Source organism: Roseococcus sp. SYP-B2431, from assembly GCF_004336745.1.
Taxonomy (GTDB): domain Bacteria; phylum Pseudomonadota; class Alphaproteobacteria; order Acetobacterales; family Acetobacteraceae; genus Roseococcus.
The window spans coordinates 1-111,826 of record NZ_SJXD01000031.1; the positions used below are offsets into that span (position 1 = coordinate 1).

Consider the following 111,826-nt stretch of genomic DNA (forward strand, 5'->3'; position numbering starts at 1 on the left):
GCTCCTGGCCCGGCTGGGCGCGCTGGCGGACGGCCGCCCCGCGCCCGGCGCCGAGCCGCCGCCCGCCGCCGGCCCCGCCGCCGGCGACCCGCTGCGGATCACCCTCACCTCCCTCCTCGCCACCGAACTGCCCCTCATCGCGCTGGAGCCCGCCGAGTCCGCGCCGCTGGCGGAGGCGGCGCGCGAGGCGAAGCTCCCCCGCATCGCCGCGCTGCTGGAGGCGCTGCCCGCCGCGCCCGACCGCCTGGCCGCGCTCGGCCGCCTGCGCCGCGCCCTGCTGCTGCTCCAGGCCGCCACGGGCGGCGATCCCATCCCGCCTTTGACCGGCGACCTCCGCCCCGCCGCCGAGGCCCTGGCCCTGGCCCTCGACGATCCCGGCCCCGGCCTGCTCGTCGCCGCCGAGCGCCTCGCCGCCAGCGCCGATGCGGTCGGCGACGAGCCCGCCGAGACCCTGGCCCGCCAGGTCCAGGACCTCGCCTGCCGCTCCGGCGAGGCCGCGCGGCAGCGCCTCGCCGAGCTGCGCGAGGAGTTCCGGCAGGCCCTGACCGCCCCCACCCTCGCGCCCCTGGCCGACCGCGTGCGCCCGCCGCCGCCGCCGCTCACGCCGGGCCTCGCCGCCGCCCTGCCCGCCTCCTCCCATGCCCGCGCCGCCGCGGCGCTCGCCGCCGGCCAGCGCATCTGGCGCCTGCGCCTGGGCCCGCTGCCGACCGCCGAGGCCGTCGCCGAGCCCTTCCTTGCCCGCATCGGCGAGGTGCTGGGCAGCGCCGGCCCGCCCGAGGCGCTGGACATCTTCGTCGCCAGCGACCTGCCCCCGGAGGAGCTTGCCGCCCTCCGCGCCGAGGCCGATCCCGAGGGCGGCGCCCTCACCGATCTCGCCGCCGCCGACGCCCCGCCGCCCGCCCCCACCATGCGCGTCCGGCAGGACCGCATCGACGCCGTGATCGCGCTGGAGGCCGAGCTGCGCGCCGCCGCGCTGTCCCTGGGCGAGGCGCTGAGCGCGCCCCATGCCCGCACCGCGCTGGAGGACCTCGCCTCGCTGCAATCCCGCCTGCCCGCCCGCGCCGCGCTGGTGCTGGGCAATGCGCTGGAGCGGCTGCGCGCCACCGCCGGCCTCGCCGAGCGCGCCAGCGGCCGCCTCTCCCTCGCGCTCGGCCAGCTCGACGAGGCGGTTCTGGAACTGCGCGTCGTGCCCTTCGCCAGCCTCGCCATGCGCCTGCCGCGCGTGCTGCGCGCCACGGCCGAATCCCAGGGCCGCGAGGTCGCACTCGAGGTCCAGGGCGAGGATGTCCAGATCGACCGCAGCCTGGCCGACCTGCTGGCCGACCCGCTGCTGCACCTCGTCCGCAACGCCGTGGACCACGGCATCGAGCCGCCGACCGAGCGCCTCGCGGCGGGGAAGCCCGCCACCGGCCGCCTGCATCTCGTCGCCGACCGCCAGCCGGGGCGCCTGCTGGTCAGCATCGCCGATGATGGGCGCGGCATCGACGACGCGGCCGTGCTCGCCCGCGCCGTCTCGCGCGGGCTGGTCTCGCCCGAGGCCGGCGCTCGCCTCGGCCGCGCCGAGATCCACGCGCTGCTCTTCCTGCCTGGCTTCTCCACCCGCGACGCCGTCAGCGAGACCTCCGGGCGCGGCGTGGGCCTCGACGTGGTGCAGGACGCCGCGCGCCGCGCCGGCGGCTCCGTCCGCGTGGAGAGCGAGCCGGGCGCCGGCACGCGCTTCGTCCTCGACCTGCCGCTGACCGCCGCCATCCAGCCGGTGCTGCTGGTGGAGGCGGCCGGCCACCCCTACGCGCTCCCCGCCGGCCGCGTGGAATCGGTGATCCGCCCGGAGCAGCTGGCCGACGGGCAGGCCGTCACCACGCTGGAATCCGTGCTGCACCTGCCGCAATCCCGCAGCAGCGCCATCGTGATGATCCGAAGGCCCGCAGGCGCCCTCGCGCTGGCAGTGGACCGGGTGGGACGCAGGACCGACCTCCTGCTGAAGCCGCTGCATCCGGCACTGGCGGGGACGCCGGGCGTGGGCGGCGTGGGCGTGCTCGGCAATGGCGAGCCGGTGCTGCTGCTGGAGCCGGACGGCATCTGAGCCGGTCAGGCCGGAACGTAGGTCAGCCTCATCACGCCCTCACCGATGAGATCGCTGGCCGCGAGGCGGAGCGGCGGCCGGGGACCGGCGAAGAACGGCGTGCCGCGACCGAGCACGACGGGGTGGAGGTAGAGCCGGTATTCGTCGATCAGGCCGAGCTCCGTCAGGCTTCGCGCCAGCTCCGGGCCGGACACGGCGATCTCCCCGGCATGCCCGGCCTTCAGCACCCGCATCGTCGCCTCGAGGTCATCCCCGATCAGCGTCGCATTGGGGCCGGCGGAGGTCAGCGAGCGCGACACGACCCACTTCGGTTGGCTCCGCCAAGCGGCCGCGAACGCGCGTCGCTCCGCGTCCCACTCGGGCCGATCCTCGTCCCAGTAGCGCATGATCTCGTACATGCGGCGCCCGTACACGCTGCCCGCCAGGCCGCGGACGTGCTCGATCCAGTGACGGAACAGCGCGGGGCCCGGCGCGAAGGCCATGTGGTCGACATAGCCATCCAGCGACTGGTTCATCCCGAAGATCAGCTTCGCCATGCCGCAGGATCTCCGCCGGAGTTCTTCACAGGGGCCTGAGCCCGCGTCAGGCGAAGCGGACCGCCAGCACCGTCACGTCGTCGGCCGGCGGCGCCGTCTTCACGAAATCGGCCACGCCTTTCAGCAGGGCCCCAATCGCCGGCGCCGGTTCCACCAGCGACCCCAGCGCCGCCAGCACCGCCTCCTTGCCGAACAACTCGCCCGCCAGATCCTGCGCCTCGGTCACGCCATCGGTCAGCAGCAGCATCGCCTCGCCCGGCGCCAGCGCGAAGGGCGCGCTGGAATAGGGAAACTCCTCCGTGACGCCGAGCGCGGGCTGGATGGAATAGCCGCCCATCACCTGCACGCCCGAACCCGTCAGCCGCAAGGGCGGCTCATGCCCCGCCACGCAGATCCGCCCCTCGCCCGTCTCGGCGTCCAGGACCGCCAGGGCGGCCGTCACGAAGGTCATGTCCGGATTGTCGAGGGCCAGGTCGTCATTCGCGAGCGCCAGCAGCGCGCCCGGATCGGGCACCTCGCCCCGCGCATCGGCGAGCCGCACGCCCGCGCGGATCAGCCCCATGCTGCGCGCCATGGTGAGTCCCGCCGAGGCGCCCTTCCCCGCCACGTCCGCCACCACGAACATCAGGTGCCGGCTGCCGATCCAGCGCATGTCGTAGAGATCGCCGCCCACCTCGCGCGCCGGCTCCATATGCGCGGCCACCGTGAGCCGCCCGCGCGACAGCCCCGCGAAATCGCGCGGCACCAGCGAGAGCTGCGCCTGCCGGGCGCTCTCCAGCTCCGCCTCCAGCGCGTGCAGCCGCTCGGCCGCCAGATCGCGCAGCCGCTTCTTCTCCAGCACCGCCTGGAGCCGCGCCTTCAGCAGCGGCGGGTCGAAGGACTTCGGAAGATAGTCCTCCGCCCCCAGCTCGATGCAGCGAATGACGCCCGACATCTCCGTCTGCGCCGAGATCACGATGACCGGCGGGGCCTTCGGCATGCCGTGCAGCCGCTCCAGCACGCCGATGCCGTCGAGCTCCGGCATCTCCAGGTCGAGCAGCACCACGTCGAAGGGCTTCTGCGCGATCGCGGCCAGCGCCTCGACGCCGTTCACCGCCATGGCCGGCTCGCCATAGCCGAGCTCGGCCAGCCTCCGCTTCAGCAGCAGCCGGTTGAAGCTGCTGTCGTCGACGATGAGTATTTCGGCAGGAGTCATATATTCGCCCTCAGACGCCGGGCGCCGCCTCCGGCGGCTTGGCTTCGCCGCGCCACTGGTCCGCCCGGCCGGGCGGTCCGTTGGGCGGCGCCGGCCGCCGTCGCGGCCGGATTCTCGGCATACGTCGCCAAGCCTGAGCGGGCGGCCCCTGTTGTCGGCATCATTCCGGGCGGGCCGCCATGCTCTCCACCGCGCTGCGCGATTCGCTCGCCAGCCGGGACAGGTCGATCATCGTCACCGTGATTTCCTCCGCGGCCGTCGCGTTGGACTGGCCGATGCGCGTCAGCACCGCCACCCGCTCGTCCAGCGAGGCGACGGTGGTCTGCTGCTCCTCCATGGCCACGGCGATGGCCGCGGCCAGCCGCGCGCTCTCCCGCGTCAGCCGCTCGAAATCGTCCATCGCCTCGCCCACGGCGGCGGCCGTGCCCGCGCCCTCGCGCGTGCGGCGGCCGGCGGCGAGCACCACATCCGCGATCTCCTGCGCCAGCGCCTCGGTGTTGGCGGCCAACGCCCGCACCTCCTCCGCCACCACCGCCAGCCCGCGCCCGTGCTCGCCCGCCCGCGCCGCCTCGATCGCGGCGTTGATCGCGAGGATGTTCGTCTGCGTCGCGATCTTGGCGATGGTGCCGGCGATGCGCGTCACGCGCTCCGTGTCCTCGCCCACCGCGTCCACCGTCTCGATGAGCTGGCGCACCTTCTCCAGGCTCTCGCCCAGCAGCGACTGCGCCTCGGTCGCCGTGTCGCGCGCGCGCTGGGTGCTGCGGCCCACATCGGCCACCGCCTCGGTCGTATGGCCCAGCGCGTCCGACACCTGCCGGAGCTCGGCCAGCTGGGTCATCGCGCCCTCGCTCACCTGGCCGATCGCCTGGCTCGCCTGGGTTGTCACGACGGCGGTACGGCGGGCGCCTTCCAGGGCCTGCTCCATCAGCCGGTTGGTGTTGCCGAGGTTGATCTTGAACACCTCCACGGCGCGCGCCATCTCGCCCACCTGGTCGGCCCGGTCGGCGCCGGGCACATCCACCTCGGCTTCGCCATGCGCGAGCTTCTGCATGGTGCCCGCGAGGCGCGAGAGCGGCCGCGCGGTCAGCCATACCAGCACGAACCACACCAGCAGCAGCCCGAGCAGCCCCACGCCCGCCGCCACATAGGTCAGCAGGCGCCCCTCTTCCTGGATCTGGTGCGCGCGGTTGAGGTTCGCATCCGCATCCGCCTTCGCGATGGCCCGCGCATCGCTGGAGAGGCGGTTGAAGGCCACGACCATGTCGAGCCATTCCTCCTGCAGCGGCGCGTATTGGTCGCGGCGGCGGTTGGCGAAGGCGTCGCGCGTGCGCTCGCCGAGATCGGGCAGGCGGGCGCGCATGTCGCGCGCCCCGGCGGCGGCGATGGAATCGATCCGGCTGCCCACGATGGACATCAGGAGGTCGAAGCTCTCCATGATGCCCTCCGCGTTGCGCTGCATGCGCACGGCCGTGACCGTGGGCGGCAGGACGCCGGCCAGCACCGCGGCGAAGCCCTGGGCGAAGTCCGACACGTCGTTGGAGAAGTCGTCCACGGCCTCGATGGCGGCGCGGTCGCGCACGCCCATCTCCTCGATGATCGCGCCCTGGCGGGACAGCAGCATGAGCGAGTTGCCGGCGAGGAAGGCCAGCACGGAGAACATCAGGATCAGGATGACGGCGGCGCGCGTGCCGATCCGGCCCAGGAAGCGGCCCCGCTTGGGCGCCGCCGCGCCGCGGATCGCGCCGGTGTAGCTGGAGCCGGTCTCGGCCAGGGCCTGGGTGTCTGGAGCCATCAAGGGTTAGGATACAGCACTTTCCGCCGCTCGTCTGCCGGAGTCGCCATGGCCTGCCGCATCCTCGTCGTGAACAGCAACACCACGGATTCCGTGACGGCGCGGATCGCCCTGGCCGCCGAGGCCGCGGCGCCGGAGGGCTGCACGGTGGAGACGGTCACGGCGCCCTTCGGCCTGCCGCTGATCGTGACGCGGGCGGATTGGATGGTGGCCGGGCCGCCGACGATGGCGGCGCTGGCGGCCCGGCGCGGCACCTTCGACGCGGCGGTCGTGGCCTGCTTCGGCGACCCCGGCGTGGAGGCGGCCAAGGAGCTGTTCGACGTGCCGGTGATCGGCATCAGCGAGGCCGCCTTCCACGCCGCCTGCCTGCTGGGACGGCGCTTCGGGGTGGTGAGCTTCACGGCGGCGCTGAAGCCGATGTTCGTGGATTGCCTGGAACGGGCGGGCCTCACGGGCCGCTGCGCGGGGTTCCGGATGGGACCGGCCTTCGCGGGCGATCCGGGGCGGGTGGCAGAGGAACGGCGGGAGATGATCCTGGACCTCTGCCGGGCGAGCATCGAGCAGGACGGGGCGGAGGTGGTGATCCTGGCCGGCGGGCCGCTGGCCGGGCTGGCGCCGGTGCTGGCGCAGGACGTGCCGGTGCCGCTGGTGGACGGGACGGCGGCCGGGGTGCGGCTGGCCGCGGCGCTGGCGGGGCTGGCGCCGGCGGTGAAAGCGGGGCGGTCGCGTCCGCTGGCGGGGTACGAGGCCGGCCTCACGCAACTCTACGGCGGCGATTGAGCGTCGGCCTCCCGGCAAAACTCCCCGGCGCCCCTGGTGGCGCTCATAGTGGCATGCGTAGGTTCGACAAAGGTCAGGGAAGCGCGGTCAAGAAGATGCTCGACATATGGGTGATCGACATCAGCAGACAGCGGGCGCCCGGCGTGCTGCAGCACTGGCGCCAATGAAAGATCACGGCCACGACCAGCGTCGGGCAAATTTCCACCCGTCACACCAAAGCTACCACTGACGCTTGATTTCATGGGAGCCACACACTCGAATAGTGTGCGCAATGAAGCAACCCGGACGGCGACACGCGATGAGGTCGAAAATCGTCAGATTGTATGAGCCCTCGGACATCCGAACGGTTCTTCGTCAGAGCCTGACCAACAACGGCCACGCCAACAGCCGTCACGAGCTCATCGGCGATGGCTACGCGACCGCTCCTCACATCCGACTCGCGGACATGCGCAAGCGAATCCTGGGCGGGGGGCCCAATGTCTCGAGCTTTCGAAACTGCTTACCCGACGCGATCGCCTTCGCTCTCCGCAAAGGCTCCGGGCAGAGGGCGCTGACCGTGCTGGCCAAGCCTGAAACCATCTATGTCTTCGCCTGCGTTTCCATCAAGGATGGCGGCTTCAGGATGGTCAGGTACAGCAAGCACGATCTTGTCCTGAATGCCGATGGCAAGGACTTCATGCCGGAGTCCGGCAGCCGATTGAGCTTCGCGCGGCCGGAGATCGAAATCGCGGACGTCCTTGCCATCAAATTGATGGTGACCCCCGATGATGACCTTCACATCCGAACAGCTTTTCCGATCCGATCCGGTGAAAAGATCCTCGGCATCGAAGCCAGGGACAAGGACGGTACGGAGCACTTTTACCCCGAGTGACACCCGTTTTCCCTGGTGTTACTGCCCTTCCGGCTGCAGCCGGCTTCGGCGCGGCCTCACCCCCGCGCCAGCTCCTGCTCCACGATCGCCGCGAAGAAGCTCGCCCCCACCGGCAGCGCATCATCGTTGAAGTCGTACTTCGTATTGTGCACCGGCACCTCGCCCTTATCGGCGGCAGCCTGCCCCAGCTTCAAAAAGCACCCGGGCCGTTCGAGCAGCATGTAGGAAAAATCCTCCGCCCCCATGGCCGGTGCCCGACTCCGGATCACCTTCTCCACCCCCATCACCTTCGCCGCCGCCAGCGCAGCGCGCTCGGTCTCGGCCTCGTGGTTCACCGTGGGCGGGTAGCCGCGCCGGTACTCCACCACGGCTTCCGCGTCGTACATCGCCGCCGTGCTGGTCGCGATCTGCGTGATCAGACGCTGCATCTCGTCCCGCGTCTCCGGCCGCAGCGTCCGCACGGTGCCGCTGATGGTCGCCGTGTTCGGGATCACGTTGTTCGCCGTCCCCGCATGGAACTGGCACAGGCTGATCACCGCCGAATCCAGCGGATCCACCCGCCGCGCCACGATGCCCTGGATCGCCACCACGATCTGCGCCCCCGCCAGGATCGGATCGAGCGACATATGCGGCCGCGCCGCGTGCCCGCCGCGTCCCTGCACCGTGATGGTCACGCCGTCCGACGCCGCCAGGATCGGCCCCGCCACCACCGAGGTCTCGCCCAGCTTCAGGCCGGGATCGTTGTGGATGCCGTAGACGCTGTCGCAGGGGAAGCGCTCGAACAGCCCCTCCTCGATCATGATCCGCGCGCCGGCGCCGCCCTCCTCGCCGGGCTGGAAGAGGAAGTGGACCGTGCCGTCGAAGTTCTTCGTCTCGGCCAGGTACTTCGCCGCGCCGAGCAGCATCGTGGTGTGGCCGTCATGCCCGCAGGCATGCATCTTGCCTGGGATGGTCGAGGCATGCGGCAGGCCCGTCTCCTCGGGCATGGGCAGGGCGTCCATGTCGGCGCGCAGCCCGATGGAGCGCCCCGAATCGCCGTTGCGCAGCACGCCCACCACGCCCGTGCCGGCGATGCCGCGATGCACCTCGATGCCCCATTCCGCCAGCTTCGCCGCCACCGTCTCGGAGGTGCGGAACTCCTCGAACTTCAGCTCCGGATGGGCATGAAGGTCCCGGCGCCAGGCGGTCATCTCCTCGGCGAAGGCGGCGATGCTGTTGTTCACGGGCATGGGGCAAGATCCTGGGGCGCGCAAAGGAAAAGGCCGGCGGAGTGTTCCGCCGGCCCCTGATTTCAGCCCCGCGGACGGGGCGCCGTCAATTCACCGCCGAAACATCAGCGCCGCGCCATCAGCGCCGCTGGGGCGGGATCTCCGAGATCGACAGCTTCGCCGGAATCCCCGTGCCGCCGCCGAACACGCCGATCCAGATGTCGTACTGGCCCGAGGCCGGCCGATCCAGCACGATGCCCGGGTTCAGGTCGGTCAGGTCGTCGTTGCAGACCCAGGTTCCGTCCGGAAGATTCACGACCAGCGTCGTATCCGCCTGCGACGTCACCGAGATGTAGAGCGGGAAGCGCCCTGCCTGGAACTGCAGCCGCACGTCCGGCGCATTCGCGATGGATCCCGTGCAGCCATTGCCCAGCCGATCGGAATTGATGTTGCCGCCCGCCGTCACGTCGATCGAGCGCGGGTCCGGCTGGAAGTTCGTGCTGAGCTCCATGGTCCCGAAAGTGGGCCGCTGGTTGAAGTCCTGCGCCAGCGCCGGAAGCGCGAAAAGGCTGCCCGCCAGGGCGAGGGCGGCAAGCTTGTTGACCATGTGGGGGGTTCCGTCTTCTGCTCGTTCACGCGAAGCCTAGGTGGCAGCCCGTTGTTGCGTCAACGGAATCGGGAGGAAAATCTCTTGCCCAGGCATACTCCGTGACCTTTCTCCTCGCGCTCGACCAGGGCACCACCTCCACCCGCGCCATCGCCTTCGACGCCGCGCTCGCGCCCCGCGCCACGGCGCAGATCGAGCTGCCGCAGCACTTCCCCGCCCCGGGCTGGGTGGAGCACGAGCCGGAGGACATCGCCGCCCATTCGCTCCGCGTGCTGCGCGAGGCCCTGGACGGGGCCGGCGGCCGCCCGGCCGACGTGGCCGGCATCGGCATCACCAACCAGCGCGAGACCACCGTGCTCTGGGAGCGGGCCACGGGGCGGGCGGTCGGGCGCGCGCCGGTCTGGCAGGACCGGCGCACCGCGGCGCGCTGCGAGGAGCTGCGCGCCGCGGGGCACGAGCCGCTGGTGACCGCGCGCACGGGCCTGCTGCTCGATCCCTACTTCTCCGCCACCAAGCTCGCCTGGCTGCTCGACAACACCCCCGGCGCCCGCGCCGCGGCCGAGCGCGGCGAGCTCTGCTTCGGCACGGTGGACAGCTTCCTGCTGTTCCGCCTGACCGAGGGCCGCGTCCACGCCACGGACGCCACCAATGCCGCGCGCACCCTGCTCTTCGACATCCGCCGCGGCGCCTGGGACGAGGAGATGCTGGCCCTCTTCCGCATCCCCCGCGCCGTCCTGCCCGAGGTGCGCGACTGCGCGGCGCGCTTCGGCGAGACCCGGCTTCTGGGCGGCTCCATCCCCATTCTCGGCATAGCCGGCGACCAGCAGGCGGCGACGCTCGGCCAGGCCTGCTTCGAGCCGGGGATGATCAAGTCCACCTACGGCACCGGCTGCTTCGCCCTGCTGGTGACGGGCGAGGAGGCGGTGGCCTCCACCAACCGGCTGCTCACCACCATCGCCTGGCAGCTCGATGGCCGCCGGGCCTATGCGCTGGAGGGCTCCATCTTCATGGCGGGCGCCACGGTGCAGTGGCTGCGCGACGGGCTCGGCATCATCGCCAGGGCCGGCGAGGCGGGCGAGCTGGCGGCGAAGGCCGATCCGGCGCAGCGCGTGCATCTGGTGCCCGCCTTCACCGGCCTCGGCGCGCCCTGGTGGGACGCGGAGGCGCGCGGCGCCCTCCTCGGCCTCACTCGCGCCTCGGGCCGCGCCGAGATCTGCCGGGCCGCGCTGGAGAGCGTGGCGCTGCAGACCGCCGACCTGCTGGACGCCATGCGCCGCGACTGGCCCCAAATGGGAAACACGGTGCTGAGGGTGGACGGCGGCATGGTGGCCAGCGACTGGACCATGCAGTTCCTCGCCGACATCCTCGGCGCGCCCGTGGACCGGCCCGTGGTGCCGGAGACGACGGCGCTGGGCGCGGCCTATCTCGCCGGGCTCCAGGCGGGGCTGCTGCCGCCGCCGGGCGACACGGCCACGCATTGGCGGCGGGAGCGGCGTTTCCAGCCGCATATGGCGCGTCCGGAGGCGGAGCGCCGCAAGGCCGATTGGCGCCAGGCCGTGGCGCGCGTGCTCAGCGCGGCTCCTGCCTGAGGTTGAGGTAGGTCGCGTCGAAATCGGCGAAGGCGGCGAGCCGCTGGAAATCCGGGATCGTCACCTCGCCCTTGACCCAGGTGATGAGCCCCGTGCGCCGCAGCTCCTGCGCCACCCGGTTCACGTGCACCGCCGAAAGGCCGAGGATGTCGGACATCTCGGACTGCGTGACGGGGAAGCTCATCCGGTTGTCGCCGGCCAGATCCACCGCGTTCAGCCGCAGGTACATCTCGCAGATGAGATGGGCGAGATGCATCACGGCCGAGCGGCGCCCCAGGCAGCCGATCCAGGCGCGCTGGATCGCTCCGTCGATGGCCGTCGACATCCAGAGCAGCCGCCCGATATGCGGCGCCTTTTCAGCCAGTTCCACCAGCGCCGCATGCGGCACGAAGATCGCCCGGCAGTCCGAGACGGCGGCGACGCTGTGGTCCATGACCTTGAGCAGCAGCCCGTGCAGATCCACGAAATCACCGGGGATGTGCATCGCGGCGACCTGCCGCCGGCCATCGGCCAGCTGCAGCAGGCGCGCGGCGAACCCCCCGGCGAGGAGGCAGCTCTCCTGAGGTCGCGAATGCTGCGCGATGATCTCCTCGCCACGCCGGTAGCGCTGCATGCGCCGGGGCAGCGCCTCGATCAGAGTCTGCTCCTCCGCGCTCAGCCTGTCCCTTCGCTGCAGGAAGTGCAGCAGGGGGCTGACCTCCTTCGGGGAACCCTTCAGTGCGGAATCCAATGCGGTGGCCCCGTGGTGATGGCGCTAGGTCAACGCTCCCGCGTCCGGAAAGGTTTCTCGACGGCCGGAGCGCGGATTGACCGCGCCGCCGCACGCGACCAAGACTGGCGGCCGGAGGGGTTCATGGCGGATAGCAGGTTTCTCGTCGGCAACGGCGCTGGTTTCTCGGGAGACCGGGTCGATGCGCCCCTCCCCGTGCTCAAGACCCTCATCGCCAGCGGGCTGCCCTCCGCGATGTTCTTCGAGACGCTGGGCGAGCGCACCGTGGCGCTCGCGCATCTGGAGAAGCGGCGCGACCCGAATGCCGGCTACGAGCCGATGCTGGAACGGCTGCTCGAACCCATCCTGGCGCTGGCCCAGCAGAACGGCATCCCGCTGCTCGGCAATTGGGGCGCGGCCAATCCGCCGGCCGCCGCGCGCGCCGTGGCCCGGCTCGCCATGGCCCAGGGCCTGCCCGACCTGCGCATCGCGCTGGTCGAGGGCGACGATGTCACCGGCCTCGTCGCCGGCGGGCAGCTTCCCGTGCACGAGGCCGATGCGGGCCTCGACATGGGCGCGTGGAAGCTCATCGCCGCCAATGCCTATATCGGCGCGGAGCCGCTGGTGGAGGCGCTGGCGCAGGACGCGGATGTCGTGGTCGCCGGCCGCACCAGCGATCCCGCGCTGGCCATCGCGCCGCTGGCGCATCACTTCGGCTGGCGGCTGGACGACTGGGATGCGCTGGCGCTGGGCGCCGCCACCGGTCACCTGCTGGAATGCGGCAGCCAGGTCACCGGCGGCGTCTTCTGGGATCCCGGCTTCAAGGACATCCCCGACCCCGCCAATATCGGCTTCCCCATCGCGGAGGTGACGCGCGACGGCGGCCTCGTCATCACCAAGGCGGCCAATACCGGCGGCCTCGTGGACCTGCGCACCATCAAGGAACAGCTGCTCTACGAGCTGCACGATCCCTCGCACTACATCACGCCCGATGTCGTGCTCGACATCAGCCAGTGCCGCGCCGAGCAGGCCGGCCAGGACCGCGTGGCGCTGCACAACCTGCGCGGCCATGCGCGCCCCGACACCCTCAAGGTCACGGCGAGCTTCGAGGGCAGCTGGCTCGGCGAGGGCGAGGTCTCGGTCGCCGGCCCCAATGCCCTGGCCCGCGCCCGCGCCACGGCCGAGGTGCTGCTCCAGCGCATGAAGATCCGCGGCCTCGACGTCCGCGCGCGGGTGGACCTGATCGGCGTGGCCAGCGTGCATGACAGCGACCATGGCGCGCTCTGGCGCAGCTATGCCGGGCCGGAGCCGGAGGACATCCGCATCCGCCTCGCCGTCGAGGCGCAAAGCCGAGACGACGCCGACCAGGCCTCGCGCGAGGTGCTCGCCCTGCTCTGCTGCGGCACGGCCGGCACGGGCGGCGCGCGGTGGCGGGTGACGCCGCGCATCCTCACCCGCAGCCACCTCGTGCTGCGTGAGCGCGTGCCGACGCGCGTCTCCGTCCGCACCGCGAAGGAGATCGCCGGATGAAGACCGTTTCCCTGCACGCGATCGCCCACAGCCGTGCCGGCGACAAGGGCAACCGCCTCAACATGTCCCTGATGCCCTACGACCCCGCGCACTACCGCCTCATCGCCGAGCAGGTCACCGCCGACCGCGTGCTGGCCCTCTTCACGCATCGCGGCGCCACCGGCTGCGTCCGCTACGACCTGCCGAACCTCCAGGCCTTCAACTTCGTGGTGGACGAGGTGCTGGAGGGCGGCGTGAACGGCAGCCTCAACCTGGACGGTCACGGCAAGAGCAACTCCTTCCGCCTCCTGTCGTTGACGGTGGAGCTGCCGGAGGGCTGAGCCGACCGCCGCGAGCGGCGGCCTAGTTTTCCGCGCCTCATCCGGCCCAGGCGGGCCGACGGGTCCGGACCAGCGGAGTGCGAGCATGCGGCGTGACGATCAGGCCTGGATGTGGTCCGAGGCCCTGGCGATGATGACCCGGGCCGAGCAGATGCACCGGCAGTTCTTCCAGCCGCGCGCCACGCGCGAGGCCAGCTGGGAGCCGCCCGTGGACATGCTCGAGCTGGAGCACGAGGTGCTCATCCTGGTCGCGCTGCCCGGCGTGGACCCGGACCAGGTCGAGATCGCCATCGAGGGCGCGACGCTCGTCTTCTCCGGCCGGCGCACCCTGCCCGCCGCGCTCCGCACGGCCGTCATCCACCGGCTCGAGCTGCCGCAGGGCCGCTTCGAGCGGCGCGTGCCGCTGCCGGCCGGGAGCTACGTGGCGGTGGAGCGCAGCGCGGCGAATGGCTGCCTGCTGCTCAGCCTCCGCAAGGCCGGCTGAGCATGTCGCAGGACACCACCGCGGCCGGCGAGGCGGCGCCCGCCTCCGCCGACACGCTGCTCATCCTCCCCGTCCGCAACATGGTGCTGTTCCCCGGCACCGTCTTCCCGGTCACGCTGGGGCGCGAGCGCTCGATCAAGGCCGCCCAGCAGGCGCTCCGCGAGGAGCGGCCCGTGGGCATCCTGATGCAGCGCGACGGCGAGCAGGCCGAGCCCTCGGCGCTCGACATGCACCGCATCGGCACCGTCGCGAACATCCTGCGCTACGTGAACGCGCCGGACGGCACGCACCACCTCGTGCTGCAGGGCGAGCAGCGCTTCCGCGTGCTGGATTTCACGCAGGAGCAGCCCTGGTTCACCGCCCGCATCGCCCGCATCGAGCAGGCGGAGACCCCCTCGCCCGAGATGGAGGCGCGCACGCTCCATCTGCGCCAGCAGGCGCTGGAGGCGCTGCAGCTGCTGCCGCAGGTCCCGCAGGAGCTGATCGGCGCCGTGCAGGCGGCGCCCGGCCTGGGCGCCCTCACCGACCTCGTCGCCGCCTATCTCGACATGCCCCCGAACGAGCGGCAGGAGCTGCTGGAGACCAGCGACGTGTCCGTCCGCATGGACCGCGTCGCGCGCATCCTCGCCCAGCGCATCGAGGTGCTGCGCCTCACGCAGGAGATCGGCCGCCAGACCAAGGCCACCTTCGACGATCGCCAGCGCGAGGCCGTGCTGCGCGAGCAGATGGCCGCCATCCAGCGCCAGCTCGGCGAGGGCGAGGGCCGCGGCCCGGAGGTCGCGGAGCTCGCCGAGGCCATCACCGCCGCGAAGATGCCGCAGGAGGTCGAGGAGGCCGCCCGCAAGGAGCTGCGCCGCTACGAGCGCATGCCCGAGGCGGCCGGCGAATCCGGCATGATCCGCACCTGGCTCGACTGGCTGATCGACCTGCCCTGGTCGCTGCCCGAGGAGAAGCCGATCGACATCGCGGAGGCGCGGCGCATCCTCGACGCCGACCATTTCGGGCTGGAGAAGATCAAGCAGCGCATCATCGAATACCTCGCCGTCCGCAAGCTGGCGCCAGGGGGCAAGGCGCCGATCCTCTGCTTCGTCGGCCCGCCCGGCGTGGGCAAGACCTCGCTCGGGCAATCCGTCGCCCGCGCCATGGAGCGGCCCTTCGTGCGGGTGAGCCTGGGCGGCGTGCATGACGAGGCCGAGATCCGCGGCCACCGGCGCACCTATATCGGCGCGCTGCCGGGCAACATCATCCAGGCGATCCGCAAGGCCAAGGCGCGCAACTGCGTCATGATGCTCGACGAGATCGACAAGATGGGGCGCGGCGTCCAGGGCGATCCCTCCGCCGCCATGCTGGAGGTGCTGGACCCCGAGCAGAACGGCACCTTCCGCGACAACTATCTCGGCGTGCCCTTCGACCTCTCGCGCGTGGTCTTCCTCACCACGGCCAATATGCTGGACACCATCCCCGGCCCGCTGCGCGACCGCATGGAGATCATCAGCCTCGCCGGCTACACGGAGAGCGAGAAGCTCCAGATCGCCCGGCGCTACCTGCTGCGCCGCCAGCTGGAGGCGAACGGCCTGACCGCCGGGCAGGTCGAGATCGACGACGAGGCGCTGCGCCACATTATCCACGACCACACGCGCGAGGCCGGCGTGCGCGGGCTGGAGCGCGAGATCGGCCGCGTGCTGCGCAACGCCGCCGTCCGCGTCGCCGAGGGCCGCGACACCGACATCCGCATCGCCGCCGCCGACCTGCCGGCGATCCTCGGGCAGCCGCGCTTCGAGAACGAGGTGGCGATGCGCACCAGCGTGCCCGGCGTCGCGACGGGGCTGGCCTGGACGCCGGTGGGCGGCGACATCCTCTTCATCGAGGCCACGCGCATCCCCGGCAGGGGCGCGCTGATCCTGACCGGCCAGCTCGGCGAGGTCATGCGCGAGAGCGCGCAGGCCGCGCTCAGCCTCGTGAAGAACCGCGCCGCCTCGCTCGGCATCGACAGCGCACTCCTCGCCGACAGCGACATCCACGTCCACGTGCCCGCCGGCGCCACGCCGAAGGATGGGCCGAGCGCGGGTGTCGCGATGTTCACCGCGCTGGTCTCGCTGCTGACCGGCCGCACCGTGCGGAGCGACACGGCGATGACGGGCGAGATCAGCCTGCGCGGCCTGGTGCTGCCGGTGGGCGGCATCAAGGAGAAGGTCGTCGCCGCGGCGGCGGCCGGCATCACCCGCGTGATGCTGCCGGCGCGGAACCGGCGGGACTACGACGACATCCCGCAGGATGCGCGCGACCGGCTGGAATTCATCTGGCTGGAGAAGGTGGACGACGCGATGGCGGCGGGGCTCGAAACGGCGGGCCTGTAGGGGGCGGGGCCTCGCCCCCCCCGCTCCCCTTCCTTCAATCCCCCGGCTGCCGCTCGCGCAGCTTGAGCCGCTCCATCTCCGGCACGTCCTGGCCGGCATCCACGAAGGCCTGCTTCAGCGCCTGGAGGTTGGGCGCGAAGATGCCCTCGCGATTCGCCACGCACCATTCGCGGCTCTCGGTCTGCATGCGCAGGCTGCCCTGGAAGCGCGGCATGACCCAGCGCGCGAAGAGCTCGAAGCTGCGCAGCGTCTGCTCGCGATCGGCCCAGTCATGGGCGCGGAAAAGGATGCCGCCGGCTCCGCCATCCGTGAAGGCGAGCAGGCGCTCGATGCCCCTGGCCACCGTCTCCGGGCTGCCGACCAGCGTGGTGCCGGCCTTGAGCCCGTCGCGCAACGGCTCCTCCGAGCGCGTCGGCGGGCGGCCCAGCACCTCGCCGAAATAATCCTCGGTCTCCATCCGCTCGCCCGCCTTCACCTGGCGGATCGCCAGCTCGTCCTCCTCGGCGACGTGCAGGTTCACCACGAGGCGCCAGTCGGCGCGGTTCATGGCCTTGCCGTGCTTGGCGGCCTCGGCCTCGCCCATGCGCCACTGCTCCGCGAGCTTCTGCGGGCCGCCCGGCAGGCCGGCACCCAGCGAGATGAGGCCCAGACCATGCTTCGCCGCCGCCAGCACGCCGGAGGGCGTGGTCGAGGAGGCGACCTTGATGTCCATGTGCGGATAGGAATAGGGCGCGAGATGCAGCCGCGCCTGGCGCAGCTCGAACCAGTCTGTCTTCATGGTGACCGGCTCCTCGCAGGCGAGCAGCTTCATGATGGCCGCCAGCGATTCCTCCATGCGCGGGCGCTGGTTCTTCGCCTCCAGCCCGAGCATATAGGCGTCGGAGATGAGCGCGCCCGGCCCGCAGCCCAGCATCGCCCGGCCGCGCGTCATGTGGTCGAGCTGCACGAAGCGCTGCGCGACCAGGAAGGGATGGTGATAGGGCAGGCTCGTCACGCCCGAGCCGAGCTTGATGTGCTTCGTCCGCTCCGCCGCCGCCGCGATGATGAGCTCGGGGCTCGCGATGGTTTCCCAGCCGGCGGAATGGTGCTCGCCGATCCAGGCCTCGTCGTAGCCGAGGGAATCCAGCGCCACCAGCAGGTCGATGTCGCGGTGGATGGCCAGCGTCGGATTGTCGCCCAGCCTGTGGAAGGGGGCGAGGAAGATACCGAACTTCAGACCGGCATGGGCCATGGACAGCTCCCGTGAATGCCCGCGCAAGCTGACCGCTCGGTCGGTTCAGGTCAACGCTTCCAGACCACCAATGCCACGCCGAAGGCGGCCACCGCCGTGCCGGCCATCGCCAGCGGCGCCATGACATCGCCGAGCACGCCCCAGGCGATGAGCCCCGCCAGGGGCGGCACCAGGAAGAACACCGAGGAGGCCCGCGCCGCCTCCCCGTGCCGCAGCATGGCGAAGAGCAGCGAGAGCGAGATCAGCGAGTTCACGAAGACCAGATAGGCCAGCCCCACGAAGAAGCCCGGCGCGAGCTCCACCCGCATGGTCTCCAGCGCCGCGGCCAGCGGCAGCGTCGCGGCCAGCGCCACGGCGCACATCACGAGATTGGCGGTGACGAGGTCCGTGCCGCCGTCCGTGCCCTTGGCCGCCTTGCGCTCCAGCAGCGCGCCGCCCGTCATCACGGCCAGCGCCGTCATGGCGAAGAACAGACCGGCCCAGCCGCTCGCCGCCAGCCCCGAGCCCGAGACGATCACGAGCCCCGCCCCGGTCATGCCCAGCAGCAGCCCGATCCAGCCGCGCCTGCCCACCGGCGGGTCGCCGATCACCCGGGGCGCGAGCAGCGCCACCACCACCGGCTGCAGCCCGATCAGGAGCGCGATCGTCCCCGCCCCCATGCCGTTCGCCATGGCGAGGTTCATCGACGCGAAATAGGCGAACTGCACCAGCAGCCCCATGCGGACCAGGTGAAGCAGCACGGCGCGGCTGGGGCGCGCCGGGCGCCGGATCAGCCAGAGCGGCCCCAGCAGCCCGACCACCACCGCGTAGCGCAGCACCTGCAAGGTCAGCGGCTCGACATGGGGCAGGCAGAGCTTGATGGCCGTGAAGCCGCCCGACCAGAGCGAGACGAAAAGGAGGGGCGCGGCCACCAGCCAGGCCGGCCGCGCGGTGCCGCTCAATGCAGAGGGATCCTCGCCGCGCGGAGGCCGGGCGCCTGGATCTCGCGCGCCACCCTCAGAAGCCTGCCCTTCATCCGACCTCCCCTCGTCCCCGATGCTTGCCGGGGACGGGATCAGCTTCCGCCCGGAGCCGGGGCCGGCGCAAGCGTGCTTGAAGCGGGCCGGTTTCCCAGGCAAGAGGACGAGGGCAACCGGCCCCGCAGAGGCCATCCGGAGGAGTCGCATGAACCACCGCCGCACGCTGCTGCTGGGCGCGCTCGCCGCCCCCGCGATCCTCGCCATTCCCCGCGCCCGAGCCCAGGAGGTGACGCTGCGGCTGCACCATTTCCTGCCGGCCGTCTCCAACGTCCATCGCCACTTCCTGCAGCCCTGGGCGCAGAAGGTCGGCACCGAGAGCCAGGGCCGCATCCGCGTCCAGATCTTCCCGGCCATGCAGCTCGGCGGCGCCCCGCCGCAGCTCTACGACCAGGCGCGCGACGGCGTGGTGGACCTCATCTGGACGCTGCCCGGCTACACGCCCGGCCGCTTCCCGTCCATCGAGGTCATCGAGCTGCCCTTCGTCGGCCACCGCCGCGCCGCCGTGAACGCGCGCGTGGTGCAGCAGCTCTACGAGACCCGCTTCCGGCAGGAATTCGCCGACACGCACCTCATCTGCGCCTGGGCGCATGACGCCGGCGTGATCCATGCCCGCCGGGAAGTGCGCCGGCAGGAGGATCTCAACGGCCTCAAGCTGCGCTTCCCCTCGCGCCAGGCCGGCGAGGCTCTGCGCGCGCTGGGCGCCGCCCCCATCGGCCTGCCCATCCCGCAGGTGCCCGAGGCCCTGGCCCAGGGCGCGATCGACGGCGCCGTGGTGCCCTGGGAGGTGGTGCCCTCCATCCGCCTGCACGAGACGCTGCGCCACCACACCGAGATCGCCGGCAGCCCCACCTTCTACACCGCGAGCTTCGTGCTCGCGATGAACAAGGCGCGGTACGAGGGCCTGCCGGCCGGGCTCCGCGCCGTGCTCGACGCCAATAGCGGCCAGGTCGCCGCCGCCATGGCGGCGCCCGCCTGGGACGTGCAGGGGCCGATCGTCGAGGCCATGGTCCGCCGCCGCGGCAATGCCATCTTCGAGCTGCCGGAGGAGGAGCGCGCACGCTGGGCGCGCACGACCCAGCCCGTCATCGACAACTGGGTCCGCGCCATGGGCGAGCGCAATATCCAGGCCGGCGCGCTGCTCGAGGAGGCGCGGGCCCTCATCGCGCAATACGGCCAGGGGGTCAGCTGAGTGAGCCTGGGCTGAGAGTGCGGGAGCGCGGACCCGTCGCCCGGATCGCGGCGGCATCGGCCCTGGCCGGCGGCGCCGTGCTGCTCGCCACGGCGGCGCTGACCACGGTCTCCGTCCTGCTGCGCTGGTGGACGAGCCAGCCGGTCAAGGGTGATTTCGAGCTGGTCTCGCTCGGCTCCGGCCTCGCCGTGCTGGGCTTCCTCGCCTGGGGCAGCGTGACGCGCTCCAATATCCTGGTGGACAGCTTCACCACCTGGCTGCCCGCCCGCGTCAACGCCGCGCTGGACGCCTTCTGGAGCCTGGCCTGGGCCGCGGCCACGCTGCTGATCGCCGAGCGCATGGCCCGCGGCGCGATCGACACCTGGGCCAGCAACATGCGGACCATGGGGCTGCTCGCCCTGCCCTATTGGTGGGCCATCGCCGTGGGCGCGCTGTGCTTCGCGCTGGCGGGGATCTCGGCCCTGCTGACGATTCCACGGCTGCTGCGCTGATGGCCCCCGAGTTCCAGCTCGCGGCCATGGGCTTCGCCGGCCTGCTGCTGCTGATCGTGCTGCGCGCGCCCATCGCGCTCGCCATGCTGCTCGCCGGGGCCGCGGGCTATGTCCACATCCTCGATGCGGCGGCGCTGCTCAACTATCTCAAGACCACGCCCTACCACCTCTTCGCCAGCTACACGCTGAGCGTCATCCCGCTCTTCATCCTGATGGGCGCGCTGGCCGAGCGCGGCGGCCTGGCGCGCGACCTCTTCGCCGCGGCCAATGCCCTGCTGGGGCGCCGGCCGGGCGGGCTCGCCATGTCGGTGATCGGCGCGAGCGCGGCCTTCGGCGCGGTCTGCGGCAGCTCGGTCGCGACCACCGCCACCTTCGGCCGCGCCGCGCTGCCGGAGCTGCTGCGCTACGGCTATGCGCCCGGCTTCGCAACCGGCACCATCGCCGTGGGCGGCACGCTCGGCATCCTCATCCCGCCCTCGGTGATCCTGGTGGTCTATGGCATCAGCACCGAGCAGAACGTGGCCAAGCTCTTCATGGCCGCGCTGGTCCCGGGCCTGCTGGCGACCGCCTTCTATCTCGTCGCCATCGCCCTCTGGATGCGCCGCCGGCCGGAGCTCGGCCCGCCGGCGCCGCCGCCGGCGCCCGGCGAGCGCCGCCGGGCCTTCCGCAACGTGATCCCGGTGCTCGGCATCGCCGTGCTGGTGATCGGCGGCATCTATGGCGGCGTCTTCACGCCCACCGAATCCGCCGGCGTCGGCTGCATCGGCGTGCTCGCCATCGGCCTCGCCCGCCGCAGCCTCGACCTGCGCGAGATCCGCACGGCGCTGCTGGCCACCGCCGAGACGACGGCGATGATCTACGCCATCCTCCTCGGCGCCGAGGTCTTCAACGCCTTCCTCGCCTTGTCCCAGGCGCCGGACCTGCTGGCGCAATGGGTTACCGAGCAGGACTTCTCTCCCTTGGGCGTGCTGGCGGCGCTGCTGCTCACCTATCTCGTCCTGGGCGCCGTCATGGACGAGCTGGCGATGATCCTGCTGACGCTGCCCGTCTTCTTCCCCGTCGTCACCGCGCTGGATTTCGGCCTGACCGGGGAGGAGACCGCCATCTGGTTCGGCATCCTGGTGCTGATCACCGTCGGCATCGGGCTCACGGCGCCGCCCATCGGGCTGAACGTCTTCGTCATCTCCGCCATCGCGCGGCAGGTGCCCATCGCGCAGACCTATCGCGGCGTCCTGCCCTTCCTGGCGACGGACCTCCTCCGCCTGGGGCTCTGCGTGGCCTTCCCCGGCCTGAGCCTTTGGCTCGTGCGGCTGTTGACGTAGGATCGCGCCATGTCCGACCCGATCCCCTATGCGCGCGCGATCCCCGGCACCCAGCCGCCGCTCGACAGCGCCTCCTATGGCAGCACCCACCGGCGGGCACCGCGGCAGGAGCCCATTCGCGCGCCCGTCACCCTGACCGAGGCCACCTCCCCCCGCTTCGCCCTGCCCTCCCATGCCGACATGTCCAGGCTCGACGGCCATGCCGCCATGGGCGAGCGCATCATCGTCGCCGGCCGGGTGCTGGACGAGCGCGGCACGCCGCTGCGCGGCTCCATGGTCGAGGTCTGGCAGGCCAATGCCGCCGGCCGCTACCACCATGCGCGCGACCAGCACGACGCGCCCCTCGACCCGCATTTCTCCGGCCAGGGCCGCGTCTTCACCGACGAGGAGGGCTGGTACCGCTTCACCACCATCCGGCCCGGCGCCTATCCCTGGCGCAACCACCACAATGCCTGGCGGCCGGTGCACATCCATTTCAGCCTCTTCGGCCAGGGCTTCGCCCAACGCCTCGTCACCCAGATGTACTTTCCCGGCGACCCGCTGCTGGCGCTGGACCCGATCTTCCTCGCGACCGCCGACGAGAAGGCGCGCGAAAGGCTGATCGCCAGCTTCGACCTGGACATCACCCAGCCCGAATTCGCCCTCGGCTACCGCTTCGACATCACGCTGCGCGGCCCCTCGGCCACCCCCTTCGAAGAGGGCGAGGCGTGAGCACCGCCCACCAGACCTCCGGTCCCTTCTGGCACCTCATCGACTTCCCCGAATGGGCCGACCTTCTGCGCGCGGACGGCCCCAATGCCGGTGCCCCCCAGACATACGCAGGCGGCGAGCGCATCACGCTCCAGGGCACAGTCACCGACGGCGACGGCGCGCTCGTCACCGACGCCATGATCGAGATCTGGCACGCCGACCCGGACGGCCGCTACGACGGCGCCTTCCAGGGCTTCGGCCGCTGCGCCACCGATGCCGAGGGCCGCTTCCGCTTCACCACCCTCAAGCCCGGCCCGGTGCCCGGCCGCGGCAACACGCTGCAGGCGCCGCATGTGCAGATCGCGATCTTCGCGCGCGGGCTGCTGCGGCACCTCACCACGCGCCTCTACTTCGCGGAGGAGCCGCTGAACGAGAGCGATCCGCTCCTCTCGCTCGTGCCCCCCGAGCGGCGCTGCACCCTGATCGCAACCCCGACCGTCCCCGGAACCTGGCAGCTCGACATCCGGCTGCAGGGCGGGGCGGAAACCGTCTTCCTGGAACTCTGAGCCCATGCCCGTGAATCCCGCCGACTCGCCCGTCATGGGCGCGCTCTACGGCACCGACGCCATGCGCGCCGCCATGGGCGAGCGCGCCTTCCTCCAGCGCATGCTCGACTTCGAGGCCGCGCTGGCCCGCGCGCAGTCGCGCCTCGGCATCGTGCCGGTCGCGGCCGCCACCGCCATCACCGAGGCCGCCTCGGTCGACAAGCTGGACTTCGCGGCCCTGGCCGATGCCACGCGCAACACCGGCTACCCGGTCGTCGGCCTGGTGAAGCAGCTCACCGCCGCCGCCGGCCCCGAGGCCGGCCGCTGGACCCATTGGGGCGCCACCACGCAGGACGTGATGGACACCGCGGTGGTGCTGCAGATGCGCCAGGGCTTCGCGCTCATCCGCGGCGAGCTGATGGAGCTGAACGGCGCGCTCGCCGCGCTCGCGAAGCGCCATCGCGGCACCATCATGGCCGGGCGCACGCATCTCCAGCACGCCCTGCCGGTCACCTTCGGCTACAAGGTCGCGGTCTGGCTCTCGCCGCTCATCACCATGGTCGAGCGGCTCGACCAGCTCCGCCCGCGCGTGGAGCGGCTGGAGCTCGGCGGAGCGGCTGGCACGCTGGCCTCGCTCGGCAGCCAGGGAATCGCCGTCCAGCGCGAGCTGGCGCGCGAGCTCGGCCTCGCCTGCCCCGATATCCCCTGGCATGTTGCCCGCGACGGCATCGCGGAGGCGATCAACTTCCTCGGCCTCGTCTGCGGCGCGCTCTCCAAGATCGCGACGGATGTGATGCTGCTCATGCAGACCGAGGTCGCGGAGGTGAACGAGCCGCATGTCTTCGGCCGGGGCGGCAGCTCCACCATGCCGCAGAAGCGCAACCCGATCTCCTGCGAGTACATCATCGCCCAGTCGCGCGGCGTGCACGCGCTGGTGCCGCAGGTGCTGGCCGCCATGGCGCAGGACCTGGAGCGCGGCACCGGCCCCTGGCAGGCCGAGCTGCTGGCCATCGGCCAGGCCTTCAACCTCACCCATGGCGCGCTGGCCCAGGCGCGCTTCCTGGCCGAGGGGCTGGTGGTGGACCCGGCCCGCATGCTGAAGAACCTGGCCGCCACGGGCGGGCTCATCGCCTCGGAGCAGGTGATGATGGAGCTGGCCCCGATCCTCGGCCGCGGCGAGGCGCACCACGTCGTGAACAATGCCTGCGACGTGGCGATCGCCCAGGGCATCCCCCTGGCCCAGGCGCTGCAGCAGGTGCCCGAGATCACCACCCGCGTGGAACCCGCGATGATCACGGCCATGTGCAACCCCGAGAACTACCTGGGCAGCGCCATGACCTTCGTTGACCAGGTGATCGAACGGATGCGCTGACCCGTTCTCACGGGATCACGAAGCGCCCCTGCAGCCGGTGGCCGTCCGCCAGCTGCCCCGTGAAGACGATGCGCGCCCCCGCCTCCAGCGGGGCCGGGGCGCTGCCGGCGAGGCGGTTCGGCGAGGCGGGGGTCAGCGGCACGTTCACCGTCCGCCCGCCCGACTGCACCACGAGCCGGCCGCTGGCACCCTGCGTGGCCATCGGCCGGCTGCCCTCCGTCAGGATCACCTGCGCCGCCGCGCCCGAGATCACGAGCTCGTAGGTATGGCCGTGCTCGGTGGCGATCGGGCCGCCATTGGGGCCCCGCGGCGCCTGGGCCAGCGCCAGCCCGGGAAGGGCCAGCGCCGGAGCCCCGAGCAGGACGCGCCGTGTGACGTTCATGATCTTCTCCATCAATAGGCGGCCGAGGCCGCGTCGCGCAGCGGCCGGTCCGCGTGATCGGCGGCCAGCCGCGCCAAAGCCCGGCGCCCGAAGCGCCGGATGAGCAGCGGCGTCAGCGCCGCATCCAGGATCGTCGCGCTGATGAGCCCGCCGAAGATCGTCACCGCCACCGGATGCAGGATCTCCCGTCCCGGCTCGCCGGCGCCGAAGAGCAGCGGCGTGAGCGCGAGGCCCGCCGAGAGCGCGGTCATCAGCACCGGCGCCACGCGCTCCTCGCTGCCGCGCAGGATCAGGCGGCGCCCCCAGCGCTCGCCCTCGAAGAGCGCGAGGTTGAGCGTGTGGCTCACCTTCAGGATGCCGTTGCGCGCGCTGATGCCGGCCAGCGTGATGAAGCCCACCATCGAGGCCACCGAGAGCGGCAGGCCGAAGAGCCACAGCGCCGCCACGCTGCCCGTCAGCGCGAGCGGGATGTTCCCCATCACGATCAGCGCCAGCGCCGCCGAGCGGTAGCGGGAGAAGAGGACGACGAAGACCAGCGCGAGCGAGACCAGCGAAAGCAGGCCGATGGTCCGTGCCGCCTCCCGCTGCGCCTGGACCGTACCCTCGATGACCACCGAATAGCCCTGCGGCAGCGGTGCCTGGTCCAGCGCCGCCCGCATGTCGCGCACGAGGGAGGCGGCATCCCGCGCCCCATCCGTGTTGCCGGAGACGACGATACGCCGCTGCCCGCCCTCGCGCAGGATCTGGTTGGGCCCGTCCACCTCCTCCACGGAGGCGATGAGCCGCAGCGGGATATGCCCGCCGGGCGTCGCCACCAGCAGCTCGCCCAGTCCCTCGGTCGTGCGGTCGCGGTCGGCGAGGCGCACCACCACGTCGAAGCGGCGCACGCCGTCCACGATCTGCGAGACGATGCGCCCATTGGAGAGCCCTTCCAGCGCCGTGTTGAGCGCCGCCGGCGTGATGCCGTAGAGCGAGGCTTGGGCATAGTCCGGCAGCACGCGCAGCTGCGGGATGCGCACCTGCCGCTCCACCTGGAGATCCACCAGGCCGGGGATGGCGGCGAAGCGCGCGCGCAGCCCCTCGGCCAGCGTGCCGAGCGTGTCGAAATCCGGCCCGAAGAGCTTCACGGCGATTTCGGCCCGCACGCCGGAGAGCATGTGGTCCAGCCGGTGCCGGATGGGCTGGCCCAGGTTGAGCTGCGCCGGCAGCGGCGCCAGTCGCGCGCGGATCTCCGCCAGCACCGCCTCACGGCCTCTCCCGGAGGGCCGCAGCGCCACGTCCAGCTCGCTGACATGCACGCCCTCCGCATGCTCGTCCAGCTCGGCCCGCCCCGTGCGGCGGCCCACGGTGACGACCTCGGGCACCTCCGCCACCAGCCCTTCCGCGAGGGCGCCGAGCCGGCTCGATTCCGGCAGCGATATGCCGGGACGGAAGGAGAGCGTGACGAGCACCGTCCCCTCGTTGAAGGAAGGCAGGAAGGCGCGCGGCAGGTTCCACGCGCCCCAGGCGGCGGCACCGAACATCAGCAGCACCGTGGCATAGACCACGCGCGGCGCCGCCAGGCCCCGCAGCACCATGGCGCGGTTCAGCCGCTTCATCGCCCGCAGCACGAAGCTGTCCTGCCCTTGCGACGAACGCCGGTGTCCCAGCAGCCAGTAGGACAGCACCGGCGTCAGCGTCACGGAGACCACGAGGCTCGCCAGGATCGCCACGATATAGGCCACGCCCAGCGGGGCGAAGAGCCGCCCCTCGATCCCCGGCAGCGCGAAGAGCGGCACGAAGACCAGCACCACGATCATCGTCGCGTAGACGATTCCCGAGCGCACCTCCTGGCTCGCGGCCGCGACGACGGAAAGGATGGGATGCGGCTCCGCCCGCGCCGCGTTCTCGCGCAGGCGGCGCAGGATGTTCTCCACATCCACCACCGCATCGTCCACCAGCTCGCCGATGGCGATGGCGATGCCGCCCAGCGTCATGGTGTTGATGGTCAGCCCCGCGAGATGGAAGACCACCACCGTCGCCAGCACCGAGACCGGGATGGCCACCAGCGAGATCGCCGTCGCGCGCACGTCCAGCAGGAAGAGGATCAGCACCACCGTCACCACCAGCGCCGCCTCCAGCAGCACGCGCTCGACGTTGCGGATGGAGGTCGCGATGAAGTCCGCCTGGCGGAACTGCACGCGCGTGGCCTCCATGCCGGCGGGAAGGCCGCGCTGAATCTCGGCCAGCGCCGCCTCGACGGCGCGCGTCACGGCGATCGTGTCCGCGCCCGGCTGCTTCTGCACGCCGACGATGACCGCCGGCCCGCCCATGAAGCCCGCATCGCCGCGGCGCGGGCGCGCGGCGAATTCCACCGCCGCCACCTGATGCAGCAGGATGGGCGCGGCCTGCCCCACGCGCAGCGCCACCGGCGTGTCGCGCAGATCCTCCAGCCGCCGCGTGAGGCCGAGGTTGCGGATGAGGTATTCCCGCCCCTGCTGGTCCACGAAGCCGCCGCCCGTATTGGCGCCGAAGCGCGCCACCGCCGCCTCGATCTGCGCGGCACTCACGTCCAGCGCCTGCATGGCCGCCGGATCGGGCGTCACGCGATACTGCCGCACCTCGCCGCCGATCGGGATGACCTGCGCCACCCCCGGGATGGCCAGCAGCCGCGGGCGGATGGCGAAGTCCGCGGCCTCGCGCGTCTCCATGGGCGACAGCCCGCGCGCCGTCACCGCGACCAGCATGATCTCGCCCATGATGGAGCTGACCGGCCCCATCACCGGGTTCAGCCCCGCCGGCAGCCCGGCGCGCACCAGCCCCAGCCGCTCGGCCACGAGCTGGCGGCTGCGGTAGAGCTCGGCCGACCAGTCGAACTCCACATAGACGATGGAGAGCGCCACGGAGGAGACCGAGCGCACGCGGGTCACGCCCGGCATGCCGTTCATCGCCGCCTCGATGGGGAAGGAGACCAGCCGCTCCACCTCCTCGGGGGCGAGGCCCTCGGCTTCCGTCAGCAGCGTGACGGTCGGGCGGTTGAGGTCGGGGAAGACGTCCACCGGCACCTTGGGCAGCACGAAGGCGCCATAGGCCATCAGGACCGCCGCCGCGGCGAGGACGAGCAGGCGGTTGCGCAGGCTCGCGGAGACGAGGGCGGCGAACATCAGCGGATCTGGTTCACGAGGCCGGCGCCCTGCACCACCACACGCTCGCCCGGCCGCAGCCCGGCGGCCACCAGCACGCGCGCGGCGTCGATCGGCTCGACGCGCACGGCGGCGGCCGAGAAGGTCTCGGGCTCGCCATGCCGCCAGACGACGCTCTCGCCATTCGCCGCGCGCACCACGGCGGCGCGCGGCAGGATCAGCCCGCGCAGGTTCTCCGCGAGCCGCGCCACCACCCGCACCGGCTGGCCGAGCGGAAGGCCCGCCGGCGCGTCCTCGATGCGGAACTGCACCAGCGTCGCCTGCTGCTGCAGTGCCTGGCCGAAGCCCTGCAGGGTGAGCCGCATGGGCGCGCCGTCGCCGATCGCGGCGGTGGCGTCCTGCACCTCCAGCCGCGCAGCATCGGGGCCATAGACCAGCGCCTCCACCCAGAGCCCGCCTGGGTCGAGGATCTGGAACAGGATGTCCTGCGCCTGCACCACCTGCCCCGCCACCACGCGCGCGACGGCGACGATGCCGTCCGCCGGGGCGCGGATCGCCTCGGGCTCGACGCGGTTCGCGCCGATGAGCGCGCGGCGGCGGCGCAGCCCGTCCAGCTCGATCTCGGTGTCGATGACCTGCACCCGCGTGCCGGCGCCGCTCGCCACCAGCGAGCGCGCGCGGTTCAGCCGCGCCTCGGCGCCGGCGATGAGCTGGTCGATCTCGCCCGAGCGCTCGGCGATCGTGGTGCGGTCCGCGATGGGCAGCGGCACCTCCACCAGCGCGAGCACCTCGCCGCGGCGCACCTGCTGGCCGAGGCGCGGCAGCCCGCCCTCCGGCGGCGTCACGCGGCCGCCGGCGATGCTCTGGGCGAGGCCGCCCCGGTTGGGGTCGGCCACGACGCGGCCGACCAGCGTGACGGCGCGGCGCGCCTCCCCCTCACGCAGGGTGACGGTGCGCAGCTCCAGCAGGCGCTGGCTGATCTTGGGAAGGAAGACGGCACCGTCCGGCAGGCGCTGCGGCGCGTCGATCGCGCCGGAGGGGGCGGGCCCGGCCGCATGGTCGTGGCCCTCATGCGCCCGGGCGGGCATCGCCAGCACGAGCAGCAGCGCCGCCGCGACCCGCCGGCGCCGGGGGCGCAGCAGCATGGCCAGCAGGAAGCCGCCCGCCACGCCGCCGCCGATGGGGAACCAGGGCCGGTGCGCGGCCCATTCGAGGGCGGCCTGCCAGGGATCCTCATGCGGGCCGGCATGCGGGTCGGGCGGCGGCAGGGCGGGCAGCGTGCCGAGGAGCAGGTCGTCCCCGATCGCGCCGGTGATGGAGAAGACCAGCTCCAAGGGCGTGCCCCTGGCCGCCAGCGCCTCGGAATGCAGGAGGTAGGTGCCGTTCGGTTGCGGCTCGGCGGCGATGGCGGCTTCGCCCAGGGTGGCCTCGCTCAGGGTGGCCTCGATGCGCGCATCGGCGACCGGCGCATTGCCGTCGAAGCGGTCGAGCCAGATCCGGAGACGGTCGGCCGCCTCGCGCACGGCGACGAGCTCGTAGAGCTCCGAGTGCACGGCGATGCGCGGCCGGGCGGGCGCCGCGGCCGCGGGCGCCTCGTCATGCCCCTCATGGGCCAGGGCGGGCGCAGAGAAGGTGAGGGCGCAGGCCAGGACGGCACGGCGCAGGACGCGATGGAACATGGGAACGGGCCTTCCGGCGGGACGCGATGCGAGACGCAGCGCGGCTGCCGGAGGGCCGCCGCGCTCAGGCGATCGCGATCAGCCTGGGGGGCCTTTGCGGCCGGTCGCCGGCATGGCCGAGGCGGAATGTGTCGAAGCCGCCCCAGGCCGTGCGGAAGGTCGAGGCCGGCGCGGCGGGGCGAAAATCCAGTGGCGGCAGCGAGGCCGCGTGGCACATCGCGCAATGCACCTCGCAGGGCGCCGCCTTGCCGTCCGGCTCGTGGCCGTCCTGGATCGATGGCAGAGAAACCTCGACGCCCAGGCTATCGAAAACATGGCTCTCGAAGGCATGCGCATGGGGCGCGGCCCCGAGGAGCAGGAGCGCCATCAGGACGGGCAGCATCCGCCGGGCGATTCCATGAAGGCGCATCAGGACCATGCCCGTCACGGGTATCCCGCGGGAGTGGCGGCGGTCAATAGCTGGGGATGGTTAGGGTCGCGGTGAAATCCAGTCCGCGTCCAGCTCATCTTCGGCTGCCGGTTCCTCAGACGCGTGAGGATCGCCGAAAAGCTCCCACCCTTCACCGTCAGCGCTACGGTCCTCGCGATGGAATGACCACCATGTCGACCCCGTGCTGCGCTCCTTGGTCCTCACCTTTGCTGCCACATGGACGCTTCCGGCGACGAGATACTCTGGCCGCATAGAATCTCGCAGGTTCACGAAGACGTAGGCATGAGAGTCGGATTTCACCTTCAGCCCGTGGCGGCCAACGAGCCAGAAGCGAGCCGGCCTGGCGTTAGTCTTCACCTGCACAGACCACGCCTTCTGACAGAGCTGGTCCGTCACAGCAGATCAGCACCGGCCGCGCTCCTGGACGTCAGAGAGACGATAAAGCCGAGCTTCGATAGCTCAGCGGCAACAAGGAATACGCCCTGCATTCCGGTCATTTGGCCCTTGGACGCCATCGTTCCTACCTACGTCGCCGCTGCTGGTTGCGTCAGCAGCCAATTTCAAACTGAGACACGACCCGAAAACCTCATCTCGGGCAGCGGCCTCAGCTCCGCCCCGCCTGCCAGCAGCCCGGCCCGCACCTGCCGCGCCGCCTCGACCGCGCTCGGCTCGTCGCCATGCAGGCAGAGTGTCTGCACCTCCAGCTTCAGCCGCACGCCGCCCCGCGCGATGACCTCGCGCTCCAGCACCATGCGCAGCGCCTGCTCGCGGATCACGGCGATGTCGTGGTGCACGGCATCCGGCAGGGCGCGGCTGGCCAGCCGTCCATCGGGCTCGTAGAGCCGGTCGGCATAGCCCTCCAGCGCGCAGGGCAGCCCCTCGGCGCGCCCGGCTTTCTCCAGCTCGGTGCCGGGCAGCACCACCAGGATCATCCCGCGATCAACGGCCCGCGCCGCGCGCGCGATCGCCCGCGCGAGATCCGCATCGGCGCTGGCGAGGGTGTTCAGCATGCCGTGCGGCTTCACATGCGTGACCTTGCCGCCATGCAGCGCCGCCGTGCCGGCCAGCGCGCCCACCTGATAGGCGGTGATGGCCTCCACCTCGCGCGCCGACATCTTCAGCGCCCGCCGGCCGAAGCCCTGCAGGTCGGGAAAGCCCGGATGCGCGCCGATGCTGCAGCCCGCTTCCAGCGCCAGCCGCACCGTCTCGGCCATGATTCCGGGATCGCCCGCGTGATAGCCGCAGGCCAGGCTCGCCGCGTTGATGAGCGGCAGCAGCGCCGCGTCGTCGCCCATCTTCCAGGGCCCGAAGCTTTCGCCGAGATCGGCGTTGAGGGAGATCTCCACCATGCGATCATGATGGCGCGGGGGCATTTGCGCGTCCATGTCCCCGGTGCAATCTGCGCCGCATGCCGCTGCCAGAACCACGCCTGCTCCCTCTGGGCGACGCCGCCCTCACCGTCGAATTCGGTCCCGCCTACACGCCCGAAGCCGCCGCCCGCGCGCGGAGCCTGGACCGGCAGCTCCAAGGCACCGAGGGCATCGTCGAGCGTGTGGCCACGCTGCGCTCGCTGACCATTCACTACGACCCGCGACGCCTCAGCCTGCGACGGCTGACGGCCCTGCTGCGCGGACTCGCTCCCGCGGCGGAGACCGAGGCGGAGGGCGCGCGCTGGATGCTGCCCATCTGCTACGAGGGCGAATATGCGCCGGACCTCACGGACCTTGCCGCGCGCCTCGGAATGCCGCCCGGAGAGGTCGTCGCGATCCACGCGGCCGGCCGCTACCTCGCCGCCATGGTGGGGGGCTATCCCGGCTACCCCTATCTCGCCGGCCTCGACCCGCGCCTCGCCGCGCCGCGGCGGACGACGCCGCGAATCGCCGTGCCGGCCGGCTCGCTCGGCGTCGCCAACGAGTTCACGGCCATCTATCCGCAGACGGTGCCCGGCGGCTGGAACCTCATCGGCCGGACCCCCGTGCCCCTCTTCGATCCGCTGCGCGAGCCGCCCTCGCTGGTCGCCACGGGCGACGAGGTGCGCTTCCGCCCCATCCCGCCCGCCGAGTTCGCCGCCCTGGCCGAGGGCTTCCGCGCCGGCGCCGATCCCGTGGCGCTCTGCCGCGCATGAGCCCCGCCATCCGCGTCGTCGAGGGCGGGCTCTTCGCCACCGTCCAGGATCTCGGCCGTGTCGGCCATCAGGGGCTGGGCGTGCCGCCCTCCGGCGCGCTGGACCCCGTCTCGCTGCGCACGGCGAACCTCGTCGTCGGCAATCCGCCCGGCACGGCCGCGCTGGAGATGTGCCGCCTCGGCTGCACCCTCGAGGTGGAGGCGGATTCCGTGCGCGTCGCATTGGCCGGCGCCCGGGTCTCGCCCCCGATGCTGGAAAGCATGGTCCTGCGTCGCGGCGACACGCTCGCGATCGGCCGCATCGCGGGCGGCGCCTGCTACCTCGCCGTCGAGGGCGGCTTCGACATCGCGCCCGTGCTCGGCAGCCTTTCCACCTACACGCGCGCCGGCTTCGGCGGGCTGCATGGCGGCCGCCTCCTGGCCGGGGACCGGCTGCCGCTCGTGCGGCCCGCCGCCACGCCCCGCCGCGAGCGCCGCCTGCCCCACCCCGTCCCCGCCGGGCGCGACCGGCCGCTCCGAGTCCTCCTCGGCCCGCAGGACGACCACTTCACCGAGGAGGCCATCGACGCCCTGCTCTCCGCCGACTTCACGGTGACGCCCCATGCCGACCGCATGGGCCTGCGCCTCTCCGGCCCCAGGCTGACCCATGTCGGCCGCCCCGAGATCGCCACGGACGGGCTGGCCACCGGCGCCCTCCAGGTGCCGGGCAGCGGCCATCCCATCGCCCTCCTGCCCGACCGCCACACCTCCGGCGGCTATCCCAAGATCTGCGCCGTCATCGCCGCCGACCTGCACCGGCTGGGCCAGTCCGTTCCGGGCACCGTGCTGCGCTTCGAGGCCGTCGCGCCCGAGCAGGCGCGCGTGGCCCTGGCCCGACTCGAATCCGCCATGGCCGGCATGGCCGACCTGCTGTCCGAGGCATAGCGGCTAGGCCCAGTCCGACGGACACTGGGCCGGGACACCCTGCTATGCTGCGCCGCGAAACCGGCCTGGAGATTGGATGCGATGGAACTGGCGCTCTTCAACCTGATGTCGCTGAACCATGACCAGGAGACGCCCGGCCAGGTCTTCGAGATGACGGCCGCTGCCGTCCAGCTGGCCGAGAAGACCGGCTTCGACGCCACCTGGTTCGCCGAGCACCACTTCACCAGCGCCTCGATCTGCCCCAATCCGCTGATGATGGTCGCCCATTGCGCGGCGCTGACGAAGCGCATCCGCCTGGGCACGGGGGTGGTCGTGCTGCCGCTGCACAACCCGCTGCGCGCCGTGCAGGAGATCGGCTTCGCCCAGCTGGCCAGCGGCGGCCGTCTCAACCTGGGCATCGCCACCGGCCACCAGTTCCACGAGTTCAACAGCTACGGCATCGACCATGCCGCCCGTTCCGAGATGATGCACGAGGAGTGGGACATCCTGGAGCAGGGCCTCGCCACCGGCCGGGTGAACCACCAGGGCCGCCACTACAGCTATCCCGACTCGCCCATCTGCATCGCGCCGGGCCTGCCGCCGATCTACCTCGCCGGGGCCAGCGGCAGCCTGCTCGAGCGCGCCGGCCGCGTGGGCGCCACGCTGCTGGTCAGCCAGGGCGTCCGCACCGCCGAGATGGCGCTGCCGCTGAAGGCCAAGGCGGAGGAGGGCTACCGCGCCGGCGGCTTCACCGGCCGCGACATCCCGCTCGGCCTGCAGCGCTACATCTTCGTCACCGACGACCCGGCCGAGCAGCGCCGCGCCGCCGAGGGGCTGCTGAAGCTCGCGCGCACCACCCTCTCGCTGCGCGTGCCCGTGCCGCCGCGCGACGGGGTGCGCATGCATTCCGTGCCCTTCGAGGGCGAGCCGACCGTCGAATGGCTGCTGGAGAACACGCCCATCGGCGGCGTGGAGAAGGTCACGCGGATCCTCGCGCACGACGTGAAGGTGCTCCGCCCCTCGCATATCAGCATGTATTGCGGCTTCTCCGGCCTGCCGGCCGCATCCACGCTGGCCGCGATCGAGCGCCTCGGCCGCGACCTGCTGCCCGCCCTGCGCCGGAGCGCGGAGGCGGAGGCGCTGGCCGCCTGATCCCCGGCCCGGCGGAGCGCTCAGGGGCGCTCCGTCATGAAGTGGCGGAACAGCTCCTCGTCCGGCCCGGCCGGCCCCGCCACCCGGCTCACCTTCTCCTCAACGAGGTGACGCTCGAACAGCTCGTCCAGCTTCCGGGCGGCCACCATGCGGCGGATCCGGTCCTGGGTGCGGCGCTCGTCCTCGCTGAGATGCCAGGCCCGCGCCATCAGCCGCGCGACCGCGTCGGGCGTGCCGACATGGCCGGCCATCATCAGGTGGTAGCGCGCCAGCTCGCGCCGCTTGCGGATCGCGCGGGACCACCATTCCGGGGTGAGCTCGCCGGAGAGGGCCAGCGGCGCCAGCTCGGCGAGCAGGCCGATCCGCCGCAGGAAGCCCGGCAGCGGATTCCCCAGCAGGGGCGCCTTGAGCCGCACGAGATTGGCGGGGTCCAGCCGCGCCACATGGCGCGCGTCGAGGCCGTCGAAGGGGTCGTAGGTGACGAAGACCCGCGCCGCCTGCCGCGCGCCCTCCTCCGCCCGCGCGAAACGGCCGCTCCAATCCAGCGACCGCGCCTCGGGGAACCGCGCATCCCAGGGCGTCAGCGCCGGATCCAGGTTCGTCGGCGGGTTGTGGGCCAGGACGATCGAGCCGGGCGTGCTGAAGGTCAGGGCGGCGAAGCCGCCCATCGACCCCCCGGTGAAGAGGACCCGGTCATAGGCGCCGACCAGGTCATGGAAGTCCGGCGACTGGAAGAAATCGTGAAGCGCCTCGCCCCGGTACCAGTCCGCCCGCCTCATCTTGACGCCGAGCACGGCCAGGCCCTGGTCGCGGAAGGCGCGGTGGAGCCAGGGCAGGCGATGCGGGGCCTGGGCGCTGTCATCCGTGTCGAAGGAGAGGACCAGGTCCGGGCCCTCCGGCGTGAAGTCGAGGCCATAATCCCCGACCTCCTTCAGCGCCCGGAAGTTGCTGGGGCGGCGGGCGCGGTCGCGCGCCAGGGGCGCGAGTTCCGCCTCCGCGCCCAGATGGTGAAGCTCGGCTGGTTCCATCGGTCCCGTCATGCATCCGGCAGCTTGCGTGGGGCGGCATCCTAGCCGGCTGCCGCCTTCCGCGCCATGTCGCGACGGGTTCCGGGCGTCAGGGCGTCTTCAGCGTCAGCCCCCCATCCACCACGATTTCGATGCCGGTGACGTATTTCGCCTCGTCCGAGGCCAGGTAGAGCGCGGCATAGGCGACGTCCCAGGCGTCGCCCATGCGGCCCATGGGCGGCTGGGCGTTGCGCTTCGCCACGATCGCCGCGACGTCGCCGCCGCTGCGCTGGCCGGCGAGCCGCGCCTCGACCAGCGGCGTGTGCATCAGGCCCGGCACCACCACGTTGCAGCGGATGCCGTGCGGCGCATAGCGGACGGCGATCATCTTGCTGAGCGCGGTCACGCCCGCCTTGGAGGCGGCATAGGCCATCAGGTCGTTGCCGATGTTGCGCAGCGCCGCGATGGAGGAGAGGTTCACAATCGCCCCGCCGCCCTGCTTCGTCATCAGCGGCAGGACGGCGCGCGTGCTGAGATGCACGTAGTGCAGGTTGTGGTGGAACTGCTTGTGCCAGGCCTCCGGCGTCAGCTCCTCCGGCCCGCCGGGCACGCTGCCGCCGACATTGTTCACCAGGATGTCGATGCGCCCGAAGGCCGCGATCGTGGCCGCGACGACGCGTGCGATCTCGCTCTCCTGCGTCACGTCGGCGGCGAGCGCGAAGGCCTGCCCGCCCTCCTTCGCGATCAGCGCCGTGGTCTCCTCGGCCGCGGCGAGGTGCAGGTCCACGCAGGCGACCTGCGCGCCCTCCCGCGCGAAGAGGAGGGCCATGGCGCGGCCATTGCCGATCCCCTCGCCGACGGAGCCCGCGCCGAGCAGCAGGACGCGCTTTCCCTGGAGGCGACCCGCCATCAGCGCTGCGCCCAGGGGGTGGTGGCCCAGAGCTGCCGGTAGCGCTGCTCGTCCTGCCGGAGCCGCGCGAACCAGGCCTCGCCCGGCTCGTGCTGCACCAGCAGCGAGCGCGCCTCGATCGCCTTGATGAATTCCGGATCCTTCGCGATGTCCTCCGTCGCCTCGCGGAAGCGCGAGACGACATGCGCGGGCGTCCCGGCCGGCATCACCAGGCCGCGCTCGGAGGCCATGTTCACGTCAACGCCCTTTTCCTTCAGCGTCGGCAGGTCCGGCGCGAAGCGGCTGCGCTGGGAGGCGGCGAGGGCCAGCAGGCGCATGCCGTCATTGTTGGTCAGCACATAGCCGAGGTTCAGCCCCGTCGCGACGATCTGGTTGCCGAGGATCGCGGTGCGGATCGGCGGATCGCCCTGGAAGGACACGTGGTTGAAGCGCAGCCCCGTCGCCACCTGGATGAGCACCATCAGCAGGTGATCGTCCGTGCCGATGCCGGGCGAGCCGAAGGTGATGGTCTCCGGCGCCCGCCGCGCGGACTCGAAGAGATCCTCGATGGTCCGGTAGGGCGAGGAGGCGGCGACCGAGATGGCGGAGGGATCGCCGATCAGATTGCCGATGCCGTGGAAGTCGGCGAGCCTGAACTGCGCCGGCCGCTCGATGGGGATGGTCAGCAGGCCCGGCATGTTGGTGGTGCCGATGATGGTGCCGTCCGCCCGTCCGCGCGCGACCGCCGCCAGCGCGACCTCGCCGCCCGCGCCCGGCCGGTTGGAGACGACCACCGTGCCGCCGATGCGCGGCTCCAGGAAGCGGGCGTAGAGGCGCGCGTCCACGTCGGTCGCGCCGCCGGGGGTGAAGCCGACGACGATCTCGATGGGCCGGTCCGGCCGCCAGGACTGGGCGAGCGCAGGCGCCGCCAGCAGGGCCGGTCCCGTGCCGAGCAGGGTGCGTCTTTTCATTCTTGTTCCTCCCTTGGCCGTCCGCGCGGCCGTTAAGCGGTGGGCTCGTTGCCCTTCAGCCATTTGATCAGCCGGCCGAGGCCCTCCTTCATGTCCACCTGCGGCTTCCAGCCGATGGCGTCGAAGGCCTTCTCATGCGCGATCCGGAAGGCGCCGCCCGAGGTGAGCCGCACCTTGCCCGGCGTGTCGCCGACGAAGACGGGCGAAGGCCCGCCGCCGGCGAGCTCCGTCACCAAGGCCACGAGCTGCTTCGTCGTGACCGGCCCGGGGCCCGAGCAGTTCACGGCGACGTTGCTGGCCGCGCTCTCGAAGGCCATGCGGTTGGCGCGGGCGAGGTCGCCCACATAGACGAAATGCTTGGTCTCGCTGCCGTCGCCGAAGATCTCGGGCGGCTCGCCCTTCCGCAGCTTCTCCAGTGTCTCGATGATGTAGAGCGCATTGGCCGCACGATGGTGCTGGCGCTCGCCATAGACGGTCGAGTAGCGCAGCACGACATGCGGCAGGCCGCGCTTGGCGGTGTAGGTGCGGCAGAGCTGCTCGCCGATGATCTTGCTGGCGCCGTAGAGGATGGCGGCCGGCGGCGCGCCCTCGGAGAAGAAGGGCGTGGTCTCCACGAGATCGCCCTGGATGCCCGGCCCATAGCCGTAGACCGCGTTGGAGGAGGCGAAGACCACCTTCTTCACGCCCCGCGTGGCGGCCGCCTCCAGCGCGTTCTGCACGCCGCGGATATTGACGTCGAGGCCGCCCCAGGGGTCGCGGTCCATGTTCAGCGTCATATAGGCGGCGAGCAGCAGGGCGCCGTCGCAGCCCTCCAGCGCCGACAGCAGGTCGCCCATGCGCATCACGTCGCCGCGGATGACCTTCAGCCGCGGATGGTCCTTCAGATGCGCGACGGCGGATTCGGCGCCCATGGAGAAGTTGTCGAAGAGGCGGACCTCCGCCGCGCCCGCGTCGAGCAGCTCGGCCGCCGTGGCCGAGCCGACGAGGCTCCCGCCGCCGATGATGATGAACCTGCCGCCGCCGATGGGCACCGAAGCCATGCGCTTCCTCCAGAAAACTTCTTCTGGAGGCGAGTGTGGAGCGCGGCGCCGATCAGGGCAATGCGGCGCCCCCCCTCAACGCCAGTCGATCGCCGGCAGCGTCGTGATCGGCAGCCGCGCGGCGGTGAGCCGGCGGTTGCGCAGCTCCAGCGGCGCGTCGATACGCGGCGGCCCGCCCTCCGGCGGCACGCGCGCGGCGAGGCCCAGCACCGTGCGCAGCACGGGCGCCTGGCCGGGCGCGATCACGCCGGCACTCGTGAGCAGCGTCACCGCCTCCTGCGCGCCGGTGAGCTGCAGATTGCCGCGGCCCTCCGGCTGCAGCGCCTGGTCGAGCGTCAGCGTGGCGGTGAGGTTGGCCACGACCTCGCCCGTGCGGAACTCGCCGCGCTCCAGGCTGAGCGCGCCGCCGGAGTTGCGCCAGGCCGCGGCGGTCGCCTGCGGCGGCCGCGTCAGCCGGCCGGTGACGTGGACGATGTCGAAGCGCGGCAGGCCCTGGACCGCGAATAGGTCGGCACGGATGTTCACCGCCGCGCCGAAGACCTCGGCCGAGATACGGTTGATCTCCGTCGCCTCGCCGATCCGCAGCCCCTCGCCCTCCAGCGTGCCGCCCTGGCCGTCCAGCCGCAGGCGGAACGCCAGCGCGCGCTGCTGGACCGGCGTGCTGCCGTTCAGATGGACGAGCGTCTGCGCGCCGTCGAGCGTGAGGCGGAGCTGGCGCGGATCCTGCGGGTAGATCGCCAGCGTCGCGCGCTCGGCGCGCCAGCCGAGGCCCATCGGCGAATCGACGCGCAGATGGTCGATTTTCAGCGCGGCGGCGAGCGGGAAGCCGCTGCGCACCGGCGGCGACAGCGTGATGCGCCAGCCCTCGGCGGTGCGTGCCCGGACCCAATTCGCCAGCTCGGCTTCGAGCCGGGTGGTAGCCTCCTGCCAGACGAAATAGGCGCCGCCTCCCGCAAGGGCGATCAGCACCAGGAGGACGGCCAACCATTTTTTCGCCATGCGAGACGGATTATAGGGGGAAGCTGGTTTCGCAAAGGTGCTTTCGAGGGTGTCGCCGTTGCCGCTGGATGCCGATGGGCATCTCTATGTCTTCGCCTATGGCTCGCTGATCTGGCGGCCCGGCTTTCCCAATCTGGGGCATGAGCCAGCCACGCTGCGCGGCTTCCACCGGCGCTTCTGCCTGTGGTCCCGGCATTATCGCGGCACGCCGGAGGCGCCCGGCCTGGTGCTGGGGCTGGACCGCGGCGGCAGCTGCCGGGGCGTGGCCTTCCGGGTCGCGGCCGCCGACGCGCCCGAGGTGCTGGACTATCTGGAGGCGCGCGAGAACCTCAACGGCGACAAGGTCTATCACCGCCGGGTGATGAAGCTGCGCCTCGCCGCCGGGCGGATCGTGGCGGGCATCGCCTATGTCGCGGACCGCGCGCACCCGGCCTATTGCCGGCCCTGCGAGCAGAGCACGGCGGCCACGATCGCGCGCGGGCGCGGCCAGGCCGGGCCGAACCGCGAGTACCTGGTGAACACGGCGAGCCAGCTCGCCTCGCTGGGCCTGCGCGACCCGAAGCTGGAGCGGCTGGTCCGGCTGGTGATGGCAACGCCCGGTTAAGGTTTTGCCCCGATGCTCCGTGGCGGAGGAAAAGCCAATGGAGGAGGATGTGCGCGAGGTGCGCGTCCGCTGCACGCGGCACCTGGCCGAACTGCACCGGCTGCACCTGACCCTGCTGGGCGAGACGCGCTGGCTGAAGCGCTTCACCACCGAGGGGCGCGCCTCGGTGGAGATCGAGATCGTGGCCGAGCTGATGGAGCAGTATCTCTCGGCCAGCGACGCCTTCCTGGAGAACATGCGCGGCCGGATGGAAGCGCGGCTCGGGCTGCTGCGGCGGGGCGAGCCGCTGGTGAACGGCAGGCCGGAGGACGCGCCGGGCCATGGCGGCTTCTGGCTGAGCTTTTCCCGGCTTTGCGCCGTGCTGCGGCGGGCCGCGCGATGAAGTTGTTGCCAGGACGGGGCGCGGCACCCTAACCCTCGGAGACGAGGCGCCGCAGACGCGCCCCATCCAGGGAAGTCACGAATGCCGCACGGCCAAGCCGATTCCACCCATGCCCTGGCCCCCCATGCCCTGGTCCCCCACGCCCTGGTCACGGTGCGCGAGGCCGTCCTCGCGCTGATGCGCGAGCTCGGCATGACCACGGTCTTCGGCAATCCCGGCTCGACCGAGCTGCCCTTCCTCGACCGCTGGCCGGAGGACTTCCGCTATGTCCTGGGCCTCCAGGAATCCTGCGTGGTCGGCATGGCGGACGGCTTCGCGCGCGCCAGCGGGCGGGCGGCCTTCTGCAACCTGCATTCGGCGGTCGGCGTGGGGCATGCGGCGGGCAATATCTTCACCGCCTACCGCAACCAGGCGCCGCTCGTGATCACGGTCGGCCAGCAGGCGCGCTCGCTGCTGCCGGGCAACCCGTTCCTCGGCGCCACCGAGGCGGCCAACTTTCCCCGGCCCTACGTCAAGTGGAGCATCGAGCCGGCGCGGGCCGAGGACGTGCCGGGGGCCATCGCCCATGCCCATCGGATCGCCATGCAGCGGCCCTGGGGGCCGACCCTGGTGAGCATCCCGATGGACGACTGGTCGGTGCCGACGCGGCCGGTCGCGGCGCGGCGGGTGAGCGTGGATGTCGCGCCCGACCCGGCCCTGCTCGACATGATGGCCGAGGCGCTGGGCCGCGCCGCCCGGCCGGTGCTGGTGGTGGGGCCGGAGGTGGATCAGGAGGGCGCCGGGCCGGCGCTGCTGGCGCTCGCCGAGCGGCTGGGCGCGCCCGTCCTCGCCAGCCCCTTCGCCAGCCGCATGGCCTTCCCCGAGGACCACCCGCTCTTCGCCGGCTTCCTCCCCGCCGCCCCCGGCGCGGTGGCGCAGGGCCTCGCGGGCCATGATTTAGTGGCGGTGATCGGCGCCCCGGTCTTCACCTTCCACGTCGCGGGCGAATGCGGCCTGTTCCACGACGGCACGCCCGTCTTCCAGCTCACCTCCGACATCGAGGCCGCCGCCGCGGCGGGGACGGGCACGGCGATCCTCGGCTCCATGCGGCTCGCCTTGCCGGCGCTGCTCTCGCGCCTCGGCGCCGCGAGCCGCGCCGTGCCCCCTCCGCGCGAGAGGCCGCCGGCGCCGCCCCCGGCCGCGCCGCTGCCCGCCGAATATCTCTTCGCCGCCCTGCGGCGGAGCATGCCGCAGGACGCGATCGTCGTGGAGGAGGCGCCCTCGCACCGGCCGGCGCTGCAGCGGCACCTGCCCATCACGCGCTGGGGCGGCTTCTACACCATGGCGAGCGGCGGCCTCGGCTATTCGCTGCCGGCGGCGGTGGGCGTCGCCATGGCGCAGCCCGGGACCCGGGTGGTGGCCGTCATCGGCGACGGCTCGATGATGTATTCGATCCAGGCGATCTGGACGGCCGTGCAGCACCGGCTGCCGCTCACCATCGTGGTCGTGAACAATGCCGGCTACGGCGCCATGCGCAGCTTCAGCCGCGTGCTCGGCGTCGAGGGCGCGCCGGGCATCGAGCTGCCGGGCCTGGACTTCGTGAGCCTCGCGGCCGGCATGGGCTGCCCCGGCCGGCGCGTCGAGGAGGCCGGGGGGCTGGAGGCGGCCCTGGCCGAGGCCTTCGCCGAGGACGGCCCGCGCCTCGTCGACGTGGCCGTGGACCATGCCGTCCCGCATCTCTACCAGAAGGCGAAGTAGATGCTGCGGCGCGCGCTCCTGGCCTCGCTGGCCCTTCCTTCCCTGGCGCAGGCCCAGCCGGCCTGGCCCGCGCGGCCGCTTCGCATCGTCGTGCCCTTCCCGCCCGGCGGCCTCGCGGACCTGCTGGCGCGCCCCCTGGCGGCGCGGCTCCAGGCCGCGCTGGGGCAGCCGGTGGTCGTCGAGAACCGGCCCGGCGCGGGCGGCAATATCGGCGCCGACGCGGTCGCGAAAGCGGCGCCGGACGGCGCCACCTGGCTGCTCGGCTCCATGGGGCCGCTGGCGGCCAACCAGTTTCTTTTTGCTGCCATGCCCTACGAGACGCGCACGGCCTTCGCGCCCACCTCGCTGCTGGTGAACACGCCCAAGGCGATCGTGGTGAATCGCGACCGGCCCTGGCGCAGCCTCGCCGAGCTGATCGCGGCCGCGAAGGCCGCGCCGGATTCGCTGCGGGCCGGCTCGGCGGGCAATGGCAGCTCGCTGCACATCGCGCTGGAGCTGCTGAAGCGGGAGAGCGGGACGGCCATCCTGCACGTGCCCTATCGCGGCGCGACCCCGGCGGTGACGGATCTCGTCGGCGGAAGGCTCGACCTGATCGTGGACAACCTGCCCAATATCCTGCCGCAGATCCGCGAGGGCACGGTGCGCGCGCTGGCCGTCGCCACGCCGGAGCGGCTGCCGCAGCTCCCCGAGGTGCCGACCACGGCGGAGGCGGGGCTGCCCGGCTTCGTCTTCGGGACCTGGTTCGGGCTGGCCGCGCCCGCCCGCACCCCGCCCGAGATCGTCGCGCGCATGGCCGCCGCCGTGGACGCGGCGCTGCGCGAGCCTGAGATTGGCGGAAGGCTGGCCGAGCAGGGCGCGGTGGTGGGCGGCGGCACGCCCGAGGCCTTCGCCAGCTTCATCGCGTCGCAGACCACCGCTCTGGAGGCGGTGATCCGCGACGCGCGCATCCGCGCCGAGTGAGGGCGCTCAGGCGTCCCGCAGGCTGACCCCGAAGGCCGCCTCGTAGCGTTCCGCGAAGCGCGGCTTCACCTCCGGATTGACGATGCGCGGGGGCATCCGCCCCGCGGCGAGGTCCGAGAAGGCCAGCGCCGCGATGCGCGTGATGTTGGAGCGGCTCTCATTGGTCACGCCCGCGGTGTGCTGGCTGGCGATCACGGCGGGGTGGTGCAGCAGCGGGTGGTCCACCGGCGGCGGCTCCAGCTCCCAGACGTCGAGGCCGGCGGAGGCGACTTGGCCGGATTGCAGCGCCGCCAGCAGGTCGTCCTCGTCGTGGATGGAGCCGCGGGCGGTCGTGACGAAGACCACGCCCTTCTTCATCTTCGCAAAGGCGGCGGCATCGATCATGCCGCGCGTCTCCGGCGTCAGCGGACAGTGGACGCTGACCACGTCGGCCTCGGCCAGCAGCGAGTCGAGATCGACCTTCCGGATGCCGCGCGCCTTCATCGTCCCGGCGTCGAGATAGGGGTCGGCGCCGATCATCTCGCAGCTGAAGGCGAGCCGGCAGATCTCCGAGACGCGCGAGCCGACATTCCCGCCGCCGATGACGCCGACCGTCTTGCCCTTGAGGTCGCGGCCCATCAGCGTGGCACGGTTCTGCGCGGTGCCAGCCTTCATGGCTGCGTGCGCCTCGGGCATTCGCTTGAGGCAGGCGAGCATCATGCCGACGGCGTGCTCGGCCACGCCCTCGGCATTGCCGCCCGCCTGGTTGATCAGGGCCACGCCGGACTCGGTGCAGGCGACGGGGTCGAGCGGGTCGTAGCCCGCGCCGTAGCTGGCCGCGACCAGCAGGTTGGGGAGCTTGCCCAGCAGCTCCGCATGGACGTGCAGCGGCTTCGGCAACTCGTCGCGCGAGGCCATGACGTAGTAGCCGTGGCAGGAGGAGAGGGTCTGCACCGCCTCGGCCGTGCTGGCCTCCAGCGGGATATGAATGACCTCGAGGTCCGGATCCCTGGCGCAGGTCTCGAGGAACATCGGATGGGGCACGAAGCCGTAATAGGCCAGGCGGAATTTCGGCATAGTCGAGTGATCACTCCCTTGTCCGGTCCAGGCTGGCGCGAAGCGGCGCGCTTGCAAAGGGGGCCGGTTGCCGGGGCCGGGCGGCGCTTCTAGGTTCCGGCCCGCTGAATTTCGGGAGTCGAGCATGCCGAACGTGCTGGTGGTCACCGCGCATCCGGGGGATTTCGTCTGGCGCGCGGGCGGGGCGATCGCGCTGCACGCCCAGGCGGGGCACAAGGTGCATATCGTCTGCCTGGCCTTCGGCGAGCGCGGCGAGAGCCAGGGCGCCTGGGCCAGGCCGGGCGCGACGCTGGAGATGGTGAAGGCCGGCCGCAAGGACGAGGCCGAGAAGGCCGCGGCGGTCCTCGGCGCCTCCATCGAGTTCTACGATGCCGGCGACTATCCGCTGGTGACGACGCCCGCGATGCTCGACCGCCTCGTCGACACCTTCCGCGCGCTGCGCCCGGAATTCGTGCTGACCCATGCGCCCAGCGATCCCTACAACATGGACCATCCCACGGCCTGCCAGTTCGCCCAGCATGCGCGCATCGTGGCGCAGGCGGCCGGCCACAGGCCGGGGCCGGACGCGGTGTATCGCGCGCCGCAGGTCTATATGTTCGAGCCTCACCAGACCGAGATGTGCGGCTTCAAGCCCGACGTCATCCTGAACATCGACCCCGTCTGGGACATCAAGCGCCGCGCCTTCGAATGCCTGCCCGCGCAGACGCATCTCTGGACCTATTACGAGCGCGTCGCGCTGAACCGCGGCATCCAGGGCGGCCGCAATGCCGGCATCAAGATGACCCACGGCGAGGCCTATCAGCGCGTCTTCCCCGAAGTGCTGGCGGAGCTGCACTGATGGATTTCTCCGTGACCGAGGAGCAGCAGGCGATCCGCGAAGGCGTGCTCGCCCTCTGCGCCGGCTTCGACGACGCCTACTGGCACCGCTGCGACAAGGAGCACGCCTTCCCGCACGAATTCCACAAGGCGATCGCGGAGGCCGGCTATCTCGGCATCTGCATCCCGGAGGAATATGGCGGCTCCGGCCTCGGCATCCACGAGGCGGCGATCATGATGGAGGCGATCAGCGGCTCCGGCGCCGGCATGACCGGCGCCTCCGCGATCCACATGAACATCTTCGGCCTCAACCCGGTGGTGGTCTTCGGCACCGCGGAGCAGAAGGCGCGCTTCCTGCCGCCGCTGGTGCGCGGCGAGGAGAAGGCCTGCTTCGGCGTGACGGAGCCCACCACGGGACTCGACACCACGCGGCTCAAGACCCGCGCGGTGAAGCGGGGCGACAAATACGTCGTCGACGGTCAGAAGGTCTGGATCAGCACGGCGCAGGTGGCCGACCGCATCCTGCTGCTGGCGCGCACCACGCCGCTGGACCAGGTGGCCAAGCCGACGGAAGGGCTCTCGCTCTTCTACACGAAGCTGGACCGCACGCGCTGCCGCGTCTCCGAGATCGACAAGATGGGCCGCGCCGGCGTGGACTCGAACGAGATCTTCTTCGAAGGCTACGAGGTGCCCGAGGAGGACCGCATCGGCGAGGAGGGCAAGGGCTTCCGCTACATCCTGCACGGGATGAATCCGGAGCGCGTGCTCATCGGCGCCGAGGCCATCGGGCTCGGCCGCGCGGCGCTGGGCCGGGCCACGGACTACGCCAAGGAGCGCGTGGTCTTCGGCCGTCCCATCGGCCAGAACCAGGGCGTGCAGCACCCGCTCGCGGCCGACTGGATGGCGCTGGAAGCGGCCTGGCTCATGGTGCAGAACGGGGCCTGGCGCTACGACCAGGGGCTCGACTGCGGCCCGCAGGCCAATGCCGGAAAATACCTCGCGGCCGAGGCCGGGCTGAAGGCCTGCCAGAACGCCATCATGACCCATGGCGGCTTCGGCTATGCCCGCGAGTATCACGTCGAGCGCTACCTGCGCGAGGTGATGATCCCCTGGATCGCGCCGGTCAGCCCCAACCTCATCCTCTGCCACATCGCTGAGCGCGTGCTGGGGCTGCCGAAGAGCTACTGACGCCCCCCTCAGCCCTCAACGCGGATGTTGTTCTGCCGCACCACGTCGCCCCAGAGGCGCATCTGGCGGCCGAAATGCTCGCCCATCACCTCCGGGCTGCTGGCGATCACGGTCACGCCCATCAGGCGCGTGAGGCGGCGGTTCACCTCCTCCTGGCGCAGCGCCTCGCCCAGCGCCGCATTGAAGCGGTCGATGAGCGGGCGGGGCGTGGCGGCGGGCGCATAGACCCCCCACCAGGGCGTGGCCTCCAGCCCCTCCAGCCCGCTCTCGACCAGCGTCGGCACCGAGAGCAGCGTGGGGTGGCGCGTGAGCGCGGTCTGCGCCAGCGGCCGCAGCGCCTCGGCCGCGAATTGCGCGGAGAGCACCGTGGTGGCCGCGATGATCGCATCGACCTGATTGCCGATGGTCGCCGTGACGGCCGGCGCCGCGCCGCCGCCGAAGGGCACATGGACCATGCGCAGCCCCTGGCGCTGAGCGATCAGCGCCATGGTCAGATGGCCGAGGCTGCCGAGCCCGGCCGAGGTGTAGTTGATCTCGTCCGGCCGCGCGCGCGCCGCGGCCAGCAGGTCGGGCAGCGAGCGGTAGGGCCGCGCGGGATGCGCGGCGATGACGTTGGGCGCCGTGCCGATCAGCATCACGGGCGCCAGGTCGCGCTCATGGTCGAAGGGCTGCGAGGGCAGCATCGACGGGTTCACCGCATGGGTGTCGAAGACGATGAGCCAGGTGTTGCCGTCGCCCGCCGCGCGGGCCGCCGCCGCCGCGCCGATACTGCCGAAGGCGCCGGGCCGGTTCTCGACGACCACCGTCACGCCGTAGCGCTGCTGCAGCCCCGGCTGGACGAGGCGCGCGATCTGATCGGAGGTCCCGCCCGCGGCGAAGGGCACCAGCAGCCGGATGGGGCCCTGCGAGCCCTGGGCTCGTGCCACCGCAGGCGTCACCAACCCGGCGGCGATCGCGCCGCGCCTGGTCCATTGAGTCATGGCAAATCTCTCTCCCGTCTGCCGCTCCGGCTTTGGTGCCGCGGCTTCTTATATGAACCAACGGTAAGGCGAGCGGAGCGGCGATGGCAAGGGCGAAGGGTGCGTTCAGCCCGGCGGGCGGTGCCCCGCCCAGGGCCGCGCCTGCTCGAGCAGCGCGCCCAGCCGCAGGACATCCGTCTCCGCGCCCCATTTCCCCACCACCTGCACCGCCGTCGGCAGGCCGTCGGCGCCGAAGCCCGAGGGCAGCGAGAGCGCCGGATGGCCCGTGAGGTTGAAGGGGTACTGATAGGCCGTCCAACCCTGGCGCGTGATGCCGCATTTCACCCCGTCCACCTCGACCTCGTCATTCGCCGCGTCGAACTCCACCGGCAGGGCGGTGCGGCTCATCGTCGGCGTGACGAGGAAGTCGTAGCGCCCGAACAGCGCCTGGATCGCGCGGAACAGCCGCGTGCGGGCGAATTGCGCGCGGCGGTAGTCGTGCAGGCCGAAGCCGTTCCCGCGCTCCATGAAGGCGAGCGTCACCGGGTCCATCTGGTTCTGCCAGCGCGGCAGGAACTGCGCGAAGCCCACCGCGAAGCCCGCCTGGTAGAGGATGCGCCCCTCATGCTCGATCCAGTCGATCTCGTCGGTGACCTCCTCGACCGCCGCGCCCATCGCGGCCCAGGCGTCCAGCGAGGCCCGGGTGTTCGCCGCCACGTCGGCCGCCACGCGCGGATTGTGGCAGCGCGGGATATAGCCGATGCGCACCGCCGAGAGATCGGCGCCGGTGAGCTGCGGCGAGAGCCGCCGCCGGTCCTCGCCCTTCAGCGACCACACGTCCCCGGCGGCGCCGCCGCTCAGCACCGCATGCATCACGGCGGCATCGGTGACGGTGCGGGCCAGCGGCCCGGCATAGGTGTTGTTGGAGAAGCTGTCCGTCGCGGATTCATAGGGCACGGCGCCGAGCGTGGGCTTCAGCCCGACCACGCCGCAGCAGGCGGCCGGCCCGCGCACGGAGCCCGCGCCGTCCGTGCCGAGGCCCAGCGGCCCGAGCCCCGCCGCGACCGCCGCCGCCGCGCCGCCACTCGATCCGCCGGAGGTGCGGCCGAGGTTCCAGGGGTTGCGGGTGATGCCGTGGGGCGGGCTGTCGGTCAGGCCCTTGTTGCCGAATTCGGGCGTGGTGGATTTGCCCAGGATGATCGCGCCCGCCGCGCGCAGCCGCGCGACCAGCACGTCGTCCGCTGCGGCGGGCGGCGCGTCGGCGAAGATCGCCGAGCCCTTGCGGGTGGGCACGCCCTTCACGTCCAGCAGGTCCTTGATATGGACGGGGACGCCGTGCAACGGACCGAGCGGCGCGCCGGCCTGCACGGCCGCCTCCGCCCTGACGGCCTCCGCCCGTGCCTCCCCGGCCATGACCTCGACGAAGACGTTCAGCCGCGGCTGCTGGAGCTCGATCGCCGCCAGCACGGCCTCCAGATAATCGACCGGCGAGAGCGCGCCGCGGCGGATGAGTGCCGCGGCGGTGCTAGCGGGCGTGAAGAGAAGGTCGGCGTCGGGCATGGGGGTCTCCGGCTTGCCGGCCGAGAGTGCTGGCGCATCGCGCGGGGCACAAGCGGGCCCCGGAACCGACCGCCGCAGGAGATTATACGCTTTTCCCCGCGGCCCCTGTATCTTTCGGCACGAAGCCCCCAGACTTGCGGGCGGGAGACGTTGCACACGCGGTCAGAATTGGATCGAAGGGAGGCGAGGCAGGGATGATGTTCGACTGGATCAGGCGCGGCGCTTGCGCGGCCATGCTGCTCACGGGACTCGGCGCGAATGGCGGCGCCCAGGCGCAGGAATTCCCGCAGCCGGGCCGCCCGCTGATGTTCGTCTCCGGCTTCCCGGCCGGCACCGCCATCGACATCTATGGCCGCATCATTCTCGAGCGCGTCCAGCGCGAGCTCGGCGTGCCCATGGTCATCGACATCCGCTCCGGCGCCTCGGGCAATATCGGCATGGAGCACGTGGCGCGCGCGGCGCCGGACGGGCACACGATCACGCTCGCCACCTCGGCCATGATGGCGATCAACCCGGCCGTCTTCCCGCGCATGCCGATCGACACGCAGGCCGACCTCGTGCCGATCCTGGGCGTCTTCGACGCGCCGAACTTCATGACGGTGAGCACGGAGAAGCGGCCCGACTTCACCACCTGCCAGGCCGTGGTCGATGCGGCGCGGGCCCGCCCCGGCCAGCTGAACTACGCGAGCACGGGCAATGGCGCCTCCACGCATCTTGCCGGCGCGCAATTCGCCTCGGTGCTGGGGCTCAACCTCGTGCACGTGCCCTATCGCGGCGGGCCCTTCGCCATGACGGCGCTGTACCAGGGCGACGTGGACGTCTTCTTCTACCAGACCGGCCCAGTGATCGAGTTCTACCGCCAGGGCCGCGTGCGCCTGCTCGCCGTCACCTCCGGCCAGCGCGTGGCCGCCGTGCCGGAGGTCCCGACCGTGGCGGAGGCCTGCAACCTGCCCGGCTTCGACAGCACCACCTGGTACGCGCTGATGGCGCCGGCGCGCACCCCGCAGCCCATCCTGAATCGCCTCACCGAGGTCTTCACCCGCGTGGCGAACGAGCCCGAGGTGCGCGAGCGCATCGCCGCCATGGGCTTCACACCCAACGTGCAGCCGCCCGAGGCGACGCGCGCGCGGCTGGCCCGCGACATCGTCACCTGGCGGGACGTCGTCGCGCGGACCGGCGCGCGCGCGGAGTAGAGCATGATCGCCGCGGGTGGAATCACCGGAGGCGTGGATCAGGCTCCAGACGAGAGGCTGGAGGCCTTGCCGTGAGCGCTTGCGAGCGGAAAAGCCTCTCGAGCATGATCGCCGCGGGTGGAATCACCGGAGGCGTGAATCAGGCTCCGGACGAGAGGCTGGAGACCTTGCCGTGAGCGCTTGCGAGCGGAAAAGCCTCTAGCATGGACCTCCGCCAGCTCCAGCTCTTCCGGCGCATCGTCGCCGAGGGCAGCTTCTCCCGGGCGGCGGCGGCGCTCGGCATCGCGCAGCCGGCGCTGAGCCGGCAGGTGCGCGCGCTGGAGGAGGAGCTCGGGATCCGCCTGCTCCATCGCAACGGCCGCGGCGTGAGCCCGACCGAGGAGGGGCGGCGCTTCGCCGACGCGGTCTCGCCCGTGCTGGACGATCTGGACCGCATCCGCGAGGAGGCCATGGCGGCGCAGGGCGTGGCGCGCGGCAGGCTGCGCGTGGCCATGCCGCCCTCGGTCGCCGCCGCGCTGGGGCCGGCGCTGATGCGCCACCTGCGCGCGGCGATGCCGGAGGTGCAGCTGAACCTGCGCGACGGCTTCACCGGCACCATCCACGAATGGCTGACGCGCGGCGAGGTGGACATCGCCGTGCTCAATACGATGCGGCGCAGCGCGGCGGTGAAGACCGAGCCGCTCTACGACGCGCATCTCTTCCTGGTCCATCCGCCGGGCGACGAGCGGGTGGCGCGGCTGCTCACGCCCTCGGGCGAGATTTCGCTGGCCGACCTGGCCACGCTGCCGCTGCTGCTGCCCGGCCGGCATCACGGCGTCCGGCGCGAGATCGCGGCGGCGCTCAGCGCGGCCGGCCTCGTCGCGACGCAGGTCGAGGACGTGGATTCGCTGACGGGCGTGAAGCACATGGTGGCCGAGGGGCTCGGCTACACGCTCTTCGCCTGGGACGCGGTGGCGCTGGAGATCGAGGCGGGCGCGCTGGCGGCGGCGCGGGTCTGCGCGCCGGTGCTGCTGCACGGCTTCGTGCTCGGCACCTCGGCCGAGGTCTCGCCCGCGGCGCGCGCCGTGATGCGCTTCTTGCGCGAGGAAGTGCGCCGGCGCATCGCGGATGGAAGGCTGCGCGGCAGCCTCGGCTGACGGGACCGGGAGGGGCCCGCCCCTCCCGGTCGTGACCCGCCGCTACCGCCGCATGGGCTCCACGCGCAGCGCCACGCTCCGCCCATAGACGATGTCCACCTGCTGCCCGGGCCGCAGCGAGCGCGCGAATTCCACCATCTCGGGCTGCCGCGGCCGCGCCGTGCGCCGCACGCCCGCCGGCCCGGTGAAGGTCACCGCCCCGGTGCGGCGGTTCACGGCATCGACCGTCACGCGTGCGCGCACCCCTTCGGCCGCGCCCGCGCCGGGCCGCTGGCCGGGCGCGGTCCGCGCCCCGGCGACCCCGGCCCCGCCCGGCCCCGCGCCATCGGCCGGATTGGCGAGCGCCACGATCAGCGCCTCGCCGAACTCCAGCACGACGGTGTCGCCGGGATGGACCTGCGCCAGGTTGCGCACATTGGGCCCGGCCACGACCGTCTCGAAGGTGCCGTCCTCGCCGCGCAGCACCAGCTGGCGCGTGCTGCGGTCGATCGATTCCACCACGGCGCTCGCGGTGGCGGTGCGGCTCACGACGGCACCCTCGGGGGCCTGGGCGAAAGCTGGGGCGGCGGCCAGCAGCCCCGCGGCGAGGCCGAGTTGGAACAGGCGCATGCGACGTGTCTCCCTGATGGTTCGCCGGCTCCGGGCGCGGCGGGGCAAGCCTACAACCCTGGCAGCCCTGCATGCGAGCGCAGCTTTCAGCCGGATCGCCTGCCGGCCGTGGCCCGGGGCGCGAGGGCCCCGGCCGATTCCGGGGCAGAGCCGATTCAGGGTCCGCGGGAATCGAGGCGGACCACCGCCGTCAGGTCGGTGTCCTGCGTGCGCGCGCCGGCGCGCGTGAGCAGGGCATGGACCTGGCCGCGATGATGCGTCTGGTGGTTGAAGAAATGCGTGACCGCGAGCCAGCGCGGATCGCGCCGCTCGCGCTGGGCGCCGCGGCTGAACCAGACGAGCTCCCGGTCCAGCGCCTCCTGGGTGAGGCCGGCCGCCCAGCCCTCGATGCGCGCGTCCAGCTCCCGCCGCACGGCGGAGAGCTCGCCCCAATCGGCGTGGAGCGCGGTGCTGCCGGGGATGCCGGCCGAAGGCGCCTCCCATCCGTCGAAGCGGCTCATCCAGATGCGGTCGCCCCAGACCAGGTGGTTCAGCGTGGCGTGGATGCCGCCGAAGAAGGCGCCGCGGTCGGCCCGGCGCTCCTCGTCCGGGAGCGTGTCCGCGGCGGCATAGGTCCGCCGGTTCATCTCGCTGTTATAGGCCGCCATGGCGCGGACCCAGGCCGGCTGGATCATCTGGACCTCCTGTCATCCTGGCGCGGCGGGCGGCCCCCCCATGGGATCGCGATCACCCCGTGCGCCGGTAGAAGTACCGCGCCGCGACGAGGCGGCCGGCGCCGTTGACGGCGAAATCGGGGATATAGCCGCCCTCCTCCCAGCCGAGCCGGCGGTAGAGCCGCTCGCCCTCGGCATCCGCCTCGGTGTCCAGCGTCAGCAGCCGGCGCCCGAGGCGCAGCGCCGCCTGCTCGGCCCGCCGCATCAGCGCCTCGCCCACGCCGCGCCGGCGGAAGGCCGGATCGACCAGCAGCTTCATCACCTCGGCGCGATGCTGCTGGTTCTCCGGCGTCGCGAGGTCGAGCTGCACGGTGCCGGCCAGCGCGCCCTCCCACCAGGCGCCGAGCAGCACGCGGTGCGCCTGCGCCACCTCGGAGGAGGTGCGCTTCCAGAAGCCGCGCGACTTCTCCGGCGCCAGCGGCGGCAGGAAGGTCACGGCGCCGCCCTCGGCCACGCAGGCGACCAGGATCTCCGAGAAGCGCCGCTCCGCGCTCGCCGCCGCCGCCGCGTCCAGCACCTCGACCACGAGGCCGCGTGCCGGCTTGGCGTAGCGGAACTCCAGCGACTTCGAGAGGTCGTCGAGGATGCGGATGGCGCCCTGCCGGACATAGCCGCGCTTCTCGTAGAAGGCATGCGCCGCGTTGAAGCGCGTGTCGGTCCAGAGGACCATGCGCTCGGCGCCGTGGCCGCGCGCATGCGCCTCGGCCGTGTCGAGCAGCCGGTGCGCGAGGCCGGTGCCGCGCGCGGCCTTGGCCACGTACATGCGGCCGATCTCCCAGGCGCCGTCCTCGCGCATCGGCCGGGTGGCGACCATGCCGAGCGGGCCTTCCGCGCCCTCGGCCAGCCAGAGCGCGCCGCCCTTCTCCGCGAAATGGGTGGCGAGGGCGCGGAGCTCCGGCAGTTCCGCATCCACGTCGAAGACGACGCCCGGGAATTCGCTCCAGGCGTCGCCGATCAGGCGGATATAGGCGTCGCTGTCGGCGTCGGTGCCGACGCGCAGCACTAGGAGAGGCCCTTGCAGAAGTCCTGAATGCGCGCGCAGGCGGTGCGCAGGCTGTCCATGTCGGTCGCGTAGCTGATGCGGACATAGGGCGACATGCCGTAGGCCGCGCCCTGCACCACCGCCACATGCGCCTCTTCCAGCAGGGCGAAGGCGAAGTCCGTGTCGTTCTCGATCTTCCTGCCGGCGGGCGTGGTCTTGCCGATGCAGCCCGCGACGTTCGGGAAGACGTAGAAGGCGCCCTCCGGCTTGTGGCAAGCGATGCCCGGGGCCTGGTTCAGCGCCTCCACCACGAAGTCGCGCCGGCGGCGGTACTCCTCCGCCCGCTCCTTCACCAGCTCCTGCGGCCCGTCCAGCGCCGCCACCGCCGCCGCCTGGCCCACGGTCGAGACGCCCGCCGTCGCCTGGCCCTGCATGTTGAACATGCCCTTGATGAGCTCGGCCGGGCCCGCGCAGAAGCCGATGCGCCAGCCGGTCATCGCATAGGTCTTGGAGGCGCCGCTGATGATCAGCGTGCGGTCCTTCAGCCGGGGCTCGACTTCGGCGATCGTGCAGAACTCGAAGCCGTCATAGACGAGGTGCTCGTACATGTCGTCCGTCATGATCCAGACGTCCGGATGCCGCAGCAGCACCTCCGCCAGCGCCTTCATCTCCGCGCGCGAGCAGGCTGCGCCCGTCGGGTTGTTGGGGAAGTTGAGCAGCACCCACCTGGTCTTCGGCGTGATCGCCGCCGCCAGATCCTCGGGGCGCAGCTTGAAGCCGTTGTTCTGCGGGCAGCTCACCGTCACCGGCACGCCGCCGGCCACCTTCGCCATGTCGGCATAGCTCACCCAGAAGGGCGAGGGGATCACCACCTCGTCGCCCGGGTCGAGCGTCGCCATGAAGGCGTTGAAGATGGACTGCTTGCCCCCGTTGGTGACGAGGATCTCGTCCATCGCATAGTCGAGGTTGTTGTCCCGCTTGAACTTGCGCTGCACGGCCGCCTTCAGCGCCGGCGTGCCGCCCTGCGGCGGATACTTGGTCTGCCCGTCCAGCGCCGCCTTGTAGGCCGCCTCGATCGCATGGCGGGGCGTGTCGAAATCCGGCTCGCCCGTCGTCAGGCTCACCACCTTCACGCCCTGCGCGGCCAGCTCCCGGGCCTTGATCGTCATGGCGACCGAGGCGGAGACCTTCACATCGGCGAGGCGGCTGGCGAGGGCGGGCATCTGTTGTCCTGGGTTGGCAAAGGGCGCGCACTCTATGGCCCGCCGCGGGCGCCGCCAATACGCCCGCCCGGTTTCCGAGCCCCGGGCTTTCCGCTAGACCGGCTCGCCATGCGCCATTTCCTGGATTTCGAGAAACCCATCGCCGAGCTGGAAGGCAAGGTCGAGGAACTCCGCCGCACCACCGATGCCGGCGGCATCGACGTGGCCGACGAGGTCGCGAAGCTGCGCGACAAGGCCGAGAAGCTCCTCGCCGCCACCTATGCCAAGCTTACCCCCTGGCAGAAGGCCCAGGTCGCCCGCCACCCCGACCGCCCCAAATGCCTGGACTACGTCTCCGCCCTCATCGAGGAATGGACCCCGCTCGCCGGCGACCGCGCCTTCGCCGACGACGCGGCGGTCATCGGCGGCCTCGGCCGCTTCCGCGGCCGCGCCGTGGCCGTCCTCGGCACCGAGAAGGGCCACGACACCGACACCCGGGTGCAGCACAATTTCGGCATGGCCAAGCCCGAGGGCTACCGCAAGGCCCGCCGCATCATGGAGCTGGCCGGCCGCTTCGGCATGCCCATCCTCTCCTTCGTCGACACCTCCGGCGCCTTCCCCGGCATCGAGGCCGAGGCGCGCGGCCAGGCCGAGGCCATCGCCCGCTCCATCGAATCCGGCCTCTCCGCCCCGGTGCCCTTCGTCGCCACCATCATCGGCGAGGGCGGCTCCGGCGGCGCCATCGCGCTCGCCTCGGCCGACCGCATCCTGATGCTGGAGCACGCCATCTACTCGGTCATCTCGCCCGAGGGCTGCGCCTCCATCCTCTGGCGCGACGCCGCCCAGGCCGCCACCGCCGCCGAGGCCCTGAAGCTCACCGCCGAGGACCTCAAGCGCCTGGCCCTCATCGACGCCGTGATCGCCGAGCCGCTGGGTGGCGCCCATCGCGACCAGGGCGCCACGCTGGAGGCGGTCGGCAACGCCGTCTGGGCCGCCCTGGAACCCCTCCTGCCGCTGGACGGCGCCACGCTCAAGGCGCGCCGGCGCGAGAAGTTCCTGGAGATGGGCCGCCACGCGGTCGTATGAGCCCATGAGCGTTCCAGCCCAGGACCAGGAACGCCTCCCGAGGATCCGGCCGCACAGCGGCCGGCGCGCCCAGACTGCCTGGCGGATGGCGCAGCCGGCGCGGCGCGAAGCCAAGGCGGCGAAGCCGCCGCCCGGCGTCTGAGGGCATGAACAACGCTTCTTCCCGCGCCGCCTTCTTCCGCGCCTTCCCCGCCATCGCCACCGCGATCTTCGTCTCCTCCATCGACCAGACCATCACCGCCACCGCCCTCCCCGACATGGCCGCCCATTTCGGCGTGGTCGAGCGCATCTCCTGGGTGGTCGTGGCCTATCTCGTCGCCGCCACCATCTCCGCCCCCATCTTCGGCAAGCTCGGCGACGCCTATGGCCGCCGCCGCATGATGTTCTGCGCCTTCGCCCTGCAGGCCGTGGGCTCGCTGGCCTCGGGCCTCGCCCCCGGCTTCGAGGCGCTGCTGGCCGCGCGCATCCTGCACGGCTTCGGCGGCGGCGCGCTGCTCACCCTCGCCATGGCCCTGATCGGCGAGAGCGTCCCGCCCCGGGAGCGCGGCCGCTACCAGGGCTACCTCGTCGCCTGCTTCATGAGCGCCTCGGCCGCCGGTCCGCTCGCCGGCGGCTGGCTGACGCAGCATTGGGGCTGGAACTGGGTCTTCTGGGCCGGCCTGCCCATCGTGGCCGCGGGCGTGGTCGCCACGACCCGCCTGCCCCGCCACGGCGCCGAGAGCGGCAGCTTCCGCTTCGACGCCCCTGGCACGCTGCTCTTCGCCGTCTTCGTCGCCGCCCTGCTGCTGGTGCTGGACCGCGTCCAGCGCCTGAGCCTCGAGGCCCTGCTGGTCGCCCTCCCCTTCGCCGCGGTGGCCCTCGGCGCGGTGCTGCTGCTGCTGCGCGTCGAGCGCCGCGCGGCCGACCCGCTGCTGCCCCTCTGGCTCTTCACCGACCCGGTGATCTGGCGCACCAACGTGCTCGCCGCCTGCGTGGCGGGCGTGATGGTCTCCATGATCTCCTTCATGCCGCTCTACCTGACCGTGGTGCGCGACGTCTCCATCGCGACGGTGGGCGCCATGATGCTGCCGACGAGCCTCGCCGGCGGCATGGGCGCGCTGGCCTCCGGCCACTACCTGGCGCGGACCGGGCGCAACATGGCGCTGCCCTCGGTGACGCTGGGCATCAGCATGGTGACGCTGGCCGTCTTCTCCGTCGCGCTCGACGACATCTCGCTCGGCGCCCTGCCCTGGCTGCTGGCCTTCGCGAGCTTCGGCTTCGGCTGCTCCTTCCCGGCCGTGCAGACCACGGTGCAGGCGGCGGCCGGGGTAAGCCGGGTGGGGGTGGCCACGGCCTCGGTGCAGTTCATGCGCAACCTCGGCTCGGCGACGGGAACGGCGCTGCTGGGCGCGGTGATCTTCGGGGCGTTTGCCCTGGCGGATGCGCCGATGGCGGCGGGCTTCGCCGAGACGATGCGCGGGGGGCGGGCGGCCTTTTCCCTCCTGTCGGAGGCGGATCGGATGGCGATGTCGGCAGGGCTGGCCGGGGGATTTAGGGCGATGTTCGCGGGAGCGGCGGTGCTGATGGGGGTGGCGACGGTGCTGGCTTGGCGGGTGCCGTTGCGAAGGGTTTAGCTTCGAATTCCCGGTGTCCAGCTCCCGGCTGATCGGCTAACATTAGGCAAAGAAGCCATGCAAAGCCAGTCACGAAGTCTGTTGGGCTTCGCGAGGGCGGGAGGATCGCGACTTGGGCGACGCTGCGATGACGACGGCGCCGGAAGAGTCGCCGCCGACGCATGGGATGACGTACATTTCCGGCGGCCTCTTCCGGATGGGGTCCGACACTCATTACCCGGAGGAAGCGCCGGCGCACCTTGTCAGCGTCGATGCCTTCTGGATCGACACGGCACCGGTCACCAACGCCCGGTTCCTCAGCTTCGTGAAGGCCACGGGTCACGTCACGGTGGCTGAGACGGCGCCCGACGCCAGGGATTACCCCGGGGCGAAGCCGGAGATGCTGCACCCCGCCAGCCTGGTCTTCCGCGGGACGCGCGGTCCGGTGAGCTTGCGGGACTGGTCGAAATGGTGGGAGCTGCGCCGCGGCGCCGACTGGCGACATCCCCATGGTCCCGGAAGCTCGCTCGACGGCCTCGACGACCATCCCGTGGTCCATGTCGCCCTTGCCGATGCGCTCGCCTACGCGCAATGGGCCGGCAAGGACCTCCTGACCGAGGCCGAGTGGGAGTTCGCCGCCTGGGGCGGCCGGAGCGATGCCGAATACGCCTGGGGCGACGAGCTCACGCCCGGCGGGCGGCACATGGCGAACACCTGGCAGGGCGCCTTCCCCTACAAGAACAGCGCCGAGGATGGCTGGCACGGGACCTCTCCGGTGGGCGCCTTCCCCGCCAACGGCTACGGACTCTTCGACATGATCGGAAACGTCTGGGAATGGACGAGGGACTGGTATTCGCCCCGCCATGAGCCGGACGCCGCCAAGGCCTGCTGCATTCCGCACAATCCGCGCGGCGCGGCCGAGGCGGGCAGCCACGATCTCTCCCTGCCGGGGATTCGAATTCCGCGAAGGGTGTTGAAGGGCGGCAGCTTCCTCTGCGCGCCGAGCTATTGCCGCCGTTATCGGCCCGCCGCGCGCCATGCGCAGCCGGTCGACACCTCCACCTGTCACATCGGTTTTCGCTGCGCATTGCGGCCGAAGGTCACATCGGGAGAGTTGCCACCATGAACCAGAAGAATTCGCGTCGCGACATGCTGCTCGGCAGTGTGGCCGGCTTGGCTGCCGCGACCGGGCCGGTCCTCGCTCAGGCCCCGCAGGCGACGCAGCCGGGTTCCGCGCCGGCGCAAGCCGCTGCTAGGCGCCAGCGCCGGCCAAACATCCTGGTTCTCTGGGGCGACGACATTGGCTGGCAGAATGTCAGCGCCTACGGCCTCGGCACGATGGGCTACACCACGCCGAACATCGACCGCATCGGCAACGAAGGCGTCAAGTTCACCGACCACTACGCGCAGAATTCCTGCACCGCGGGGCGCGCGGCCTTCATCACCGGGCAATATCCCATCCGGTCGGGGATGACGACGGTCGGCGTTCCCGGCGACGCGCTGGGGATGCAGGCGGCCTCCCCCTGCCTGGCCCAGGTCCTTAAACAGGCTGGCTACCGGACCGGGCAGTTCGGCAAGAACCACCTGGGCGACCGGAGCGAGCACCTGCCCACGGTGCACGGCTTCGACGAGTTCTTCGGCATCCTCTATCACCTCAACGTCTACGAGCAGCCGCAATACCGGGACTATCAACGCTTCGCCGACAGCCAGCCCGGGGGGCGCGAGGCGTTTCAGCGAAGGTTCGGCATCAGGGGCGTGCTGCACTCGCATACGACGGATCGCGACGACCCGACGGAGGATCCGCGCTTCGGTCGCGTGGGCCGGCAGCGCATCGAGGATACTGGGCCGCTGACCACGGCGCGTATGGAGGATTTCGACGCGACCGAGGTGATGCCCAAGGCGTTCGACTTCATGCGACGCGCCAAGGAAGAGGATCAGCCCTTCTTCGTGTGGCTCAACACGAGCCGCATGCACCTCTACACGCACCTAAACGACCGCTGGCGCTATGCGGCGGAACGCTTCACGTCGGAACTGGACATGCATGGCAGCGGCATGCTGCAGCATGATCACGACATCGGCCTTGCCCTCGATTTCCTGCGGGAGAACGGGCTCGATGAGAACACCATCGTCTGGTATTCGACCGATAACGGGCCCGAACACTCCTCCTGGCCCCATGGCGGAACGACGCCGTTCCGCGGCGAGAAAATGACCACCTACGAGGGTGGCGTCCGCGTCCCCTCGCTGCTCCGTTGGCCCGGCACGATCCGGCCGGGACAGGTCCTGAACGGCATTCAGGCGCACCAGGACATGTTCACGACCCTCGCCGTCGCTGCGGGCGTGACGGACGTCGTCGAGCGGATGCGTGCGGAAAAGCGCCAGTACATCGACGGAGTCAACAATATCGATTATTGGACGGGACGGTCCCAGGAAAGCGCACGGAACAGCTTCCTCTATTATTATGAAAGCGCCATCACTGCCGTTCGTATGGGTCCATGGAAGATGCACCTATCGACCCGTGAAAATTATTACGACAATATTGTTCCTCGTACCACGGCACTGATGTTCAACCTGCGCGCGGACCCTTTCGAAAGCTATGACCGCGTCGATTCATTCGGCCATCTGGCGCAGCACACATCCTGGATTTTCGAGCCCATGAGCGAACTCATCAAGGAACATCTGAATACGCTGCGGGAATTCCCGCCGGTTCAGCGCGGATCGTCCATCAGCCTGACCAATGTCGTCGAGGAATTCTTGCGAAGATCCCGCCAGTGATTCCTCTCGCCGGGCTCAAGCCCCGCTCTGGGCCTGGCGATCGCCTCCTGCAACGTTCTTGGGCCTCCTGCCAAAGCCGTCAGGGCATGGCCCGTCATCTCGCTCGCGCTGGCGAGGCGGCCTGAGACGACATGCGCCTGGATGGGGTCCTGAAGCTCTGGCGTCAGGCTGGCATTCGGCATGGCTCACCCTCTTCGATCATGGGAAAGCTAGGCATCGTCCTTCCGATGAAAGCGCCGTCAGGCGCAGCCTGGATCCGTCCGGTTCAGTAAAATGTTCTTGTTATGTTCCTAAGTTCCAGCCATAAAGGCCGATGCCCCTCCGCCACCTCCTCCCCGCCTGCCTCCGCGACCCGTACATCCGCCCCCGCGGCCCCCGCCCACGCCCACCCGCGCGCCTCATCATCCCGCACGCCCGCATGACCGACGAGGAATGGCACGCCCTCGAACCCCATCTTCCCACCCACACCGCCGGCCGCCCCTGCGACCTCCGCGCCCATTTCGACGCCTTCTTCCGCGTCGCCTGCACCGAGGGCGCCTGGCGCGAGCTCCCCGAGGAGTTCGGCAAACCCGACACCGTCTCCCGCCACTTCCCCCGCCTCACCCATGCCGGGCTCTGGGAGCGTCTGCTCCGGGCCCTGGCCGTCGCGCCGAAGGACCACATCCTCCGCCGCCTCGAAGGCTACATCTGCCGCGCCGCCCGACGCGCCATCCGCCTGCGCGGCCTGCGCCTCATCTGGCTCGCCAGGCGCCTCGACCTCAAGCGCGCCCTCCCGGGACCGCCCTGGATGGTCGCCGATCCCGATTTGTCCGAAATCATCAAGACGCTGCCGATCGAGGCGCGATTGTCCCAATGGCGCCGCAACAAGCAGGCCGCCCTCGACTATCTGCGCGGCCTCAAGACCCTCCACACCCTTGCAGGAGGCCGCCGCTACCTCCCCCGGCCCTTCCGCGAGTGCTGGCCGTGACCGTCGCGTCAGCCGCCGACGCGGAACAGCACCCCGGCCACCTCCGCGCCCTTCTCCCGCCGCAGCACGGCATCCTGCCGCGCGGCCACCGCCAGCCCCGCCGCCTCGGCCAGCGCCGCGGCATGGTCGGGATTGTGCCGGAATCGCAGCCCCTCCCCGAGCGCGACCGCCGCCTCGCCCGCCTCCAGGCTGAACACCGCCGTCCCGCCCGGCCTCAGCGCGGTGCGGATCGCCGCGAAGGCGGGCGCGAGGTCGCCCAGGTAGTTCAGCACATCCGCCGCCGCGACGAGGTCCCAGGCCGCGGCGCGGCGCGGCAGCAAGTCCAGCAGATCCGCCTCGTGCAGCGCGTCGTAGATCCCGCGCGCCCGCGCCTCGGCCAGCATGCGCGGCGAGAGGTCCAGCCCCTCCAGCCGGGTCGCGAAGGGCTTCAGCGCCACGCCCGAAAGCCCGGTCCCGCAGCCCAGGTCCAGCACCCGCCCGGGCGCCACGCCCTCCAGCAGCGCGGCCAGCAGCGCGGGCGTCCGGTAGCCGAGCGCGCCCTCCAGCTCCGCGTCGAAGCGCGGCGCGAAGGCGTCGAAGAGCTCGCGCACATAGCCGGCCGGCGCGCGGTCGGGCAGCGGCGCCGCGCCGAGCCCGGCCAGCAGGAAGCCCGCCTGCCCGGCCAGCGGCCCCGTCACCCGCGCCGCCGCCTCGCGCGCCGCCCCGGCCTTGCCGGCCTCGCGCGCCGCATGGGCCAGGGCCAGCCAGGCCTCCGGCGCGTCGGACAGCCGCACGGCCTCGCGCAGCGGCTCCATCGCCGCGCGCGCCTGTCCGGCCGCCGTCATCGCCTGGCCCAGGTTGCGCAGGCTCATGGCATCGGCGGGGTTCAGCGCCAGCGCCCGCCGCAGCGCGCCGATTGCCTCGCCGAGCCGCCCCGCCTCGGCCAGCGCCGCGCCGTGGTTGGCCTGGAACAGCGCGGAATCCGGCGCCGCCGCCACCGCCCGCGCGCCATGGCCGAGCGCCGCCGCCAGGTCGCCCCTCTGCCGCGCGCAGAGGCCCAGCAGGTTCTCCGCATCGGGGTGCCCCGGCGCCAGCCGCAGCGCGCGGCGGTACAGGCCCTCCGCCTCCTCGACCCGCCCGGCGCGATGCCGGTCGACGCCGCGCCGCAGCAATTCCTCCGCCGTGATCCTCATGCTTCGTCCTTTGGGCCGCGCCGGGCGTTTCCCCTATGGCCGTTAGACAATACGGGCCGTCCCCGCCAGCGGTCGACCCATTGCAAAGATACGACGGATGACCAAAAAGCGTTCCAAGTCCTGCTGAATGAACCGCTCCATGGAGGAAACCATGTCCCGCCTCACCCGGCGCATCCTGCCCGCGCTGGCCGCCCTCGCCCTCGGCGCGACCGCCACCTCCGCCTCGGCGCAGAACTTCCCCACGCGCACCGTCACCGTCGTCGTCCCCTTCGCGGCCGGCGGCCCGACGGACACGGTGGCCCGCCTCGTCGCCGAGCAGATGGGCCGTGACCTCGGCCAGACCGTCGTCATCGAGAATGTCGGCGGCGCCGGCGGCACGCTGGGCGCCCAGCGCACGGCGGTGGCCCGCCCGGACGGCTACAACCTGCTCATCCACCACATCGGCATGAGCACCATCCCGACGCTGTACCGGCGGCTGGCCTATGACCCGATCAACGGCTTCGAGCCGGTCGGCCTCATCACCGAGGTGCCGATGACCATCATCGGCAAGCGCAACCTGCCCGCGAACAACCTGCAGGAGCTGGTGACGCTGGTGCGCCGCGAGGGCCAGGGCATCAACCTCGCCAATGCCGGCGTGGGCGCGGCCAGCCACCTCTGCGGCCTGCTCTTCCAGTCCGCGCTGAACGTGCAGCTCACCACCGTGCCCTATCGCGGCACGGGCCCGGCGATGAACGACCTCGTCGGCGGCACGGTCGACCTGATGTGCGACCAGACCACCAACACCACCGAGCAGATCCGCGCCAACACCGTGCGCGCCTATGCGGTGACGACGCCCACCCGCCTGTCCGCGCTGCCGGACCTGCCGACGGCCAGCGAGGCCGGCATGCCGGGCTTCGAGGTCAGCATCTGGCACGGGCTCTATGCGCCGCGCGGCACGCCGGCCGAGATCGTGACGCGCCTGTCGCGCGCGCTGCAGGTCGCGCTGCGGGATCCGGGCCTCGCCCGCCGCTTCCAGGACCTCGGCACAGAGCCGGTGGCCCAGGAGCGCGCGACGCCGGCGGCGCATCGCGCCTTCTGGCAGGCCGACATCGCCCGCTGGCGTCCGGTGATCCAGGCCGCCGGCCAGTTCGCCGACTGAGCCGTCCCGCACCGATCGGGGCGGCCGGATTTCGGCCGCCCCGTCATCCGGGATATGATGCGCGCCAGACCGGATCCGGATTCCTCGATGCGCCCTTTCCTCGCTGCCCTCCTCGTCGGCCTCGCGGCCTCCCCCGCCTGGAGCCAGCAGCGGCCCGCGGCGCCCGCCCCCGCCGCCACGCCCGAGCGCACCTCCGCCACCTATGGCGACTGGGTGATGCGCTGCGAGACCCGCACCGCGCCCGCCACCGGCCGGGGATGCGAGCTGCTGCAGTCGCTGCAGGACCAGCGCGGGCAGCCGGTGGCGCAATTCGCCCTCGGCCGGATCCAGCGCGAGGATCCGACGCGGCTGGTGGTGCTGATCCCCTCCAACATCACGGTCGCGGTGCCGATGCGGCTCAACCTGGGGGACAATTCGCAGTCCATCCCCGTGACGCTCAAGGCCTGCGGCCCGCGCGGCTGCGTCGCCGACACCGAGCTGAGCGCTGCCCTGCTGACCCGGATGCGCGCCCGCGAGACGAGGGGCCAGCTGGAGTATCGCGATGCGCTGAATGCCGAGGTCGCGCTGCCCTTCTCGACGCGCGGCCTCGGCCAGGCGCTGGACGCCCTCGGGCGCGAGGGCTTCTGAGGAGGCATTGAGTCTCCGGAAGGCAGATGATTACTTAAGCGTGCATGCCTTGGAATATTGCAATCTGGACGGGTGCTTGCTGCGTCTATTCCGCAACTTCTTCGGTTAACCCTCTGCGAAAGCGGTACTTGCGGTTGGCGAATCGAAGTCCCGCGAGCTAGGCGGATTCTCAAGGAATCGGCGAGCGCCGTGACGGCCGCCCCCCGGGCCGTCACGGCTCGCCAGCGGCTGTTCCGGAGTCAGGATTCATGGTGTTCCGGCCGCCTTGCGAGGCCAGTGACAGGGGGCCGGAATAGACCGTCCCCCGCCTTGGGGCTGAGATGCCCCTCGTCCGACCGCTCCAGCGCGGCGTCCTCGGGGCCTGCCTGGCCCTCCTGCTCGTCCAGGCGCTGGCGACGTGGCTGCTGATCGAGCGGGGCCGGCACGAGGCCCTGGCAGAGGGCGGGCGCAGCGTCGAGCGCATCGGCCGCGCAGTGGAAGCCACCGTCAACCGCCACTTCACCCAGGTCGAGTCGCTCCTCTTCGGCCTCGCCACCATCCTTGGCCCGCTGCCGCCCGGCGGCCGCTTCGACCCGAACCGCGCCAGCGAGGTGCTGCAGGAGCTGAACAACCAGAACCTCGTCTTCCGCGACCTCCTCCTGCTCGACAGCCAGGGCCAGGCCGTGGCCTCCGCGCTCAGCGTCTATCGCCGGCGCCGGCTTCCGCTGCCGAGAGGGCCGGGCTTCGCCGAATACGGGCTGCACGAGGGCGGCCTGCGCATCGGCGGGCCGATCCGCAACCCGGCGTCGCGCGAATGGGCGCTGCTCTTCGCACAGCCCGCCGCCGTCGCCGGCCTCCCGGGCGGGACGGCCATGGCCGAGATCCCGCTCACCGCCCTCGGCCTTCTGCTGGCCCCCGGCGACGACGCGCCGGGCCTGCGCGTCAGCCTGCTGCGCGCCGACGGCACCATCCTCGCCACCCAGCCGCATGAGGAGATGCTGGTCGGCACGAAGCCCGACGGCGCCTCCCCCGGCCTGACCCACAGCCGCCCGACGCGCTACGGCAACCTCACCATCCGGGTGAGCCTGCCGCGCGAGGCCGCGCTGGCCGGCTGGCGCGCCGGGCTCTGGCCGGTCATCCTGTTCTCCTGCGCCTTCGCCGCGATGATCGTGGCGCTGGCGGGCCTGCTGCTGCTGGTGCTCCGCCAGCGCGAGGATTCGGACGGCGAGCGCTGGCGCGTCACCCTCGCCAGCACACTCGACAGCATGACCGACGGCTTCATCGTCTTCGGGCCCGACGACCGCCTGGTCATCTGCAACCAGCGCCTGCGCGAGATGTATGCCCTGACCGCCCCCTTCCTGAAGGAGGGCGCGCTGTATCGCGACATCATGCGCGAGGGGGCGCTGCGCGGCCAGTTCCCGCAGATCGACGGCGACATCGAGACCTTCATCGACGACATGGCCCGCTGGCGCCGCTCCAAGGGCCCGCCGATCGAACGCCACCTGCCCGACGGCCGCTGGGTCCTGGTCACCGAGCGCATGACGCCGGACGGCGGGACCATCGGCATCCGCACCGACATCACCGCGCTCAAGCGCGCCAATGACGAGTTGGCCGCCGCCCGCGACGCCGCCCATGCCGAGGACGAGGCCAAGGGCCTCTTCCTCGCCCGCATGTCGCACGAGCTGCGCACGCCGCTGAATTCCATGCTCGGCTTCGCCCAGGCGCTGCTCCAGAACGGCGAGCTGGCGCCCGGCCAGCGCGAGCAGCTCCGCCTGCTGCACGACGCCGGCGGCCATCTGCGCGAGCTGGTGAACCGACTGCTGGACCTCTCCAAGATCGAGGCCGGCCAGCTCGACCTCGATACGCGCCCCGTCACGCTGCGCCCGCTGCTGGAGGCCTGCGTCGGGCTGATGGCGCCCGAGGTCGAGCGCAAGGGCCAGCGCCTCCTGCTGGAGGTCGCCGCCGACACGCCCGGCGTGGTCCAGGCCGACGCCATGCGGCTGCGGCAGATGCTGCTCAACCTGCTCTCCAACGCGGTGAAGTTCACGCCGAGCGGCGGCCGCGTGGCGCTGCGCGTGCGCCCGCTGGGCCGGGGCCGGGACGGGCTGCGGCTCGAGGTGCAGGACAGCGGCCCGGGCGTGCCGCCCGAGAAGCGGCACATGCTCTTCCGCGACTTCTCCCAGCTCTCGCCGCAGCCCGAGGGAAACGGCGGGACGGGTCTCGGCCTGGCCATCACCGCGCGGCTCGCCGGGGCGATGGGCGGCGCCATCGGCTGCGACAGCGACGCGGGCCACGGCGCCGTCTTCTGGCTGGAGCTGCCCCTGCCCGAGCTCGGCGCCATGCCCGAGGCGCCCCCGGCCGCGGCGACCCCGCCAGCCGAGGGCCTGCGGGTGCTCGTCGTGGACGACCTCGCGCCCAACCGGCTCGTCCTGCAGGCGCTGCTGGAAACGGCGGGGCACCGCATGGGCTTCGTCGCCAGCGGGGCCGAGGCCGTCTCCTCGATCGAGCGCGAGAACTGGGACATCGTGCTGATGGACGTGCATATGCCGGGCATGACCGGGCTGGAGGCGACGCGGCGCGTCCGCCGCCTGCCGCCGCCGCGCGGCGCGGTGCCGGTCCTCGGCGTCACGGCATCGACGCTGCCGGAGGAGGTCTCGGCCTGCTACGAGGCCGGAATGGACGCGCATCTCGCCAAGCCCATCGACCGCGACGCACTGCTGGCGGCCATGGCGAAGCTGGCCAGCGGACATTCCTGGCGGCGCGCGGCGCCGGTCGCGGCGTCGGGCGCGGAAGCGGCGCCGCTCCTGAACGAGGCGACGCTGCGCCGGCTCGTCGCCGAGATGGGGCCGCTCGCCAGCCATGCCATGCGCGACATGCTGGAGGAGATCCGCCAGGGCTGCGCGGTCCTCGCCGAGCCCGGCATCGCGCGCGACGTGGCCCGGATGCGGCAGGCCGCGCATATGGTGCTGGAGCCGGCGCGCAGCCTGGGCGCGGAGCGGCTGAGCGCCGCGATCGACGGCCTGCAGCGGGCGATCCGCGCCACGCAGGACGTGATGCCGCATCTGCGTGGGCTGCCGGCGGTGGCGGCGGATTCGCTGACGGTATTGGAAACGGTTTCCGTGGGGGCCTGACGCGCGGATCGAAGGGGAGGGCCACATCCCGGCGAAGCCGGGATTTCTCAAATCCCAGAGCGGCCGGACACGATCTCGCGCGGCGGCGCCCCGCCCAGCCAGTAGCAGAGCTCCGCGGGCTGCCCGATCTCCCAGAGCACGAATTCGGCCGGCAGGCCCACCCGCAGCTCGCCGACCTTCCCGGCGAGCCCGGCCGCGCGGGCGCCCACGACCGTGTACCCGCGCAGCGCCTCCACCGGCGTCATTCGGAAGAGGGAGCAGCCCAGCGCCAGCACCAGCAGCGGCGAGAGCGTGGGCGAGCTGCCGGGATTGCAGTTGGTCGCCAGCGCCATGGCGACGCCGTGCCTGCGGAAGAGGTCGAGGGGCGGCCGGCGCGGCTCGTTGAGGAAGAGCGTGGAGCCGGGCAGCAGCATCGCCACCGTGCCCGCTTTCGCCATGGCGGTGATGGAGGCCTCGCTGGAATATTCGAGATGGTCGGCCGAGAGCGCCCCGAGCGCCGCGAGCTGCCCGGCGCCGCCCACATCGCCGTACTGGTCCGTGTGGCCCTTGACCGGCAGGCCCGCGTTCAGAGCAGCGCGGTAGAGGATCATCATCTCTTCGGGCTGGATCGAAAGCCCCTCGATGCCGCCATCGCAGATGTCGACCAGCCCCTCGGCCAGCGCGGCCGGCAGGATCACCTCGGCGAGATGGGTGAGATAGTCGCGCGAGCGTCCCGCGAATTCCGGCGGCACGACATGCGCGCCGAGAAACGAGGTCACCACGCGGATGCCGTTCTCGCGCCCCAGCCGGCGCGCGGCGCGCAGCATGTTCAGCTCGCTGTCGAGGTCCAGGCCGTAGCCGGACTTGATCTCGAGGGTGGTGACGCCCTCGGACATCAGGCGCCGCAGGCGCGGCCGCGCGATGGCGACGAGCTCCTCCACCGGGGCCTTCCGCGTCTCGCGCATGGTGTAGAGGATGCCGCCGCCTTCCGCGGCGAGCTCCTTGCGAGTGGCTCCGCCGAGCTGGCGCTCGAATTCGCCGACGCGGTCGCCGGCGAAGACGAGATGCGTGTGCGCGTCCACGAAGCCCGGCAGGACGAACCGGCCGCCGGCGTCGTGGCGGCGCTTCGCCCCGGTCGCCGGAAGGTCGGACATCGGGCCGATCCAGGCGATGACGCCGTCCTTCACGGCCAGCGCGCCGGGCTCGATCACGCCGAGGCCATCGCCCCGCATGGTGACGAGGCGCGCATCGGTCCAGAGATCGTCAAACATCGCGGGCGCGGATCGCGTGGACATCGATCTCCATCAGGATCTCGGGGGCGGCCAGGCCCTTCACCACGAAGAGCGAATGCGGAATGGGATGCGCGGCGAGGGACGGCATCAGCCCCGCCATCACCGGCGCGATCTGCGCGCGGTCGGTGACGTAGATCGTGGCCGCGACGGCATCGGCGAGGGTGGCGCCCGCCTCGGCCAGCAGCTTCTCCACATTGCCGATCGCCATGCGCGCCTGTGCGCCGGCATCGTGCAGGTTCGGGAAGTCCCGATCAAGCGTGAGGCCCGTCTGGCCGCGGAGGAAGATGCGGCGGCCGGCGACCACCACCATGCAGAAATCCGCGACGAAGTCCTGCCGGTGCAGCCCATAGGGCGCGCTGGTGGATCGGTATTTTTTCAGGCGCTCGTGCGGCCCGCCGGGCACGGCATAGGCGTCGAGCTGGAAGACCGCGGAGGGGTCGTGCAGCGCCTTCACGATGAGGCCGGTGCTGACCGGATACACGCCCCCGAGCCGCCGCCCCATCACGCCGTAGACGGCCTGGCGGAAGGCGCGGTCGGTGATCTGCATGGTGATCTTGCACAGGTCGGTGAGCCGGCAGTCCACCGAGGCGAGCTGGCTTTCCAGCGCGTCGAAGACGGCCTCGGCCTGCTTCTCGGCGGCCTCGAGGGTGAAGCCGGGACCGGCCGGGCCGGCGGTGACGCCGCCGATATGCAGCGTGCCGTCGCGATGGAGGATGGGGATCACGCGGCCTCTCCCGGGATGACCGCGTCGATGTCGATCGCGACCAGCATCTCCGGCAGCGCAAGGCCGTTCACGATGAGGCCGGTGCCCACGGGCGCGATCTCGCCGAGATGGCGGCCGATCACCCGGTAGACCGGCTCGCGATAGGCCCGGTCGGTGATGTAGGTCGTGATCTTGCAGATATGCGCCATCTGCGACCCGGCCTCCTCCAGCAGGGTCTTCACGTTCCGCATCGCCTGCTCGGCCTGGGCCGCGGCGTCGCCCATGCCCACGAAGCCGCCTTCGAGCGTGGAGCCCGACTGGCCGCGCAGGAAGATCTCGCGGCCGGCCTTCACGGCCATCGCCGTTCCCGCGCCATCGATCCGCCGGAGGCGTTCATGGGCCATGGCTGTCTCCTCCTCGGGTCAGGGCGTGCGGCGCAAAGACATCGCCGGGGCGCGCCCACCATTACGCGATTCCTACACGAGCCCCCGCCGGCCCGCCCGGATATTCGCCCGGGAGGGCCGCGAAGATTCGCGGGCGGCTATTCCGCCGCCAGCGCCGGCGGCATGGCCTTCAGCTCGTCCGGCGTCAGGTGGCATGCGATGCGGTGGCCCTCGCCGAACTTCCGCACGGGGGGCTCCACCGTGTCGCAGGTGGCGCCGAGATGGCGCGGGCAGCGATGGGCGAAGCGGCAGCCGATGGTGCCGGGTGCGGAGGAGACATCGCCCGTGAGCCGGATTCGGCTCGCCGCGCGGCCATGCGCCCCCACCACCGGCACGGCGGAGAGCAGCGCCTCGGTATAGGGGTGGTAGGGCGGCATCAGCATCTCGCGCGCCGGGCCCTCCTCCACGATCGCGCCGCGGTACATCACGGCGATGCGGTCGGCGATATGCGCGACGACGCCGATGTCATGCGAGATGAAGAGATAGGCGACATCCAGCTCGTCGCGCAGGTCGGTCAGCAGGTTCAGCACCGCCGCCTGGACCGAGACGTCGAGCGCCGAGACCGCCTCGTCGCAGACGAGGAAGTCGGGCCGGCTGGCCAGCGCGCGGGCGATGCCGATGCGCTGCTTCTCGCCGCCCGACATCTGGTGCGGATAGCGCTGGCGGTAGCTCGGCGGCAGGCGCACGAGGTCGAGCAGGCGCTCGACCTCCTTCGTGGCCTCGGCGCCGCTGGCGAGGCCGAAGCGGATCAGCGGGCGGCGCAGCGCCTCGTCCACCGTCTGGCGCGGATTGAGCGAGCTGTCCGGGTTCTGGAAGACGATCTGCGCGCGGCGCCGATAGGCGGTCGGCGGCTCGTCGGCGATCTCCTTGCCCTCGAAGTGCAGCGTGCCGGAATCCGCGCGCAGCAGCCGCAGCACGAGGCGCCCCAGCGTGGACTTGCCGCAGCCGGATTCGCCCACCAGCCCCAGCACCTCGCCGCGGCCGATGGTGAGCGAGACCCCGTCCACAGCCTTGAAATCCGTCGCGGGCTTCAGCCCCTTGAGGCTGAGGCGCGACAGGAGGGAGCTATGGCCGAAGCTGCGCGTGAGGCCCTCGGCGCGCAGAAGCGTCAGCGGCTTCTCCGGCCGGACGGCGTCCGCGGCGGCCTCCGGGATGGGCCAGGGCTGGCCGGCGATCTCCTCCGCGCGGTGGCAGCGCACGGCGCGGCCGTCGGCGGCGCGCAGCGCCTGCGGCAGCGCGCAGGCCGCGACGGCGAAGGCGCAGCGCGGCTCGAAGTTGCAGCCCTCGATGGGCCTGGTGAGATCGGGCAATCCGCCCGGGATGGGCGCGAGCCGGCCCATCTTCCCGCGATCCACCCGCGGCAGCGCCGCCAGCAGGCCGCGCGTATAGGGGTGGCGCGGATCGCCCAGCAGCTCCGTGCAGGCGCCCTGCTCCACCACTCGGCCGGCATAGAGCACGGTCAGCTCGTCGCAGAGCCGGTCCACGATGCCGAGATTGTGGCTGACCAGCAGCATGGAGACTCCGCGCTCGCGCCGCAGCTCCTCCAGCAAATCGAGGATCTGCGCCTCCACGGTCACGTCGAGCGCGGTGGTCGGCTCGTCCAGCAGCAGCAGCTCGGGCTCGCAGGCCAGGGCGGTCGCGATCACCGCGCGCTGCTTCATGCCGCCGGAGAGCTGGTGTGGATAGGCGCGCGCCACCTGCGCCGCGCGGGCGATGCCCATCTCGCCCAGCAGCTCCACGGCGCGCGCAAAGGCGGCCTCGCGCGAGAGGCCGCGATGCTGCACCAGCGGCTCCGCCACCTGGAAGCCGATGGTCAGCGCGGGATTGAGCGCCGCCGCGGGATCCTGGAAGACCACGCCGATGCGCCGGCCGCGCAGGGTCTCGGCGGCCGCGCGCAGGTCCAGGCCGTCGAAGAGCGCGGAATCGCAGACCGTCTCCGCGCCCTGGCCGAGCAGGCCCAGCATGGCCAGCACGACCGAGGATTTTCCGGAGCCGCTCTCGCCCACCAGCCCCATGGCCCCGCCGCGCGGGATGGCGAGCGACACGTCCTGCAGCGCGTGCACCGGCCCGCGCTGGGTCGCGTAGGTCAGCGACATGCGCTTGATGTCGAGAAGCGGTGCGTCGGCCATCGGATCAACCATGCCCGCGCCCCCTCAGCCGGGGATCGAGCAGGTCGCGCAGACCCTCGCCCACGATGTTCACGGAGATCAGCAGCAGGCACAGGCACAGGCCGGGCGCGAGGCCGATCCAGGGCGCCTCGCTGATGAAGGGCCGGCTTTCGGCGATCATGAGGCCCCATTCGCTGTCCGGCGGCTGCGGGCCGAGGCCCAGGAAGCTCAGCGCCGAGCCCAGCAGGATCGCGAAGGTGATGCGCAGCGCCGTCTCGACGATGAGGGGCGGCCAGGCATTGGGCAGGATCTCGCGCGCCAGGATGTGGAAGGCCCCCTCGCCCCGCGCGCGTGCCGCCTCGACGAAATCCTCCGCCAGCAGGCCGAGCGCCACGGCGCGCGAGACGCGCGTCATGATGGGCACGTAGACCAGCCCGACCGCGATCATCGTCTTCATCAGGCCGGGATCCGTGACGGCCAGGATCAGCAGGCCCAGCAGCACCGGCGGGATGGAGATCATGAGGTCCACGCCGCGCATGATGACCTCCTCCGTCCAGCCGCGCCGGAAGGCCGCGATCATCCCGAGCGGCACGCCGATGGCCAGGCTGAGCGCGGTGGCGCCGAAGCCCATCAGCAGCGAGTGGTGCGCGCCGGCGAGCACGCGCGAGAAGACGTCGCGCCCGAACTCGTCGGTGCCGAACCAGTGCTCGGCCGAGGGCGGCAGCAGCCGCTCGCGGACGGAGAAGGCGTCCGGCTCGAAGGGCACGATCCAGGGGCCGATGGCCGCGAGGAGGCAGATGGCGCCGACGACGAGGCCGCCGACGATCAGGGTTCGTGGAATCCTCATCCCGCGGTCCCGCTCACGCGGATGCGCGGATTGAGCACGGCGTAGAGGATGTCGGCCGCCAGGTTCGCCAGGGCGTAGATCGTGGTGATCACGATCATCCCCCCCATCATCAGCGGGACGTCCTGGTTGTCGATCGCGTAGATCAGCATCCGGCCCAGGCCCGGATAGGCGAAGACGCTCTCCACCACCACGATGCCGCCGATCAGGATGCCGATATCCACGGCCAGGATGGTGATGGCCGGCAGCAGCGCATTGGGCAGCGCATGGCGGCGGAGCACGATGCGCTCGGGCAGGCCCTTGGCGCGGGCGGCGAGCACGTAGCGGCTCTCGATCGCCTCCAGCATGGAGGAGCGCACGAGGCGCGAGATATGCGCGATCAGCCCCAGCACCAGCGTGGACACCGGCAGGATCAGGTGCCGCGCCCAGCCCAGGATCCCGGCCTCGGAGATCGGCGAATAGCCGGTGGCCGGCAGCCAGCCGAGCCAGGCGGCGAAGAAGAGGATGACCAGGATGCACCAGAAGAACTCGGGCACGGCGATGAAGAAGTACTGCATGAGCGTGAGCCCGCGGTCCGACCAGGTGCCCACATGCGTCGCCGAATGGATGCCGAGCGAGATGCCGACGATCGCCACCAGCACGATGCTGATGCCGGCCAGGATGGCGGATTTGCCCAGCGCCTCGAGGATCAGCGGCGCCGCCGGCCGTTCCATGGTCAGCGACTGGCCGAAGTCGCCGCGCAGCAGCCCGGTGAACCAATGCCAGTACTGCAGGTAGAGCGGCTGGTTCAGGCCGAGCCGTTCCTCCAGCTCGACGATCGCCGCGTCCGTCGCGAACTCGCCCAGGATCATATGGGCCACGCTGCCGGGCAGGATATGCACGATGGCGAAGACCAGCACGGTCATCGCCCAGAGCACGAAGAGGACGGACAGGAAGCGCCGCGCGAGAAAGCCCGCCATCAGGAACCTATGTAGCCGGCCCGCAGGTCGAACCAGCGCATGGGATGCGTCTGCACGTCCTTCACCGCCGAGCGGTAGGCGCAGGCGAATTTCTGCGCATAGGCGATATAGCCCGGCGGGTTGTCCACCATGGCGCGCTGCATCGCGACGTAATGCGTCTTCTGCACGGCCGGGTCGCCCGTCAGCCGCGCGGCCTCCAGCGCCGCATCGACCTTCGGCTCGTTGTAGACCCAGAGCCGCGTGTTCTGGCTGCCGCGGGAATGCAGGAAGGGGAAGGTGGAGGTGTCGATCGTCGGCCGGGCGAAGTAGCCGTCGATATAGGCGGGCACCTTGCCGGCCACCTCGGCCGAGTAGCGCGCGAAGGGCACGCGCTGGATCTCGAACTCGAAGCCCGCCGGCCGCGCCATCTGCTGCAGCGTGACGCCGAGCCGCTCGCGCACCGGACGGCCGACCGGGATGACCAGCGGCACGCGGATCGTCGTATGCCCCGCCTCGCGCAGCAGGCGGCGCGCGCCCTGGATGTCGGCCCGCGCCGGGAAGGGGATGTCGCCCGCGAAGAAGGGGTGGTTGGGTGCGATGGGGCTGTGCGTGGGGGCGCCCTCGCCGAAGAGCACGACCTCCGCCACGTCGCCCTTGGGCACGGCGAGATGCAGCGCGCGCCGCACGCGCACGTCGTTGAAGGGCGCCATGCTGTTGTTCAGGATCGCGCCGTCCCACGAGGCCGTGGGCACGCTCTCGGTGCGGACGTTGCGCACCTCGCGCAGGGCGCGGATGTTCTCGGGCCCGAGATCCCACACCACGTCGAGGTCGCCGGCCTGCAGCGCCGCGAGGCGCACCGACATCTCGGGCAGGATGCGCATCTCCACGCCGTCGAAGCGCGGCCCCGCCTCCCAGTAGTCCGGGTTGCGCGCGTAGACGATGCGGTCGCCCGGCGTGTAGCTGCGGAAGACGAAGGGCCCGGTGCCGATCGGGTGGGTGTTGAGCTCGTCGACCTTGTCGGCCGGGACGATCTTCACCTGCCGGTCGGAGAGGATGTCGGCGAAGCCGCCATAGGCATAGGAGAGGCGGAAGATGACCGTATAAGGATCCGGCGCCTCCATCTTCTCGATCATGTCGTAGTTGCTGCGGCTCGGCGCGCCGGTCGCGGGATCGAGGATGCGCTCGTAGGAGCGGATGACGTCGGCCGCCGTCATCTCGCGGCCGTGGTGGAACTTCACACCGCGGCGCAGCTTGAACTCCCAGGTCTTCAGGTCGTCCGAATAGGACCAGGATTCCGCCAGCTCCGGCTCGACCGACTGGTCCAGCTTCATGCGCGTCAGGCCGTTGAAGACGAAGATCGCATGCGCGAACTCCTCGCCGATCGTCATCTTGGCGGGGTCGAGGTTGCGCAGATTGGCGCTCATGGCGATGCGCAGCACGCCGCCGCCGGCCTGGGAGGCGCCGGGACGGGACAGTGCGACGGACCCGGCCAGCGCGGGCAGCGCGAGGGCGGAGCGGCGGGACAGCGTCATGGCGGTTCTCCGTGGATTCAGAAGATGGGCTTCAGATGACGAGCCTCAGATGATTCCGGGCGCGGCGTCGGGATCGACCGCGCGGAGGACGAAGGTCTCGACCTCGGGCGAATAGGCGTCCCACAGCGTGCGCATGGCGGAGATGGCCTCGGGCGCGAGATCCACGCGCAGGTCCACCAGCGGGAAGACCTCGCGCTCCATCACCAGCAGCGCGGCCGAGATCACGGGGCGGCCCTCGCCGCCGGCCGCCTCGCCGGCCTCCATGGCGCGCATCAGGCGCTCGGCCAGGGGCTCGCCCTCGCTCTCCACGAAGGCGGCGGCCATGGCGGAGGGCACGCGGTCGTTGGCCAGGATGTTGCCCATGGCCACGCAGTCCTTCACATGCACCGCGTCCAGCGCGGGCTTCACCGCGGCGCCGTGGAAATGCGCCGTACGGCCCTGGGCGTCGATGCAGGCGAGCTGCCGCCACTTGTGGTGCGGCGTGCTCGCCACCAGCGCGGCCAGGGTCTCCTCCGCCGAGCAGCCGCCCGCCAGCAGCTCGAGCCCGCGCGGCCCCAGGCGCGGATCGGTGCGGTGCTGCGTGAGCACGCCGCCGATGCGCGGCGCCACATGCGGCACGCGCGAGCCGACGGCGAGGCTGGAGGTGGTCACGGCCGCGCCGAACTGCGCCGTGCGGGCGCAACGGCCGAGAAGCGAATAGGTCATGGGCGCAAACTACTCCGCGTCTGGTTCATGTCAGGGGGGCCGAGGCCGGCTTGTCCAGTGAAATCCACCGCGATTGCCCTGCGAGGAGGCAGGCTGCCCAATCCGTCGGCCACGGCCTGGGCACGGACAGCGCCGAACTCGTCATAAGGACCTCCCGCCGGCGAGGGTGACGCGGTGCGTGGCCCGGGTCTAGGCTCCGCGGCGCGGAGGAACCCCATGACCGACATCACTCATTACGCCGCACGGATGGAGCAGGAGCTCCCCTCCATCCTTGCCATGGCCGAGCGCAGCGTGAACATCGACAGCGGCTCCTACATGGCGGAGGGCGTGAACGCGGTCATCGACATCTGGGCCGGCATGCTGGGCGGCCTGGGCTTCGCGGTCGAGCGCCGGCCCCTGCCCGGCTTCGGCGACCAGATGACGGCACGGCTCGCGCTGGGCGGCAACGGGCCGCGGCTGCTGATCCTCGGCCATGCCGACACGGTCTGGCCCGCCGGCATCGCCGCCGAATGGCCCTTCGCGCGTATCGGCGACCGCATCACCGGCCCGGGCGTCGGCGACATGAAGACCAATGTCATCATGGCGATGCATGCGCTGAAATTCCTGCTCGCCGACCAGGCGCTGGGCGGGCTCGCCTCCATCACCTTCTGCGTGGTGCCGGACGAGGAGATCGGCAGCCCCGGCAGCCGCGAATGGCTCGAGGCCGTCGCGCGCGAGGCGGATCTCTGCCTGACGCTGGAGCCCTGCCGGCCCGGCGGCGGCATCTGCATCGGCCGCGGCGCCATCGGCGCGGTCTACCTGACGGCGACGGGCGTCACCGCGCATGTGGGGGCCAACCGCGACAACGGCGCCAGCGCCATCGCCGCCCTGGCCGCGCTCGTCGGGCCACTGGAGGCGCTTGGCGATCCGGCCAATGGCCTCGGCTGCTCCATCGGCATCTTCAAGGGCGGCGAGGCGCGGCAGGTGGTCTCCGGCCATGCCGAGATGCATGTGGACCTCCGCGCGCCGGACGACGCGGCCGCCGAGAAGCTTCTGGCGGAGGTGCGCGCCCTGGTCGCGCGCCCGCCCGCGGACCCGCGCGTCTCCATCGCTTTCCGGGGCGGCTTCACCCGGCCCGCCATGCCGACCCTGCCCGGCACGCTGTCGCTCTATGGGCTGGCGGAGGGCTTCTGCGGGGAGCTGGGCATCCCGGTCTTCTCCGTGGTCTCGCGCGGCGGCTCGGACGGCAGCTTCGCCGCGCGACTCGGCGTGCCGGTGCTGGACGGGCTCGGCCCGATCACCCACGACACCTGCAGCCGGCGCGAGCAGGTGGAGGTGGCGTCCATCGTCACGCGCGGCGCGGTGCTCGCAGGGCTGATGGCCGCGGCCTCCGAAGGCCGCGTGCAGACCTGACCGGCAGGTCCGCGCCGGCGCGGCCGAATTGACGCGCCCCCTTCGCGCTCGCACTCTGCCGGCCCGCATTCGACCAGCAGGGGTTGGTATATTGACCGCAGCGTTCCAGGATCCGTTCACGCCCCCGCCCGGCTATCGCCTGCGCCTGCCGGGCCCGACGGAAGTGCCGGAGGCGGTCCGCGCCGCCCTCGCCCGCCCGATGATCAACCACCGCGGCCCCGAGTTCCGCGCCATGCTGGCCGCGACCGAGGCGCTGATCCGGCCGGTGCTCGGCACGGCGAATCCGGTGGTTTTCCTGGCTGGCTCGGGCACGGCGGCGATGGAGGCGACGCTCGCCAATATCCTCGCTCCCGCCGAGCGCGTGCTGGTGGCCTCGCACGGCCAGTTCGGCGAGCGCTTCGCCGAGATCGCCCGCAGCCTCGGCGCCCAGGTGGACCTGGTGGAATTCACCTGGGGCGAGGCGCCGGACCCGGCGGTCGTGGCGGAGAAGCTGCGCGAGGCGGATTACGGGGCGCTGCTCGTCACCCACAATGAGAGCTCGACCGGCGCGGTGGCCGACCTCGCGGCCCTCGGCCGGCTGGTCCAGGGCACGCGCACGCTGCTCGTCACCGATTCGGTGAGCGGCCTGGCCGGGCTGGAGATGCGGCAGGACGAATGGGGCGTGGACGTGGTGGTCTCCGCCTCGCAGAAGGCGCTGATGTGCCCGCCGGGACTGGGGCTCATCAGCCTGAGCGAGCGCGCCCGCGCCCGCGTGATGCGCAACGAGGCCATGCCGCGCTTCTTCTTCGACCTGCGCAAGGCGCTGGCCAATGCGGAGAAGCACGAGACGCCCTTCACGCCCAGTGTCTCGCATGTGGCGGGGCTGCACGTGGCGCTGACGATGATCGCGGCCGAGACGCTGCCGAAGGTGCTCGCCCGCCACCGCCGCCTGGCCGATGCGCTGCGGGCCGGCGGCGCCGCGATGGGCCTCGGCGAGTTCACCCGCGCGGCGCATCGCTCCTCGACCGTCGTGGTCTTCGAGGTGCCGGCGCGGCTGCAGGGCGGCGACATCGTGCGGCTGATGTACCAGCGCCACGCGACGGTGATCGCCGGCGCGCGCAACCGGCTGCAGGGCAAGGTCATCCGCATCGGCGTGATGGGCGGGCATGACGAGGGCACGATCCTGACCGACCTCATGCAGCTCGAATCCGTGCTGCGCGAGCTGGGGCATGCCGTGGCGCCGGGCGCGGGCGTGGCCGCCGCTGCCGCTTTCCTGGGCAGCCTGCCACCCCCGATGGCGCGGGCCGCGGAATAGCGCGCCTCGAGGTGCTTATAAGGAGTTCACGCGGGGCCCGGCCTCGGCGAGGCTGCGGCATAACCATCCAGGAGCTTCCGTGATGCGGCGCCGCACCCTTCCCGCCCTGGGCATCACGCTCGGCGCCTTCCCTGCCCTGGCGCAGGAGGTGGTGAGCCGGCCGATCCGCATGGTCGTCCCCTTCGCGCAGGGCGGGACAACCGACCTGCTGGCCCGCCTGATCGCCGAGCGCTCCCAGGCCGAGTTCGGCCAGCCCATGGTGGTGGACATCCGCCCCGGCGCCTCGGGCACGATCGGCGCGGCGCAGGTGGCGCAGAGCCGCGGCGACGGCACCACGCTGCTCATGGGCGCGCCGCCCACGCATGCGACGGCGCGGGCGCTCTTCCCCAACCTGCCCTACGACCCCGTGCGCGACTTCGCGCCGGTGGCGCTGGTCGCGACGCTGCCGAACCTCGTCGCCGTCAACAACGCCGTGCCGGTGCGCAGCATCGCCGAGCTGATCGCCTGGTCGAAGGCGCATCCCGGCACCATCAACTACGGCTCGGCCGGGAATGGCGCGACGACGCATCTCTCGGGCGAACTGCTGAAGCTGATGACCGGCGCGGACGTCACGCATATCCCCTATCGCGGCAGCGGCGCGGCGCTGATCGACCTGCTGGGCGGGCAGATCCAGCTCATGTTCGAGAACCTGCCCTCCATCATCGACCATGTGCGCGAGGGGCGCCTGCGCGGCCTGGCCGTCACCTCGCCCCGGCGCAGCCCCTCGGCGCCGGAAATCCCCACCGTCGCGGAGACGGTGCCGGGCTACGAGGCGCTGTCCTGGTTCGGCATCTTCGCGCCGGCCGGCACGCCGGCGCCGCTGGTGCTGCGGCTGCACCAGGGCATCCGGCGCATCATGGCGGACCCCGCCGTCCGCGCCCGTTTCGTGGAGCTCGGCGCCGAGCGCGCCGACGGCCCGCCGGGGGAGCTCGCGGAGCTGGTGCGCGCCGACGCCGAGCGCTGGGGCCGCGTCATCCGCGAAGCCCGCATCACCATCCAGTAGGACGATCCATTGCCCTCGCTCTCCCTCGGCATCGACATCGGCGGCACCTTCACGGACCTCGTGCTCCATGATCCCGCGCATCTCCGCTCCGGCAGCCTGAAGGTGCTGACGACCCATGCGGACCCCGTGCTCGGCATCCTGGAGGGGACGCGGCGGCTGCTGGGCGAGTCCGGCGCGGAGGCCGCCGAGATCGGCCGCGTGGTGCATGCGACGACGCTCTTCACCAATGCGCTGATCGAGCGGAAGGGCGCGCGCACCGCGCTGCTCACCACCGAGGGTTTTGCCGACATCCTGCAGATCGGCCGGGAACGCCGCTACGAGCTCTACGACCTTTCGCTGACGCCGCCGGCACCGCTGGTGCCGGCGGAGCTTCGGCTGGAAGTGCCGGAGCGCGTGAAGGCGGACGGCACCGTGGTGACACCGCTGGACCTGGACGCGCTGGACACCGCCGCGGCGAAGGCGGTGGCATCGGGCGCGGAATCCGTCGCCATCCTTTTCCTGCACAGCGACCTCCATCCCGAGCACGAGCGCGCGGCCGCGCGGCGCCTCGCCGAAAAATTCCCGCAGCTGAATGTGACGGCCTCGCATGCCATCGTGCGCGAGGTGCGCGAATACGAGCGCGGCTCGACCGCCACCGCCAACGCCTATGTCGCGCCGCTGGCCGGCCGCTACCTCGCGCGGCTGTCCGGCGAGCTGGCCGGCCTCGGCATCCGGGCGCCGCTGCTGCTGATGCTCTCCAATGGCGGGCTCACCCATGTGGAGGAGGCGCAGCGCGCGCCCGTGCAGCTGCTGGAATCCGGCCCGGCCGCGGGCGCGCTGGCCGCCGCCCACCTCGCCGGCCCCTCCGAGCCGCGCATCCTCGCCTTCGACATGGGCGGCACCACGGCCAAGCTCTCCGTCGTGGAGCATGGCGAGCCCGAGATCGTCTTCGGCTTCGAGGCCGCCCGCCAGGCGCGCTTCATCGAGGGCAGCGGGCTCCCCATCCGCATCTCCGCCGTGGACCTCATGGAGATCGGCGCGGGCGGCGGCTCCATCGCCCGGCGCGACGCGATCGGCCTGCTGAAGGTCGGCCCGGATTCCGCGGGCTCCGAGCCCGGCCCGGCCTGCTACGGCCGCGGCGGCGCGGCGCCGACGGTGACGGACGCCAACCTGCTGCTCGGCTATCTCGACCCCACGCGCTTCGCCGGCGGCAGCCTGCCCCTCGACCGCGCCGCCGCCGAGGCCGCGATGGACGCGCTGGCGCAATCCCTCGGCATCACGCGCGAGGCCGCCGCCTGGGGCATTCATGACGTGGTGACCGAAGCCATGGCCGGCGCGGCGCGCACGCATCTGGCGGAGCGCGGCCGCGACGCCTCGGGCTTCACCCTCGTTTGCACCGGCGGCGGCGGGCCGGTGCACGGCTACCACCTGGCGCGCAAGCTTGGGATCAAGCGCATGGTCATTCCGCCCGAGGCCGGCGTGGCCTCGGCCTTCGGCCTGCTGACCGCGCCGCCGCGCGTGGACCGCGTGGCGACGCTGGGCCGCCGCCTGCTGGCCTGGAGGGCGGCGGAGCTGGAGGCGGCCTTCGCCGCGCTGGAGGCCGACGCGCAGGCGGTGCTGGAGCGCGGCGGCTTCGCCGAGGGCGCCTCCTCCGAGCGGATCGTAGATGCCCGCTGCACCGGCCAGGGCGCGCATATGCCGGTGGTCCTGCCGCCCGGACCCTGGCCCGCCGACGACGCGGCCCTGCACGCGCTGATCGCGACGGCCTTCGATTCTGCCTATCTGGAGCGCTTCCGCCGCCCGCCCCCCAAGGTGCCGGTCGATCTCGTGCATGCCCGCGTGGTGCTGCGCGGCGCGAAGGCCTCGACCGAGCTCGCCGCGGCCCGCTTCGGCGAGGCGGCCGGCGCGGGCGAGCGGGAAATCCTGGCCGACGGTGTCGCCGGCATGGCAAGGATTCTCGCGCGCGACGGGCTGCGGCCCGGCTTCTCCGCGTCCGGCCCCGCCTTGGTGGAGGAGGCCGGCTCCACCCTCGTCGTCGGCCCGAAGGGACGCCTCACCGTGCTGGACTCCGGAAACATCCTGGTGGAGATCGGCTGATGGCCCTCGATCCCGTGAAGCTGGAGCTGGTCTGGACGCGGCTCATCTCCGCCGTGGACGAGGCCGCCAAGGCCATCGTCCGCACCTCCTTCTCCACGCTGTCCAACGAGGCGAACGACTTCGCCTGCGTGCTGACCGATGCCGACGGCCGCTCGCTCGCGCAGAACACCGGCTCGATCCCGAGCTTCATCGGCACCCTGCCCGCCACCGTCCGCGCCGTCTGCGCCCGCGTGCCGCCGACGGAGATGCGCGAGGGCGACATCTACATCACCAACAACCCCTGGATCGGCACGGGCCATCTGAACGACGTGTGCCTGGTGCGGCCGGTCTTCCTCGACGGCCGGATCGTGGCCTTCGGCGCCACCACCAGCCATGTCCCCGACATCGGCGGGCGCATCCGCAGCACCGAGGCGCGCGAGCTCTTCGAGGAAGGCTTCCACATCCCGCCCATGTGCCTGCTGCGGGAGGGCGTGGCGGATGCGACGCTCATCATCCTGCTGCGCACCAATATCCGCACGCCAGACCAGACGGAGGGCGACATCTGGGCCCAGGCCGCGGCCATCACCCTGATCGGCGACCGCGTGGTCTCGACGATGGAGGATCACGGCCTGGCCGATCTCACCGAGGTCGCGAACGAGATCTTCGGGCGCTCCGAGGTCGCCATGCGGGAACGCCTGCGCAGCATCCCGGACGGCACCTACCACTATGCCTTCGAGACGGACGGGCTCGACCAGCCGTTCCACCTCCAGGTCGAGATCACCGCCCGGGACGGCGAGGTGCTGGTGGACTTCGCCGGCAGCAGCCCGCAGCAGCCGCGCTCGGTGAACTGCCCCTTCACCTATACCCGCGCCATGAGCTGGTTCGTGCTCAAGGCCATGCTGCTGCCCGAGCTGCCCTCCAATGACGGCATTTTCCGGCCGATCCGCATCGCGGCCCCCGAGGGCTCCATCGTGAACCCGAAGGAGCCGGCCTCCGTCGGCGGCCGGGCGGCGACGGGCCACTACGTGCCGGTGCTGATCTTCGGCGCCCTGGCCGAGGCGCTGCCCGACAAGGTGCGCGCGGCACCCGGCAGCCCGCTCTGGATGATGAGCATCGCCGGCCGCGACGCCGCCGACCAGCCCTTCGCCAGCACGCTCTTCTTCAACGGCGGCACCGGCGCGGGCGCCGCGCAGGACGGCGTGGACAGCATCTCCTGGCCCTCCAACATCTCCGCCACGCCGGTCGAGGTGGCCGAGCGCACCGCGCCCGTGCTCATCCATCGCAAGATCTCGCGGCCGGGCTCCGGGGGCGCGGGGCGCCATGCCGGCGGCCGCGGCCACGAGACCGAGGTGGAGAGCGAGGTGGACAACATGGCCGCCGTCTTCGTCACCGAGCGCCTGAAGTTCCCGGCCCCCGGCCTCTTCGGCGGCGGCGCGGGCGCAACCGGCGAGGTGCTCATCGACGGCGAAGCCGCCAATACCCGCCAGCAGCAGGTGCTGAACCGCGGCACGCGCGTCCTCCTGCGCACGCCCGGGGGCGGGGGCTACGGCAAGCCCGGATGAGCTTCCCACGGCGGGAAACGGCGGCCTTCCTGGGCCTCCTCACGGTGATCCTGCTGAACACCCTCGGCCCGGATCTCCTCGCCGACCTCTCGAGCCCCTGGAAGCTCACGCTGCTCTTCCTCTGGCTCTTCCCGCTGATTCTGTGGTGCGCCGTTTCCGTGGTGCGCCATGCCGACTGCCTGGCGCATCTGCTCGGCGAGCCCTACGGCACGCTCATCCTCACCCTCGCGGCCGTGATCATGGAGGTCGCGCTGATCACCTCGGCCATGCTGACCGGCGCGGCCGACCCGCTGCTGGCGCGCGACACCATGTTCGCCGTTCTGATGATCGTGCTGAACGGGCTGATCGGGCTGTCGCTCGTCATCGGCGCGATCCGGAACGGCGAGCAGGAGTTCAACATCTCCGGCGCCTCGGCCTATCTGTCCGTCATCGCGACGCTCTCCGTGCTGACGCTGGTGCTGCCGGCCTTCACCATCTCCACCGCGGACCACACCTATACGCCGCACCAGATGCTGTTCTTCTCGACGGCGGCGCTGCTGCTCTACGGCGTCTTCCTGATGGTGCAGACGCACCGGCACCGCGGCTTCTTCCAGGAACCGGCGCATCGGGGCAGTTCGGGACATGCGCCCCAGACACGGACGGCCCAGGCGCGCACGGTCCCGCATCACGCGCTGATGCTGGTGCTGTCCCTGCTGCCGGTGGTGCTGCTGGCCGAGATGCTCTCAGCCGTGATCGAAAGCGGGGCGCGGCAGCTGCGCCTGCCCTCGGCCTTCGGCGGCGTGCTGATCGCGATGCTGGTGCTGACGGCCGAGGGCATCAGCGCCATCGCCGCCGCCCGCGCCGACCGGCTGCAGCGCGCGGTGAACATCTCGCTGGGCTCGGCGCTCTCCACGATCGGGCTGACCGTGCCGGCGGTGATGCTGATCGCCGTGACGACGGGGCAGCAGGTGATCCTGGGCCTGGCCCAGGAATTCATCGCGCTGCTGGTCCTCACGCTCTTCGTGAGCCTGCTGACCTTCGGCACGGGGCGGACCAATGTGCTGCTGGGCGCGGTGCACCTGATCCTGTTCGCGGCCTATGTGGGGCTGCTGTTCGAGCCGTAGGGAAGGCGGCTACTCCGTGCGGATGAGCCGCACCCGCCGGCCCGCCACGCCCAGCGCGAGCTGCCCGGTCTTCAGCGCCAGCGCATCGGCCCCAAAAACCTCGCGCCGCCAGCCGGACAGGGCGCGGATGTCCGGCTCGCTCTCGCTCGCCAGCCGCTCCAGGTCCTCGGTGTCGGCCAGTAGCTTGGGCGCGACGTGGTGCGCCTCGGCGCTCGCCGCCAGCAGCACCTTGAGCAGGGCGACCAGGGCCGGCGAGGCGCCGGCGCCCTTGCGGGCCTCCAGCGGCAGGGGCAGTGCCTCCTCGGGCAGCTTCTTCGCCTCGACGATCGCGGCGATCAGCGACACGCCCGACTTGCCGCGCGCGAAGCCCTCGGAAACCCCGCGCACGCGGGCCAGCTGCTCCACCGTCTCGGGCGCCGTCGCCGCCACCTCGGCCAGGGATTCGTCCTTCACCAGCCGGCCGCGCGGGATATTGATCCGCTGCGCCTCCGCCTCGCGCCAGGCCGCGGCGGCGCGCAGGACGCCCAGGAAGCGGCGGTTGCCCGACTTGGGCTTCAGCCGCTCCCAGGCCTCGGAGGGCTCGGTGATATAGGTGGAGGGCTCCAGCAGGGCGTCCATCTCCTGCGCCACCCAGTCGAGCCGGCCTTCCTTCATCAGCTTCTCGCGCAGGCTCAGATAGACCCGGCGCAGATGCGTCACGTCGCCGGCGGCATAGGCGATCTGCGAGGCTGAGAGGGGCCGGGCCGACCAGTCGCTGAAGCGGTGCGCCTTGTCGATCGAGGCGCCGGCCAGGGCGCGGACCAGGCTGTCGTAGCTGGCCTGGTCGCCGAAGCCGGCCACCATGGCGGCGACCTGGGTGTCGAAGAGCGGGGTCGGGACGGCGCCGAACTTGAGGAGGAAGATCTCCACGTCCTGCCGGGCGGCATGGAAGACCTTCACCACGGCGGGATCTGCCAGGAGGTCGCCCAGGGGGGCGAGGTCCATGCCCTCGGCCTGGGCGTCCACCACCGCCACGTCCTGGGCGCCTGCCAACTGCACCACGCAGAGCTCGGGCCAATAGGTGCGCTCGCGCATGAACTCGGTATCGACGGTGACGAAGGGTTCGGTGCGCAGCCGGTCGCACAGCTCCGCGAGCTCGGCGGACTGGGTGATCAGGCGTGGGGTCGGGTCTTGCATGCGGGCCATGGCTTCGCTTTGCGGCCGGAACGGCCGGCATGCAAGGGCTTGGTCCGGGACGGGTTGACAGAGCGCCCCCGGGAAGGCCCTTTCCGCCGTCGATCTCCCAGACCTGCAAGGTTCCCATGCACGCCTACCGCACCCACACCTGCGGCGCCCTCCGCGCCGAGTCCGCTGGGCAGACCGCCCGACTCTCCGGCTGGGTGCACCGCAAGCGCGACCATGGCGGCCTGCTCTTCATCGACCTGCGGGACCATTACGGGCTGACCCAATGCGTCATCCCCTCGGGCTCGGCGGTCTTCGCGGCGGCCGATGCCGTGCGGGTGGAGAGCGTCATCACCGTCACCGGCGAGGTCGTGAACCGCGAGCCCGGGACGGTGAATGACAAGCTGCCGACCGGCGCCGTCGAGCTGCGGGTGAAGGAGCTGGTGCTGCAATCCGCCGCCGAGGTCCTGCCCTTCCAGGTCGCCCAGGAGCAGGAGGCGCCGGAGGAGATGCGGCTGCGCTACCGCTTCCTCGACCTCCGCCGCGAGCGGCTCCAGCGCAACATGATCCTGCGCGCGCAGATCATCGACAGCATCCGCCGCCGCATGATCGCGATCGGCTTCAACGAGTTCCAGACGCCGATCCTGACCGTTTCCTCGCCCGAGGGCGCGCGCGACTTCCTGGTGCCGGCCCGCCTGCATCCCGGCAAGTTCTACGCCCTGCCGCAGGCCCCGCAGCAGTACAAGCAGCTCACCATGGTCGCGGGCTTCGACCGCTACTTCCAGATCGCCCCCTGCTTCCGCGACGAGGCCGGCCGCGCCGACCGCACGCTGATGTTCTACCAGCTCGACGTGGAGATGAGCTTCGTCACGCAGGAGGACGTCTTCACCTCCATGGAGCCGGTGATCCGCGGCACCTTCGAGGAATTCGCCGAGGGCCGACATGTCGATGCCGGCCCCTGGCGCCGAATTCCCTATGCCCAGGCCATGCTGGACTACGGCTCGGACAAGCCGGACCTGCGCAACCCGCTGGTGATCCACGACGTCAGCGAGCAGTTCAGGGGCTCGGGCTTCGGGCTCTTCGCCAAGATCACGGCCGGCGGCGGCGTGGTGCGTGCGATCCCCGCGCCGGGCGCCGGCGGCAATCCGCGCAGCTTCTTCGACAAGCTGAACGAGTGGGCGCGCGCCGAGGGCGCCGGCGGCCTCGGCTACATCACCTTCGACGCGGACGGCCCAAAGGGCCCGATCGCCAAGAACCTGGAGGGCGACCGCGCCGAGGCGATCCGCGTGGCCTGCGGCCTGAAGGCCGGCGACGCCGTGTTCTTCGCCGCGGGCAAGGAGGCCGATGCGGCCAAGTTCGCGGGGCAGACGCGGCTGCGGCTGGGCAACGAGCTGGGCCTGACCGAGAAGACCGGCTTCCGCTTCTGCTGGATCACCGACTTCCCCTTCTACGAGCTGAACGAGGAGACCAATCAGGTCGATTTCAGCCACAACCCCTTCTCGATGCCGCAGGGCGAGATGGCGGCGCTGGAGACCCAGGACCCGCTGACCATCCCGGCCTATCAGTATGACATCGTCTGCAACGGCTATGAGATGGCCTCGGGCGCGATCCGCAACCACAAGGCGGAGATCATGGTGAAGGCCTTCGGCATCGCGGGCTATCCGCCCGAGGCCGTGGAGGAGCGGTTCGGCGGCATGCTGAACGCCTTCCGCTACGGCGCCCCGCCGCACGGCGGCATGGCGGCCGGCATCGACCGCATCGTCATGCTGCTGGCCGAGGAGCCGAACCTGCGCGAGGTGAACCTCTTCCCCATGAACCAGCAGGGCGAGGAGCTGATGATGGGCTCGCCCTCCGAGGTGGAGGAGATCCGGCTGAAGGAGCTGTCGATCCGCGTCCAGATGCCGCCGGCCAAGAAGCAGGGCTGAAGCGGATCGCGCTCCGCGAATCAGATCACGATATGGGCGTCGCGCACGAGCTGGCGCCAGCGCGCGAGGTCCGTGGTGACGAGGTCCGCGAGCCTTTCGGGTCCGCTGGGCGGCGCGGCCTCCACGTTCTGCTGCGCCAGGCGGCGCCGGAAGCCCTCCTCCCGTAGCAACTCGTTGACGACGCGGTTCCAGTAGAGGGTCACGCCCGTCGGCGTGCCGGCCGGCCCCATGATCCCGGCCCAGGCCAGGCTCTCGAAATCCGCGACCTCGGGCACGCCCGCCTCGCGCATGCTCGGCACCTCGGGCAGCAGCGGCGAGCGGCTGCGCGCGACCACGGCCAGCGCCTTCACCCGCCCGCCCTGCACCTGCGGCATCGCACTCGTCATCGCGTCGATCATGAACTGCACGCGGCCGGTGGAGAGGTCGAGCAGCGCCTGCGCGCTGCCCCGATAGGGCACCTGCTCCATCCGCGCGCCCGTGAGGCGCGAGAACATCTCGGTATTGAGGTGGCCGGCCGTCCCCATGCCGGGATTGGCCGCGATGTAGCGGCCGGGCGTGGCGCGCATCAGCGCCACCGCCTGGGCCAGGGTGCTCGCCGGGAAATCCGGCGGGACGACGATGAGGAAGCCGGTCCAGCCGATGAGGGCCATCGAGACGAGGTCGCGCGTCACGTCGAAGGGCAGGTTGGGCGTGACGGCGGGGTTCACCACGATGGGCGAATTGCTGGTCAGCAGCAGCGTGTGCCCGTCCGGCGGGGCCGAGGTGACGGCCTGCACGCCGATGGCGCCGGTCGCGCCGGCGCGGTTGTCCACCACGACCTGCACGCCGTGGCGCGCCTGCATCTCCTCGATGAGGACGCGCGCGATGAGGTCGCTCATATTGCCCGGCGGGAAGGGCACGACGATGCGGACCGGACGGGAGGGATAGGTCTGCGCGCGCGCCAGCATCGGCGTGGCGAGCCCGGTCGCGAGAACGGCGCGGCGTGTGAAGCGAAGCATCGTTTCCTCCCCTGTCGCGCCGCGGCTCTCCGGCCGTTCGGCGTCAGCTCGATCGTCTCCAGTCGTCCTGTTGTGCGCGCGGAAGGCCGAGGTTCTCGCGCAGCGTCGTGCCGCGGTACTCCTTGCGGAAGAGGCCGCGGCGCTGCAGCTCGGGCACGACCAGGCGCACGAAATCCTCGTAGGCGCCGGGCATGTGCGTGGCGGCGAGGACGAAGCCGTCGCAGGCCTCGGTCTCGAACCATTCGGCCATGTCGTCGGCAATCTTCCTGGGCGTGCCGTGGAAGCCCGTGAAGTCGCGGATCGTGCCGCGGCCGCTCACCTCCACGAAATCGGCGACAGTGGGGTTCTTCTTGCCCGAGCCCTGCACCACGCGGTCGCGGATGCCCTGGAGGCCCTTGATCCCGGCCAGCTCCTCGTCGGTGAAGGTCTCGTCCAGGCGCTTGCTGGCGAAATCATAGTTCAGCACCTCGGAGAGCAGGGCGAGCGCGTCCACCGGCCTGGCCAGCGCCTCGATCCGCGCCTTCTTCTCGGCCGCCTCGTCCTCCGAGGTGCCGATGATGGAGTAGATGGCGGGGCAGACCTTCACCCCATCCGGGTTGCGGCCGAGGGCGGCGATGCTCTCCTTGAACTCGCGGTAGTTCGCGCGCGCGGCCTCGATGTTGCGCTGGGTGACGAAGATCAGCTCGCCCCAGTTCGCGGCGAAGGTCTTGCCGCGCCCGCTCTGGCCGGCCTGGAGCAGGACGGGGCGGCCCTGCGGCGTGCGCGGCACGGTGAAGGTGCCCTCGACATCGTACCAGCGGCCCTTGTGCTTGAGCCGCCGCACCTTCGCCGGGTCGGCGAAGATGCCGGTCTCGCGGTCGTTCCGGATGGCGTCGTCGTCCCAGGCATCCCAGAGCGAGAGGACGATCTCCAGGAACTCGTCGGCGCGGTCGTAGCGCAGGTCGTGCTCGGGGTGCTCGCTGCGGCCCATATTGCGCGCCTCGCTGTCGTTCAGCGAGGTCACGACGTTCCAGGCCACGCGCCCGCCCAGCATGTGGTCCAGCGTGGCGAAGACGCGGGCGATGTGGAAGGGCTCGTAATAGGTGGTCGAATAGGTGGCGCCGAGGCCCAGCTTCTCCGTCGCGTATCCCATGGCGCTGAGGATGGAGACCGGGTCCATCTTCACCACCCGGACGCCGTTGCGCACCGCCTCGGCATGGTCGCGGCCTAGGATGTCGGGCATGGCGAGCCGGTCGTCGAAGAAGGCCATGTGGAAGCGGCCGTCCTCGAGGATGCGCGCGATGCGCTGGTAGTATTGCGGCTTGAGATAGTCCTGCATCGTCTCGGGGTGGCGCCAGGAGCCGGCATAGTTCGAGCAGTTCTGCGCCTGGAGGAAGGCGACCAGGGCCATTTCGCCGCGTCGTGACATTCTTGGATATTTCCTCAGCCGTTCAGCGCCTCGGTGAGCGCGACGGTATCCGGCGCGGAATCGAGCCCCATGACAAGCTCCAGAACCCGCTGCGCCCGGTCCGCGGAGAAGACGCGGCGGGCGTTGTCGGTGAACTTCCGCTCGACATCCGCCGACGAGAGCGGATTGCCGTCGGAGCCGCGGTTCATCGGCTCGCGATGGGTGAGCGTGCGGCCGTCCATCGTCTCGATGGCCAGCTCGCCGCCATAGTAGCGGGGGAAGTTCAGCGTCTCGTCCAGCTCGTAGCCCGTGCGGTCGCAGAGCGCCAAGGCACGGGGATCGCGGATCCTGTCCTCCTCCAGCTCGTCCAGCGTGAAGCGGCCGTGCAGCAGGCAGGAGGCGATGGCGTAGTGCACGCTGAACTGCGCGTCGTAGGAATTGGCGGGCCGCCGCTTCGAGGCCTCGGGCTCGCAGACCACCTTCACCTGGCGCGGGTGGATGCGGGCGGTGACGCGCTTCACCTCCTCCGGCCGCAGCCCATGCGCCGCGCGCAGCGCCAGCGCCGCATCGGCGAAGGCGTGGTTGAAATGGCAGGCGGGATAGGGCTTCAGCGCGTTGTTGCGCATCTCCCAGAGCTCGCCAAGCGCATCAGTGCAGCGGGAGAGATCGCCCGGCGTCTTCTCCTGCAGGTGCATGCGGAAGAGGCCGAAGCGCCCCTCATAGGCCGCCGGCGGTGCCTTGAAGCCGCCGCGCCCCAGCGCCACCGCCGTGATCGCATTCGCCCCCGCGAAGCCGGGATGCAGCCGCTTGGTCCAGGAGCCATCCTCCAGGAATTCCAGCGAGCCCGCCGCCGTCGAGAGCAGGATGCCCTGCGCCGCCGCGATCTGCGCGGCCGTGGCGCCGGCCAACCGCCCCGCCGTCAGCGCGCAGCCGAAGGTGCCGACCATGCCCGTGGGGTGGAAGCCGACCTGGTGGAACAGGCTCTGCGCCGCCGCGCCGATCCGCGCCGAGGCCTCGATGCCGAGGATATAGGCCAGCACCGCCTCGGCCCCGCTCGCCCCGTGCTCGCGCGCCATGTGCAGCGCCGTGGGCACCGCGCTCGCCGAGGCGTGCACCACCGAATCCGAATGCGTGTCGTCGTAGTCCAGCCCGTGGATGAAGCTGCCGTTCACCAGCACCGCGTCGCGCAGCGGCAGCCGCATGGGCAGGCCGACCACGGGATGCGTCCCCTGCCCTGCAAGCCCGCCGATCGCCAGCGCGGTGCGCCGCGCGAAGTCGAAGCCCGAGGCGGCCAGCGCGATGCCCAGCGCGTCCAGCATGTGGCGCTTCGCCTGGGCCACCACATCGGCCGGAATCTCCTCCCAGCGCAGCGAGGTCGCGAATTCGCCGAGCTGCGTGGAGATCGGCGTGCCGACGCTGGCGTCGAGGCTCTGCGGCAGGCTGTCCATGGCGTTCTCCCTCGCGGCGTGTTCCACGCCTTCGGCGGCATGATGTGCAGTCCGGACATTCCTGTCAAAGGTCCGGACAAGACTGTCTTGCTGCCGACGGGAGCGCCGCCTAGCGTGAGGCATGAGCGCACCAAACCGCACCTTCCTCTTCGCCCCCGGCGACCATGAGCGCCGCGCGGGCAAGGCGCTGACCCTCGATGCGGACGCCGTCATCCTGGACCTGGAGGACGCGGTCGCGATCGCCGCCAAGGTGGCCGCGCGCGACCATGTCCGCGCCCTGCTGGAGCGCCCGCGCACCGGCCGCGCCTTCATCCGGGTGAATGCCTTCGACACCGAGTTCTGCTTCGGCGACGTGCAGTCCATCATCGCCGCGCGGCTCGACGGAATCGTCCTGCCCAAGCTGGAATCCGCGGCCCAGCTCGTCGCCGTGGACTGGATGATCTCCGCGCTGGAGCGCGCGCAGGGCCTGCCCGATCGCGGCATCGAGGTCATGCCCATCATCGAGACGGCGCGCGGCATGGCCGGGCTCGGCGCGCTGGCCGCCGCCGCCGCCACGCTCGGCGGCCGGGTGCGCCGGCTGGCCTTCGGCGCGGGCGACTACACGCTCGACCTCGGCCTGAGCTGGGGCCTGGCGGAGACGGAGCTGGAGGCCGCCCGCGCCCAGATGGTGGTGCAAAGCCGCGCCGCCGGGCTGGAGGCGCCCATCGACACCGTCTGGATCGAGCTGCGCGAGGCCGAGGCCTTCGCCGCCTCCTGCAAGCGCGGCGTGGCGCTGGGGTTCCAGGGGAAGATGTGCATCCATCCGGACCAGATCGCGGTGGCCAATGCGGCCTTCTCGCCTTCCGAGGCCGAGATCGCGCGAGCGAAGACGATCGCCGCGGCCTTTGCGGAGGCGGAGGCGAAGGGGCTGGCCTCGATCCAGGTGGAGGGGCGGTTCGTGGACTACCCTATCGTCGAGCGGGCGCTGCGGGTGCTGAAGCTGGCGGACAGAATACGACAGTAAGGATGGGGCTCCGCCCCATGCCCCGCTGGGGATCGTGTCGATCCCCAGGCCCCTGACGCAACTTCAGGTTTGCGCCATGCGCGCCAGACCCACCAGGCCGGGCTGCTTGTGGGTGATCAGGCGGATCGGGATGCGCGTCAGGTAGTCGCGCATGCGGGGGCGGTCGCGGAAGCGCTCCAGGAATGCCTCGCGCGGCAGCATCCCGGCGAAGGACTGCGCCACGCCGCCCGCCAGATACACGCCGCCGCGCGCGCCCAGCGTCAGCGCCACGTCGCCGCAGAAGCCGCCCAGCGCCCGCCAGAACACCGCCACCGCCTCCAGCGCGACGGGATCGCCCGCCTCCGCCGCCTCGTCGATCCCCGCGCCGTCCAGGGCCGGCGCCTTCACCCCGCGCAGCCGCGCGATCCCCTCATGCAGCGTCGAGAGCCCCACGCCGCCCAGCAGGTCCTCCGTCGAGACCGCGCCCTGCCGCTCGCGCAGCCAGGCCAGCAGCGCCTCCTCCATCGCGTCGCGCGGGGCGAAGCTCGCATGGCCGGCCTCCGTCGCCAGCACGCCGAGCCCGGGCAGGAATGCCGCCACGCCGAGCCCCGTTCCCGGCGCCACCACGGCCATCGGCGCGCCCGCGACGGGCACGCCCTCGGCCCAGGTCTCGACCTCCTCCGCCTCCAGCGCCGGCAGCGACCAGGCCATGGCCTCCAGGTCGTTCACCAGCCGCATCCTCGCGAGGCCGAGCTCGCCGGCCAGTTCAGCCGCATCCAGCGCCCAGGTCGCATTGGTGAGCCGCGCGCGCCCCTCCGAGATCGGCGCCGCCACGGCCAGGATGGCCTCCTGGGGCGCGCCACCCAGCGCCGCCAGCGCCGCGCGGATCGCGGGCGCCGGCGTCGCGTGGTCGGCCACGCGCTGGGCCGCCACCTGGCCGAAGCGGCCCTCGCGGGCCAGGGCGAAGCGGGCGCGCGTGCCGCCGAGATCGGCGATCAGAACTTCATGCATGCCGGTGAAAGCCTCCCATCGCCGGGGGTAACGCCCTTACAGGCGGTTTGACATCACCCGATCGCGGCGGCGTCCTCGGCCAGCGCGATCAGGCTCTCCATCCGCGGCAGGAGATCCATGGCGACGAACTCGCCGTCGACCAGCGCCGTGGCCTCGCCGCGGGCGGCCGCCTCGCGATAGGCGGCCACGAAGCGACGGGCCCTCGCGACCTCGGCCGCGTCGGGCGTGAAGGCGGCGTTCACGGGCGCGATCTGGTCCGGGTGGAAGACGACCTTGCCCGAGAAGCCGAGCTCCCGCGCCGCCTCGGCATCGGCGCGCGTGCCTTCCACGTCCCGCAGGCCGAGCAGGAAGGGCGCGTCGATCGCCTGGGCGCCCACCGCGCCGGCCGCGGCGGCGATGGTCGCGCGGGGGAATTCCAGCCCGCGGCGGGTCAGGGCCCCGCCGGTTTGCAGCGTGTAGTCGCCCGGGCCGAAGAAGATCCCGGCGAGGTTCGGCGAGGCATCGGCGATGGCCAGCGCGTTCAGTACCCCGCGCGGCGTCTCGATCGTCGCGATGACGGCGATGCCCGGCGCCAGCCGGGCGAGCCTCGCGTCCAGCTCCAAAAGTGCCTCCGGGCCTTCCACCTTGGGGATCAGCACCGCGTCCAGCCGGTCCCAGGGCAGCGCCGCGAGGTCGAGCGCGAATTCCGCCGTGCCGAGGCCGTTGATCCGCACCGCGCGCTCGCGCCGGCCGAACGCCACCTCGCGCAGCACGGCGGCGACGTTGGCGCGGGCCTCCGCCTTGCGCGCGGGCGGCACGCCGTCCTCGAGGTCGAAGGCCAGGCTGTCGGCGGCGAGCGTGGCGGCCTTCTCCAGCCGCTCCCGGCGATGGCCAGGCGTGATCATCATCGAGCGGCGCAGGCGGGGCTTCATGCGCGGATCCCCGGCGGAGGCTTCACTCCCAGGCCGGAGAAGCCGCTCTCCAGGATCACGTCGCGGAAGGCGGCCTCGGCGCGGTCCGGGTCGCGCGAGGCCAATGCGCCCAGCAGCCGGTCGTGATTGAGCAGCACGGCCTGGCTCCCCTCGGGCCCCTCCCGCTCGAAGGCCGGATGCCGGTGCAGGAAAAGGCGCACCAGGTTGCTCATCGAGAGCCAGGAGCGCAGCAGGAATTCGTTGCCGGAGTGGCGGCAGACCATCTCGTGGAAGCGCCAGTCCTCGTCGCGCCACTCGCTGGTGCGATCGCCCAGCGCCGCCACGCGGATGCGCTGGTGCTGGGCCGCCAGCTCGGCCAGGATCGACGGGGTGCAGCGCGCCGCCACCAGCCGCGCGGCCAGCCCCTCCAGCATCGCCCGCATCACCACCATCTGCGCGGCCTCGTCCGGCGAGACGCTTCGCACGCGGGGCGAATGGCCGGGCTGGCGTTCCACCAGCTGCTCGGCCTCCAGCGCCTTCAGCGCCTCGCGCAGCGGGCCCCGGCTGACGCCGAAGCGGGCCGCCAGCGTGGCCTCGATGATCCGCTCGCCGGGGGTGAGCTCGCCGGCGCGCATCGCCTCGACCATGCGCGCGGCCAGGGTCTCGGCGAGCGAGGCCCGCGGCGGCAGGGTCCAGCGCGGTTCCATCAGATCACCTGGAGACCCTTGAGCCGGTCGATCTCGGCCTGGTCCAGCTTCATCCAGCCGCGATAGACCTCGTCATTGTGCTCGCCCATCGAGGGGCCGAGCCACTTCACGCCGCCCGGGGTGTCGGTGAGCCGCGGCACGACGTTGGGAATGGCCAGCTCGCCCACGCGGTCGTCCTTCACCGTGAGGATGTTTTCGCGGGCCGCGTATTGCGGGTCCTGGAAGATCTCGTCGATGGAATAGACGGGGCCGAAGGGCACCTCGTTCGCCTCGCAGACGGCCTGGAGTTCGTCGCGGGTGTGCTGCGCGGTCCATTTGCCGACGTATTCGTCGACGATCTCGCGCTCCGCCTCGCGCCGCCGCACGGTCCCCCATTTCCCCTCGCCGCCCCATTCCGGCACGCCCATGGCGCCGGCAAGTCGCGAAAAGATCTTGTCGCTGGTGCAGGCGATGGCGATCCAGCGGCCGTCCTTCGTCGGATAGTGGCTGTGCGGCACGACGTTCACGGTGCCGGGCCCCATCCGCTGACGGATATAGCCGTTGAGCTGGAAGGAGGGCGCCAGCTCGTCGAGGATGCGGAAGATCGGCTCGTAGAGGCCGATGTCGACCACCTGCCCCTTCCCCGTCTTCTCCCGCGCCTGCATGGCGAGCAGCGCCCCGAAGGCGCCGTAGAGCCCGGCCAGGTAGTCCGGGATGGTGGCCGAGCCCGGCGTCACCGGCGGCCGGTCGGGATAGCCGGCGAGGAAGGAGAGCCCGCCGAAGGCATTGCCGATGCGGCCGAATCCCGGGCGGCCCTTGTAGGGCCCGGTCTGCCCGAAGCCGGAAATGCGGACCATGATGAGGCGCGGATTCACCTCCTGCATCACGTCCCAGCCGAGGCCCCATTTCTCCAGCGTACCGGGCTGGAAGTTCTCCACCAGGATGTCGGCCTCGGCGACCATGCGCTTCAGCAGCGCGGCGCCGTCCGGCTTGCGCAGGTCCAGCGTCGCGGATTTCTTGTTCCGGCATTCGGAGAGCCAGGGCAGCGTCTCGCCGCATTCCGTGACGCTGCCAAACTTGCGCAGCGGGTCGCCCACGATGGGCAGTTCGAGCTTGATGACCTCGGCGCCGAATTCCGCGAGCTGGGTGGAGCAGAAGGGCCCCGCGAGAAAGCTCGACACGTCCACGACGCGGACACCGTCGAGCGGCTGGGGGCGGGGTTCGGGCATGTGTCTCCTCGGAATTTGGTTGCAGACAGTCTGCACGCGCCAAATTTGTCCGGTCAAGATGAGCCCGAGACATGGCCCTGAAGGATCGCCGTGCCGCCCACCGCCCGGCGGGCTGAGGCGGGGTTCTCCACGCCCCTCTCACTACCCGTTCAGCAGCGCGTCGATCTGCGCCTGCGCCAGGTCCTCGGCCGTGGCCGGCGCGGCCACCGTGCGAAGCTGCGTCCGCACCTCCACCCGCGGCCCGCGCGGCCGCGCGGGATCCTGCGGCAGGAAGCGCTCCAGCACCGATTCCACCTGCTGAAGGTGCTGGATCGCGCGCCGGATCCTCTGCCCCGTGACGTCCTGGAAGCTGCAGGCCTCGAAGATGGAGTTCACCCTGCCGGCCAGGGTCTCGATCGCGTCCGGATCCCGCTCGCCGCGCTGGATCCAGTCCTGGATGGCCTCCGCCGCCTCCATGATGGTGTTCGCCGCCGACTCGGTCGCGAGCACCACCGCCTCCAGCTCCACGCCGCTGTTGCGGGTCGATGCCGTCGGCACCGCGACCAGGCGCGCGATCCTCTCCTGAACCTGCGCGAGCTCGCGCGAGATGCGCTCCTCCGTCATGTCGGCGAGCTGTACGCTCGCATGCAGCTCCGCGCTCAACTCGGCGATGCGGCGGTCCACGAAGCGCTGCAGCTCGGCGAAGAGGGGCCGGAACTCGGCCTGCACCGCGCCGCGCAGCTCGGCCTGAATATCGGTCTCTCGTTTCAGCATCCTGCGCCCCGGGTGTCATCTCTCCCTCCTAGCGCGGGACCGATGAAGCGCCGGTTAACGCGAAAGTCCGGCCTCGTTAGGGTTTCGGCAAGGCGCGCGCCCTACACACGGCTCATCGAGACGGGATGGGACAGGCGCATGCGTATCCGAGCACTCTTCAACTGGGCCATGCTGGGCCTGGCCGCCGCCGGCGCCATGGCATCCGGCTCCATCGCCTGGGATCACTGGCAGCGCGGCGTCGCCGCGCGGGAGGCCACCCGCCAGACCGAGGCCGCCGCCGGCCTGCTGCGCCTCACCGAGAAGCTCGTGATCGAGCGCGGCAACTACATGATCCGCGTGGCCAGCACCGCCCCCGCCGACGCGGCGCTGCTGGCGCGCCTCGCCGGGATCGCGCGCGACACGGACGCCGCCCTGGCCGAGGCGCTGACCGGCCTCCGCGGCACGCATGGCATGGAGGAGCACATCCGGCGCGTCGAGGCGATCGGCCCGCAGCTCCTGGCGCTTCGCCCGGCGATGAACGCGCTCATCCAGCTTGCGCCGGACCGGCGGGACGCCGCGCAGCGCGCCCGCCCGGAACAGGTCTACAACACCGCGCTGGAGACGATCGGCACGGCCCTCGGAGCCAGCCATCGGGACATCGCGCGCGGCGGGCGCGGGCTGGACATGCTGATCCTCGTCGCGCGGCTCAGCTGGGATCTGCGCGACGCGGCGGGCCGACGCATCGTCCCCATCTCCACCGCCGTGAACAGCGGCCGCGCGCTCACCGCGCCGGAGCTGGAGACCATCGCCGGCGCGGGCCGCTCGCTCGACCTCGTCTGGTCGCAGGTGAGGATGCTGGCGGCGCTGATGGACCAGCCGCCGCGCCTGGCGGCCGCCATCGCGGAGGTGCAGAGCCGCTACTTCGGCGACGCGACGCGCCAGACGGAGGCGCTGGTCACGGCCGGCCGCGCGGGCAGCGCCTATCCGCTGACGCCGGCGCAGTTCACCAGCTTCGCGACGCCCGAGATGCAGCGGCTGCTGCTGGTGCGGGACGCCGCGCTGGCCGAGGCGACCGCGCTGGCCGGGGCCGAGCAGGCCCGGGAGAACATGGCCCTCGCGCTCGCGCTGGGCGCCGCGGTCCTGCTCGGCATCGGCCTGGGGCTCTTCGCCTGGCTGCTGAACCGCCGGGTGGTCACGCCCGTCCTCGCCATCACCGCGACGGTCGAACGGCTCGCGCAGGGCGACCATGCCGTCGAGGTCCCGTTCCGCGACCGCGCCGACGAGATCGGCAGTATGGCGGCGGCCGTCGAGGTGCTGCGCGAGAGGGGGCTGCAGGCGCAGCAGCTGGCGGCGGCCGCCGCCGCGGAGCAGGCGGCCAAGGCCGCCCGCGCCGACCGCACCGAGGGGCTGATCCGCCGCTTCGAGACGGAGGTGGGCGAGGTGCTCGGCGCCGTCGCCGGCGCCGCCGCCCCGCTGAATGCCACCGCCGACCGGATGGGGGAGGCCGCGGAAGCGGCCAAGACCCAGGCCGGCGCCATGGCCGTCGCGGCTGGCGCCGCCTCCTCCAATGTGCACACCGTCGCGGCCTCCACCGAGGAGCTCGCGGCCAGCATCTCCGAGGTTGCGCGCCAGGTGGCCGAGAGCGCCCGCATCGCCCATCGCGCCGCCGAGGACGCCCGGGCGACGGACGCGGCCGTGGCCGGCCTCGTCGAGGTCGCGCAGCGGATCGGCGACGTGATCGGGCTGATCAATTCCATCGCCTCGCAGACCAACCTGCTGGCGCTCAACGCCACCATCGAGGCCGCGCGCGCGGGCGATGCCGGCAAGGGCTTCGCCGTCGTCGCGGGCGAGGTGAAGGCGCTGGCGGCGCAGACCGCCAAGGCCACCGAGCAGATCGGCCTGCAGATCGGCGCCATGCAGACGGAGACCGGCCGCGCGGCCGAGGCCATCCGCGGCATCGGCCAGACCATCGACGAGCTCAGCGCCATCGCGACCCAGGTCGCCGCCGCCGCCGAGCAGCAGGCCGCCGCCACGCAGGAGATCGGCCGCGCCGTCGCCGAGGCCGCCACCGGGACCGAGGAGGTCTCGCGCCAGACGGCGGAGGTGATCGAGGGCGCCGAGACCACCGCGGCCGCGACCGCGGGGCTCCGCGAGGCCTCGTCCAGCCTCTCGCGCCATGCCGATACGCTTCGAGGCAAGGTGGACGGCTTCCTGGACACGATCCGGGCAGCGTGAGTCCCGCCGGGGAAAAGGGGATGCCGCCTGCCCTGGTGAAACCTCCGCCCGGCCTTTACAGAGGCCCGGATGCGATCAGGGACTGCCGTGGCCACCAAGCGAGACACCGAGGATGCCAGGCCGCGCTATCGGCAGATCGCCGACGAGCTGCTCGCCCAGATCCGCGGCGGAGTGCATCCCATCGGGGCGATGCTGCCGACCGAGACGGAGCTCTGCGTGCTCTACGGCGCCTCGCGCCACACCATCCGCGAGGCGCTGCGGCTCGTGGAGGAGGCGGGGCTGGTCTCGCGCCGGCAGGGGAGCGGGACGAGCGTCATCGCCCACGAGACGCGCGGCCGCTTCGTGCAGGACATCACCAGCATGGGCGGGCTGCTGCAATATCCGGAGGAGACCCGCCTCACCGTCCTGCGTGCCCGCGAGACACAGCTCGATTCCGAGACCGCCGCCATCCTCGGCGTGGCGGAGGGCGACACATGGCTGCGCATCGAGAGCCTACGGCGGGTGCGGATCACCACCGCCCCCATCTGCTTCACGAGCGTGCTGATCCCGACGGAATACGCGGCGGTGGTCGAGGAGATCGGCGTGGATCACGGGCCGGTCTATTCGCTCGTGGAGAAGCGCTTCGGCGTGCAGCTGGCGGCGGTCGAGGTGGACCTGACGGCCGGCGGCGTGCCGGAGAGCCAGGCGGCGCTGCTCGACTGCGAGCCGGGCGCGCCGGCCCTCATCATCCGCCGGCGCTACATGGACCAGAACCAGCGGGTCTTCGAGATGTCGGAGAGCTGCCATCCCGCGCCGCGCTTCACCTACCGGGCGATGGTGAAGAAGGAGGGCTGAGCGCGGGGCTAGGCCGCCTCCAGCTTCTCCGTGATGCCGAGCCACTCCGTCTCCAGACGCTCCACGTCCTTGGCGATCGCCGCCCGCCGCGCCGTCGCGCGCGCGATCAGGTCGTTCTTGCCGCTCTCGTAGAGCTTGGGATTGGCCAGCGCGCCCTCGATCACCTTGGCCTCCTCGGCCAGCTTGGCCAGCGTGACCTCGATGCCCTTGAGGCGCGCGCGCAGCGGCGCGTGCTGCGGGCGGTTGTTCTCCACCAGCGCTGGCGCCTTGCCCTTCTTCTCCTCGCGCTTCGTCGCGCCCGTGTTTCGACCGCCAAGCTGCGCGCGATAGTCGTCGAGGTCGCCTTCGAAGGGCGTCACCTTGCCGTCGGCCACCAGCCAGAGCCGGTCCGCCACCAGCTCCACCAGATGCGGATCGTGGCTGATGAGGATCACCGCGCCCTCGTAATCCGCCAGCGCCTTCACCAGCGCGTCGCGCGCATCGATGTCGAGGTGGTTGGTGGGCTCGTCGAGGATGAGCATATGCGGAGCATCGCGCGTGGTCAGCGCCATCAGCAGCCGCGCCTTCTCGCCCCCCGAGAGGCCGCGCACCTGCGTCTCCGCCCGGTTCGCGTCCAGGCCGAAGCGGGCCAGCTGCGAGCGGCACTGCGTCGGCGTCGATTTCGGCATGGCCTCGATCATGTGGCTCAGCGGCGTGCCGTCGAGGTCGAGGTCGTCCTCCTGGTGCTGGGCGAAATAGCCCACGCGCATCCGCCGGTCGCGGTGCACGTCGCCCGAGAGCGGCATGAGGCGCCCTGCCAGCACCTTCGCCAGCGTCGACTTGCCATTGCCGTTGGCGCCGAGCAGCGCGATCCGGTCCTCCTGGTCGATGCGGATGTCCAGGTTCCGCAGCACTACATGGTTGCCGTAGCCGGCCTGGCCGCGATTCACCGTCAGGATGGGCGGCGGCAGCTGCTCGGGCTGCGGAAAGGAGAAATGGGTCGCGTGGTCCTCGATGACGGATTCGATGGCCGGCATCCGCTCCAGCGCCTTGAGGCGCGACTGCGCCTGACGGGCCTTCGTCGCCTTGGCGCGGAAGCGGTCCACGAAGGACTGCATATGGGCCCGCTGGGCGGCCAACTTGACGTTCATCGCCGCCTGCTGGGCGGCGCGCTCGGTCCGCACGCGCACGAAATTCTCGAAGTTGCCGGGGTAGAGGGTGATCTTCTGGCGGTCGAGATGCGCGATGGAATCCACGCAGCGCTCCAGCAGCCCGCGGTCATGGCTGATGATGATCGCCGCCCCCTGGAAGCGCTGGATCCAGCCCTCCAGCCACATGGCCGCCTCGAGGTCGAGGTGGTTGGTGGGCTCGTCGAGCAGCAGCAGGTCGGGCTCGAGGAAGAGCGCGCGGGCCAGCGAGACGCGCATGCGCCAGCCGCCGGAATACTCGCGCGAGGGCCGGGCCTGGGCCGCGGCGTCGAAGCCGAGGCCGGCGAGGATGGTGGCCGCGCGCGAGGGCGCCGCATCGGCCTGGATGGCCAGGAGCCGCTCGTGGATCTCGCCGGCGCGCACCCCTTCGGGGTGGCCTTCCAGCTCGGCGAGCAGGCCGGCGCGCTCGGTGTCCGCCGCCAGCACGATGTCGAGCAGCGAGGTCTCGCCGGCCGGCGTCTCCTGCGCGACATGGCCGATGCGCGCGCGGCTCGCGATGCGGATCTCCCCCCCATCGGGCTGGAGCTCGCCCAGAACGGCCTTCAGCAGCGTGGACTTGCCGGCGCCGTTGCGCCCGACGAGGCCGACCTTGCGGCCGTCATCCACCTGCAGCGAGGCGCCCTCCATGAGGGGACGCCCGGCCATGCGGATGGTCAGGTCCTGGATGGTGAGAACGGTCATGCCGGCGATTTAGACCAGCATGACGCAGCGCGAAATCGCCGAAAGCGCGGATCGGGGTCCCGATTCGGCCAAAGGGACCGCAGAAGGGCTTGCGCGCGGCGGTCGGCTTGGGCATCTGCGCCGCAATCGCTCGCAAAAGGACGCCCCATGGCCATCGAACGCACCTTCAGCATCATCAAGCCCGACGCCACGCGCCGGAACCTGACCGGCAAGATCAACACGATCTTCGAGGAGAACGGCCTCCGCATCATCGCGCAGAAGCGCATCTGGATGAGCGAGCAGCAGGCGAAGACCTTCTACGGCGTGCATGCCGAGCGGCCCTTCTTCAAGGACCTCGTTTCCTTCATGACCTCCGGCCCCGTGGTCGTGCAGGTGCTGGAAGGCGAGAATGCCGTGGCCAAGAACCGCGAGCTGATGGGCGCCACCAACCCGGCCAACGCCGCCGAGGGCACGATCCGCAAGCTCTTCGCCGAGAGCATCGAGGCGAACAGCGCGCATGGGTCGGACAGCCTGGAGAATGCGGGCATCGAGATCGCGTACTTCTTCGCGGGCCTCGAGCTGCTGCCGTAGGACATACTCCAGGGGGCGCTGCCCCCTGGACCCCCGCCAGGGCTTTCGGCCCTGGACCCGAATACCTTGAATTTGATCGAAGATCCAAGAAACTGAGTTTCTTGGCGGGGTGCAGGGGCGGAGCCCCTGGCCTTAACCCCGAGGCCCCGGCCATTCCTCTCGCGGGTTGGGATGCTCGACCGTCATCCCCATCCCCTCCGTCGCCCGCACCGGGATCGCGGAGCGGTCGAACCCGTCCAGGCAGAAGACGTTCACACCGTAGTGATCCGGCGCGGCCCGCTTGAGGTGGAAGGTGTAGATCCCGCACTCACCGCAGAAGAAGTGCCGCGCCCGCTGCGTGTTCCAGCGGTATTCGCGCAGCACGTCCTGACCGGCGAGAATCTCCAGCTCGCTCTCATGGACCTTGGCCATGAGCGCGTTCTTCTTCACGCAGAGCGAGCAGTCGCAGGTGGTGAGCTCGGTGACCGGCGCCGTGATCCGGAACCGCACGGCCCCGCAATGGCAGGAGCCGGCCTGCCCCGGCATGTCAGCCGAAGAAGAGGTAGATCAGCACCAGCAGCACGATCGTCGCGCCGATGCTCCACACGGTCGCCGTGATGAAGCTGTCATACATCGCCCGGCGGTCGGCGATGATGTCCTCGGCCTTCACCTCGACCATGTCGATTTGCATCTGGTGATCGGTCATGACCTGCATTCCTTCATGGCGTCTGCTCGTCTCTACGAAGCGGCGCGAACTGGGGCAAGGGGTTGGCGAGGGCGCCGGCGGCCAAATTCGCGGCTACCACGGCGCGCGCCCCCTCCAGCCTGACCTGTCCGGCGGCCAGCCAGGCCAGCGCGGCGGGGTAGAGGCGGTGCTCCTGCTCCAGGACGCGGGCGGCCAGGGTGGATTCGGTGTCGCCGGCCAGCACCGGCACGGCGGATTGCGCGACGATCGGCCCCTCGTCCACGCCGGGCGTGACGAGATGGACGGTGCAGCCATGCAGCCGCACCCCGGCCGCCAGCGCGCGGGCATGGGTGTCGAGGCCGGGGAAGGCAGGCAGCAGCGAGGGGTGGATGTTGAGCATCCGGCCCGTCCAGATCGCCACGAATTCCGCGGTCAGCACGCGCATGAACCCCGCCAGCGCAAGGATTTCGATGCGATTCTGCGCCAGTGTGGCGGTCAGCTCGGCCTCAAATTCGGCGCGGGTCCGGCCCTTGCTGGCGACGACGGCGGTCGGGATGCCGGCGGCGTTCGCCCGCTCCAGCCCCGCCGCCTCGGCCTTGTTGGACAGGACGAGGGCGACGGTCGCGGGGTAGCCGGGCCGCGCCGCCGCTTCCAGCAGCGCCGTCATGTTGGAGCCGCGCCCGGAGATCAGGATCGCGACGCGCGGCTTGCTCAAAGGGAGAGGCTGCCCTGCATGGCGACCTCGGCCTCGCCGGCACCGCCGGGGATCAGCCGGCCGACCCGGAAGGCGGATTCGCCGGCCTCGGTCAGCAGGGCGATGGCCCTGGCGGCATCGGCTTCGGCCACGACGACGACCATGCCGAGGCCGCAGTTGAAGACCTTCAGCATCTCCGCCTCGGCCACCCCGCCCGCGCGGGCCAGCCAGGGAAAGACGGGCGGCAGCGGCCAGGCGCCGGCCTGGACCTCGGCCGCCACGCCGTCCGGCAGCACACGGGGAAGATTGCCCGGCAGCCCGCCGCCGGTGATGTGGGCGGCCGCCTTGAGCAGCCCGGCCTTGTGCAGGGCCAGCACCGATTTCACGTAAATCCGCGTGGGGACCAGCAGCGCCTCGGCCAGGGTCTGCCCGGGCGCGAAGGGCGCCGGGGCCGTCAGCGCCACGCCCGAGGCCTCGATGATCCGGCGCACCAGGGAAAATCCGTTGGAATGCACGCCCGAGCTGGCGAGGCCGATCAGCACGTCGCCCGCCGCCACGTCGCGCGGCAGCAGCGCGCCGCGTTCCGCCGCGCCCACGGAGAAGCCAGCGAGGTCGTAGTCGCCGCCGTGATACATGCCCGGCATCTCGGCCGTCTCGCCGCCCACCAGCGCGCAGCCGGCCTGCCGGCAGCCCTCGGCGATGCCTGAGACGACCTCGGCCGCCTGCTCGACCTCGAGCTTCCCGGTCGCGAAATAGTCGAGGAAGAACAGCGGCTCGCCGCCCTGCACTACCAGGTCGTTCACGCACATGGCGACGAGGTCCACACCCACATGGCCGTGGATGCCCGCCTCGATGGCCAGCCGCAGCTTCGTCCCCACACCGTCCGTCGAGCTGATCAGCACGGGGTCCGCGAAGCCGGCCGCCTTCAGGTCGAAGAGCGCGCCGAAGCCGCCGAGCCCGCCCATGCTGCCGGCCCGATTCGTGCTCTTCGCCAGCGGCTTGATCCGCTCGACCAGCGCGTCGCCGGCCTCGATGTCCACGCCCGCCTGGGCATAGGTGAGACCGTTCTTCTCGGAACTGTTCAGGGCTGCCTCCGATGGGTTAAACCCAAGCCGGTATTTGGTTACCAGTGGAACGAGGATGGGCCATGACGGCGAGACGTTTGTTGACGGCCCTGGCCTTGGCGCTGCTCTTTTGCCCGCCCCTGAAGGCGCAGGACAACCCCCTCGTGCAGCGGGGCATCCCTGCTGAGGCCACGGCCGAGAACGCGGTCGCCGCCCGCGACCAGGCGCATGCCAGCGCCCGGCGCATCGCCTTCCAGCGCATGGCCGAGGCCCTGGGCGGCAATATCGCCACGCCCTCGGATGCGCAGCTCGAGCGCATGGTGGCGGCCCTGATCGTGGAGAACGAGCGCACCAGCTCGACCCGCTATTCCGGCCAGCTGACCGTGCAGTTCGCGCCGGGCCAGGTGGCCTCGCTCACCGGGCGGAGCTTCTCCGGCAGCGGCGCCGCCAATGCGCCGGGCGGCATGGCGCTGAACATCCCCATGGCGGCGCAGTCCTATGTCGAGGCCACGACTCGGTTCAACTCCTTCCAGGAATGGCTGGAGCTGCGGCGCCGCCTGCGCGCCTCCAACAGCGTGGCGAGCGTGGACATCGTCGCCATCAGCCCGGATGCGGCCCGGATGCGCCTCGGCCTGCGGCAGCAGCCCGGCGAGGCCGCGGCCGCGCTGGGCGCGGCCGGCGTCGCCGTCTCCCAGGACGGCAGCCGCTGGCAGGTCGGGCTCGGCGGGGGCTGACCGCCCCGTGATGGCCCCGCGATGACGATTCCCGGCCGATGACCCCGGACGCGCCCCCCGCGCATCTCCTGCTGACGCTGCCCAACCTGATCACGCTGGCGCGGCTCGCGGCCGTGCCGGCGACCATCTGGCTGATCCTGAATCAGCGCCTGGACATCGCTTTCCTGCTCTTCGTCGCGGCGGCCGTGTCGGACGGGCTGGACGGCTGGCTCGCCCGGTACACCAATGCGCGCACGGCGATCGGCGCGCTGCTCGACCCCGTGGCCGACAAGGCGCTGCTCGTCTCGGTCTATGTCACCCTGGCGGCGATGGGCGTGCTGCCCGATTGGCTGGCGATCCTGGTGGTCTTCCGCGACCTGGTGATCGTGGGCGGCCTGCTGCTGCTCTGGATGCTGGGCGCGCGGACGGCCATCCGGCCCCTCTACGTCTCCAAGCTCAACACGGCGATGCAGCTGGTCCTGGCCGGCTTCGCGCTGTTCCATGCGGGCTTCGGCGCCGAGCTGCGGACCACGCTCCTCGTGCTGGTCTGGCTGACAGCGGCGACCACGCTCTGGTCCGGCCTCGCCTATGTCGTCGTGGCCGGACGCCGGCTGAAGGCGCCCCTTCCATGAGCCGGAGCCCATGAGCGAGCAGATCCCCGCCCCGGGCCGCGGCCGCGCGGCGCCCATGGTGGCCACCCGGCGCCAGCGCGCCATGCTCACCCTGGGCGGGCTCGCGGCGCTGCTTTTCAGCCTCTGGCTCTTCGCCGATATCCTGACGCCCTTCGTCCTGGCCGGCTGCATCGCCTATTTCCTCGACCCGCTGGCGGCGCGCATGACGCGCCTGGGCATGCCGCGCCCAATGGCCGCGATCCTGCTGATCGTGCTGATCGTGCTGCTGGCGCTGCTGGCGCTGCTGCTGCTCTACCCGCTGATCGTCTCGCAGATGGGCGTGCTGCTGACCGCCCTGCCCAGCTACGTCACCAGCATCACCGCGACCTTGCGCGAGCTGCTGGATTCGCTGGAGCAGGCCGCGGGGCCGGACGTCGTGGGCCCGCGCCTGCGCGAGCTGATCCTCGGCCAGGTCGGCGCGATGGTGAGCTGGCTGGGCACCGCCGCGACGCGCCTGATCGGCGGCGGGCTGGCGCTGTTCAACGTCTTCACCCTCGCCATCGTGACGCCGGTGATGAGCTTCTACCTGCTGCGCGACTGGCCCAGCATGATGGCTCGCCTCGAGAGCTGGATGCCGCGCCGCTCCGCCGCCACGCTCCGCCAGCTTGCGCGCGACATCGACCGCGTGCTCTCGGCCTGGCTGCGCGGCCAGATGCTCTGCTGCCTGATCCTCTGCGTCTATTACGCGGTGGCGCTCTCGGCGATCGGGCTGGATCTGGGCCTGACCGTGGGGCTGATGTCGGGCATCCTGTCCTTCATCCCCTATGTCGGCTCCATGACGGGGCTGGTGCTCTCCGTCCTGCTGGCCGTGGGCCAGTGGGGCGACTGGAACGGCGTGGTCTGGGTGCTGGCCATCTTCCTCACCGGCCAGGCCGTGGAGGGCTACATCATCTATCCCCGCCTGCTGGGCGACCGGGTGCATCTGCACGCCGTCTGGGTCATCTTCGCGCTCTTCGCGGGCGGCGTGGCCTTCGGCTTCCTGGGCGTGCTGCTGGCGGTGCCGATCGCGGCGGCGCTCGGCGTGCTGGCGCGCTACTGGCTGCGGCGCTACCTGGAGAGTCCGCTCTACCTGGATCCCCCAAGGACGGGCCTGTGACGAAGCTGAACCGCCCTTTCCGAATCCGGCCGCAAGGCGACGGAGCCGCCGCCCGGCGCTTGAGGGCAAGATAAATGACGCAACAGCTCACGCTGCCCATCGAGCGCCCCCCGTCCTACGCCGCCGCCGACTTCGTGCCCGACGCCAGCAACGAGGAGGCGCTGCGCTGGCTCTCGGCCCCCGCGCGCTGGCCCGACCGGCGGCTCGTCCTCGCCGGCCCGTCCGGCACGGGCAAGACGCACCTGCTGCACGCCACGGCCGAGGCCCAGGGCTGGAACCTGCTGCGCGGGCCCGAGCTGCGCGGCCTGCCCCCGCTGCCGGAGCGCGGCGCGGCGCTGGACGAAGCCGATGGCCCCGGCGAGGAGGAGGCCCTGCTCCACCTCATGAACGCCTGCGCCGAGGCCGGCCTGCCCCTGCTGATGGCCGCCGCCCGCGCCCCCTCCCGCTGGCGCGTGGCGCTGCCCGACCTGCGCTCGCGCCTCGCCGCCACCGCCGTCGCCATGCTGGACGAGCCCTCCGACGCGCTGCTCGACGCGCTGCTCGCCAAGCATCTCTCCGACCTGCAGTTCGAGATTCCGGATCCCTATGTCGTCGGCGTCCTGCGCCGGCGGCTGCCGCGCAGCGCCTCGGCCATGGCCGAGGCCGTCGCCCGGCTGGGGCGCGCCTCGCTGGTGGCCGGCCGCAGGTTGCGCCGGGAGGACGCGCTGGAGGCGATCAAGCCCCTTTTCGATGACGATTCAGGGACATCTCCCGCGGAATCCGGCAATCCGATGCCCCTCAGCCCGGCCCTGCTGTAGAAGGCGCCCATGTCGAGCATCGAGACCTTCCCCGCCCCGATCACCCCCGCCCAGGCGCCCGCCGCCGATTCCCTGGCGGATCCGGGGCGCTTCTTCAACCGGGAGCTCTCCTGGCTCGACTTCAACACGCGCGTGCTGGAGGAAGCCGCCAACCCGCAGCACCCGCTGCTGGAGCGGCTGCGCTTCGTCGCCATCTCCGGGTCCAACCTCGACGAGTTCTACTCCGTCCGCGTCTCCGGCCTCGTCGGCCAGGAGCGCGAGGGCGTGAAGACCCAGTCGCCCGACGGGCTGACGCCGAGCCAGCAGCTCGCGGCCATCCATGCGCGCGCGCTCACCCTGATCGAGGGCCAGCAGGAGGCCTGGCGCACGCTGCGGCACCTGCTGCGCCCCGCCGGTCTTGCCGTGCTCGATGCCGAGGAGCTGCAGCCGGCGGAAATCGCCTGGCTCGAATCCTACTTCCAGGAGCGCCTCTTCCCCGTCCTCACGCCGCTGGCGGTGGACCCGGCGCACCCCTTCCCCTTCATCTCCAACCTCGCCTTCTGCATGGTGCTGAAGCTGGTGCGCGAGGAGGATGGCGGCACGATGCGCGCGCTGCTGACGCTGCCGCCGCAGGTGGACCGCTTCATCCGCCTCCCCGCCGGTCCCCCGACGTCCGAAAACGCTGGCGGCATCCGCTTCGCCTCGCTCGAGGATGTGGTGGCGCTGAACCTGCACCATCTCTTCCCCGGCTTCATCCCGGCCGAGCGCGGCCTCTTCCGCCTGATCCGCGACACCGACGTGGAGTTCGAGGAGGAGGCCGAGGACCTGGTCCGCTCCTACGAGACCGCGCTGAAGCGCCGCCGCCGCGGCCGCGCCATCCGCCTGGCCGTCGAGGCGCGCATGCCGCAGGACCTGGTGGACTTCGTCGCCCAGGAGCTGGAGGCCGACAGCAGCGCCGTCTTCGTCGTGAGCGGCCTGCTCGGCGTCGCCGACCTCACCGCGCTCATCGTGGACGACCGGCCGGACCTGCTCTTCACGCCCTATGCGCCGCGCTTCCCCGAGCGCATCCTGGACTTCGGCGGCGATTGCTTCGCGGCGATCCGCGCCAAGGACATCGTGGTCCACCACCCTTACGAATCCTTCGACGTGGTGGTGCAGTTCCTGCGCCAGGCGGCGCGCGACCCGGCCGTGGTCGGCATCAAGCAGACGCTCTACCGCACAAGCCGCGACAGCCCCATCGCCCGCGCGCTGATCGAGGCGGCCGAGGCCGGGAAATCCGTCACCGCCATGGTGGAGCTGAAGGCGCGCTTCGACGAGGAGCGCAACATCTCCATCGCGCGCGAGCTGGAGGCGGCCGGCGTGCAGGTCGTCTACGGCTTCGTCGAGCTGAAGACCCACGCCAAGATCAGCCTCGTCATCCGGCGCGAGGGCGGGGGCCTGCGCAGCTACGTGCATTTCGGCACGGGCAACTACCACCCGATCACGGCGCGCATCTACACCGACCTCTCCTTCTTCACGACCGATCCGGCGCTGACGCGCGATGCCTCCAAGCTGTTCAACTACATGACCGGATATGCGCGGCCCGAGGCCATGGAGCGGCTCGCCTTCTCGCCGCTCACCATCCGCCCCTCCCTCTACGGGCTGATCCAGCAGGAGATCGCCTTCGCGAAGGAAGGCAAGCCGGGCGGCATCTGGCTGAAGATGAACAGCCTCGTGGATCGCGACCTCATCGACGCGCTCTACCGGGCCAGCCAGGCGGGGGTGAAGATCGAATGCGTCGTGCGCGGCATCTGCTGCCTGCGGCCGGGCCTGCCGGGCCTGTCCGAGAACATCCGGGTGAAGAGCATCGTCGGCCGCTTCCTGGAGCACAGCCGCATCTATGTCTTCGGCAACGGGCATCGCCTGCCGGGCCGCCGCGCCCGCGTCTTCATCAGCAGCGCCGACTGGATGGCGCGCAACATGGACTGGCGCGTGGAGACCATGGTGCCGGTCGAGAATCCCACGGTACATGCCCAGATTCTCGACCAGATCATGGTGATCAACCTCAAGGACGCCGCGCAGAGCTGGAACCTGGAGGCGGACGGCACCTGGCGCCGCCAGACGCCCGACCCCCGCGCCTTCTCGGCGCATGAGTATTTCATGACCAACCCGTCGCTCTCGGGGCGGGGCTCGGCGCTGAACCCGCCGCAGACGCGCGCCCCGCGCCGCCACAAGACCGACCGGATGCAACAGGACTAAGTCACGCATGGATGTCACCAGCCCCGAAAAGCCGCGCTTCGGCGTGGTGGACCTCGGCTCGAACTCGGTCCGCCTCGTGGTCTATGAGGGGATGCAGCGCAATCCGCACGCGATCTTCAACGAGAAGGCCGTGCTGGGGCTGGGCCGCGGGCTGCACGCGACGGGCCGGCTGAACGAGGAGGCCTCGGCCCAGACGCTGACCGTGCTGGGCCGCTACCACGCGCTGGCCCAGGGCATGGGCGCCGACCCGTTGGAGGTGCTCGCCACGGCCGCCGTGCGCGACGCGACGAACGGCCAGGACTTCCTGGACGGGCTGGTCTCCGTCATGCCCGGCGCGCGCGTCGCGGTGCTCTCGGGCGACGAGGAGGCGCGGCTCTCGGCCGAGGGGCTGCTCATGGGCGTGCCCTTCGCCGATGGCGTGCTGGGCGACCTCGGCGGCGGCTCGCTGGAGCTGGTGAAGCTGGTCCGGGGCGAGGTCGTGGAGACGGTGTCGCTGCCCATCGGCACCATCCGCCTGGCCGACCGCGCGGAGGGCGACATCTCGCGCGCCCGCGCCATCGTGGAGACGGAGCTGAAGCGCGTGCCCTGGCTGGGCGCGGCGCCGATCAAGGACCTCTTCCTCGTCGGCGGCACCTTCCGCGCGCTGGCGCGGATGCACATCGCCCAGACCGGCTATCCACTGACGATCGTGCACCACTACGCGATCCGCCGCGAGGAGGCGCGCGACCTCGCCGGCGTGGTGATGACTGCGCCGAAGAAGTCGCTGGAGCGCATGCCCTCGGCGCCGACCAAGCGCGTCTCCGACCTGCCCTTTGCCGCCGTGGTGATGCGCCGCCTGCTGCGCGCCTCCGGCGCCGCGCGCGTGGTCTTCTCGGCCAACGGGCTGCGCGAGGGCTGGTACGGCCGCCGCCTCGACAGGGCCGAGCGCGGGCGCGACCCGCTGCTCTCCGCCGCCATCGAGCTGGGCGAGCGGCTGGGCCGCGACCAGGGACTACCGGCCGCCCTGCTGCGCTGGACCGAGGCGCTGGCCGAGGAGGATGGCGAAGCGCAGCTGCGCGCCGCCGCCTGCTGGATCAGCGACACCGGCTCGCGCGACCATCCGGAATACCGCGCCGAGCAATCCTTCCTGCGCATCCTCCGGCTGCACGGGGTGGGCCTCGACCACCATGCGCGCGCCTTCCTCGCGCTGGTGGCCGCCCTGCGCTACGAGGCCGAGACGGATTCGCCCTGGCTCATGCCGGCGCGGACGCTGCTCTCGGCGGCGGCCATCCGCCGGGCCGAGGTGCTCGGGGCGGCGCTGCGGCTGGCCTATACCCTTTGCGGCGGCGTGCCGGCGCTGCTCGATGCCACGGTGCTGGAGCGGCGCGGGCGGCGGCTGGTGCTGAAGCTGCACCAGGGCGCGGGGGTCTTCGCCGGCGAGTCCGTGCTGCGCCGCCTGGAGGCCCTGGCGCTGGCGCTGGGCCTCGACGCGCTGCTCGAGGTGGACTGACGCGCGCGGCGGCTCAGCGCCGCAGCGCGAGCGCGCCGGCCACAAGCCCCGCCACCAGAACGGCGCAGAGCATCTCGTCGGTCGGCAGGTCGAGCAGGACGGCCAGGCACCAGCTCGCCAGCGGCAGCAGGGCCAGGCGGATGAGCCTCCCGTCCTCCTGCTCCTCCCGGGGCAGGACCGGCCTGGGCTCAGGCCGCCGGACGGGCTCGGCATCGTAGGGGCCCAGGGCCTCCAGGGCCATCTGCTCGGCCGCGATCAGGCTTGGGCGCCGCGGCGCCTTCGGCTTCGGGGAGGTGATGCGGTGTTCCATGCGGAGACCATCCGCCCGCAGGCCCGCCGCCGGCCAATCCATGCTTCCTGTCGGGAAGAGAGAGGGCGCCTATCGGCCCTTACCGCGCGGCGAAATGCGCCAGCAGGACCGACAGGGTGACGACGGACAGCACCGTCGAGACCAGCACCGCGGCGCCGGAGGTGTCCGCCCCCGTCGCATAGCGGCGCGCGAGCAGGAAGGCATTCGCCCCCGTCGGCATGGCGCCGGCGATCACCGCGACGGCGAGCTCCGTCGGAGAGAGTTCCATGGCCCGGCCGATCGCCCAGACCAGGGCCGGCAGCACCGCCAGCTTCAGCACCACGGTCGCGCCGGTCTGCTTCCAGCCGGCCCGGGCATCGAAGCCCTTGAGGCTGCCGCCCAGGCAGAAGAGCGCGACCGGCGCCATGGCCGCGCCCAGCATCTGCAGCGTGGCCCGCGCCGGCGCGGGCACCGGCAGGTGCAGCGAGCTCCAGATCAGCGCCGCCAGGACCGCCATGAAGACCGGGTTCCGCGCCATGCCGCCCAGCGTCGCGGCGAGCAGGCGGAGCGGCGCCGCCTTCTCGTTATGGGCGATCTCGGCCAGCACCGTGGCGACGCCCAGCACCACCATCGAATGCAGCGCGAGGATGGCGATCAGGACCGACAGCCCCTCCTGCCCGAAGCTCGCCAGGACGATGGGAATGCCCATCATCACGGTGTTGCCGTAGCTGGCATCCAGCGCGAGCATGCCGTTCGCGCCGAGCGGCAGCCCGGCCGCGCGCCCGCCCAGCAGGGTTCCGGCATAGAGCAGGCCGACGCCGAGGAAGAAGGCCAGCGCCGCGCCGCCGCCGCCCTGGTGGCCGGCCGTGCCGCTCGCGAAGAGCAGCGCGGGGGCGGCCAGGGTGAAGGCGAAACTGTTGAGGCCGCGGAAGCCCGCCGCGTCGATCCAGCTCCGCGCGGCGGCCAGGTAGCCGGCCAGGATGATGGCGAAGATGGGCGCCACCA

Annotated in this window: 100 protein-coding genes (1 of these 100 cut by a window edge); 50 read left to right on the forward strand and 50 right to left on the reverse strand. The window is 71.7% G+C overall.

Annotated elements, in window-relative coordinates:
* Positions 1-2,083 (forward strand): chemotaxis protein CheA (locus EJV46_RS21925; RefSeq protein WP_131550871.1); only part of this gene is annotated, 2,083 nt, incomplete at its 5' end.
* 5 nt (positions 2,084-2,088) lie between these two features.
* Here EJV46_RS21925 and EJV46_RS21930 read toward each other — a convergent pair.
* From EJV46_RS21930 to EJV46_RS21940, 3 genes are all read right to left on the reverse strand, one after another.
* Positions 2,089-2,619 carry a dihydrofolate reductase family protein gene (locus EJV46_RS21930; RefSeq protein ID WP_131550872.1) on the reverse strand — a complete coding sequence of 177 codons (531 nt, stop codon included), beginning with the start codon at positions 2,617-2,619 and terminating at the stop codon, positions 2,089-2,091.
* Between the two features lie 46 nt (positions 2,620-2,665).
* The gene (locus EJV46_RS21935; protein ID WP_131550873.1) at positions 2,666-3,814 is read right to left on the reverse strand and encodes a PP2C family protein-serine/threonine phosphatase; all 1,149 of its coding nucleotides are present in this window, start codon (positions 3,812-3,814) and stop codon (positions 2,666-2,668) included.
* Between the two features lie 160 nt (positions 3,815-3,974).
* Entirely contained in the window at positions 3,975-5,606 is a 1,632-nt protein-coding gene (locus tag EJV46_RS21940; RefSeq protein WP_131550874.1) for a methyl-accepting chemotaxis protein, read from the reverse strand.
* A 48-nt stretch (positions 5,607-5,654) separates the two neighbouring features.
* On the opposite strand from EJV46_RS21940, the gene EJV46_RS21945 reads away from it, so the two are divergent.
* A complete protein-coding gene (locus EJV46_RS21945; protein WP_131550875.1) occupies positions 5,655-6,386 on the forward strand; it encodes an aspartate/glutamate racemase family protein in 732 nt (243 codons plus the stop codon).
* Positions 6,387-6,705: 319 nt separating this feature from the next.
* Entirely contained in the window at positions 6,706-7,257 is a 552-nt protein-coding gene (locus tag EJV46_RS21950) for a hypothetical protein (RefSeq protein ID WP_131550876.1), read from the forward strand.
* A 56-nt stretch (positions 7,258-7,313) separates the two neighbouring features.
* On the opposite strand, the gene EJV46_RS21955 is transcribed toward EJV46_RS21950, so the two are convergent.
* Both EJV46_RS21955 and EJV46_RS21960 read right to left on the reverse strand, forming a co-directional pair.
* Complete coding sequence (locus EJV46_RS21955; protein ID WP_131550877.1) at positions 7,314-8,486, reverse strand: M20 aminoacylase family protein; 1,173 nt, start codon at positions 8,484-8,486, stop codon at positions 7,314-7,316.
* Positions 8,487-8,604: 118 nt separating this feature from the next.
* Positions 8,605-9,072 (reverse strand): peptidase S1, encoded by a 468-nt coding sequence (locus tag EJV46_RS21960; protein WP_131550878.1) that lies wholly within the window; start codon positions 9,070-9,072, stop codon positions 8,605-8,607.
* A 101-nt stretch (positions 9,073-9,173) separates the two neighbouring features.
* Here EJV46_RS21960 and glpK point away from each other — a divergent pair, with 101 nt between their 5' ends.
* Positions 9,174-10,661: a glycerol kinase GlpK gene (glpK, locus tag EJV46_RS21965; RefSeq protein ID WP_131550879.1), complete on the forward strand. Its 1,488-nt coding sequence runs from the start codon at positions 9,174-9,176 to the stop codon at positions 10,659-10,661.
* Here glpK and EJV46_RS21970 read toward each other — a convergent pair.
* Positions 10,642-11,391 (reverse strand): Crp/Fnr family transcriptional regulator, encoded by a 750-nt coding sequence (locus EJV46_RS21970; RefSeq protein ID WP_131550880.1) that lies wholly within the window; start codon positions 11,389-11,391, stop codon positions 10,642-10,644. The two genes, glpK and EJV46_RS21970, sit on opposite strands and share 20 nt — an antisense overlap.
* Before the next feature lie 123 nt (positions 11,392-11,514).
* Here EJV46_RS21970 and EJV46_RS21975 point away from each other — a divergent pair, with 123 nt between their 5' ends.
* From EJV46_RS21975 to lon, 4 genes are all read left to right on the forward strand, one after another.
* A complete protein-coding gene (locus EJV46_RS21975) occupies positions 11,515-12,900 on the forward strand; it encodes an acyclic terpene utilization AtuA family protein (RefSeq protein ID WP_131550881.1) in 1,386 nt (461 codons plus the stop codon).
* The gene (locus EJV46_RS21980) at positions 12,897-13,220 is read left to right on the forward strand and encodes a hypothetical protein (protein WP_131550882.1); all 324 of its coding nucleotides are present in this window, start codon (positions 12,897-12,899) and stop codon (positions 13,218-13,220) included. The genes EJV46_RS21975 and EJV46_RS21980 overlap by 4 nt, the downstream gene beginning before the upstream one ends.
* A gap of 85 nt (positions 13,221-13,305) precedes the next feature.
* Positions 13,306-13,704 (forward strand): Hsp20/alpha crystallin family protein, encoded by a 399-nt coding sequence (locus EJV46_RS21985; protein ID WP_131550883.1) that lies wholly within the window; start codon positions 13,306-13,308, stop codon positions 13,702-13,704.
* A gap of 2 nt (positions 13,705-13,706) precedes the next feature.
* Positions 13,707-16,061 (forward strand): endopeptidase La, encoded by a 2,355-nt coding sequence (gene lon, locus EJV46_RS21990; RefSeq protein WP_131550884.1) that lies wholly within the window; start codon positions 13,707-13,709, stop codon positions 16,059-16,061.
* A gap of 34 nt (positions 16,062-16,095) precedes the next feature.
* Here lon and EJV46_RS21995 read toward each other — a convergent pair whose 3' ends face one another.
* Positions 16,096-17,292, reverse strand: a complete 1,197-nt coding sequence (locus EJV46_RS21995; protein WP_131550885.1) for an LLM class flavin-dependent oxidoreductase — start codon at positions 17,290-17,292, stop codon at positions 16,096-16,098.
* 50 nt (positions 17,293-17,342) lie between these two features.
* Positions 17,343-18,233 (reverse strand): DMT family transporter, encoded by an 891-nt coding sequence (locus EJV46_RS22000; protein ID WP_206020900.1) that lies wholly within the window; start codon positions 18,231-18,233, stop codon positions 17,343-17,345.
* 223 nt (positions 18,234-18,456) lie between these two features.
* Here EJV46_RS22000 and EJV46_RS22005 point away from each other — a divergent pair, with 223 nt between their 5' ends.
* Genes EJV46_RS22005 through pcaB form a run of 6 tightly spaced genes read left to right on the forward strand, consistent with a single transcriptional unit; the run spans position 18,457 to position 23,920 of the window.
* Positions 18,457-19,500, forward strand: coding sequence for a TRAP transporter substrate-binding protein (locus tag EJV46_RS22005; RefSeq protein WP_131550887.1), 1,044 nt, complete (start codon positions 18,457-18,459; stop codon positions 19,498-19,500).
* A gap of 17 nt (positions 19,501-19,517) precedes the next feature.
* A complete protein-coding gene (locus EJV46_RS22010) occupies positions 19,518-19,991 on the forward strand; it encodes a TRAP transporter small permease (protein ID WP_240782699.1) in 474 nt (157 codons plus the stop codon).
* The gene (locus EJV46_RS22015) at positions 19,991-21,313 is read left to right on the forward strand and encodes a TRAP transporter large permease (RefSeq protein ID WP_131550889.1); all 1,323 of its coding nucleotides are present in this window, start codon (positions 19,991-19,993) and stop codon (positions 21,311-21,313) included. The genes EJV46_RS22010 and EJV46_RS22015 overlap by 1 nt, the downstream gene beginning before the upstream one ends.
* A gap of 9 nt (positions 21,314-21,322) precedes the next feature.
* A complete protein-coding gene (gene pcaH / locus EJV46_RS22020; RefSeq protein ID WP_131550890.1) occupies positions 21,323-22,024 on the forward strand; it encodes a protocatechuate 3,4-dioxygenase subunit beta in 702 nt (233 codons plus the stop codon).
* The gene (gene pcaG, locus EJV46_RS22025; protein ID WP_131550891.1) at positions 22,021-22,569 is read left to right on the forward strand and encodes a protocatechuate 3,4-dioxygenase subunit alpha; all 549 of its coding nucleotides are present in this window, start codon (positions 22,021-22,023) and stop codon (positions 22,567-22,569) included. Before pcaH ends, pcaG begins: the two co-directional genes overlap by 4 nt.
* A 4-nt stretch (positions 22,570-22,573) precedes the next feature.
* Positions 22,574-23,920, forward strand: a complete 1,347-nt coding sequence (pcaB, locus tag EJV46_RS22030) for a 3-carboxy-cis,cis-muconate cycloisomerase (protein WP_131550892.1) — start codon at positions 22,574-22,576, stop codon at positions 23,918-23,920.
* Between the two features lie 7 nt (positions 23,921-23,927).
* On the opposite strand, the gene EJV46_RS22035 is transcribed toward pcaB, so the two are convergent.
* The 5 genes from EJV46_RS22035 to EJV46_RS22055 all read right to left on the reverse strand — a co-directional run bounded on the left by EJV46_RS22035 (position 23,928) and on the right by EJV46_RS22055 (position 30,882).
* Positions 23,928-24,302: a hypothetical protein gene (locus tag EJV46_RS22035; protein ID WP_131550893.1), complete on the reverse strand. Its 375-nt coding sequence runs from the start codon at positions 24,300-24,302 to the stop codon at positions 23,928-23,930.
* A gap of 11 nt (positions 24,303-24,313) precedes the next feature.
* On the reverse strand, positions 24,314-27,445 hold the full coding sequence (locus EJV46_RS22040; protein ID WP_131550894.1) for an efflux RND transporter permease subunit: 3,132 nt from the start codon (positions 27,443-27,445) through the stop codon (positions 24,314-24,316).
* A complete protein-coding gene (locus EJV46_RS22045) occupies positions 27,445-29,103 on the reverse strand; it encodes an efflux RND transporter periplasmic adaptor subunit (RefSeq protein ID WP_131550895.1) in 1,659 nt (552 codons plus the stop codon). Before EJV46_RS22045 ends, EJV46_RS22040 begins: the two co-directional genes overlap by 1 nt.
* Positions 29,104-29,167: 64 nt before the next feature.
* Complete coding sequence (locus EJV46_RS22050) at positions 29,168-29,530, reverse strand: hypothetical protein (protein ID WP_165585684.1); 363 nt, start codon at positions 29,528-29,530, stop codon at positions 29,168-29,170.
* Between the two features lie 563 nt (positions 29,531-30,093).
* The gene (locus tag EJV46_RS22055; protein WP_131550897.1) at positions 30,094-30,882 is read right to left on the reverse strand and encodes a LamB/YcsF family protein; all 789 of its coding nucleotides are present in this window, start codon (positions 30,880-30,882) and stop codon (positions 30,094-30,096) included.
* Positions 30,883-30,941: 59 nt separating this feature from the next.
* Here EJV46_RS22055 and pxpB point away from each other — a divergent pair, with 59 nt between their 5' ends.
* From pxpB to EJV46_RS22070, 3 genes are all read left to right on the forward strand, one after another.
* Entirely contained in the window at positions 30,942-31,658 is a 717-nt protein-coding gene (gene pxpB, locus EJV46_RS22060; protein WP_131550898.1) for a 5-oxoprolinase subunit PxpB, read from the forward strand.
* Complete coding sequence (locus tag EJV46_RS22065) at positions 31,655-32,581, forward strand: biotin-dependent carboxyltransferase family protein (protein ID WP_131550899.1); 927 nt, start codon at positions 31,655-31,657, stop codon at positions 32,579-32,581. Before pxpB ends, EJV46_RS22065 begins: the two co-directional genes overlap by 4 nt.
* Before the next feature lie 81 nt (positions 32,582-32,662).
* The gene (locus EJV46_RS22070; RefSeq protein WP_131550900.1) at positions 32,663-33,712 is read left to right on the forward strand and encodes an LLM class flavin-dependent oxidoreductase; all 1,050 of its coding nucleotides are present in this window, start codon (positions 32,663-32,665) and stop codon (positions 33,710-33,712) included.
* 20 nt (positions 33,713-33,732) lie between these two features.
* Here the strand turns inward: EJV46_RS22070 and EJV46_RS22075 are convergent, their stop codons facing one another.
* The 5 genes from EJV46_RS22075 to EJV46_RS22095 form a co-directional block, all read right to left on the reverse strand.
* Positions 33,733-34,740: a hypothetical protein gene (locus EJV46_RS22075; RefSeq protein ID WP_131550901.1), complete on the reverse strand. Its 1,008-nt coding sequence runs from the start codon at positions 34,738-34,740 to the stop codon at positions 33,733-33,735.
* A gap of 88 nt (positions 34,741-34,828) precedes the next feature.
* Positions 34,829-35,629 carry an SDR family NAD(P)-dependent oxidoreductase gene (locus EJV46_RS22080; protein ID WP_131550902.1) on the reverse strand — a complete coding sequence of 267 codons (801 nt, stop codon included), beginning with the start codon at positions 35,627-35,629 and terminating at the stop codon, positions 34,829-34,831.
* Complete coding sequence (locus tag EJV46_RS22085) at positions 35,629-36,579, reverse strand: tripartite tricarboxylate transporter substrate binding protein (RefSeq protein WP_165585685.1); 951 nt, start codon at positions 36,577-36,579, stop codon at positions 35,629-35,631. Before EJV46_RS22085 ends, EJV46_RS22080 begins: the two co-directional genes overlap by 1 nt.
* Positions 36,580-36,611: 32 nt before the next feature.
* Positions 36,612-37,619 (reverse strand): NAD(P)-dependent oxidoreductase, encoded by a 1,008-nt coding sequence (locus tag EJV46_RS22090; protein WP_131550904.1) that lies wholly within the window; start codon positions 37,617-37,619, stop codon positions 36,612-36,614.
* A 75-nt stretch (positions 37,620-37,694) separates the two neighbouring features.
* Positions 37,695-38,618 (reverse strand): DUF2125 domain-containing protein, encoded by a 924-nt coding sequence (locus EJV46_RS22095; RefSeq protein WP_131550905.1) that lies wholly within the window; start codon positions 38,616-38,618, stop codon positions 37,695-37,697.
* A 49-nt stretch (positions 38,619-38,667) separates the two neighbouring features.
* Here EJV46_RS22095 and EJV46_RS22100 point away from each other — a divergent pair, with 49 nt between their 5' ends.
* The 4 genes from EJV46_RS22100 (at position 38,668) to EJV46_RS22115 (ending at position 42,301) form a co-directional block, all read left to right on the forward strand.
* Entirely contained in the window at positions 38,668-39,222 is a 555-nt protein-coding gene (locus tag EJV46_RS22100) for a gamma-glutamylcyclotransferase (RefSeq protein ID WP_370323111.1), read from the forward strand.
* A gap of 37 nt (positions 39,223-39,259) precedes the next feature.
* Complete coding sequence (locus EJV46_RS22105; protein WP_131550907.1) at positions 39,260-39,604, forward strand: hypothetical protein; 345 nt, start codon at positions 39,260-39,262, stop codon at positions 39,602-39,604.
* Positions 39,605-39,685: 81 nt separating this feature from the next.
* Positions 39,686-41,341: a benzoylformate decarboxylase gene (mdlC, locus tag EJV46_RS22110; RefSeq protein ID WP_131550908.1), complete on the forward strand. Its 1,656-nt coding sequence runs from the start codon at positions 39,686-39,688 to the stop codon at positions 41,339-41,341.
* Positions 41,342-42,301 (forward strand): tripartite tricarboxylate transporter substrate binding protein, encoded by a 960-nt coding sequence (locus tag EJV46_RS22115; protein WP_131550909.1) that lies wholly within the window; start codon positions 41,342-41,344, stop codon positions 42,299-42,301.
* 6 nt (positions 42,302-42,307) lie between these two features.
* Here the strand turns inward: EJV46_RS22115 and EJV46_RS22120 are convergent, their stop codons facing one another.
* Positions 42,308-43,357 (reverse strand): NAD(P)-dependent oxidoreductase, encoded by a 1,050-nt coding sequence (locus EJV46_RS22120; RefSeq protein ID WP_131550910.1) that lies wholly within the window; start codon positions 43,355-43,357, stop codon positions 42,308-42,310.
* A gap of 124 nt (positions 43,358-43,481) precedes the next feature.
* Between EJV46_RS22120 and EJV46_RS22125 the strand changes: the two genes are divergently transcribed.
* Together EJV46_RS22125 and EJV46_RS22130 are read left to right on the forward strand one after the other, a co-directional pair.
* Entirely contained in the window at positions 43,482-44,195 is a 714-nt protein-coding gene (locus EJV46_RS22125; RefSeq protein ID WP_131550911.1) for a PIG-L deacetylase family protein, read from the forward strand.
* Positions 44,195-45,361, forward strand: coding sequence for an acyl-CoA dehydrogenase family protein (locus EJV46_RS22130; protein WP_131550912.1), 1,167 nt, complete (start codon positions 44,195-44,197; stop codon positions 45,359-45,361). The genes EJV46_RS22125 and EJV46_RS22130 overlap by 1 nt, the downstream gene beginning before the upstream one ends.
* A gap of 8 nt (positions 45,362-45,369) precedes the next feature.
* On the opposite strand, the gene EJV46_RS22135 is transcribed toward EJV46_RS22130, so the two are convergent.
* A complete protein-coding gene (locus EJV46_RS22135) occupies positions 45,370-46,341 on the reverse strand; it encodes a tripartite tricarboxylate transporter substrate-binding protein (protein ID WP_131550913.1) in 972 nt (323 codons plus the stop codon).
* A gap of 105 nt (positions 46,342-46,446) precedes the next feature.
* Positions 46,447-47,880, reverse strand: coding sequence for an amidase (locus EJV46_RS22140; RefSeq protein WP_131550914.1), 1,434 nt, complete (start codon positions 47,878-47,880; stop codon positions 46,447-46,449).
* A 197-nt stretch (positions 47,881-48,077) separates the two neighbouring features.
* Between EJV46_RS22140 and EJV46_RS22145 the strand changes: the two genes are divergently transcribed.
* Positions 48,078-49,073, forward strand: coding sequence for a tripartite tricarboxylate transporter substrate binding protein (locus tag EJV46_RS22145; RefSeq protein WP_240782700.1), 996 nt, complete (start codon positions 48,078-48,080; stop codon positions 49,071-49,073).
* A gap of 203 nt (positions 49,074-49,276) precedes the next feature.
* Positions 49,277-50,209, forward strand: coding sequence for a LysR family transcriptional regulator (locus EJV46_RS22150; RefSeq protein WP_131550915.1), 933 nt, complete (start codon positions 49,277-49,279; stop codon positions 50,207-50,209).
* 42 nt (positions 50,210-50,251) lie between these two features.
* Here EJV46_RS22150 and EJV46_RS22155 read toward each other — a convergent pair whose 3' ends face one another.
* From EJV46_RS22155 to EJV46_RS22170, 4 genes are all read right to left on the reverse strand, one after another.
* Positions 50,252-50,818, reverse strand: coding sequence for a hypothetical protein (locus EJV46_RS22155; protein ID WP_131550916.1), 567 nt, complete (start codon positions 50,816-50,818; stop codon positions 50,252-50,254).
* Between the two features lie 155 nt (positions 50,819-50,973).
* A complete protein-coding gene (locus EJV46_RS22160) occupies positions 50,974-51,492 on the reverse strand; it encodes a DinB family protein (protein ID WP_131550917.1) in 519 nt (172 codons plus the stop codon).
* A 52-nt stretch (positions 51,493-51,544) separates the two neighbouring features.
* The gene (locus EJV46_RS22165) at positions 51,545-52,534 is read right to left on the reverse strand and encodes a GNAT family N-acetyltransferase (RefSeq protein WP_240782701.1); all 990 of its coding nucleotides are present in this window, start codon (positions 52,532-52,534) and stop codon (positions 51,545-51,547) included.
* Positions 52,534-53,736: a pyridoxal phosphate-dependent aminotransferase gene (locus EJV46_RS22170; protein ID WP_131550918.1), complete on the reverse strand. Its 1,203-nt coding sequence runs from the start codon at positions 53,734-53,736 to the stop codon at positions 52,534-52,536. Before EJV46_RS22170 ends, EJV46_RS22165 begins: the two co-directional genes overlap by 1 nt.
* Positions 53,737-53,844: 108 nt before the next feature.
* Between EJV46_RS22170 and EJV46_RS22175 the strand changes: the two genes are divergently transcribed.
* The 5 genes from EJV46_RS22175 (at position 53,845) to EJV46_RS22195 (ending at position 60,132) form a co-directional block, all read left to right on the forward strand.
* Entirely contained in the window at positions 53,845-54,801 is a 957-nt protein-coding gene (locus EJV46_RS22175; RefSeq protein ID WP_131550919.1) for an acetyl-CoA carboxylase carboxyltransferase subunit alpha, read from the forward strand.
* Positions 54,802-54,947: 146 nt separating this feature from the next.
* Positions 54,948-56,414, forward strand: a complete 1,467-nt coding sequence (locus EJV46_RS22180) for an MFS transporter (protein ID WP_131550920.1) — start codon at positions 54,948-54,950, stop codon at positions 56,412-56,414.
* A 112-nt stretch (positions 56,415-56,526) separates the two neighbouring features.
* Complete coding sequence (locus tag EJV46_RS22185; RefSeq protein ID WP_206020901.1) at positions 56,527-57,519, forward strand: formylglycine-generating enzyme family protein; 993 nt, start codon at positions 56,527-56,529, stop codon at positions 57,517-57,519.
* Positions 57,516-59,165 carry an arylsulfatase gene (locus EJV46_RS22190; RefSeq protein ID WP_206020902.1) on the forward strand — a complete coding sequence of 550 codons (1,650 nt, stop codon included), beginning with the start codon at positions 57,516-57,518 and terminating at the stop codon, positions 59,163-59,165. Before EJV46_RS22185 ends, EJV46_RS22190 begins: the two co-directional genes overlap by 4 nt.
* Positions 59,166-59,478: 313 nt before the next feature.
* Positions 59,479-60,132 (forward strand): transposase, encoded by a 654-nt coding sequence (locus EJV46_RS22195; protein ID WP_370323107.1) that lies wholly within the window; start codon positions 59,479-59,481, stop codon positions 60,130-60,132.
* Between the two features lie 8 nt (positions 60,133-60,140).
* Here the strand turns inward: EJV46_RS22195 and EJV46_RS22200 are convergent, their stop codons facing one another.
* The gene (locus EJV46_RS22200; RefSeq protein WP_131550923.1) at positions 60,141-61,304 is read right to left on the reverse strand and encodes a methyltransferase domain-containing protein; all 1,164 of its coding nucleotides are present in this window, start codon (positions 61,302-61,304) and stop codon (positions 60,141-60,143) included.
* A gap of 151 nt (positions 61,305-61,455) precedes the next feature.
* Here EJV46_RS22200 and EJV46_RS22205 point away from each other — a divergent pair, with 151 nt between their 5' ends.
* The 3 genes from EJV46_RS22205 to EJV46_RS22215 all read left to right on the forward strand — a co-directional run bounded on the left by EJV46_RS22205 (position 61,456) and on the right by EJV46_RS22215 (position 66,179).
* Complete coding sequence (locus EJV46_RS22205; protein WP_131550924.1) at positions 61,456-62,442, forward strand: tripartite tricarboxylate transporter substrate binding protein BugD; 987 nt, start codon at positions 61,456-61,458, stop codon at positions 62,440-62,442.
* 87 nt (positions 62,443-62,529) lie between these two features.
* Positions 62,530-63,069 (forward strand): invasion associated locus B family protein, encoded by a 540-nt coding sequence (locus EJV46_RS22210; protein ID WP_165585686.1) that lies wholly within the window; start codon positions 62,530-62,532, stop codon positions 63,067-63,069.
* 320 nt (positions 63,070-63,389) lie between these two features.
* Positions 63,390-66,179 carry an ATP-binding protein gene (locus EJV46_RS22215; RefSeq protein WP_131550926.1) on the forward strand — a complete coding sequence of 930 codons (2,790 nt, stop codon included), beginning with the start codon at positions 63,390-63,392 and terminating at the stop codon, positions 66,177-66,179.
* Positions 66,180-66,226: 47 nt separating this feature from the next.
* On the opposite strand, the gene hutI is transcribed toward EJV46_RS22215, so the two are convergent.
* The 8 genes from hutI to EJV46_RS22255 all read right to left on the reverse strand — a co-directional run bounded on the left by hutI (position 66,227) and on the right by EJV46_RS22255 (position 74,723).
* Positions 66,227-67,453, reverse strand: coding sequence for an imidazolonepropionase (gene hutI / locus EJV46_RS22220; RefSeq protein ID WP_240782702.1), 1,227 nt, complete (start codon positions 67,451-67,453; stop codon positions 66,227-66,229).
* Positions 67,422-68,174 carry a RidA family protein gene (locus EJV46_RS22225; RefSeq protein WP_131550928.1) on the reverse strand — a complete coding sequence of 251 codons (753 nt, stop codon included), beginning with the start codon at positions 68,172-68,174 and terminating at the stop codon, positions 67,422-67,424. Before EJV46_RS22225 ends, hutI begins: the two co-directional genes overlap by 32 nt.
* Complete coding sequence (locus EJV46_RS22230) at positions 68,171-68,557, reverse strand: RidA family protein (protein ID WP_131550929.1); 387 nt, start codon at positions 68,555-68,557, stop codon at positions 68,171-68,173. Before EJV46_RS22230 ends, EJV46_RS22225 begins: the two co-directional genes overlap by 4 nt.
* Before the next feature lie 137 nt (positions 68,558-68,694).
* Positions 68,695-70,737: an ABC transporter ATP-binding protein gene (locus tag EJV46_RS22235; protein ID WP_131550930.1), complete on the reverse strand. Its 2,043-nt coding sequence runs from the start codon at positions 70,735-70,737 to the stop codon at positions 68,695-68,697.
* Positions 70,730-71,551, reverse strand: a complete 822-nt coding sequence (locus EJV46_RS22240; protein WP_131550931.1) for an ABC transporter permease — start codon at positions 71,549-71,551, stop codon at positions 70,730-70,732. The genes EJV46_RS22235 and EJV46_RS22240 overlap by 8 nt, the downstream gene beginning before the upstream one ends.
* Positions 71,548-72,507 (reverse strand): ABC transporter permease, encoded by a 960-nt coding sequence (locus EJV46_RS22245; RefSeq protein ID WP_131550932.1) that lies wholly within the window; start codon positions 72,505-72,507, stop codon positions 71,548-71,550. The genes EJV46_RS22240 and EJV46_RS22245 overlap by 4 nt, the downstream gene beginning before the upstream one ends.
* On the reverse strand, positions 72,507-74,018 hold the full coding sequence (locus EJV46_RS22250; protein ID WP_131550933.1) for an ABC transporter substrate-binding protein: 1,512 nt from the start codon (positions 74,016-74,018) through the stop codon (positions 72,507-72,509). Before EJV46_RS22250 ends, EJV46_RS22245 begins: the two co-directional genes overlap by 1 nt.
* Before the next feature lie 45 nt (positions 74,019-74,063).
* Positions 74,064-74,723 carry a DUF1028 domain-containing protein gene (locus EJV46_RS22255; protein ID WP_131550934.1) on the reverse strand — a complete coding sequence of 220 codons (660 nt, stop codon included), beginning with the start codon at positions 74,721-74,723 and terminating at the stop codon, positions 74,064-74,066.
* Between the two features lie 216 nt (positions 74,724-74,939).
* Here EJV46_RS22255 and EJV46_RS22260 point away from each other — a divergent pair, with 216 nt between their 5' ends.
* The 6 genes from EJV46_RS22260 (at position 74,940) to EJV46_RS22285 (ending at position 83,171) form a co-directional block, all read left to right on the forward strand.
* A complete protein-coding gene (locus EJV46_RS22260; RefSeq protein WP_131550935.1) occupies positions 74,940-76,115 on the forward strand; it encodes a M20/M25/M40 family metallo-hydrolase in 1,176 nt (391 codons plus the stop codon).
* Between the two features lie 91 nt (positions 76,116-76,206).
* Positions 76,207-77,409 carry an alanine--glyoxylate aminotransferase family protein gene (locus EJV46_RS22265; RefSeq protein WP_131550936.1) on the forward strand — a complete coding sequence of 401 codons (1,203 nt, stop codon included), beginning with the start codon at positions 76,207-76,209 and terminating at the stop codon, positions 77,407-77,409.
* 82 nt (positions 77,410-77,491) lie between these two features.
* Complete coding sequence (locus EJV46_RS22270; RefSeq protein WP_165585687.1) at positions 77,492-78,451, forward strand: tripartite tricarboxylate transporter substrate binding protein; 960 nt, start codon at positions 77,492-77,494, stop codon at positions 78,449-78,451.
* Positions 78,452-78,460: 9 nt separating this feature from the next.
* Entirely contained in the window at positions 78,461-80,527 is a 2,067-nt protein-coding gene (locus tag EJV46_RS22275; RefSeq protein ID WP_131550938.1) for a hydantoinase/oxoprolinase family protein, read from the forward strand.
* Positions 80,527-82,068 carry a hydantoinase B/oxoprolinase family protein gene (locus EJV46_RS22280; RefSeq protein ID WP_131550939.1) on the forward strand — a complete coding sequence of 514 codons (1,542 nt, stop codon included), beginning with the start codon at positions 80,527-80,529 and terminating at the stop codon, positions 82,066-82,068. The genes EJV46_RS22275 and EJV46_RS22280 overlap by 1 nt, the downstream gene beginning before the upstream one ends.
* Positions 82,065-83,171 (forward strand): calcium:proton antiporter, encoded by a 1,107-nt coding sequence (locus EJV46_RS22285; RefSeq protein WP_131550940.1) that lies wholly within the window; start codon positions 82,065-82,067, stop codon positions 83,169-83,171. Before EJV46_RS22280 ends, EJV46_RS22285 begins: the two co-directional genes overlap by 4 nt.
* 9 nt (positions 83,172-83,180) lie before the next feature.
* On the opposite strand, the gene rnd is transcribed toward EJV46_RS22285, so the two are convergent.
* Positions 83,181-84,356: a ribonuclease D gene (rnd, locus tag EJV46_RS22290; RefSeq protein ID WP_131550941.1), complete on the reverse strand. Its 1,176-nt coding sequence runs from the start codon at positions 84,354-84,356 to the stop codon at positions 83,181-83,183.
* A 116-nt stretch (positions 84,357-84,472) separates the two neighbouring features.
* Between rnd and aspS the strand changes: the two genes are divergently transcribed.
* The gene (gene aspS / locus EJV46_RS22295; RefSeq protein ID WP_131550942.1) at positions 84,473-86,257 is read left to right on the forward strand and encodes an aspartate--tRNA ligase; all 1,785 of its coding nucleotides are present in this window, start codon (positions 84,473-84,475) and stop codon (positions 86,255-86,257) included.
* Between the two features lie 20 nt (positions 86,258-86,277).
* Here the strand turns inward: aspS and EJV46_RS22300 are convergent, their stop codons facing one another.
* Genes EJV46_RS22300 through EJV46_RS22310 form a run of 3 tightly spaced genes read right to left on the reverse strand, consistent with a single transcriptional unit; the run spans position 86,278 to position 90,090 of the window.
* Positions 86,278-87,255 (reverse strand): tripartite tricarboxylate transporter substrate binding protein, encoded by a 978-nt coding sequence (locus tag EJV46_RS22300; RefSeq protein ID WP_131550943.1) that lies wholly within the window; start codon positions 87,253-87,255, stop codon positions 86,278-86,280.
* A 43-nt stretch (positions 87,256-87,298) separates the two neighbouring features.
* The gene (locus EJV46_RS22305; RefSeq protein WP_131550944.1) at positions 87,299-88,663 is read right to left on the reverse strand and encodes an LLM class flavin-dependent oxidoreductase; all 1,365 of its coding nucleotides are present in this window, start codon (positions 88,661-88,663) and stop codon (positions 87,299-87,301) included.
* A 14-nt stretch (positions 88,664-88,677) separates the two neighbouring features.
* Entirely contained in the window at positions 88,678-90,090 is a 1,413-nt protein-coding gene (locus EJV46_RS22310) for an MmgE/PrpD family protein (protein WP_131550945.1), read from the reverse strand.
* A 121-nt stretch (positions 90,091-90,211) separates the two neighbouring features.
* On the opposite strand from EJV46_RS22310, the gene EJV46_RS22315 reads away from it, so the two are divergent.
* The gene (locus EJV46_RS22315) at positions 90,212-91,093 is read left to right on the forward strand and encodes a CoA ester lyase (protein WP_131550946.1); all 882 of its coding nucleotides are present in this window, start codon (positions 90,212-90,214) and stop codon (positions 91,091-91,093) included.
* Between the two features lie 63 nt (positions 91,094-91,156).
* On the opposite strand, the gene EJV46_RS22320 is transcribed toward EJV46_RS22315, so the two are convergent.
* From EJV46_RS22320 to EJV46_RS22340, 5 genes are all read right to left on the reverse strand, one after another.
* Positions 91,157-92,083, reverse strand: coding sequence for a glucokinase (locus EJV46_RS22320; RefSeq protein WP_131550947.1), 927 nt, complete (start codon positions 92,081-92,083; stop codon positions 91,157-91,159).
* Between the two features lie 53 nt (positions 92,084-92,136).
* Positions 92,137-92,994, reverse strand: coding sequence for a CoA ester lyase (locus EJV46_RS22325; RefSeq protein WP_131550948.1), 858 nt, complete (start codon positions 92,992-92,994; stop codon positions 92,137-92,139).
* Entirely contained in the window at positions 92,991-93,680 is a 690-nt protein-coding gene (locus EJV46_RS22330; protein WP_131550949.1) for a GntR family transcriptional regulator, read from the reverse strand. The genes EJV46_RS22325 and EJV46_RS22330 overlap by 4 nt, the downstream gene beginning before the upstream one ends.
* Positions 93,680-94,888 carry a CaiB/BaiF CoA-transferase family protein gene (locus EJV46_RS22335; RefSeq protein ID WP_131550950.1) on the reverse strand — a complete coding sequence of 403 codons (1,209 nt, stop codon included), beginning with the start codon at positions 94,886-94,888 and terminating at the stop codon, positions 93,680-93,682. The genes EJV46_RS22330 and EJV46_RS22335 overlap by 1 nt, the downstream gene beginning before the upstream one ends.
* Positions 94,889-95,029: 141 nt before the next feature.
* Positions 95,030-95,641 carry a protein phosphatase CheZ gene (locus tag EJV46_RS22340; protein ID WP_131550951.1) on the reverse strand — a complete coding sequence of 204 codons (612 nt, stop codon included), beginning with the start codon at positions 95,639-95,641 and terminating at the stop codon, positions 95,030-95,032.
* A 138-nt stretch (positions 95,642-95,779) separates the two neighbouring features.
* Between EJV46_RS22340 and EJV46_RS22345 the strand changes: the two genes are divergently transcribed.
* Both EJV46_RS22345 and EJV46_RS22350 read left to right on the forward strand, forming a co-directional pair.
* Complete coding sequence (locus EJV46_RS22345) at positions 95,780-97,855, forward strand: methyl-accepting chemotaxis protein (RefSeq protein WP_165585688.1); 2,076 nt, start codon at positions 95,780-95,782, stop codon at positions 97,853-97,855.
* Positions 97,856-97,942: 87 nt separating this feature from the next.
* Entirely contained in the window at positions 97,943-98,689 is a 747-nt protein-coding gene (locus EJV46_RS22350) for a GntR family transcriptional regulator (protein WP_165585689.1), read from the forward strand.
* A gap of 8 nt (positions 98,690-98,697) precedes the next feature.
* On the opposite strand, the gene EJV46_RS22355 is transcribed toward EJV46_RS22350, so the two are convergent.
* Complete coding sequence (locus EJV46_RS22355; protein ID WP_131550954.1) at positions 98,698-100,557, reverse strand: ABC-F family ATP-binding cassette domain-containing protein; 1,860 nt, start codon at positions 100,555-100,557, stop codon at positions 98,698-98,700.
* A 147-nt stretch (positions 100,558-100,704) separates the two neighbouring features.
* Between EJV46_RS22355 and ndk the strand changes: the two genes are divergently transcribed.
* Entirely contained in the window at positions 100,705-101,127 is a 423-nt protein-coding gene (ndk, locus tag EJV46_RS22360) for a nucleoside-diphosphate kinase (RefSeq protein WP_131550955.1), read from the forward strand.
* A 132-nt stretch (positions 101,128-101,259) separates the two neighbouring features.
* Here the strand turns inward: ndk and EJV46_RS22365 are convergent, their stop codons facing one another.
* The 4 genes from EJV46_RS22365 to purM are packed head-to-tail and all read right to left on the reverse strand — an operon-like array spanning position 101,260 to position 103,525.
* On the reverse strand, positions 101,260-101,616 hold the full coding sequence (locus tag EJV46_RS22365; RefSeq protein WP_206020903.1) for a GFA family protein: 357 nt from the start codon (positions 101,614-101,616) through the stop codon (positions 101,260-101,262).
* Between the two features lie 37 nt (positions 101,617-101,653).
* Positions 101,654-101,812 (reverse strand): aa3-type cytochrome c oxidase subunit IV, encoded by a 159-nt coding sequence (locus tag EJV46_RS22370; RefSeq protein ID WP_131550957.1) that lies wholly within the window; start codon positions 101,810-101,812, stop codon positions 101,654-101,656.
* A 13-nt stretch (positions 101,813-101,825) separates the two neighbouring features.
* Positions 101,826-102,506, reverse strand: a complete 681-nt coding sequence (purN, locus tag EJV46_RS22375) for a phosphoribosylglycinamide formyltransferase (RefSeq protein ID WP_131550958.1) — start codon at positions 102,504-102,506, stop codon at positions 101,826-101,828.
* Positions 102,503-103,525: a phosphoribosylformylglycinamidine cyclo-ligase gene (gene purM, locus EJV46_RS22380; RefSeq protein WP_370323109.1), complete on the reverse strand. Its 1,023-nt coding sequence runs from the start codon at positions 103,523-103,525 to the stop codon at positions 102,503-102,505. Before purM ends, purN begins: the two co-directional genes overlap by 4 nt.
* 107 nt (positions 103,526-103,632) lie before the next feature.
* On the opposite strand from purM, the gene EJV46_RS22385 reads away from it, so the two are divergent.
* From EJV46_RS22385 to EJV46_RS22410, 6 genes are all read left to right on the forward strand, one after another.
* On the forward strand, positions 103,633-104,283 hold the full coding sequence (locus EJV46_RS22385) for a hypothetical protein (protein ID WP_131550960.1): 651 nt from the start codon (positions 103,633-103,635) through the stop codon (positions 104,281-104,283).
* Positions 104,284-104,321: 38 nt separating this feature from the next.
* The gene (locus tag EJV46_RS22390) at positions 104,322-104,894 is read left to right on the forward strand and encodes a CDP-alcohol phosphatidyltransferase family protein (protein ID WP_131550961.1); all 573 of its coding nucleotides are present in this window, start codon (positions 104,322-104,324) and stop codon (positions 104,892-104,894) included.
* 10 nt (positions 104,895-104,904) lie between these two features.
* Positions 104,905-106,029 carry an AI-2E family transporter gene (locus tag EJV46_RS22395; protein WP_240782703.1) on the forward strand — a complete coding sequence of 375 codons (1,125 nt, stop codon included), beginning with the start codon at positions 104,905-104,907 and terminating at the stop codon, positions 106,027-106,029.
* Between the two features lie 74 nt (positions 106,030-106,103).
* Positions 106,104-106,826, forward strand: a complete 723-nt coding sequence (locus tag EJV46_RS22400) for a chromosomal replication initiator DnaA (RefSeq protein ID WP_131550962.1) — start codon at positions 106,104-106,106, stop codon at positions 106,824-106,826.
* A gap of 9 nt (positions 106,827-106,835) precedes the next feature.
* The gene (locus EJV46_RS22405) at positions 106,836-109,043 is read left to right on the forward strand and encodes an RNA degradosome polyphosphate kinase (protein ID WP_131550963.1); all 2,208 of its coding nucleotides are present in this window, start codon (positions 106,836-106,838) and stop codon (positions 109,041-109,043) included.
* Positions 109,044-109,050: 7 nt separating this feature from the next.
* Positions 109,051-110,532, forward strand: coding sequence for a Ppx/GppA family phosphatase (locus EJV46_RS22410; RefSeq protein ID WP_131550964.1), 1,482 nt, complete (start codon positions 109,051-109,053; stop codon positions 110,530-110,532).
* A gap of 13 nt (positions 110,533-110,545) precedes the next feature.
* On the opposite strand, the gene EJV46_RS22415 is transcribed toward EJV46_RS22410, so the two are convergent.
* Complete coding sequence (locus EJV46_RS22415) at positions 110,546-110,842, reverse strand: hypothetical protein (RefSeq protein ID WP_131550965.1); 297 nt, start codon at positions 110,840-110,842, stop codon at positions 110,546-110,548.
* 79 nt (positions 110,843-110,921) lie between these two features.
* Positions 110,922-111,826, reverse strand: the 3' portion of a protein-coding gene (locus tag EJV46_RS22420; protein WP_131550966.1) for an AEC family transporter. The gene runs 31 nt beyond the window's last position; 905 of the gene's 936 nt are visible here — the last part of the coding sequence; its start codon lies beyond the right edge, outside the window — the gene reads right to left on this strand; its stop codon occupies positions 110,922-110,924.

Excerpts from the sequence above, each read along its gene's own strand:
- EJV46_RS22340 (WP_131550951.1), bottom strand. The coding sequence starts at position 95,641 with ATGCTGAAACGAGAGACCGATATTCAGGCCGAGCTGCGCGGCGCGGTG.
- EJV46_RS21955 (WP_131550877.1), bottom strand. The coding sequence starts at position 8,486 with ATGCCCGTGAACAACAGCATCGCCGCCTTCGCCGAGGAGATGACCGCC.
- EJV46_RS21945 (WP_131550875.1), top strand. The coding sequence starts at position 5,655 with ATGGCCTGCCGCATCCTCGTCGTGAACAGCAACACCACGGATTCCGTG.
- EJV46_RS22130 (WP_131550912.1), top strand. The coding sequence starts at position 44,195 with ATGGATTTCTCCGTGACCGAGGAGCAGCAGGCGATCCGCGAAGGCGTG.
- EJV46_RS22240 (WP_131550931.1), bottom strand. The coding sequence starts at position 71,551 with ATGAGGATTCCACGAACCCTGATCGTCGGCGGCCTCGTCGTCGGCGCC.
- EJV46_RS22035 (WP_131550893.1), bottom strand. The coding sequence starts at position 24,302 with ATGAACGTCACACGGCGCGTCCTGCTCGGGGCTCCGGCGCTGGCCCTT.
- EJV46_RS22245 (WP_131550932.1), bottom strand. The coding sequence starts at position 72,507 with ATGGCGGGCTTTCTCGCGCGGCGCTTCCTGTCCGTCCTCTTCGTGCTC.
- EJV46_RS22040 (WP_131550894.1), bottom strand. The coding sequence starts at position 27,445 with ATGTTCGCCGCCCTCGTCTCCGCGAGCCTGCGCAACCGCCTGCTCGTC.
- EJV46_RS22070 (WP_131550900.1), top strand. The coding sequence starts at position 32,663 with ATGGAACTGGCGCTCTTCAACCTGATGTCGCTGAACCATGACCAGGAG.
- EJV46_RS22075 (WP_131550901.1), bottom strand. The coding sequence starts at position 34,740 with ATGGAACCAGCCGAGCTTCACCATCTGGGCGCGGAGGCGGAACTCGCG.
- EJV46_RS22055 (WP_131550897.1), bottom strand. The coding sequence starts at position 30,882 with ATGGTGGAGATCTCCCTCAACGCCGATCTCGGCGAAAGCTTCGGGCCC.
- EJV46_RS21935 (WP_131550873.1), bottom strand. The coding sequence starts at position 3,814 with ATGACTCCTGCCGAAATACTCATCGTCGACGACAGCAGCTTCAACCGG.
- EJV46_RS21960 (WP_131550878.1), bottom strand. The coding sequence starts at position 9,072 with ATGGTCAACAAGCTTGCCGCCCTCGCCCTGGCGGGCAGCCTTTTCGCG.
- rnd (WP_131550941.1), bottom strand. The coding sequence starts at position 84,356 with ATGGCCCGCATGCAAGACCCGACCCCACGCCTGATCACCCAGTCCGCC.
- EJV46_RS21930 (WP_131550872.1), bottom strand. The coding sequence starts at position 2,619 with ATGGCGAAGCTGATCTTCGGGATGAACCAGTCGCTGGATGGCTATGTC.
- EJV46_RS22335 (WP_131550950.1), bottom strand. The coding sequence starts at position 94,888 with ATGCCCGAACCCCGCCCCCAGCCGCTCGACGGTGTCCGCGTCGTGGAC.
- EJV46_RS22285 (WP_131550940.1), top strand. The coding sequence starts at position 82,065 with ATGAGCTTCCCACGGCGGGAAACGGCGGCCTTCCTGGGCCTCCTCACG.
- EJV46_RS21940 (WP_131550874.1), bottom strand. The coding sequence starts at position 5,606 with ATGGCTCCAGACACCCAGGCCCTGGCCGAGACCGGCTCCAGCTACACC.
- EJV46_RS22135 (WP_131550913.1), bottom strand. The coding sequence starts at position 46,341 with ATGACTCAATGGACCAGGCGCGGCGCGATCGCCGCCGGGTTGGTGACG.
- aspS (WP_131550942.1), top strand. The coding sequence starts at position 84,473 with ATGCACGCCTACCGCACCCACACCTGCGGCGCCCTCCGCGCCGAGTCC.
- EJV46_RS22280 (WP_131550939.1), top strand. The coding sequence starts at position 80,527 with ATGGCCCTCGATCCCGTGAAGCTGGAGCTGGTCTGGACGCGGCTCATC.
- pcaH (WP_131550890.1), top strand. The coding sequence starts at position 21,323 with ATGTCCGACCCGATCCCCTATGCGCGCGCGATCCCCGGCACCCAGCCG.
- EJV46_RS22115 (WP_131550909.1), top strand. The coding sequence starts at position 41,342 with ATGCTGCGGCGCGCGCTCCTGGCCTCGCTGGCCCTTCCTTCCCTGGCG.
- EJV46_RS22140 (WP_131550914.1), bottom strand. The coding sequence starts at position 47,880 with ATGCCCGACGCCGACCTTCTCTTCACGCCCGCTAGCACCGCCGCGGCA.
- EJV46_RS22175 (WP_131550919.1), top strand. The coding sequence starts at position 53,845 with ATGCGCCATTTCCTGGATTTCGAGAAACCCATCGCCGAGCTGGAAGGC.
- EJV46_RS22355 (WP_131550954.1), bottom strand. The coding sequence starts at position 100,557 with ATGACCGTTCTCACCATCCAGGACCTGACCATCCGCATGGCCGGGCGT.
- EJV46_RS22125 (WP_131550911.1), top strand. The coding sequence starts at position 43,482 with ATGCCGAACGTGCTGGTGGTCACCGCGCATCCGGGGGATTTCGTCTGG.
- EJV46_RS22385 (WP_131550960.1), top strand. The coding sequence starts at position 103,633 with ATGACGGCGAGACGTTTGTTGACGGCCCTGGCCTTGGCGCTGCTCTTT.
- hutI (WP_240782702.1), bottom strand. The coding sequence starts at position 67,453 with ATGTCCACGCGATCCGCGCCCGCGATGTTTGACGATCTCTGGACCGAT.
- EJV46_RS22200 (WP_131550923.1), bottom strand. The coding sequence starts at position 61,304 with ATGAGGATCACGGCGGAGGAATTGCTGCGGCGCGGCGTCGACCGGCAT.
- EJV46_RS22190 (WP_206020902.1), top strand. The coding sequence starts at position 57,516 with ATGAACCAGAAGAATTCGCGTCGCGACATGCTGCTCGGCAGTGTGGCC.
- EJV46_RS21995 (WP_131550885.1), bottom strand. The coding sequence starts at position 17,292 with ATGGCCCATGCCGGTCTGAAGTTCGGTATCTTCCTCGCCCCCTTCCAC.
- EJV46_RS22215 (WP_131550926.1), top strand. The coding sequence starts at position 63,390 with ATGCCCCTCGTCCGACCGCTCCAGCGCGGCGTCCTCGGGGCCTGCCTG.
- EJV46_RS22150 (WP_131550915.1), top strand. The coding sequence starts at position 49,277 with ATGGACCTCCGCCAGCTCCAGCTCTTCCGGCGCATCGTCGCCGAGGGC.
- EJV46_RS22170 (WP_131550918.1), bottom strand. The coding sequence starts at position 53,736 with ATGCCCGCCCTCGCCAGCCGCCTCGCCGATGTGAAGGTCTCCGCCTCG.
- EJV46_RS22345 (WP_165585688.1), top strand. The coding sequence starts at position 95,780 with ATGCGTATCCGAGCACTCTTCAACTGGGCCATGCTGGGCCTGGCCGCC.
- EJV46_RS22390 (WP_131550961.1), top strand. The coding sequence starts at position 104,322 with ATGACCCCGGACGCGCCCCCCGCGCATCTCCTGCTGACGCTGCCCAAC.
- EJV46_RS21985 (WP_131550883.1), top strand. The coding sequence starts at position 13,306 with ATGCGGCGTGACGATCAGGCCTGGATGTGGTCCGAGGCCCTGGCGATG.
- EJV46_RS22270 (WP_165585687.1), top strand. The coding sequence starts at position 77,492 with ATGCGGCGCCGCACCCTTCCCGCCCTGGGCATCACGCTCGGCGCCTTC.
- EJV46_RS22310 (WP_131550945.1), bottom strand. The coding sequence starts at position 90,090 with ATGGACAGCCTGCCGCAGAGCCTCGACGCCAGCGTCGGCACGCCGATC.
- EJV46_RS22410 (WP_131550964.1), top strand. The coding sequence starts at position 109,051 with ATGGATGTCACCAGCCCCGAAAAGCCGCGCTTCGGCGTGGTGGACCTC.
- EJV46_RS22195 (WP_370323107.1), top strand. The coding sequence starts at position 59,479 with ATGCCCCTCCGCCACCTCCTCCCCGCCTGCCTCCGCGACCCGTACATC.
- EJV46_RS22155 (WP_131550916.1), bottom strand. The coding sequence starts at position 50,818 with ATGCGCCTGTTCCAACTCGGCCTCGCCGCGGGGCTGCTGGCCGCCGCC.
- EJV46_RS22370 (WP_131550957.1), bottom strand. The coding sequence starts at position 101,812 with ATGACCGATCACCAGATGCAAATCGACATGGTCGAGGTGAAGGCCGAG.
- mdlC (WP_131550908.1), top strand. The coding sequence starts at position 39,686 with ATGCCGCACGGCCAAGCCGATTCCACCCATGCCCTGGCCCCCCATGCC.
- EJV46_RS22105 (WP_131550907.1), top strand. The coding sequence starts at position 39,260 with ATGGAGGAGGATGTGCGCGAGGTGCGCGTCCGCTGCACGCGGCACCTG.
- lon (WP_131550884.1), top strand. The coding sequence starts at position 13,707 with ATGTCGCAGGACACCACCGCGGCCGGCGAGGCGGCGCCCGCCTCCGCC.
- EJV46_RS22315 (WP_131550946.1), top strand. The coding sequence starts at position 90,212 with ATGAGCGCACCAAACCGCACCTTCCTCTTCGCCCCCGGCGACCATGAG.
- EJV46_RS22095 (WP_131550905.1), bottom strand. The coding sequence starts at position 38,618 with ATGGCGAAAAAATGGTTGGCCGTCCTCCTGGTGCTGATCGCCCTTGCG.
- EJV46_RS22305 (WP_131550944.1), bottom strand. The coding sequence starts at position 88,663 with ATGTCACGACGCGGCGAAATGGCCCTGGTCGCCTTCCTCCAGGCGCAG.
- EJV46_RS22180 (WP_131550920.1), top strand. The coding sequence starts at position 54,948 with ATGAACAACGCTTCTTCCCGCGCCGCCTTCTTCCGCGCCTTCCCCGCC.
- EJV46_RS22320 (WP_131550947.1), bottom strand. The coding sequence starts at position 92,083 with ATGCATGAAGTTCTGATCGCCGATCTCGGCGGCACGCGCGCCCGCTTC.
- EJV46_RS22090 (WP_131550904.1), bottom strand. The coding sequence starts at position 37,619 with ATGGCTTCGGTGCCCATCGGCGGCGGCAGGTTCATCATCATCGGCGGC.
- EJV46_RS21975 (WP_131550881.1), top strand. The coding sequence starts at position 11,515 with ATGGCGGATAGCAGGTTTCTCGTCGGCAACGGCGCTGGTTTCTCGGGA.
- pcaB (WP_131550892.1), top strand. The coding sequence starts at position 22,574 with ATGCCCGTGAATCCCGCCGACTCGCCCGTCATGGGCGCGCTCTACGGC.
- EJV46_RS22085 (WP_165585685.1), bottom strand. The coding sequence starts at position 36,579 with ATGAAAAGACGCACCCTGCTCGGCACGGGACCGGCCCTGCTGGCGGCG.
- EJV46_RS22145 (WP_240782700.1), top strand. The coding sequence starts at position 48,078 with ATGTTCGACTGGATCAGGCGCGGCGCTTGCGCGGCCATGCTGCTCACG.
- EJV46_RS22260 (WP_131550935.1), top strand. The coding sequence starts at position 74,940 with ATGACCGACATCACTCATTACGCCGCACGGATGGAGCAGGAGCTCCCC.
- EJV46_RS22160 (WP_131550917.1), bottom strand. The coding sequence starts at position 51,492 with ATGATCCAGCCGGCCTGGGTCCGCGCCATGGCGGCCTATAACAGCGAG.
- EJV46_RS22080 (WP_131550902.1), bottom strand. The coding sequence starts at position 35,629 with ATGGCGGGTCGCCTCCAGGGAAAGCGCGTCCTGCTGCTCGGCGCGGGC.
- EJV46_RS22230 (WP_131550929.1), bottom strand. The coding sequence starts at position 68,557 with ATGGCCCATGAACGCCTCCGGCGGATCGATGGCGCGGGAACGGCGATG.
- EJV46_RS22395 (WP_240782703.1), top strand. The coding sequence starts at position 104,905 with ATGAGCGAGCAGATCCCCGCCCCGGGCCGCGGCCGCGCGGCGCCCATG.
- EJV46_RS21980 (WP_131550882.1), top strand. The coding sequence starts at position 12,897 with ATGAAGACCGTTTCCCTGCACGCGATCGCCCACAGCCGTGCCGGCGAC.
- EJV46_RS22210 (WP_165585686.1), top strand. The coding sequence starts at position 62,530 with ATGCGCCCTTTCCTCGCTGCCCTCCTCGTCGGCCTCGCGGCCTCCCCC.
- EJV46_RS22405 (WP_131550963.1), top strand. The coding sequence starts at position 106,836 with ATGTCGAGCATCGAGACCTTCCCCGCCCCGATCACCCCCGCCCAGGCG.
- EJV46_RS22045 (WP_131550895.1), bottom strand. The coding sequence starts at position 29,103 with ATGTTCCATCGCGTCCTGCGCCGTGCCGTCCTGGCCTGCGCCCTCACC.
- EJV46_RS22065 (WP_131550899.1), top strand. The coding sequence starts at position 31,655 with ATGAGCCCCGCCATCCGCGTCGTCGAGGGCGGGCTCTTCGCCACCGTC.
- EJV46_RS22005 (WP_131550887.1), top strand. The coding sequence starts at position 18,457 with ATGAACCACCGCCGCACGCTGCTGCTGGGCGCGCTCGCCGCCCCCGCG.
- ndk (WP_131550955.1), top strand. The coding sequence starts at position 100,705 with ATGGCCATCGAACGCACCTTCAGCATCATCAAGCCCGACGCCACGCGC.
- EJV46_RS22400 (WP_131550962.1), top strand. The coding sequence starts at position 106,104 with ATGACGCAACAGCTCACGCTGCCCATCGAGCGCCCCCCGTCCTACGCC.
- EJV46_RS22415 (WP_131550965.1), bottom strand. The coding sequence starts at position 110,842 with ATGGAACACCGCATCACCTCCCCGAAGCCGAAGGCGCCGCGGCGCCCA.
- EJV46_RS22255 (WP_131550934.1), bottom strand. The coding sequence starts at position 74,723 with ATGACCTATTCGCTTCTCGGCCGTTGCGCCCGCACGGCGCAGTTCGGC.
- EJV46_RS22330 (WP_131550949.1), bottom strand. The coding sequence starts at position 93,680 with ATGGAACCGCGCTGGACCCTGCCGCCGCGGGCCTCGCTCGCCGAGACC.
- EJV46_RS22300 (WP_131550943.1), bottom strand. The coding sequence starts at position 87,255 with ATGCTTCGCTTCACACGCCGCGCCGTTCTCGCGACCGGGCTCGCCACG.
- EJV46_RS22250 (WP_131550933.1), bottom strand. The coding sequence starts at position 74,018 with ATGACGCTGTCCCGCCGCTCCGCCCTCGCGCTGCCCGCGCTGGCCGGG.
- EJV46_RS22120 (WP_131550910.1), bottom strand. The coding sequence starts at position 43,357 with ATGCCGAAATTCCGCCTGGCCTATTACGGCTTCGTGCCCCATCCGATG.
- EJV46_RS22325 (WP_131550948.1), bottom strand. The coding sequence starts at position 92,994 with ATGAAGCCCCGCCTGCGCCGCTCGATGATGATCACGCCTGGCCATCGC.
- EJV46_RS22205 (WP_131550924.1), top strand. The coding sequence starts at position 61,456 with ATGTCCCGCCTCACCCGGCGCATCCTGCCCGCGCTGGCCGCCCTCGCC.
- pxpB (WP_131550898.1), top strand. The coding sequence starts at position 30,942 with ATGCCGCTGCCAGAACCACGCCTGCTCCCTCTGGGCGACGCCGCCCTC.
- EJV46_RS22235 (WP_131550930.1), bottom strand. The coding sequence starts at position 70,737 with ATGGTTGATCCGATGGCCGACGCACCGCTTCTCGACATCAAGCGCATG.
- EJV46_RS22015 (WP_131550889.1), top strand. The coding sequence starts at position 19,991 with ATGGCCCCCGAGTTCCAGCTCGCGGCCATGGGCTTCGCCGGCCTGCTG.